General features: G+C 67.3%; 104 protein-coding genes, 1 tRNA gene and 1 pseudogene (2 of these 106 running past the window's edge). 51 read left to right on the top strand and 55 right to left on the bottom strand.

Going from position 1 to position 112,202, the window contains the following annotated elements:
• Together EL288_RS22425 and EL288_RS22420 are read left to right on the top strand one after the other, a co-directional pair.
• Positions 1 to 1,111: the 3' portion of a CaiB/BaiF CoA transferase family protein gene (locus EL288_RS22425; RefSeq protein WP_003807546.1), read on the top strand. 71 nt of this gene lie to the left of the window's left edge; 1,111 of the gene's 1,182 nt are visible here — the last part of the coding sequence; its start codon lies off the left edge, out of view; it ends in the stop codon at positions 1,109 to 1,111.
• Positions 1,108 to 1,938, top strand: coding sequence for an HpcH/HpaI aldolase/citrate lyase family protein (locus tag EL288_RS22420; protein WP_010925778.1), 831 nt, complete (start codon positions 1,108 to 1,110; stop codon positions 1,936 to 1,938). The genes EL288_RS22425 and EL288_RS22420 overlap by 4 nt, the downstream gene beginning before the upstream one ends.
• A gap of 12 nt (positions 1,939 to 1,950) precedes the next feature.
• On the opposite strand, the gene EL288_RS22415 is transcribed toward EL288_RS22420, so the two are convergent.
• The 6 genes from EL288_RS22415 to EL288_RS22390 all read right to left on the bottom strand — a co-directional run bounded on the left by EL288_RS22415 (position 1,951) and on the right by EL288_RS22390 (position 8,366).
• The gene (locus tag EL288_RS22415) at positions 1,951 to 2,676 is read right to left on the bottom strand and encodes a GntR family transcriptional regulator (RefSeq protein ID WP_050450674.1); all 726 of its coding nucleotides are present in this window, start codon (positions 2,674 to 2,676) and stop codon (positions 1,951 to 1,953) included.
• 67 nt (positions 2,677 to 2,743) lie between these two features.
• Complete coding sequence (locus EL288_RS22410) at positions 2,744 to 3,307, bottom strand: fumarate hydratase C-terminal domain-containing protein (protein ID WP_003807552.1); 564 nt, start codon at positions 3,305 to 3,307, stop codon at positions 2,744 to 2,746.
• 9 nt (positions 3,308 to 3,316) lie between these two features.
• Positions 3,317 to 4,159 carry a fumarate hydratase gene (locus EL288_RS22405; protein WP_003807554.1) on the bottom strand — a complete coding sequence of 281 codons (843 nt, stop codon included), beginning with the start codon at positions 4,157 to 4,159 and terminating at the stop codon, positions 3,317 to 3,319.
• 65 nt (positions 4,160 to 4,224) lie between these two features.
• A complete protein-coding gene (locus EL288_RS22400) occupies positions 4,225 to 5,199 on the bottom strand; it encodes a Bug family tripartite tricarboxylate transporter substrate binding protein (RefSeq protein ID WP_003807556.1) in 975 nt (324 codons plus the stop codon).
• Between the two features lie 255 nt (positions 5,200 to 5,454).
• Positions 5,455 to 6,426: a tripartite tricarboxylate transporter substrate binding protein gene (locus tag EL288_RS22395; RefSeq protein WP_003807559.1), complete on the bottom strand. Its 972-nt coding sequence runs from the start codon at positions 6,424 to 6,426 to the stop codon at positions 5,455 to 5,457.
• A gap of 50 nt (positions 6,427 to 6,476) precedes the next feature.
• Positions 6,477 to 8,366 carry a metallophosphoesterase gene (locus EL288_RS22390; RefSeq protein ID WP_033458462.1) on the bottom strand — a complete coding sequence of 630 codons (1,890 nt, stop codon included), beginning with the start codon at positions 8,364 to 8,366 and terminating at the stop codon, positions 6,477 to 6,479.
• Positions 8,367 to 8,449: 83 nt separating this feature from the next.
• Here EL288_RS22390 and EL288_RS22385 point away from each other — a divergent pair, with 83 nt between their 5' ends.
• Complete coding sequence (locus tag EL288_RS22385) at positions 8,450 to 9,259, top strand: IclR family transcriptional regulator (protein ID WP_003807563.1); 810 nt, start codon at positions 8,450 to 8,452, stop codon at positions 9,257 to 9,259.
• A gap of 12 nt (positions 9,260 to 9,271) precedes the next feature.
• On the opposite strand, the gene EL288_RS22380 is transcribed toward EL288_RS22385, so the two are convergent.
• Complete coding sequence (locus tag EL288_RS22380; protein WP_003807565.1) at positions 9,272 to 10,165, bottom strand: LysR family transcriptional regulator; 894 nt, start codon at positions 10,163 to 10,165, stop codon at positions 9,272 to 9,274.
• 223 nt (positions 10,166 to 10,388) lie between these two features.
• Here EL288_RS22380 and EL288_RS22375 point away from each other — a divergent pair, with 223 nt between their 5' ends.
• Positions 10,389 to 11,267 (top strand): arginase family protein, encoded by an 879-nt coding sequence (locus EL288_RS22375; protein ID WP_003807566.1) that lies wholly within the window; start codon positions 10,389 to 10,391, stop codon positions 11,265 to 11,267.
• Between the two features lie 73 nt (positions 11,268 to 11,340).
• A complete protein-coding gene (locus EL288_RS22370; protein WP_003807568.1) occupies positions 11,341 to 12,459 on the top strand; it encodes an oxidoreductase in 1,119 nt (372 codons plus the stop codon).
• A gap of 117 nt (positions 12,460 to 12,576) precedes the next feature.
• Here EL288_RS22370 and EL288_RS22365 read toward each other — a convergent pair whose 3' ends face one another.
• The 3 genes from EL288_RS22365 to EL288_RS22355 form a co-directional block, all read right to left on the bottom strand.
• Positions 12,577 to 13,215, bottom strand: a complete 639-nt coding sequence (locus EL288_RS22365; RefSeq protein WP_003807569.1) for a CoA transferase subunit B — start codon at positions 13,213 to 13,215, stop codon at positions 12,577 to 12,579.
• Between the two features lie 13 nt (positions 13,216 to 13,228).
• Complete coding sequence (locus EL288_RS22360) at positions 13,229 to 13,933, bottom strand: CoA transferase subunit A (protein ID WP_003807573.1); 705 nt, start codon at positions 13,931 to 13,933, stop codon at positions 13,229 to 13,231.
• Positions 13,934 to 14,079: 146 nt separating this feature from the next.
• Complete coding sequence (locus tag EL288_RS22355) at positions 14,080 to 15,024, bottom strand: LysR family transcriptional regulator (protein ID WP_003807575.1); 945 nt, start codon at positions 15,022 to 15,024, stop codon at positions 14,080 to 14,082.
• 153 nt (positions 15,025 to 15,177) lie between these two features.
• Here EL288_RS22355 and EL288_RS22350 point away from each other — a divergent pair, with 153 nt between their 5' ends.
• From EL288_RS22350 to EL288_RS22285, 14 genes are all read left to right on the top strand, one after another.
• Complete coding sequence (locus EL288_RS22350) at positions 15,178 to 15,993, top strand: enoyl-CoA hydratase/isomerase family protein (protein ID WP_003807577.1); 816 nt, start codon at positions 15,178 to 15,180, stop codon at positions 15,991 to 15,993.
• A gap of 14 nt (positions 15,994 to 16,007) precedes the next feature.
• Entirely contained in the window at positions 16,008 to 16,898 is an 891-nt protein-coding gene (locus tag EL288_RS22345) for an NAD(P)-dependent oxidoreductase (protein ID WP_003807578.1), read from the top strand.
• 89 nt (positions 16,899 to 16,987) lie between these two features.
• The gene (locus tag EL288_RS22340; protein ID WP_010927430.1) at positions 16,988 to 18,196 is read left to right on the top strand and encodes an ABC transporter substrate-binding protein; all 1,209 of its coding nucleotides are present in this window, start codon (positions 16,988 to 16,990) and stop codon (positions 18,194 to 18,196) included.
• Positions 18,197 to 18,243: 47 nt separating this feature from the next.
• Positions 18,244 to 19,107, top strand: coding sequence for a branched-chain amino acid ABC transporter permease (locus tag EL288_RS22335; protein ID WP_015038786.1), 864 nt, complete (start codon positions 18,244 to 18,246; stop codon positions 19,105 to 19,107).
• Positions 19,100 to 20,044, top strand: a complete 945-nt coding sequence (locus EL288_RS22330; protein WP_003807584.1) for a branched-chain amino acid ABC transporter permease — start codon at positions 19,100 to 19,102, stop codon at positions 20,042 to 20,044. Before EL288_RS22335 ends, EL288_RS22330 begins: the two co-directional genes overlap by 8 nt.
• An 8-nt stretch (positions 20,045 to 20,052) precedes the next feature.
• Positions 20,053 to 20,787 (top strand): ABC transporter ATP-binding protein, encoded by a 735-nt coding sequence (locus EL288_RS22325; RefSeq protein ID WP_003807586.1) that lies wholly within the window; start codon positions 20,053 to 20,055, stop codon positions 20,785 to 20,787.
• Complete coding sequence (locus EL288_RS22320) at positions 20,777 to 21,499, top strand: ABC transporter ATP-binding protein (RefSeq protein WP_003807587.1); 723 nt, start codon at positions 20,777 to 20,779, stop codon at positions 21,497 to 21,499. Before EL288_RS22325 ends, EL288_RS22320 begins: the two co-directional genes overlap by 11 nt.
• Positions 21,500 to 21,547: 48 nt before the next feature.
• Entirely contained in the window at positions 21,548 to 22,309 is a 762-nt protein-coding gene (locus tag EL288_RS22315) for an SDR family NAD(P)-dependent oxidoreductase (RefSeq protein ID WP_003807589.1), read from the top strand.
• A gap of 17 nt (positions 22,310 to 22,326) precedes the next feature.
• The gene (locus EL288_RS22310; protein WP_003807590.1) at positions 22,327 to 22,617 is read left to right on the top strand and encodes a Dabb family protein; all 291 of its coding nucleotides are present in this window, start codon (positions 22,327 to 22,329) and stop codon (positions 22,615 to 22,617) included.
• A 34-nt stretch (positions 22,618 to 22,651) separates the two neighbouring features.
• The gene (locus tag EL288_RS22305; RefSeq protein WP_010925782.1) at positions 22,652 to 23,434 is read left to right on the top strand and encodes an SDR family oxidoreductase; all 783 of its coding nucleotides are present in this window, start codon (positions 22,652 to 22,654) and stop codon (positions 23,432 to 23,434) included.
• A gap of 15 nt (positions 23,435 to 23,449) precedes the next feature.
• Positions 23,450 to 24,601: an NADH:flavin oxidoreductase/NADH oxidase gene (locus EL288_RS22300; RefSeq protein ID WP_033458459.1), complete on the top strand. Its 1,152-nt coding sequence runs from the start codon at positions 23,450 to 23,452 to the stop codon at positions 24,599 to 24,601.
• 249 nt (positions 24,602 to 24,850) lie between these two features.
• Positions 24,851 to 25,606 carry a YdcF family protein gene (locus EL288_RS22295; protein ID WP_033458456.1) on the top strand — a complete coding sequence of 252 codons (756 nt, stop codon included), beginning with the start codon at positions 24,851 to 24,853 and terminating at the stop codon, positions 25,604 to 25,606.
• A gap of 334 nt (positions 25,607 to 25,940) precedes the next feature.
• Positions 25,941 to 26,390 (top strand): tripartite tricarboxylate transporter TctB family protein, encoded by a 450-nt coding sequence (locus EL288_RS22290; protein ID WP_003807599.1) that lies wholly within the window; start codon positions 25,941 to 25,943, stop codon positions 26,388 to 26,390.
• Positions 26,391 to 26,402: 12 nt separating this feature from the next.
• On the top strand, positions 26,403 to 27,920 hold the full coding sequence (locus EL288_RS22285; RefSeq protein WP_033458454.1) for a tripartite tricarboxylate transporter permease: 1,518 nt from the start codon (positions 26,403 to 26,405) through the stop codon (positions 27,918 to 27,920).
• A gap of 80 nt (positions 27,921 to 28,000) precedes the next feature.
• On the opposite strand, the gene EL288_RS22280 is transcribed toward EL288_RS22285, so the two are convergent.
• Positions 28,001 to 29,374, bottom strand: a complete 1,374-nt coding sequence (locus EL288_RS22280; protein ID WP_033458452.1) for a sensor histidine kinase — start codon at positions 29,372 to 29,374, stop codon at positions 28,001 to 28,003.
• A complete protein-coding gene (locus tag EL288_RS22275; protein ID WP_015038792.1) occupies positions 29,371 to 30,084 on the bottom strand; it encodes a response regulator transcription factor in 714 nt (237 codons plus the stop codon). Before EL288_RS22275 ends, EL288_RS22280 begins: the two co-directional genes overlap by 4 nt.
• A gap of 437 nt (positions 30,085 to 30,521) precedes the next feature.
• Here EL288_RS22275 and EL288_RS22270 point away from each other — a divergent pair, with 437 nt between their 5' ends.
• Positions 30,522 to 30,998 carry a hypothetical protein gene (locus EL288_RS22270; protein WP_126622035.1) on the top strand — a complete coding sequence of 159 codons (477 nt, stop codon included), beginning with the start codon at positions 30,522 to 30,524 and terminating at the stop codon, positions 30,996 to 30,998.
• On the opposite strand, the pseudogene EL288_RS22265 reads toward EL288_RS22270, so the two are convergent.
• The 3 genes and pseudogenes from EL288_RS22265 to EL288_RS22255 all read right to left on the bottom strand — a co-directional run.
• Positions 30,994 to 31,107 (bottom strand): annotated as a pseudogene (locus EL288_RS22265) (IS481-like element IS481 family transposase); the annotation flags it as partial. The gene EL288_RS22270 and the pseudogene EL288_RS22265 overlap by 5 nt on opposite strands.
• 98 nt (positions 31,108 to 31,205) lie before the next feature.
• On the bottom strand, positions 31,206 to 32,102 hold the full coding sequence (locus tag EL288_RS22260) for a hypothetical protein (protein ID WP_126622034.1): 897 nt from the start codon (positions 32,100 to 32,102) through the stop codon (positions 31,206 to 31,208).
• Positions 32,103 to 32,113: 11 nt separating this feature from the next.
• Positions 32,114 to 33,070 carry a hypothetical protein gene (locus EL288_RS22255; RefSeq protein WP_126622033.1) on the bottom strand — a complete coding sequence of 319 codons (957 nt, stop codon included), beginning with the start codon at positions 33,068 to 33,070 and terminating at the stop codon, positions 32,114 to 32,116.
• 137 nt (positions 33,071 to 33,207) lie between these two features.
• Here EL288_RS22255 and EL288_RS22250 point away from each other — a divergent pair, with 137 nt between their 5' ends.
• Positions 33,208 to 34,098, top strand: coding sequence for an FRG domain-containing protein (locus EL288_RS22250; RefSeq protein ID WP_050486104.1), 891 nt, complete (start codon positions 33,208 to 33,210; stop codon positions 34,096 to 34,098).
• Positions 34,099 to 34,244: 146 nt separating this feature from the next.
• On the opposite strand, the gene EL288_RS22245 is transcribed toward EL288_RS22250, so the two are convergent.
• From EL288_RS22245 to EL288_RS22235, 3 genes are all read right to left on the bottom strand, one after another.
• Positions 34,245 to 34,940, bottom strand: a complete 696-nt coding sequence (locus EL288_RS22245; protein ID WP_033447363.1) for a helix-turn-helix domain-containing protein — start codon at positions 34,938 to 34,940, stop codon at positions 34,245 to 34,247.
• 193 nt (positions 34,941 to 35,133) lie between these two features.
• Positions 35,134 to 35,607, bottom strand: coding sequence for a hypothetical protein (locus EL288_RS22240; protein ID WP_033447365.1), 474 nt, complete (start codon positions 35,605 to 35,607; stop codon positions 35,134 to 35,136).
• Positions 35,608 to 36,163: 556 nt separating this feature from the next.
• Positions 36,164 to 36,239: transfer RNA gene (locus tag EL288_RS22235), tRNA-Phe, on the bottom strand.
• Between the two features lie 255 nt (positions 36,240 to 36,494).
• Between EL288_RS22235 and hemA the strand changes: the two genes are divergently transcribed.
• The 11 genes from hemA to EL288_RS22180 all read left to right on the top strand — a co-directional run bounded on the left by hemA (position 36,495) and on the right by EL288_RS22180 (position 47,466).
• On the top strand, positions 36,495 to 37,769 hold the full coding sequence (gene hemA, locus EL288_RS22230) for a glutamyl-tRNA reductase (RefSeq protein WP_003807616.1): 1,275 nt from the start codon (positions 36,495 to 36,497) through the stop codon (positions 37,767 to 37,769).
• 86 nt (positions 37,770 to 37,855) lie between these two features.
• Entirely contained in the window at positions 37,856 to 38,938 is a 1,083-nt protein-coding gene (prfA, locus tag EL288_RS22225; protein WP_003807618.1) for a peptide chain release factor 1, read from the top strand.
• A gap of 10 nt (positions 38,939 to 38,948) precedes the next feature.
• Positions 38,949 to 39,761: a peptide chain release factor N(5)-glutamine methyltransferase gene (gene prmC / locus EL288_RS22220; RefSeq protein WP_033447974.1), complete on the top strand. Its 813-nt coding sequence runs from the start codon at positions 38,949 to 38,951 to the stop codon at positions 39,759 to 39,761.
• A gap of 37 nt (positions 39,762 to 39,798) precedes the next feature.
• On the top strand, positions 39,799 to 40,125 hold the full coding sequence (gene grxD / locus EL288_RS22215; RefSeq protein ID WP_003807622.1) for a Grx4 family monothiol glutaredoxin: 327 nt from the start codon (positions 39,799 to 39,801) through the stop codon (positions 40,123 to 40,125).
• Positions 40,126 to 40,129: 4 nt separating this feature from the next.
• Positions 40,130 to 40,690: a UbiX family flavin prenyltransferase gene (locus tag EL288_RS22210; RefSeq protein WP_003807624.1), complete on the top strand. Its 561-nt coding sequence runs from the start codon at positions 40,130 to 40,132 to the stop codon at positions 40,688 to 40,690.
• 241 nt (positions 40,691 to 40,931) lie between these two features.
• Positions 40,932 to 41,924 carry a tripartite tricarboxylate transporter substrate binding protein gene (locus tag EL288_RS22205; protein ID WP_003807626.1) on the top strand — a complete coding sequence of 331 codons (993 nt, stop codon included), beginning with the start codon at positions 40,932 to 40,934 and terminating at the stop codon, positions 41,922 to 41,924.
• Between the two features lie 18 nt (positions 41,925 to 41,942).
• Entirely contained in the window at positions 41,943 to 42,938 is a 996-nt protein-coding gene (locus EL288_RS22200) for an ABC transporter substrate-binding protein (protein WP_003807628.1), read from the top strand.
• 15 nt (positions 42,939 to 42,953) lie between these two features.
• Complete coding sequence (locus EL288_RS22195; RefSeq protein ID WP_003807629.1) at positions 42,954 to 43,823, top strand: FAD binding domain-containing protein; 870 nt, start codon at positions 42,954 to 42,956, stop codon at positions 43,821 to 43,823.
• Positions 43,820 to 44,329, top strand: a complete 510-nt coding sequence (locus EL288_RS22190; protein WP_010927446.1) for a (2Fe-2S)-binding protein — start codon at positions 43,820 to 43,822, stop codon at positions 44,327 to 44,329. The genes EL288_RS22195 and EL288_RS22190 overlap by 4 nt, the downstream gene beginning before the upstream one ends.
• On the top strand, positions 44,322 to 46,703 hold the full coding sequence (locus tag EL288_RS22185) for a xanthine dehydrogenase family protein molybdopterin-binding subunit (RefSeq protein WP_003807632.1): 2,382 nt from the start codon (positions 44,322 to 44,324) through the stop codon (positions 46,701 to 46,703). The genes EL288_RS22190 and EL288_RS22185 overlap by 8 nt, the downstream gene beginning before the upstream one ends.
• A 43-nt stretch (positions 46,704 to 46,746) precedes the next feature.
• Positions 46,747 to 47,466, top strand: a complete 720-nt coding sequence (locus EL288_RS22180) for an SRPBCC family protein (protein WP_010925793.1) — start codon at positions 46,747 to 46,749, stop codon at positions 47,464 to 47,466.
• Positions 47,467 to 47,641: 175 nt separating this feature from the next.
• Here the strand turns inward: EL288_RS22180 and EL288_RS22175 are convergent, their stop codons facing one another.
• Positions 47,642 to 48,715: a DUF6817 domain-containing protein gene (locus EL288_RS22175; RefSeq protein WP_010925794.1), complete on the bottom strand. Its 1,074-nt coding sequence runs from the start codon at positions 48,713 to 48,715 to the stop codon at positions 47,642 to 47,644.
• Between the two features lie 167 nt (positions 48,716 to 48,882).
• Between EL288_RS22175 and EL288_RS22170 the strand changes: the two genes are divergently transcribed.
• Positions 48,883 to 49,677 (top strand): MetQ/NlpA family ABC transporter substrate-binding protein, encoded by a 795-nt coding sequence (locus EL288_RS22170; protein ID WP_003807638.1) that lies wholly within the window; start codon positions 48,883 to 48,885, stop codon positions 49,675 to 49,677.
• Between the two features lie 39 nt (positions 49,678 to 49,716).
• Here the strand turns inward: EL288_RS22170 and EL288_RS22165 are convergent, their stop codons facing one another.
• The 7 genes from EL288_RS22165 to EL288_RS22135 form a co-directional block, all read right to left on the bottom strand.
• Positions 49,717 to 50,241, bottom strand: coding sequence for a DUF934 domain-containing protein (locus tag EL288_RS22165; RefSeq protein WP_010925795.1), 525 nt, complete (start codon positions 50,239 to 50,241; stop codon positions 49,717 to 49,719).
• Positions 50,234 to 51,976 carry a nitrite/sulfite reductase gene (locus EL288_RS22160; RefSeq protein WP_033458919.1) on the bottom strand — a complete coding sequence of 581 codons (1,743 nt, stop codon included), beginning with the start codon at positions 51,974 to 51,976 and terminating at the stop codon, positions 50,234 to 50,236. Before EL288_RS22160 ends, EL288_RS22165 begins: the two co-directional genes overlap by 8 nt.
• 208 nt (positions 51,977 to 52,184) lie before the next feature.
• On the bottom strand, positions 52,185 to 52,943 hold the full coding sequence (locus EL288_RS22155) for a branched-chain amino acid ABC transporter ATP-binding protein (protein ID WP_003807644.1): 759 nt from the start codon (positions 52,941 to 52,943) through the stop codon (positions 52,185 to 52,187).
• A gap of 2 nt (positions 52,944 to 52,945) precedes the next feature.
• Complete coding sequence (locus EL288_RS22150; RefSeq protein ID WP_003807646.1) at positions 52,946 to 53,653, bottom strand: ABC transporter ATP-binding protein; 708 nt, start codon at positions 53,651 to 53,653, stop codon at positions 52,946 to 52,948.
• Between the two features lie 16 nt (positions 53,654 to 53,669).
• A complete protein-coding gene (locus EL288_RS22145) occupies positions 53,670 to 54,551 on the bottom strand; it encodes a branched-chain amino acid ABC transporter permease (protein WP_003819072.1) in 882 nt (293 codons plus the stop codon).
• A gap of 10 nt (positions 54,552 to 54,561) precedes the next feature.
• Positions 54,562 to 55,551, bottom strand: a complete 990-nt coding sequence (locus tag EL288_RS22140; protein ID WP_003807650.1) for a branched-chain amino acid ABC transporter permease — start codon at positions 55,549 to 55,551, stop codon at positions 54,562 to 54,564.
• Positions 55,552 to 55,653: 102 nt separating this feature from the next.
• Complete coding sequence (locus EL288_RS22135) at positions 55,654 to 56,571, bottom strand: LysR family transcriptional regulator (protein WP_033458917.1); 918 nt, start codon at positions 56,569 to 56,571, stop codon at positions 55,654 to 55,656.
• Positions 56,572 to 56,692: 121 nt separating this feature from the next.
• On the opposite strand from EL288_RS22135, the gene EL288_RS22130 reads away from it, so the two are divergent.
• On the top strand, positions 56,693 to 57,925 hold the full coding sequence (locus EL288_RS22130; RefSeq protein ID WP_003807655.1) for an amino acid ABC transporter substrate-binding protein: 1,233 nt from the start codon (positions 56,693 to 56,695) through the stop codon (positions 57,923 to 57,925).
• Between the two features lie 68 nt (positions 57,926 to 57,993).
• Positions 57,994 to 59,412 (top strand): amidase, encoded by a 1,419-nt coding sequence (locus EL288_RS22125; protein WP_003807657.1) that lies wholly within the window; start codon positions 57,994 to 57,996, stop codon positions 59,410 to 59,412.
• Positions 59,413 to 59,433: 21 nt separating this feature from the next.
• On the opposite strand, the gene EL288_RS22120 is transcribed toward EL288_RS22125, so the two are convergent.
• Both EL288_RS22120 and EL288_RS22115 read right to left on the bottom strand, forming a co-directional pair.
• A complete protein-coding gene (locus EL288_RS22120) occupies positions 59,434 to 60,084 on the bottom strand; it encodes a carbonic anhydrase (protein ID WP_003807659.1) in 651 nt (216 codons plus the stop codon).
• 133 nt (positions 60,085 to 60,217) lie between these two features.
• Positions 60,218 to 60,562, bottom strand: a complete 345-nt coding sequence (locus tag EL288_RS22115) for an FxLYD domain-containing protein (RefSeq protein ID WP_003807662.1) — start codon at positions 60,560 to 60,562, stop codon at positions 60,218 to 60,220.
• 239 nt (positions 60,563 to 60,801) lie between these two features.
• Between EL288_RS22115 and EL288_RS22110 the strand changes: the two genes are divergently transcribed.
• A complete protein-coding gene (locus EL288_RS22110) occupies positions 60,802 to 61,125 on the top strand; it encodes a PsiF family protein (protein WP_003807664.1) in 324 nt (107 codons plus the stop codon).
• A 157-nt stretch (positions 61,126 to 61,282) separates the two neighbouring features.
• Here EL288_RS22110 and EL288_RS22105 read toward each other — a convergent pair whose 3' ends face one another.
• The 6 genes from EL288_RS22105 to EL288_RS22080 are packed head-to-tail and all read right to left on the bottom strand — an operon-like array spanning position 61,283 to position 65,138.
• Entirely contained in the window at positions 61,283 to 62,323 is a 1,041-nt protein-coding gene (locus tag EL288_RS22105) for a cyclase family protein (RefSeq protein WP_033446637.1), read from the bottom strand.
• 5 nt (positions 62,324 to 62,328) lie between these two features.
• Complete coding sequence (gene pcaD / locus EL288_RS22100; protein ID WP_033449960.1) at positions 62,329 to 63,108, bottom strand: 3-oxoadipate enol-lactonase; 780 nt, start codon at positions 63,106 to 63,108, stop codon at positions 62,329 to 62,331.
• 45 nt (positions 63,109 to 63,153) lie between these two features.
• Positions 63,154 to 63,450 (bottom strand): YciI family protein, encoded by a 297-nt coding sequence (locus tag EL288_RS22095; RefSeq protein ID WP_003807672.1) that lies wholly within the window; start codon positions 63,448 to 63,450, stop codon positions 63,154 to 63,156.
• A 25-nt stretch (positions 63,451 to 63,475) separates the two neighbouring features.
• Entirely contained in the window at positions 63,476 to 63,751 is a 276-nt protein-coding gene (gene catC, locus EL288_RS22090) for a muconolactone Delta-isomerase (RefSeq protein WP_003807674.1), read from the bottom strand.
• A gap of 56 nt (positions 63,752 to 63,807) precedes the next feature.
• A complete protein-coding gene (locus EL288_RS22085; RefSeq protein WP_003807676.1) occupies positions 63,808 to 64,452 on the bottom strand; it encodes a 3-oxoacid CoA-transferase subunit B in 645 nt (214 codons plus the stop codon).
• Positions 64,452 to 65,138, bottom strand: a complete 687-nt coding sequence (locus EL288_RS22080; RefSeq protein ID WP_010929696.1) for a 3-oxoacid CoA-transferase subunit A — start codon at positions 65,136 to 65,138, stop codon at positions 64,452 to 64,454. Before EL288_RS22080 ends, EL288_RS22085 begins: the two co-directional genes overlap by 1 nt.
• A 129-nt stretch (positions 65,139 to 65,267) precedes the next feature.
• Between EL288_RS22080 and EL288_RS22075 the strand changes: the two genes are divergently transcribed.
• Positions 65,268 to 66,119 (top strand): IclR family transcriptional regulator, encoded by an 852-nt coding sequence (locus tag EL288_RS22075; RefSeq protein ID WP_003807682.1) that lies wholly within the window; start codon positions 65,268 to 65,270, stop codon positions 66,117 to 66,119.
• Positions 66,120 to 66,169: 50 nt separating this feature from the next.
• On the opposite strand, the gene EL288_RS22070 is transcribed toward EL288_RS22075, so the two are convergent.
• From EL288_RS22070 to ppc, 5 genes are all read right to left on the bottom strand, one after another.
• On the bottom strand, positions 66,170 to 66,895 hold the full coding sequence (locus EL288_RS22070; protein WP_003807684.1) for an SDR family NAD(P)-dependent oxidoreductase: 726 nt from the start codon (positions 66,893 to 66,895) through the stop codon (positions 66,170 to 66,172).
• A gap of 32 nt (positions 66,896 to 66,927) precedes the next feature.
• Positions 66,928 to 68,268 (bottom strand): short-chain fatty acid transporter, encoded by a 1,341-nt coding sequence (locus EL288_RS22065; RefSeq protein ID WP_033446639.1) that lies wholly within the window; start codon positions 68,266 to 68,268, stop codon positions 66,928 to 66,930.
• Between the two features lie 112 nt (positions 68,269 to 68,380).
• On the bottom strand, positions 68,381 to 69,313 hold the full coding sequence (locus tag EL288_RS22060; RefSeq protein ID WP_003807688.1) for a 3-hydroxyacyl-CoA dehydrogenase family protein: 933 nt from the start codon (positions 69,311 to 69,313) through the stop codon (positions 68,381 to 68,383).
• 398 nt (positions 69,314 to 69,711) lie between these two features.
• Entirely contained in the window at positions 69,712 to 72,507 is a 2,796-nt protein-coding gene (gene sphB1 / locus EL288_RS22055) for a serine protease autotransporter SphB1 (RefSeq protein ID WP_003807690.1), read from the bottom strand.
• A 605-nt stretch (positions 72,508 to 73,112) separates the two neighbouring features.
• Positions 73,113 to 76,061: a phosphoenolpyruvate carboxylase gene (gene ppc, locus EL288_RS22045; protein ID WP_080707675.1), complete on the bottom strand. Its 2,949-nt coding sequence runs from the start codon at positions 76,059 to 76,061 to the stop codon at positions 73,113 to 73,115.
• Between the two features lie 71 nt (positions 76,062 to 76,132).
• Here ppc and queC point away from each other — a divergent pair, with 71 nt between their 5' ends.
• Entirely contained in the window at positions 76,133 to 76,852 is a 720-nt protein-coding gene (gene queC, locus EL288_RS22040; protein ID WP_010929689.1) for a 7-cyano-7-deazaguanine synthase QueC, read from the top strand.
• A gap of 38 nt (positions 76,853 to 76,890) precedes the next feature.
• On the opposite strand, the gene EL288_RS22035 is transcribed toward queC, so the two are convergent.
• The gene (locus tag EL288_RS22035; protein WP_003807699.1) at positions 76,891 to 77,439 is read right to left on the bottom strand and encodes a GNAT family N-acetyltransferase; all 549 of its coding nucleotides are present in this window, start codon (positions 77,437 to 77,439) and stop codon (positions 76,891 to 76,893) included.
• A 154-nt stretch (positions 77,440 to 77,593) separates the two neighbouring features.
• Between EL288_RS22035 and EL288_RS22030 the strand changes: the two genes are divergently transcribed.
• Positions 77,594 to 78,493, top strand: a complete 900-nt coding sequence (locus EL288_RS22030; RefSeq protein ID WP_033458913.1) for a Vgb family protein — start codon at positions 77,594 to 77,596, stop codon at positions 78,491 to 78,493.
• A 24-nt stretch (positions 78,494 to 78,517) separates the two neighbouring features.
• Here the strand turns inward: EL288_RS22030 and EL288_RS22025 are convergent, their stop codons facing one another.
• Genes EL288_RS22025 through EL288_RS22010 form a run of 4 tightly spaced genes read right to left on the bottom strand, consistent with a single transcriptional unit; the run spans position 78,518 to position 82,689 of the window.
• Positions 78,518 to 79,144: an FMN-binding negative transcriptional regulator gene (locus EL288_RS22025; protein WP_003807705.1), complete on the bottom strand. Its 627-nt coding sequence runs from the start codon at positions 79,142 to 79,144 to the stop codon at positions 78,518 to 78,520.
• A 22-nt stretch (positions 79,145 to 79,166) separates the two neighbouring features.
• Positions 79,167 to 80,093: a 2-hydroxyacid dehydrogenase gene (locus tag EL288_RS22020; RefSeq protein WP_003807706.1), complete on the bottom strand. Its 927-nt coding sequence runs from the start codon at positions 80,091 to 80,093 to the stop codon at positions 79,167 to 79,169.
• Positions 80,094 to 80,101: 8 nt separating this feature from the next.
• Positions 80,102 to 81,688 (bottom strand): ABC transporter substrate-binding protein, encoded by a 1,587-nt coding sequence (locus EL288_RS22015; RefSeq protein WP_003807708.1) that lies wholly within the window; start codon positions 81,686 to 81,688, stop codon positions 80,102 to 80,104.
• The gene (locus tag EL288_RS22010; RefSeq protein WP_015038808.1) at positions 81,685 to 82,689 is read right to left on the bottom strand and encodes an alpha/beta hydrolase; all 1,005 of its coding nucleotides are present in this window, start codon (positions 82,687 to 82,689) and stop codon (positions 81,685 to 81,687) included. The genes EL288_RS22015 and EL288_RS22010 overlap by 4 nt, the downstream gene beginning before the upstream one ends.
• A gap of 199 nt (positions 82,690 to 82,888) precedes the next feature.
• Between EL288_RS22010 and EL288_RS22005 the strand changes: the two genes are divergently transcribed.
• Positions 82,889 to 83,749 (top strand): AraC family transcriptional regulator, encoded by an 861-nt coding sequence (locus EL288_RS22005; RefSeq protein ID WP_003807710.1) that lies wholly within the window; start codon positions 82,889 to 82,891, stop codon positions 83,747 to 83,749.
• A gap of 31 nt (positions 83,750 to 83,780) precedes the next feature.
• Here the strand turns inward: EL288_RS22005 and EL288_RS22000 are convergent, their stop codons facing one another.
• Positions 83,781 to 84,782: a 2-isopropylmalate synthase gene (locus EL288_RS22000; RefSeq protein ID WP_010925804.1), complete on the bottom strand. Its 1,002-nt coding sequence runs from the start codon at positions 84,780 to 84,782 to the stop codon at positions 83,781 to 83,783.
• A 70-nt stretch (positions 84,783 to 84,852) separates the two neighbouring features.
• On the opposite strand from EL288_RS22000, the gene EL288_RS21995 reads away from it, so the two are divergent.
• Both EL288_RS21995 and ilvD read left to right on the top strand, forming a co-directional pair.
• Complete coding sequence (locus EL288_RS21995) at positions 84,853 to 85,662, top strand: AraC family transcriptional regulator (RefSeq protein WP_010925805.1); 810 nt, start codon at positions 84,853 to 84,855, stop codon at positions 85,660 to 85,662.
• A gap of 77 nt (positions 85,663 to 85,739) precedes the next feature.
• Positions 85,740 to 87,599: a dihydroxy-acid dehydratase gene (gene ilvD, locus EL288_RS21990; RefSeq protein WP_033451559.1), complete on the top strand. Its 1,860-nt coding sequence runs from the start codon at positions 85,740 to 85,742 to the stop codon at positions 87,597 to 87,599.
• A 59-nt stretch (positions 87,600 to 87,658) separates the two neighbouring features.
• Here ilvD and EL288_RS21985 read toward each other — a convergent pair whose 3' ends face one another.
• From EL288_RS21985 to EL288_RS21960, 6 genes are all read right to left on the bottom strand, one after another.
• Entirely contained in the window at positions 87,659 to 88,996 is a 1,338-nt protein-coding gene (locus EL288_RS21985) for an NAD(P)H-dependent oxidoreductase (protein ID WP_003807718.1), read from the bottom strand.
• 129 nt (positions 88,997 to 89,125) lie between these two features.
• A complete protein-coding gene (locus tag EL288_RS21980) occupies positions 89,126 to 89,686 on the bottom strand; it encodes a 5'-3'-deoxyribonucleotidase (protein WP_003807721.1) in 561 nt (186 codons plus the stop codon).
• A 59-nt stretch (positions 89,687 to 89,745) separates the two neighbouring features.
• Positions 89,746 to 90,333 carry an RNA 2',3'-cyclic phosphodiesterase gene (gene thpR, locus EL288_RS21975; RefSeq protein WP_003807724.1) on the bottom strand — a complete coding sequence of 196 codons (588 nt, stop codon included), beginning with the start codon at positions 90,331 to 90,333 and terminating at the stop codon, positions 89,746 to 89,748.
• Between the two features lie 125 nt (positions 90,334 to 90,458).
• Positions 90,459 to 91,970: an efflux transporter outer membrane subunit gene (locus EL288_RS21970; RefSeq protein ID WP_164724951.1), complete on the bottom strand. Its 1,512-nt coding sequence runs from the start codon at positions 91,968 to 91,970 to the stop codon at positions 90,459 to 90,461.
• 14 nt (positions 91,971 to 91,984) lie between these two features.
• Complete coding sequence (locus EL288_RS21965) at positions 91,985 to 95,170, bottom strand: efflux RND transporter permease subunit (RefSeq protein WP_010925808.1); 3,186 nt, start codon at positions 95,168 to 95,170, stop codon at positions 91,985 to 91,987.
• A 16-nt stretch (positions 95,171 to 95,186) separates the two neighbouring features.
• Positions 95,187 to 96,368 carry an efflux RND transporter periplasmic adaptor subunit gene (locus tag EL288_RS21960; protein ID WP_003807730.1) on the bottom strand — a complete coding sequence of 394 codons (1,182 nt, stop codon included), beginning with the start codon at positions 96,366 to 96,368 and terminating at the stop codon, positions 95,187 to 95,189.
• A gap of 243 nt (positions 96,369 to 96,611) precedes the next feature.
• Between EL288_RS21960 and EL288_RS21955 the strand changes: the two genes are divergently transcribed.
• From EL288_RS21955 to kch, 4 genes are all read left to right on the top strand, one after another.
• Complete coding sequence (locus EL288_RS21955) at positions 96,612 to 97,634, top strand: LysR family transcriptional regulator (protein ID WP_003807733.1); 1,023 nt, start codon at positions 96,612 to 96,614, stop codon at positions 97,632 to 97,634.
• A 208-nt stretch (positions 97,635 to 97,842) separates the two neighbouring features.
• Positions 97,843 to 98,946, top strand: coding sequence for an AI-2E family transporter (locus tag EL288_RS21950; protein WP_003807735.1), 1,104 nt, complete (start codon positions 97,843 to 97,845; stop codon positions 98,944 to 98,946).
• Positions 98,947 to 99,032: 86 nt separating this feature from the next.
• On the top strand, positions 99,033 to 99,797 hold the full coding sequence (locus EL288_RS21945) for a phytanoyl-CoA dioxygenase family protein (RefSeq protein ID WP_003807737.1): 765 nt from the start codon (positions 99,033 to 99,035) through the stop codon (positions 99,795 to 99,797).
• A gap of 121 nt (positions 99,798 to 99,918) precedes the next feature.
• Positions 99,919 to 101,109, top strand: a complete 1,191-nt coding sequence (gene kch, locus EL288_RS21940; protein ID WP_003807739.1) for a voltage-gated potassium channel protein — start codon at positions 99,919 to 99,921, stop codon at positions 101,107 to 101,109.
• A 7-nt stretch (positions 101,110 to 101,116) separates the two neighbouring features.
• On the opposite strand, the gene EL288_RS21935 is transcribed toward kch, so the two are convergent.
• Positions 101,117 to 101,512 (bottom strand): RidA family protein, encoded by a 396-nt coding sequence (locus EL288_RS21935; RefSeq protein WP_003807740.1) that lies wholly within the window; start codon positions 101,510 to 101,512, stop codon positions 101,117 to 101,119.
• Positions 101,513 to 101,681: 169 nt separating this feature from the next.
• Between EL288_RS21935 and EL288_RS21930 the strand changes: the two genes are divergently transcribed.
• Complete coding sequence (locus EL288_RS21930) at positions 101,682 to 102,383, top strand: glutathione S-transferase (protein ID WP_003807741.1); 702 nt, start codon at positions 101,682 to 101,684, stop codon at positions 102,381 to 102,383.
• 262 nt (positions 102,384 to 102,645) lie between these two features.
• A complete protein-coding gene (locus tag EL288_RS21925) occupies positions 102,646 to 103,506 on the top strand; it encodes a prohibitin family protein (RefSeq protein WP_003807742.1) in 861 nt (286 codons plus the stop codon).
• Between the two features lie 75 nt (positions 103,507 to 103,581).
• Here EL288_RS21925 and EL288_RS21920 read toward each other — a convergent pair whose 3' ends face one another.
• The 3 genes from EL288_RS21920 to EL288_RS21910 all read right to left on the bottom strand — a co-directional run bounded on the left by EL288_RS21920 (position 103,582) and on the right by EL288_RS21910 (position 105,889).
• On the bottom strand, positions 103,582 to 103,917 hold the full coding sequence (locus tag EL288_RS21920) for a YegP family protein (RefSeq protein ID WP_003807743.1): 336 nt from the start codon (positions 103,915 to 103,917) through the stop codon (positions 103,582 to 103,584).
• A 140-nt stretch (positions 103,918 to 104,057) separates the two neighbouring features.
• Positions 104,058 to 105,203: a DSD1 family PLP-dependent enzyme gene (locus EL288_RS21915; protein ID WP_003807744.1), complete on the bottom strand. Its 1,146-nt coding sequence runs from the start codon at positions 105,201 to 105,203 to the stop codon at positions 104,058 to 104,060.
• 26 nt (positions 105,204 to 105,229) lie between these two features.
• Positions 105,230 to 105,889: an HAD-IA family hydrolase gene (locus EL288_RS21910; protein WP_003819124.1), complete on the bottom strand. Its 660-nt coding sequence runs from the start codon at positions 105,887 to 105,889 to the stop codon at positions 105,230 to 105,232.
• Positions 105,890 to 105,980: 91 nt separating this feature from the next.
• Here EL288_RS21910 and EL288_RS21905 point away from each other — a divergent pair, with 91 nt between their 5' ends.
• From EL288_RS21905 to EL288_RS21895, 3 genes are all read left to right on the top strand, one after another.
• On the top strand, positions 105,981 to 106,889 hold the full coding sequence (locus tag EL288_RS21905; protein ID WP_003807746.1) for a LysR family transcriptional regulator: 909 nt from the start codon (positions 105,981 to 105,983) through the stop codon (positions 106,887 to 106,889).
• Complete coding sequence (locus EL288_RS21900) at positions 106,886 to 107,080, top strand: Arm DNA-binding domain-containing protein (RefSeq protein WP_010925810.1); 195 nt, start codon at positions 106,886 to 106,888, stop codon at positions 107,078 to 107,080. The genes EL288_RS21905 and EL288_RS21900 overlap by 4 nt, the downstream gene beginning before the upstream one ends.
• A gap of 311 nt (positions 107,081 to 107,391) precedes the next feature.
• A protein-coding gene (locus EL288_RS21895) for an autotransporter-associated beta strand repeat-containing protein (RefSeq protein ID WP_126622031.1) crosses the window boundary here: on the top strand, positions 107,392 to 112,202 show its 5' portion. The gene runs 1,918 nt beyond the window's last position; the window shows 4,811 of its 6,729 coding nt (coding positions 1-4,811); its start codon is at positions 107,392 to 107,394; its stop codon lies off the right edge, out of view.

The raw sequence follows: 112,202 nt of genomic DNA, 5'->3' as shown, positions 1-112,202 counted from the left end.
CACCCGCCAGCTGGCCGATCTCGGCGCGCGCGTGATCAAGATCGAGCGCCCGGGAGTGGGCGACTTCGCGCGCGCCTACGACGGCCGCGTCAACGGCCTGTCCTCCCATTTCGTCTGGACCAACCGCTCCAAGGAGAGCCTGACGCTGGACGTCAAGCATCCCGAGGCGGCCCCCGTGCTCGACGCGCTGCTGGCCGGCGCGGACGTGCTGGTGCAGAACCTGGCGCCAGGCGCCAGCGCGCGCCTGGGGCTGGACTACGCCACGCTGGCCGGACGGTATCCGCGCCTGATCGTGTGCGACATCTCGGGCTACGGCGACAGCGGCCCGTACCGCGACCGCAAGGCCTACGACCTGCTGGTGCAGAGCGAGGCGGGCTTTCTCAGCGTGACCGGCAGCGCCGACGAGCCGGCCAAGGCCGGCTGTTCGATCTCCGACATCGCGGCCGGCATGTACGCGTATTCGAACATCCTCGCGGCCCTGATCGAGCGCGGCATCACCGGCAAGGGCAAGCGCATCGACCTGTCCATGCTGGAAGCCACCGCCGAATGGATGGGCTTTCCGCTGTACTACAGCTATGACGGCGCGCCGCCGCCGCCGCGCAGCGGCGCGGCCCATGCCACCATTTACCCGTACGGGCCGTTTCCGGCGGGCGACGGCAGGACGGTCATGCTGGGGCTGCAGAACGAGCGCGAGTGGGCCGCGTTCTGCGCCACCGTGCTGCGCCAGCCCGGGCTGGCCACCGATGCGCGCTTTGCCAGCAACGCCTTGCGCAACGAGCATCGCGAGGCGCTGCGCGCGCTGATCGTCGAATGCTTCGCGGCGCTGGATTCCGCCACCCTCATGGAGCGGCTGGACGAGGCCCGGATCGCCAACGCGCGCGTCAACACCATGCACGATCTCTGGCAGCATCCCCAGCTGCGCGCGCGCGAGCGCTGGCGCGACGTCGATACGCCGGCCGGCCCCATACCCGCCCTGCTGCCGCCGGGGCAGGAGGCCGGATCGCGCATGGATCCGATCCCCGCCGTCGGCCAGCACACCGATTCGATACTGGCCGGGCTGGGTTTCGGGGCCGACCGGATCGCCGCGCTGCGCGAGGCGAAAGCCGTATGAGCGCGCCGGCCCAGACCTACCTGTTCGTGCCGGGCAGCCGCCCCGAGCGGATCGCCAAGGCCATCGATGCCGGCCCCGATGCGGTGATCGTCGACCTGGAGGACGCCGTGGCGCCGGCCGACAAGCCGGCCGCGCTCGACAGCCTGCGCGCCGGATGGGACGGCCATGCGGCGCGCGCCCAGGCGCAGCGGGTGACCCTGCTGGTGCGCATCAACGCGGCCGATACGCCCTGGCACGCGGCCGACCTGGCTGCCTGCCAGGCGCTCGGCGTGGCGCACGTGGTGGTCCCCAAGGCGGCCGACGCCGATGCGCTGGCGCGCGTGCGGGCGGCGGTGCCCGGGGCCTTGCTCTATCCGCTGATCGAAAGCGCCGAAGGCTACGCGCATCTGCCGGCCGTGGCGGGCGCCGAGGGCGTGGCGCGCCTGATGTTCGGGTCGGTGGACTTGATGCTGGATCTGGGCATCGGCGAGGACGACCAGCCCCTGCATTACTTCCGCAGCCGCCTGGTGCTGGCCTCGCGGCTGGCCGGACTGCCCGCGCCGATCGATGGCGTCTGCGTGGACCTGCGCGACCCCGAGGCGCTTGCCGCGCAAGTACTGCGCGCGCGGCAATTCGGTTTCGGCGCGAAGCTGCTGATCCATCCCGGCCAGATCGCGCCGGTGCGGCGCGGCTTCGCGCCGTCCGAGGCGCAGCGGGCCTGGGCGCGGCGCGTGGTGGACGCGGCGGCCGCGGCCGACGGGGCCGCGGTGGCGGTCGATGGCAAGATGGTGGACCGCCCCGTCCTCATGCAGGCGCAGGCGATCCTGGCCTGTCCGCCGCCCGCTTGAAGCGGCGGCGGCTCAGTGCGAGTCCGAGCGGTGCATCCAGAACGTGAAGCGGAACTTGTGCGCCGAATAGGTGTTGACGGTAATCAGGAAGGGCGTGTTGGCGCGGTCCACGTACAGCCGGGTGATTTCCAGGCCCGGGGTGCCGGGCGCCACGCCCAGCCGGCTTGCCATCTCGCCTTCGATGGCGGTGGCGCCGATGCTCTGCTTGATGTCGGCCACCGCGATGCCGGCCTCGTTCTCGATGATGCGGCACAGCAGGCCCGAACCGTTCGGGATCTTGCCGACGATGCGCTGCCCCACGTCGGGCAGCATATAGGCGTCGTTCCAGCATAGCGGCGTATGGGCCGCGTCCTTCTCGACGCGCAGCATGCGCACGCGCAGCCAGGTCGTGCCGGGCTTGCATTCGAGCGCCTGGGCCAGCGCCTCGTCGGCCACCACCGGGCTGACCTCCAGGATCTGGCGTTCGGTGTGGCTGGCGTAATTGACCAGGTCCTCGATGGTGTGGACCGACTTGGTGTACTGGTTGTTGGTGGTGCGCGAACACACTACCGTGCCGGAGCGGCGTTTGCGCGTCACCAGGCCCAGCCCTTCGACGATATCGAGCGCGGCGCGCACCGTGCTGCGGCTGCTCTGGAATTGGGCGGCCAGCGCCAGTTCGTTGGGAAGCTGGTCGCCGATTTCGTATTGGCCCTCGGTGATGCGTTTGACCAGGGTATTGGCGAGTTCTGTATAGCGCAAAGCGGGTTCCGGGAAGGCTGGGGCAGGCGGGCCGGGCCGCGGGCGCCAACCGCCCCGGGCCGTCACCTCAAGCGTTGAGCAGCTGCCTGTATTTTTTTACCTCTTCATCATACATGTCGCGACCATGGGCGTCATTGGTCACCAGCAGCGGGAAATTCTCGATCTCCAGCCGCTGCACGGCTTCGGTCTTGAGGTCTTCGTAGCACACCAGCGTGGCCGACTTGATGCATGAGAACAGCGTGGCGGAAATCCCGCCGATGGCCGAGAAGCAGACGGCCACGTTCTCGCGGCACGATTCGCGGATGGCCGGGCCGCGGTTGCCCTTGCCGATGGCCGCCTTGACCCCGTGGTCGAACAGGACCGTGGCGTATGGGTCCATGCGGTAGGCCGAGGTCGGCGCCACCACGCCGATGACGTGGCCGGGCTTGGCCGGGCCCGGGCCGCCGTAGAACACCACATGGCCGGTCAGGTCCACCGGCAGCGGCTCGCCGCGCGCCAGGGTATCGATGAAGCGCTTGTGCGCGGCGTCGCGCGCCATATAGATCACGCCGGACAGAAAGACCTCGTCGCCCGCCTGCAGCTGGCGGATCGCGTCGTCGGTGAGCGGCGTGTCGAGATAGTGCGTCGTCATGGGTTCTCCTCAGATCACCGCCGTCTGGCGACGGCCGGCGTGGCACTGGATGTTGACCGCCACCGGCAGCGCCGTGATGTGGCAGGCGTAGGTTTCGACCGCCACCCACAGGGCCGTCGTCATGCCGCCGTATCCCTGCGGGCCGATGCCCGTCTTGTTGATGGCTTCCAGCAGCTCGGTTTCGAGCTGGGCGATGTGCGGCTCGGGATGGTGCTGGCCGATGTCGCGCAGGATGGCCTGCTTGGCGATCGCCGTGACCTTGTCGAAGCTGCCGCCTATGCCCACGCCCACGGTCAAGGGCGGGCAGGCGGCGCCGCCGGCCGCCTCGATGGCCGCCAGCACGAACTGCTTCACGCCCGCCACGCCCTCGCCGGGCAGCAGGAACTTCATCGTGCTCCAGTTTTCGCTGCCGCCGCCCTTGGGCACCACCGTGAAGCGGATCTCGGCGCCGGGCACGATCTCGGTGTGCACCACCGCCGGCGTATTGTCATTGCTGTTGACGCGCAGCAAGGGGTCGCTGACCACCGACTTGCGCATGAATCCCTCGGCGTAGCCCTTGCGCACGCCGGCCTGCACGGCCTGTCCGTAATCGCCGCCCACGATGTGCACATCCTGGCCCACGTCGGCATAGACGATCGTCAGGCCCGTGTCGTGGCAATACGAAACCTGGTTTTCGCGCGCGATCCGGTCGTTGTCGATCAGCTTGAGCAGCACCGACTTGCCCAGCGGCGACACCTCCCGCTCGGCGGCCTGGTGGAAGCTGCGGACCAGGTCGTCCGGCAGCAGGTGGCAGGCGTCGATGCACAGGCGAGCGACGGTATCGGTAATTTCGTTGACGTGAATCTCACGCATTTTGCACCCTTGCTTCTTGAAAATGGTTCAGCCGGGCGCCGCGCCGGCCAGGCCGGCGGCGGCGCTCAATACCCTTCTACCGCGACGTGGGCGTCCTCCACGATTCCTTTCCAGCGCGCTACCTGGTCATGCAGGTAGGCGTTGAACTGTTCCGGCGTGCGGGCCTGCGGCGGGGTCAGCGCCTGCGCCCGCATTTTTTCCACGAACTCGGGCGTGCGCACGGCCTGCAGCAATTCCTTGTTGAGCGTGTCCACGACTTCCTGGGGCGTGCCCTGGGGCGCCACCAGGCCGAAGAAAGCCACCGTCGACAGGTTCTGGAACCCCGCCTCGGCCAGGGTGGGCACGTCGGGCAGGTAGGCCGAGCGCTGGTCGTCCACCACGGCCAGCGCCTTCAGCTGGCCCGCCTGGATGTTGCCGTAGATCGCCGGCAGCGAATCGGAGGTGGCCGCCAGCATGCCGCTCATCACCTTCAGCTTGGATTCCGCGCTGCCCTTGAACGGCGCATGCGTCATCGGGAAGTCCAGCTTCTGCTTGAGCAATTCCATGGTCAGGTGCTGGGTCGAGCCCAGGCCGGCCGAACCGTAGAACAGCTCCCCGGCCTTGGCCGCCTGCACCAGGCCGGCCAGCGAGGTCACGCCCAGGTCGTTGGACACGGCGATGATCTGCGGCGTGGATGCCAGCTCGGCTACCGCGGTGAAGTCGCGCACCGGGTCGTAGTGCGTGGTCTTGGGATAGAGCGCCGGGGCAATCGCGTAAGGCCCCGTGCTGGTCAGCAGCAGCGTATGGCCGTCCGCCTTGGCCTTGGCCACGAACGCGGTGCCGATGCGTCCGCCGCCGCCCGGCTTGTTCTCGACGATGAAGGCCTGGCCGAGCCGGCTGGCCAGCTCCTTGCCGACGAGGCGGGCAATGATGTCGCCGGTCTGGCCGGCGGCAAACGGCACGACGATGGTGACGGCGGAGCCGGGATACGCGGCGTGCGCAGCCCCGCCCGTACAGAGCGCGGCGGTGACGGCCACGGCGGCCAGGGCTTGCTTGAACATGGTTGTCTCCGACAGGGTTGTTATTTGGTGCGGACTATTTAATGGTACGTACCATTGTGTCGGGGATTCTAGGCAGGCAAGCGCGCAGTGGTCAAGAAAAAAGTGATCGGGGGGGGGCGGAACGAACTGGCCCCGCAGGAGGGGCCTGTCCCGGCGGGGACGGGCCCCCTGGAGTCTGCGTGCGCCAGTCCCCATGCGGGGACAGGCACACCGTGCCTCGGGACGGGGAATCCCGGGCACGATCAGCCTGGTTGCTTAGTGTTTTGCGACGTTGGCCGGCGAGCCGGCGGACCAGCGCTGGTAGTCGCGGGCGACCGTCTTGGCGTAGCTGGCGCCGTCCTCGTACCGCACGGCCTGGCCGTATTTCTGCTGGAACGATTCGATCACTTCCGGGTCGGTCAGCACCGTCTTGAGCGCCTGGGCCAGTTTTTCCTGGGCCACGGCCGGAATGCCGGCAGGCGCGGCCAGCGAGAAATAGGACTCCTGCGCATAGTCGACCAGCCCGGTTTCGCGCAGCGCGGGGACATCGGGCAGCGCGCTCCACCGGCCGGGGCCGGACGACACCAGCATGCGCAGCTTGCCGGCCCGCACCTGCGGCAGGGTCGCATTCGCCGAGGCATTGACCACGTCGATCTGGCCGCCGATCAGGGCGGTGACGCTCTCGTTGTCGCCCTTGTAGGGGATGAACTGCCACTGCATGCCCAGGTCGCGGCCCAGGCGGTTCATCACCAGTTCGTTGGTGGTGCCGGCCCCCAGCGTGCCGAACGACAGCTTGCCGGGGTTGGCCTTGCCGTAGTCGACCAGTTCCTTGAAGGTCTTCCACGGCGCGTCGGCGCGCACGAAGATGCCATAGTCGTACGGGCCCACCACGGCGAGGTGGCTGAAGTCCTTCAGGGGGTCGTAGGGCACGGCCTGCTGGTGCGGAATGATGGTCAGGGTCGGGTAGTTGACCGTGCCCAGGGTGTAGCCGTCCGGCTTGGCGCGCGCGATATTCGACACGCCGACGATGCCGCCGGCGCCAGGCTTGTTGACGACCACCACCGATTGTCCGATTTGCTTCTCCAGTCGCATCGCGATGTCGCGCGCGACGGCGTCGGTGGTGCTGCCGGGGGGGAACTGCACAATCATCTGCAAGGGGTTTTCGGGCCACTGCGCGGCGGCGGCAGGGGACGCCACCGCCAGCGTGGCGGCGAGGGCGGCAAGGGTATGGGCCAGGCGTTTCATCATGGTTTTTCCTCAAGGGGCGGCTGCGCTGGCGCAGCACGGGCCGGATTGCGTCAGAACGAAATGTCCCGGCCGATCCGTACATCCAGGGTCTGGTCGCCGAGCGCGATGCGCACGGTGGATTGGGCGGGCTCGCGCGTAATGGCGCCGATGCGCACCGCGTGGCCGCGCAGGCGTTCGGACAGCCGGCGCAGCACGGTGGCGGCCGGACGCGGGTTGTTGCGCCGGTCCACCAGCCCATGGCGGGCGAAGTAGCCACGGTCGATATCCATGAAGGTGTCCAGCGTCATGGGCACATCGGGATAGGCCGCCTTGGCGATGGCCGCCTCGGCCACTCGCGCCGCCTGGGCCTGGTCATCGTCGTTGACCAGGGCGGACTTGCGGTTGGCCAGGTTGATGTGCAGCGCAATGGCGACGCCATGGCTGGCCGCCTGCTCCACGGCCTGCCGCACGGATTCCAGCACCGGCTCGTCGCCGGCGATGCGCACCACCACGCCCGGCGCGGACGCGTCGGCCCGCTGGGGGCGAAAGCGCGCCAGGTGGTCCAGCTCGCCAAGCGCGATGCCGCTGGTCATGTTGTGGTCGTACTGGCCTTGCGAGTGGCTCGACGGCGGCTGCATGACCGGCGCGACGAACAGGCGGATGCCGCGTCGCGCGAACTGGCCGGCGGCGTGCGCGGCGATCGCGCTGTCCGGGCCTATCCATTCATAGCCCTCGAGCGCCGGGCCGAGCGAGGCCAGCCGCTCCAGCAGGTGCGCGTCGGGCACGGCGGTGCCGAATACCAGACAGCGGTGGCCCAGCTCGCCCAGCAGCCTGACCCGCTCGAATGCCTGTTCGTCCGCGATGTCGTGGATCGGCAGGCGCACGCCGCGCATGCCGGCATCCCACAGGTTCAGGATGTAATAGTCGTTGCGCACGCGCTTGCGCACGAAGGCGTCCAGCGGCGGGTTGTAGGGCAGGGCTTCGACGCGGGCCCAATCGTGGCGGAAGTCGGCGGCAACCGTGCCGGCCGCGTGCTCGCGCACGTCGCCTTCCACCTGCAGGGCGATCTCCTCGCCCTGGGCCGGGTCGGTCGAGCCATAGGTGCGCACGAAGCGCGCGATATGGCCGTGTTCGTGGATATCGACCACGAAGAAACCGAACTTGCCCAGGTCGTTGCGGCCCAGCTCTTCGCCCGGCTCGACGCGGAAGAGCTCGGCGTAGTCCTGGCGGAAATTGGTGGACGACGGCAGCGCATAGGACCACATGCCCGCATGGCGGTTCAGGAAGAACGTGTGCACGTGCCCGGCGAACAAGGCCTCCACGCCGGCGCTGGCGGTAAGCTCCAGCAGGCGGCGGCGCGGCCCGTGGTCGATATTGTCGTAATGGTTTTCCTCGTCCGGCGCCGTGACGAACGGCGGGTAGTGCGTGAACAGGAACAGCCGCCGGCCGGCTGCCTTTTCCTCGGCGAGCCGGCTTTGCAGGAACTGCCATTGCGCGTCTTCCTGCGGCAATCCTGAGCCGAGCAGGCAGGCGTTGATAATGATGAAACAGACATTGCCTTCGGTGAAGGCCTGCCACTGCGCGCCGAAGTGTTGCTCGTACTTGCCGCAGCTGTCGGCCGAAATGCAGGCGGCCGGGTTGCCGGGCAGGTGCTTGTCGCCGATATCGTGGTTGCCGGGGGCGATATAGAACGGCGCCTGCAGTCCCCGGTACAGCGTGGTGGCGAAATCCGCAGCGCTGTCATAGTCGGTCGAATGCGGCAGCGGGTGCACCACGTCGCCCACGTGGACGGTGAAGGCCGGCGCGATCCGGTTGATCGCCGCCACCACCACCTCATTGCGGGGGTTGGCCAGATGGTTGGTCTGCCACGGCGAGGTGTTGCCCGCGTTCACGGGGTTCAGGTGCGAATCCGCGACAACCGCGAAGCGCAGCAGGCGGCGGCCACTGGTGAAGTTGCTCATGTTGATTGAATTCAATATAATGGAATTGATGAATAATTATTTGAGTGTCGTTTTATATTCTGAGCTTGGAGAGGATGTCAATCATGGCTAACCTGCCGTTCGACCTGGTGCCGCGCGCCGAGCTCGAGCACGAACCGCGCTTTGCCTCGACGCTCGCCAACGGGCTGGACATCCTGCGCTGCTTCTCGGCCGCGCAGCCCACCTTGGGCAACAAGGAAATCTCCGAGGCGCTGGGGCTGTCGCGTCCCACCGTGGCGCGCCTGACTTTCACCCTGGTCACATTGGGCTATCTGCGCCGCGACGACGCCAGCAAGCGCTACTCGCTGGCGCCCGGCGTGCTGTCATTGATCTATCCGCTGCTGCTGCAGCTGACCGTGCGGCGCGTGGCCGAGCACGATCTGGCGGCGCTGTCCGAGAAAGCGGGGGGGCCGGTTTCCATCGGTACGCGCGACAGGCTGCAAGTGGTCTACGTGGACACCATCCACGATCGCGGCAATAACGGCGCCAAGCCGGACATCGGCTCGTCGCGCCCCTTGCTGCATACGGCCATGGGCCGCGCGCTGCTCTATACCTTCGATGCCGCCGAACGCGAGCTGCTGATGCCGCTGCTTCTGGAGCAGGAGCCGCAACAGGGCGATGCCGCGCGGGCCGCGCTGGAAGAGGCTTTCGCGCAGATTGCGCGCACGGGGTTCTGCACCAGCTATGGCAGCTGGCGGCCGGAGCTGGCCGGCCTGGCGGCGCCGCTGCGCTATCGCGCCGGCGACCTGCCGTTCGCCATCAACCTGACGCTGCCTATCGATGCGGTCAAGGATGGCCGGGCCGAGCAGGAGTTCGGCCCCTACCTGGCGCGGCTGGCGCAAAGCATAGACAGGCGCCTGGGCGTGGATGTGTGACGCCGGGGCGACTTAGCGGGCACTGCCGGCCTGCCCGGCCAACGCCGCCTCGAGCGCTTCCAGCATCACGCGTACCCTGGCAGGCACGTAGCGCCGGGTCGGTGCGACGGCCCAGACCGACAGCTCCTCCATGCTGGCGTCCGCCAGTTCGATCGCGACCAACGAGCCATCGGCCAACTGTTTGCAGACATCCCAGTAAGTCAGCATGGCAAGCCCCAAGCCTTGAATGGCCGCCGTTCTCACTGCTTCGATGCTGCTGGTACTGATTCGTCCGTTCATGCGGCTGTACCGCAGCGTTCCTTCGACCATGAAGGGCCAGCGGGGGATGGCCCGCAACAGGACGCATTGATGGGCATGCAGATCGGACAACGTCGCGGGTCTTCCGTACCGTTGCAGATAATCAGGCGCCGCGCAGATGATGCGAGGATTCGGCGTGAGTTTTCTCGCGACAAGCTCCGAATCTGCCAAGGGCGCCAGGCGCAGGGCGAGGTCCAGGCCTTGGCCGACGATATCGACGACCCGATCGGATAAGTCCAGGTCCACGCGCAATTCAGGATGCTGCTTCAGCAGGCCGGGCAGCAAGGGAAGCACGATGGATTGTCCGAAGATGCTCGGGGCGGTCATGCGCAGTACACCCGACGCCTTGACAGACGAGGGACGCAAGGCGCTTCGCGCACCGTCTTCCGTCTCGATCATCGTATTGGCGTACGGCAGAAACGCTTCGCCTTCGTTGGTCAAGGAGACTGATCTGGTCGTGCGGTGGAACAGGCGAGCCGCCAATTCCGCTTCCAAGGCAACCAGTCGACGAGAAACCTGCATGGGTGCGATACCCAACTGGCGTGCGGCCGCCGACAGACTGCCGCCCGAAGCTACCGCCAGAAAAATCCGCAGGTCTGAGGTCAGCAATTTATATCCTTTTTAGTTAAGGAGGCTTCACGGCAACGAGGCTTAATGAATCGACAATGGGCGCATATCATAGTGTCTTGCCTGTTGATTGTGAAAAGAAAGCGTGCGGAGGCGATGCACGGCGAGCGTCTGGCTCGTTGCTCGAATCAGTATCATTTTATCTATTTCAGATATCAAATGAACGGTCCGGCCTCGTCTCGCAGTTGCTCGAAAAGGACACCAGATGAGTACCGATCCCAAGAAAACACTTCGTTTGAAGATTCCCTTGTGGCAAGGCGGCGACAACGCGCCGGCTGCGCTGGGCGCCGAGCTGCTGGCTTTCCTGGCCCCTGAAAGCGCCAGTCCTCTGGTTGAAATTCCCGTCGAACCCTACTCCGGGCGAGACACGGTGATTCACGATGGCATCGCCCACCGCGATGCCATCCTGGCGCAAATCCAGGCCACTCAGGAAGTCCTTGATGCGCATCAGCCCGACAAAGTGGTTGTCTTTGGCGGCGACTGCCAGGTGAGTCAGGCTCCTTTCGCATATCTCAATGAAAAGTACGGGGGTGAATTGGCGATCCTTTGGATAGACGCGCATCCGGACATCAAGAATCCCGACGAATACCGGAACGCCCACACTATGGTGCTTGCCAGCCTGTTGGGGGAAGGCGCTGCGCAGCTGGCTGCGCGGATAAAGCGGTACATCGATCCCAAGAGGGTCATGTTCGCGGGCTTGCGTCAAGATGGACTGACCGGGCAGGAGTCTGATTTCATCGCGCGTCACCAGTTGGGTGTCGCTTCGCCGGAAGCGTTGGCAAGCTCCAGCGAACCGGTGCTGGAGTGGATCAGGCGCAACGACATCAAGCATCTGGCCATTCACTTCGATCTGGATGTGCTGGATCCGAAAAAATTCGGCTCGGTGTATTTCGGCGAGCCCGAACCGGCAAGCGATCCGTACGCTGCATTCCCGGCAGGGAAGATGGGCATCCAGCAGGTGATCAGATTGATTGACGACGTTTCGAAAGCCACCGATGTGGTTGGGTTGGGAATCACGGAGCACCTTCCGTGGGACGCTTTGAACCTGAAGAACATGCTGGCGCAGTTGCCGCTCCTGAAATAGCCGCGATGCACGATTGCGGCGCGGGCGGCGCTGTCAAGAATGGTTTGAATGCTTATATGGGAAGGGATGTTGAATGACGGCTGCAGTTGCCTCTTTATTTGATACCGTGACACTCGGTCAGCTCGAATTGAGCAACCGCGTGAGCGTGGCGCCGATGACCCGCATCAGTGCAACGTCGGCCGGATTGGCCACCGACCGGATGGTGGCGTACTACGCCTCCTTTGCTCAAGGCGGCTTCGGGTTGATCATTACCGAGGGGCTGTATACGGACGACAGGCACAGCCCCGGATATGTTCTTCAGCCCGGCATCATCAATGACGAGCAGGAGCAGTCATGGCGCCACGTCGTGGATGCCGTGCATCAGGCGGGCGCGAAAATCGTCGCGCAAATCATGCACGCCGGGGCTCTTGTTCACGGCAACCCATATGGCAAGGATTCAATCGCCCCGTCCGCCGTGCAGCCCAGAGGGCGGAAAAGTGAAACCTACGAAGGCGCCGGGCCCTATCCCCTTCCGCGGGAGGCCACGAAAGCGGACATCGCCAAGGTGATCGACGGGTTCGCCATGGCCGCCAAGCGCGTCAAATCGGCCGGCTTCGATGGAGTCGAAATTCATGGCGCCAACGGTTACTTGCTTGACGAATTCCTTACCGGCTATACGAATCGGCGTACCGACGAGTATGGTGGCTCCACGGAAAACCGCGTTCGCTTGCTGGTGGAAGTGGCCACGGCCGTCCGGGCTGCGGTGGGCGATGGTTTCACGGTCGGCGTCCGCATCTCTCAAGCCAAGGTGAATGACTTCAAACACAAATGGGCGGAAAAGGAACAAGACGCCGAGGTGATTTTTGGCCGGCTGGGCAGGGCGGGACTCGACTTTATCCATGTGTCGGAACACGAAGCCTGGAAGCCCGCATTTGATGGGGGCGATGCTTCGCTGGCCGCGTTGGCGAAGAAGCATGGGCAGCTTCCTGTCATCGCCAACGGGGGGTTGGATGATCCGGCAAGGGCGGCCGAATTGATGGCAAGCGGGCACGCCGACGTGATTTCCCTTGGAAAGGGGGCGCTGGCCAATCCTGACTGGCCCGGCAAGGTCGAGCGCGGGCAAGCGCTGCGCAAATTCGACGCGGAACGCTTGTTGCACCCGAACGCGAGAATCAAGGCGTTCGAGGCGCAAGTTTCCAGCACGGCGGTTTGACGGAGGGGGCAAGCTCGCATCCGAACGATTGTCCAGGCACCGCGCCGAAACATACGGCGCGGGAGGAAGTCGCTCAATGATCCTGACCGGATCTCTGTCAGGCCTCATCCCGCCGGCTCAGTGGCAGGCGAAGGCCAGCCGCGGCTCGGTTTTCTCCTGCACCATCTCGGCCGATACGCCCGGCGCCAGTTCGGTGACCACCAGCCCGTCGGCGGTGACATCCATGACGGCCAGGTCGGTAATGATCTGGTGCACCACGCGCTTGCCGGTAAGCGGCAGCGAGCATTGCTCGAGGATCTTCAGGCCGCCGTCGCGGGTGTTGTGTTCCATGAGCACGATCACGCGCCGCACGCCGCCCACCAGGTCCATGGCGCCGCCCATGCCCTTGACCATCTTGCCGGGAATCATCCAGTTGGCCAGGTCGCCGCACGCGCTGACCTGCATGGCGCCGAGTATGGTCAGGTCCATGTGCCCGCCCCGTATCATGGCGAACGACATGGATGACGAGCAGATCGACGCGCCCGGCACCGTCGTGATGGTCTGCTTGGCGGCGTCGATCAGGTCGGCGTCGATTTCGTCCTCATAGGGCGGCGGGCCGATGCCGATCAACCCGTTCTCCGATTGCAGCCAGACCTGCATGCCTTGCGGTACGTACTGCACCACCTTGGTCGGCAGGCCGATGCCCAGGTTGACGTAGTCGCCGTCATGCAGCTCGCGCGCGGCGCGCGCGGCCATTTGTTCGTGTGTCCAAGCCATGTCCGGGTGCTCCTTATTGACCGCGCGTACGGAAACTCTTGCGTTCGATGCGCTTTTCCGGGTTCGGCACCACGATGATGCGGTCCACGAAAATGCCTGGCAGGTGCACCGCGTCGGGGTCCATCTCGCCCGCCTCCACCAGCTCCTCGACTTCGGCGATGGTGACGCCGCCCGCCATCGCGACCTCGGGGTTGAAGTTGCGCGCGGTGCGCGAGAAGACGAGGTTGCCCGACGTGTCGGCCCGCTGCGCCTTGACCAGCGAGACATCCGCCTTGAGGGCCTGCTCCATGACGTAGGTGTCGCCGCCGAAGTCGCGCGTTTCCTTGTTCTCCTCGACCACGGTGCCGACCCCGGTGCGGGTGAAGAAGGCCGCGATGCCCGCGCCGCCGGCGCGCAGGCGCTCGACCAGCGTGCCCTGCGGATTGAATTCCAGCTCCAGCTCGCCGTTGAGGTACTGGCGCTCGAATTCCTTGTTCTCGCCCACGTACGAGGCGATCATGCGCTTGATCTGGCGCGTCTGCAGCAGCAGCCCCAGGCCGAAATCGTCCACGCCCGCGTTATTGCTGATGCAGGTCAGGTTGGCCACGCCGCTGTCGCGCAGGCCCTCGATAAGCGTGGAAGGAATGCCGCACAGGCCAAAGCCGCCCACGGCGATGGTCTGGCCATCCTTGATTACGCCGCTCAATGCCGCGGCCGCGTCTTCGAAAATCTTGGTCATTTTCCAGCCGAAGTTCCAGGGTTGAATGTCGTCGGTTCGAGGGCTCAATACTATTGAAGCCACCGCGCTGGAACAACGGATCTGGCGCACGCTTATTGTGCATCTGTGCACAGCCGGGGGCGCGCCGCCGGCTGGGCCCGGCGCGCTCAGCTCGGGGGATGGAACAGATCGGGGTGCTGCGCCATCAGCTGGCGGATGAAGTTCCACACCGACTGGTAGCGCTTGATCCGCAGCAGATCCTCGGGCGCGGCGATCCACAGGCTGCGGGTAATGAGCGGCCGGCCGGGAAACACCTCGACCAGGTCGGCCTGGCCGGCATTCGCCACGTACGGCGTGAGCAGCACCAGCCCCATGCCGGCGACCGCCGCCGCCCGCTGCGCCAGCACGCTGGTGGTGGTGAAGCTGCGCCGGGGCTGCGGCACCAGCTCTTCGAGCACGCGATAGCGTTCGCTGACGGACCCGTCATGGATGTAGTCCACGAACTCGTGCTGCGCCACGTCGCTCAGCTGGCGGATGGGCGGGTGGGACTTCTTGTATCCGGCCGAGCAATAGAGGAAGTAATGGATCTGCGCCAGCTTGGCCACCTTGTAGCGCCCCATGGCCGGCGGCTCCAGCGTCACGAGTATCTCGACTTCGCGCGTGACCAGGCTGGGAAACTGGGGCTGCGCCATCAGTTCGACATTCAGCCCGGGGTGCGTCTGGCGCAGCCGCGCCAGGCTGGGCGCCAGCACGTTGATGCCGAACGCCTCGGGGGTTCCGACGCGCACCGTGCCTTCGATGAAGTCCGCCAGCCCGAGGCTTTCCTCGACGGCGGCCAGCAGGGCGCTTTCCATCTTCTCGGCGTGCGGGATCAGCGCATTGCCCGCGTCGGTCAGGGAATACCCGCTGCGCCGCCGGTCGAACAGCACCACTTTCAGCTTGGCCTCGAGCCGGTCGATGCGGCGCGAAACCGTGGAGTGCTCGATGCCCAGACGCTCGCCCGCCAATGAGATGGTGCCCAGGCGGGCGACGGTGAGAAAGACCTTGAGGTCATTCCATTCGGGGTACTTGTCCATGCGCCAATTGTGCATCAATGCACAGTAAGGGTGCAATGGTTACCTTTGATATCGCCCATGCGGAACGCACAATGACGGCTCGAAATCGGCCCGTTTGTCGCAGCCTTTCCGACATGCCGGCGCCGCTGCCGCGACCCTGCGTCGTCGTGCCCGCGGGCTTGCCCGGCGGGGCCTCTTCTGGAGTTGGAAGTGACTGGAACCGAGCGCTATCAGAACTATCAGGTGATCGAATTCGACCGTCCCGCGCCGCGCGTGCTGCGCCTGACGCTGAACCGGCCCGAACGCATGAACGCGCTGGATTCGCGCGGCCATGCGGAGCTGGCCGACGTATGGCGCGACATCGATGCGGATCCCGATGTCAGCGCCGTGGTGCTGCGCGGCGCCGGGCGCGCCTTTTCCGCGGGCGGCGATTTCAGCATGCTCGAGGAAATGAACGAGGACTTCAAGGTCCGGGCCCGTGTGTGGCGCGAGGCGCGCGACCTGGTCTACAACATCGTGAACTGTTCCAAGCCCATCGTCTCGGCCATCCGCGGCCCGGCGGTCGGCGCGGGCCTGGTCGCGGCCTTGCTGGCCGATATCTCGGTGGCGGCGAAGTCGGCCCGCATCGTCGACGGCCACACCAAGCTGGGCGTGGCCGCGGGCGACCATGCCGCCATCATCTGGCCGCTGCTGTGCGGCATGGCCAAGGCCAAGTACCACCTGATGCTGTGCGAGCCGCTCAATGGCGAACAGGCCGAGGCCCTGGGCCTGGTGTCCCTGTGCGTCGAGGACGACGCCCTGGAGGACAAGGCGCTGGAGATCGCGCAACGGCTGGCGGCCGGCGCGCCGGCCGCGTTGCGCTGGACCAAGTACGCCCTGAACAACTGGCTGCGCCAGGCGGGCCCGATCTTCGATACGTCGCTGGCGCTCGAGTTCATGGGCTTTGGCAGTCCGGAGGCGAAGGAGGGCGTCAGCGCCCTGATGGAAAAGCGCGCGCCGGCGTTCGACCAGGACATCGCGATCTAGGGCGCAAACCAATCATGACACCTATCAAGACCGTGGCCTTCATCGGCGTTGGCAACATGGGCGCGCCCATGGCGCGTTGCGCGCGGCGCGCCGGCTTCGAACTCATCGTGTGCGACCGCAACCCGGATGTGCTGGCGGCGTTCGCGCAGGAGGGCGTGCGGGTGACGGCGTCGATATCGGACTGCGCGGCCGCCGACGCGGTCGTGGTGCTGCTGGCCAACGATGCCCAGATCATGGAAACCATGCTCGGCGGGCAGGGCCTGGCCCAGGCCGTGCCCGCGGGACACCGGCCGATCGTCTGCATGATGAGCACCACCTTGCCCGATACGCTGCGCGCGCTCGAGGCGCCGCTGGCGGCCGTGGGCGCGCGCCTGGTCGATGCGCCGGTCAGCGGGGGCATCGTCGGCGCCGAGGCCGGCACGCTCACCATCATGATGGGCGGCGAGACCGCCGATGTCGAGGCGGTGCGGCCGCTGATGCAGGCCATGGGCGAGCGCCTCTTTCATTGCGGCGCGCTGGGTTCGGCCGAAATCGCCAAGGTCATCAACAACATGCTGTGCGTGGCCAATATGTTCCTGACGGCCGAAGCCATCGAACTGGCCGAAAGCCACGGCGTGGCGTTCGAAAGCCTGACGCCCATCCTGTCGGTCAGCACTGGCCTGAACTTCCTTACGGCCGATGCGCCCACCGCGCGCGCGCAATACGGCGCATGGGCGCGCTCCGAGCAGGCCTATGCGGCCATACACCAGATCGTCGGCAAGGACCTGCACCTGGCCCTGAAGCTGGCGCAGCTGGCCAGCCTCGACCTGGGCCTGCTCAAAAGCGTTTCGCAGTACGTGGATGCGGACGATCCGCAAGCCATGGCCCGCTGGATGCGCGGCGGGCGCGCGGCGAGTGCGGCATAGGGCACGCGCCATTGCCCGCCCCGCGGCATGCCGGCCAACCGGCAAGAGCCGGTGCAAACCGGCAACAACACCTACAACAAGGAGATACCATGAAGCAACTCAAACACGCGCTCGCGGCCGCTTCCCTGTCCGCGCTCGTCATGGCGGCGGGCAGTGCCCACGCGCAGGAATCCAAGACCCTCATTCTTGGCGTGTCGGCGCCGATGTCCGGCGCGGCGGCCACCTGGGGGCTGGGCCAGGAGTGGACCGCCAAGCAGGCGGCCAAGGAGATCAACGACGCCGGCGGCGTCAAGATCGGCGGCACTACCTATAAATTCGAAGTGCGCGCCTACGACAACAAGTACAACGCCGCCGAGGGCACCAAGGTGGCGCAGAACATCGTCAATCGCGACAAGTCGCGCTATGTCGTCGGCAGCATCGGCACCGCGCCCATCCTGGCCCTGCAATCGCTGACCGAGCGCAACGGCGTCATCCTGTTCACCTCGGCCTGGGGCAAGACGGTCAAGGGCCCGCAGAAGCCCTACACGCTGACGCAATCCAACACGCCGTTCGAGATCCTCGCGCCGCTCTATGACTACGTGAAGGCCAAGCATCCCGCCATCAAGACCGTGGCCATGCTCAACCCGAACGATGCCACCGGCAAGGAAACCGAACCCGTGGCGCAGAAGGCCTGGGAAAAACTCGGCGTCAAGGTCGTTTCCGTCAATTGGTACGAGCGCGGCACCACGCAATTCCAGCCCATCGCCCAGAAGCTGGCGGCGGTCAAGCCGGATGCGATCGACCTGGGCGTGACGCCGCCGGCCGACGCGGGCGTGGTGTTCCGTGAGCTCAGCGTGCTGGGCTGGAACGGCGTCAAGGTACAGCCGGTGGGCACCGGCGCGGCGCAGCTGGTCGAGATCGGCGGCAAGGCGGCCGATGGCGTGTACATGGGCTTTTCCGGCGACTACGAAGGCGCGCAGGCTACCGCCAAGCAGCGCGAGCTCAACGAAGGCATGAAGAAGGCCATCGGCGAGTCGCTCAATCCGCTGCAGCTGGCGCCGTACGACTCGGTGTACGCGCTCAAGGCCGGCATGGAGGCCGCCAACAGCATCGAGCCCGCGGACATCGTCAAGGCCCTGCCCACGATTGTCTTCGAGACCTCGTACGGCAAGACCGCGTTCGGCGGCGCGCAAACCTATGGCTCGCCCCAGCAGATGCTGATCCCGATCATGATCACCCAGATCCAGGACGGCAAGCTGGTCGAAGTCGAGCGGGTCGTGCCGCAAGAGCTGCAGCAACGCCTGGCGAAGTCGAACTGAACCGGCGGGGCCGGCACTGGAGGAGGGGGGAGAAGTTGGACGTCTACATGCAATTGACCATGAACAGTCTGCAGATCGCCGCGGCGTACATACTGTTCTCGTTGGGCCTGACGCTGATCTTCGGCGTCATGCGGATCGTGAACTTCGCGCACGGCGAGTTCTTCACCCTGCCTCTGCTGGTCATGGGCGTGCTGGTGCCGCTGCTGGTCGGCGCGCAGCTGCCGCTCATCGTGTCCTATGCGCTGAGCGGCGTGCTGGGCATCGCGGCCACGCTGCTGCTGGGCGGGCTTATCTACAAGTTCGCCCTCAAGCGCTTCCAGCGCGACATGACCGGCTCTTTCGTGGTGTCGGTCGGCCTCTCGCTGCTGCTGCAAGGGGTCTTCCTGGAGACTTTCGGCGGCGTGCCGACCAAGCTGCCCACGCTGGTGGAGGGCACGGTGAACATCCTGGGCGCGTTCGTTACCGTCCAGCGCCTCATCATCACCGGCTGCGCGCTGCTGGTGGCCGTGTTCATGTGCTGGACGATCGTTTCCAGCCGCCTGGGCAAGGCCTTGCGCGCGGTGGCCGAGGACCATGAGGCCGCCATGCTCCAGGGCATTCCCTACCGCCGCATCGCCCTGGCCGGCTTCCTCATCGCGACCGTGCTCGCGGCGATCGCCGCGGTCCTGCTTTCGCCGGTCACGGTATCGAGCCCGATCATCGGCAACGACTACCTCATCCGCGGCTTCATCGCCATCGTGATCGGCGGCCTGGGCAGCATTCCCGGCGCCATCCTGGGCAGCGTCCTGATCGCGGTCATAGAGAGCCTGGGCGGGTATTACTTCGACCCCACCTGGGCCACCATCACGATGTTCGCCCTGACCATGTTTGTACTGCTCGTTCGTCCGAAGGGGATCCTGGGAAATGGCTAAACCGTTCTTCACGCCGGCAGCCGCCGCCATCGTCCTGGTGGCGCTGGCCGGCGGTCTGCTACAGGGCGGCGGCCTCGCCGCCAGCCTGGTGCTGTGGCTGGCGATCAATGTGCTGATCACCGCCAGCTTCCGGTTCGTCACGCTCATCGGCGAACTCAACTTCGCGGTCGCCGGTTTCGTGGGCCTGGGCGCCTATATGGCCGGGGTGGCCGCGGTCCAGCTCGAATGGCCGTTCCTGCTCACCCTGGCGGCCAGCGCCGTGTTCGCCGGCCTGGTGAGCCTGGTGTTCGGATACATCACCCTGCGCGCCAAGGGGGCGTACTTCATGCTGATCAGCTTCGCCTTCACCGAAGTGATCCGCATGATCTACACCAAGACCGAGGCCGTGGGCGGCAGTTCCGGCATGATCGGCATATTCGCGCCGGCCTACCTGGAGGCGTACTACCCCGCCTTTGTCATCGCCGTCGTGCTGGCCTTGCTGTGGGTGTTGTGGCGCCTGGAGAAATCCGATTTCGGCAAAGTGCTGGTGGCCATCCGCAACAACGATGCCATCGTCGAGACCGTGGGGATCAACGTGCACCTGACCAAGGTGCTGTGCCTGGGCGTGTCGTCTTTCGTGGCCGGGATCGCCGGCGCCTTGCTGGCCTATGCCAACAACGTGATCAGCCCGGGCGACTTCGGCTTCCTGCTGGCCGTCTACGCGCTGGCGTACCTGAAGGTGGGCGGCGAGTCGCACATCCTGGGCGCGGTGGTCGGCGCGATCGTGCTGACCCTGCTGGGGCAGTTCGCGCTCAGCTTCGGGCCCTACGAGCATATCTTCTATGGCGCGGCGATTGTCATCTCGGTGCTCCTGATGCCGGGCGGCCTGATCGGCCTGGGCCGGTACTTCAACAGGCGGCCGCCCAAGCTGGGCGCGGCGGCCAAATCGCAAGCGTAGGTGGCGCCATGGATGCTCAAGTTCTACTGAAAGTCGAGGGCATGACGCGCCGCTTCGGCGGGCTGGTGGCCGTCAAGGACCTCAGCTTCGAGGTCCGCGAGGGCGAGATCCTGGGTCTGATCGGGCCCAACGGCGCCGGCAAGAGCACCACGTTCAATGTGGTCAGCGGGTACTACAAGCCGACCAGCGGGCGGCTCGCGTTCAAGGGGCGGGACATCACCGGCCTGGGGCCGGCGCGGATCGCGCGCCAGGGCCTGGTGCGTACCTTCCAGCACGACAGCCTGCTGCGCGAGATGACGGTGTACGACAACATCGTCGTGGGCACCTTTGCGATGCTGCGCCAGCGGCACGAGCGCGACGCGCGGGTACGCGAGACGGCGGCGCTCATGGGGCTGACCGAGGTGCTGGACGAAGTCGCCGGCAACCTGCCGCATGGCCTGCAGCGCCTGGTCAGCATCGCCATCGCCTTCGCGGCGCGTCCCAGCCTGCTGTGCCTGGATGAACCCTTGACCGGCCTGAACCAGACCGAGGCGATGGCAGTGCTGGCGATTTTCCGGCGCATGCGCGAGGAGCACGGCATCTCCATCCTGCTGGTCGAGCACAACATGAAGGCCGTCATGGATATCTGCGACCGCATCGTCGTGCTCGACTACGGCGTATTCCTCGCCACGGGGACGCCGCAGGAAATCCAGACCAATCCGGACGTGATTTCGGCCTACCTGGGGAAACGGCATGAAAAATAACGACCATGCGCTCGACGTGGACGGCCTGTCGGTCAAGTACGGCATCGTGCCGGCAGTCAACGCCGCCAGCTTCGCGGTGCGCAAAGGCAGCATCGCCACGATCGTCGGCTCCAACGGCGCGGGCAAGTCGACCATCATGAAGGCGCTGACCGGCCTGGTCGCGCCCGCCGCCGGCCGCGTGCGGCTCTACGGCGAAGACATCACCGGCCTGGCGCCCGACGCCCTGGTCGAACGCGGCCTGGTGCTGGTGCCGGAAGGCCGCCGCCTGTTCAAGGGCATGACGGTCGGCGAGAACCTCGAGCTGGGCGCCTATCGAGAGAAGGACAAACGCGCCATCCGGCACGGCATCGAGGGCGTGCTGGCGCGCTTTCCGGCGCTCAAGAGCCGCCTGGGCTCGCTGGCCGGCAGCCTGAGCGGCGGCCAGCAGCAGATGGTGGCGGTGGGGCGGGCCTTGATGGCCAAGCCCCGCCTGCTCCTGCTCGACGAACCCACCATCGGGCTGGCGCCGGCCATCGTCGACACCATCGCGCAGATCATCCAGGACATCGCCGCCGAGGGGGTGGACGTGATGCTGGTGGAGCAGAACGCCGAGATGGCCCTGGAGATCGCCACCCATGCCTTCATCCTGGAGCGCGGCGAGATCCAGCTGGAAGGCCCAGCCGCCGAGCTGGCCAGCAGCGAGGCCGTGCGCAAGGCGTACCTGGGAATCTGAACGCCCGCCGGTATCCGGCGGCCTGAATCGTTATCGCGAGGCTTGGACATGAATCGTCTGGAAGGGAAAGTCGTTTTCATCACGGGCGGCGGCGCCGGCATCGGCCGCGCCAGCGCGCTGTTGTTCGCCCGCGAGGGCGCCCGGGTGGTAATCGCCGAGCGCGACGCGGACGCCGGCCGGCAGACCGTCGAACTGATCGCCGGGCAGGGCGGGCCGCGCGCCCTGTTCGTGCCGACCGACGTCACCGAGGCCGACAGCGTCGAGCAGGCGGTTGCGCGCACCGTGGCCGAGTATGGGCGCTTCGACGTGCTCTACAACAACGCCGGCGGCTCCACGGTGCGGGACTCCCGCGTGACCGATACGCCCGTCGAGGAATTCTGGGCCAAGATGAAGCTGGACCTGTTCGGCACCTGGCTGGGCTGCCGTTACGGCATCCAGGCCATGATCGACGCGGGCCACGGCGGGGCGGTGATCAACAGCACGTCGATCTTTGCCCTCATCGGCACCCATGGCAAGGATGCCTACACCGCGGCCAAGGGCGCGGTCAGCGCGTTGACGCGCTCGATGGCGGTCGAGTACGCGCAACATCGGATACGCGTGAACGCCGTGGCGCCCGGCGCCACGGCGACCGAGCGGGTGCTCAAGCTGCTCCAGGAGGATGGCGTCACCTCCAAATCGCTGGACGGCCAGCTGTTCGGCCTGGTGCAGCCCGAGGACATCGCCCACGCGGCGCTGTACCTCGCCAGCGACGAATCGAAGTCGACCACCGGCCATATCCTGGCGGTCGACGGCGGCCTCACCATTTCCTGACCGGCACCGGAGACTGCATGTTTCGCCACATCGTCATGCTCGGCTTCAAGCAGCCGTTGACCACGCAGGATCACGATTACATGGTGCAGGCGTGCGCCGCGATACGGCGCGAGCTGCCCGGCGTGATCGACCTGCGCTTCGTCGCCAACGAGGCCGACCGCGGCCTTGCGTATACCCACGCCTTCGTCGGCGACTTCGTCGACGCCGCCGCGCACGAACACTACCAGCGCGCCGCCATCCATGTTCCGCTCAAGCAGCGGGTCATGGAACTGAGCAGCCACCTGGTCGTGCTCGACTGCCGGCTCTGATTGCCGGCCGCGCATCGCAACAAGGAGAGCAGGCATGGACATGCGGTTGGCGGGCAAATCGGTGCTCATCACCGGCGCCTCGCAAGGCATCGGCGCGGGGCTGGCCCACGCCTTCGCCGGCGAAGGGTGCGCGCTGGTGCTCGTGGCGCGCTCGCACGAGAAGCTGCAGGCATTACGCGCCGAGCTGCTGGCGCGCCACGACGTCGGCATCGAGGTGCAGGCCATGGACCTCACCCGGCTCGACAGCGCCGAGCAACTGGCCGCCTCGTACGGCGCGGTCGATATCCTGGTCAACAACGCCGGCGGCATCCCGGGCGGCGACCTCTGGAGCGTGGACGCGCAGCGCTGGCGCGCCGGCTGGGAACTGAAGGTGATGGGCTATGTCGACGTCACGCGGGCGTTCTACCGGCGCATGCGCGAGCGCGGGCATGGCGTGATCCTGAACAACATCGGCAGCGGCGGCGAGAACTACGATTTCGACTACATCGCCGGCACCGCCGGCAACGCCGCCCTCATGGCCTTCACCCGGGCGCTGGGCGGCAAGAGCCTGCGCGACGGCATCCGCGTCGTGGGCGTGAACCCCGGTCCCGTGGCCACCGCCCGCATCGAGACGCTGATGCGCGGCCGCGCGCGCGAGCTGTACGGCGACGCGGAACGCTACACCGAGCTGCTGGCCAGGCTGCCGCTGGGGCGGGCCGCCAGCGTACAGGAGGTGGCGGACCTGTTCGTCTTCCTGGCTTCGCCGCGTTCGGCCTACACTTCGGGAGTCATCGTCACCATCGACGGCGGTATGACGTCGAACAAATCCATCGCCTGAAAGGGGCTGCAAGGCATGAACCAGGAAGCCGAGAACACCAAGCTGTTTGCGCCGTTGTCCTTGCGCGGCGTCGTATTGCCCAACCGGGTGCTCATTTCGCCCATGAGCCAGTACTCCGCCGTCGACGGCGTGGTGCAGGACTGGCACCGTTATCACGTCGCCGGCATGGCGCGCGGCTACCCGGGCAGCGTCATGCTGGAAGTGGCGGCGGTAACGCGCGATGGGCGCGGCACGCCGGGCGACCTCGGCATCTGGAGCGACGATCAGATCGCCGGACTGGCCGAGCTGGCGCGCATCATCGAGGCACACGGCGTCGTGCCCGCCATCCAGATCGGCCATGCCGGCCGCAAGGCCAGCATGCAGCGGCCCTGGGAAGGCGGCCAGCCGCTGGCGCTGGACTCGTCCGATGAGGCCTGGCAGACCGTGGGCGCGTCGGCGCTGCCCATCCAGGACGGCTGGCCGGCGCCCCGGCAACTGGCGCAGCGCGAACTGGCCGGCCTGGTCGACAGCTTCCGCGCGGCCGCGGCGCGGGCCGTGCAAGCCGGCTACCGCTTCGTCGAGGTCCATGCCGCGCATGGCTATCTGCTGCACAGCTTTCTGTCGCCGATCTCCAACCAGCGCGAAGACCTGTACGGCGGTTCGCTCGAGAATCGCATGCGCTTTCCGCTCGAAGTCGTCGCCGCCGTGCGCGCGGCGCTGCCGGACGAGGTGCCGCTGTCGGTGCGCATCTCGGCCGTCGACGGCGTCGAGCACGGCTGGCAACTGGCCGACAGCATCGTGTTCGCCCGCGAGCTGAAGGCCCTGGGCGTGGACCTGGTCGACTGCTCATCCGGCGGCATCCAGGGCTCGGCCACCGCCGGCAAGGGTCCGCAGGCCGTCAAGCGCGGCCCCGGCTTCCAGGTGCCGTTCGCCCACGCCGTCAGGCAGGAGGCCGGCATCGCCACCATCGCCGTGGGCCTGATCGTCGAGCCCGCGCAGGCCGAGGCCATCCTCCGACAGGAGCAGGCCGACCTCATCGCCATCGGGCGCGAGGCCCTGCAAAACCCCAATTGGCCCCTGCACGCGCGCCAGGCGCTGGGCGCCGACCGCGACTACAGCGCCTGGCCGGCGCAGTACGGCTGGTGGCTGCAGCGCCGGCCCAAGGTGGCGTGGGAAGAGGGCAGGTAGCCGATCGGCGATGGCGCTTGCGGCCGGGCCGGTCGCCCTGATCCAGCGTGAGGGATGGCGGACCGGCCTGCACCAGGCGTGCCGCTGCGATCTCGGAATGTCGCCGCCAGGCTCAGGAAACCTCCTCGCCCGCCTCCTTCGATACCGCACGGCATATCGGCCTGCGCCATCCTGCCAGGGGGGGCTGGCGTTGCGCCGCCGCATATCGTAGGGTTTCGGCCTGTCGCCTCGTTCAATGGAGGGGTTCGGATGACGGTCCTGCTACTCATCGTATTGGTCTTGCTTGCCGCCGGTCTCGCCTGGCGCCAATGGCGCCGCGCCAGCAGAATGCTCTACGGCCTGTCGCTGGTGCTGTTCCTCGCGCTGGGTTGCGGTCCCATCGCCGCATGGCTGCTGGATGGCCTGCAATCGGACTACCAGGCAAAGCCGCCCATCGCATGGGGCCAGCGCAACGCCATCGTGCTGTTGGGCGCCGGCACGGAACAAGCCGCGGGCAGGATCGAGCCCGGCATTTTTTCCTATGCGCGCATCGTCGAGGCCGCGCGGCGCTACCACGATTGCAGGAAGGCAGCGGCACAGTGCAAGCTGATCGCGAGCGGCGGCGACGCCGCGTACCACGGCGACGCCGAAGCCAACGTCTACCGCGATCCGCTGGTCGCGCTGGGCGTGGATGCCGCCGATGTGCTGCCCGAGCCCGGCAGCATGAACACCTGGCAGAACGCCCAGTTCACCAGCGCCGTATTGCGGCGCTACGACGCCGACCGTGTCGTGCTGGTGTCCTCGGGCATCCACCTGAAACGCAGCGCGCTTTACTTCGCGCATTTCGGCGTTGCGGCCACGCCGGTGCGCGCCGATTACCTGCACGCGCGGCGGTCCGTGGTCCCGCTTTCGTACAACTTCGCCGTCGCGGATTTCGCGCTGCACGAATACCTGGGCATCGTGCGCTACCACGTCTACAACCTGCTGGGCTGGAATCCCGCGAGGACGCAACCCGGCCAGGCCTAGCGGCAGCATGCGCGTGGCGCATGCTGCCACGCGTCGGCATTCATTCACAGCGGCCCTGCGTCCAACGCGGGATGCCGATCGGCGTGGCTTCGCGTCGGCGCCGGCGCGCAGCGCATTCCGGTGTGGTCAAGGCAATGGCCCGCAGGATCACGCCGCATATCCAGCCCTCGGAATGCGCGGAGATTGGTGGCCGCGCATATGCAGGGCCTGGACATTACCAAAATGTCAGGAAAAGGTAACTTGACGCACGGGAGCTGCCTCACGGACCATCTGCCGTCCAAGCTCCGCATATCAGACCGGAGCTGTATTCGACAATATCCAAGGAGACAATTGCATGCGTAGAGTCGACTACCGGGATTTGATCGGTGGCGGACTGGTCACGCTTGCGGGGGCTGCGGCGATGTACCACTCGTTGACCGCATTCTCTGTCGGCACGGCTGCCCGAATGGGGCCAGGCTACTTTCCCGCCCTCGTAGGCGGCCTGTTGATGCTGTGCGGCGTCATGATCCTGATCCCCGCGCTGCTGCGTGCGGGACCCATGCCCGTCCTCGAAATCAGGCCGCTGTTCTGGGTCAGCCTTTCGGTGCTTGCTTTCGCGCTGCTGGTGCTTTCGTTCGGCCTGGTGCCCGCGATCATCGCGCAGAGTGTCCTCGCCGGCATCTCGGATTGCAAACTGTCCTTGAGGAATTCGCTGCTACTGGCCGGGGGGCTCTCCGTCGGCGCGACCCTGATCTTCAAAGTCGGCCTGGGAGTCATCCTTCCGGCCTTCGCCTGGCCCTGGTAAGAGAAGAAAAAGATGGAACTGTTTGACAACATCATGCTCGGTCTGTCGACCGCGCTCGCCTGGAACAACCTTCTCTGGTGCATCATCGGCGTATCGCTCGGCACGTTGATCGGCGTGATCCCGGGCGTCGGGACCCTGGCGACCATGTCGCTGCTGTTTCCGATCACCTACGTGCTGGAACCTACCGCCGCGTTGATCATGCTGGCTGGCATCTGGTATGGCAGCACCTACGGCGGATCGACAGCCTCGATCCTGTTGAATCTTCCGGGAACGCCGGCCAATGCGGTCACGTGCCTGGATGGGTTTCCGATGGCCAAGCAGGGGCGCGGCGGTGTCGCGCTTCTGATGACGACCGTTGCTTCCTTCTTTGGCGCCAGCGTCGGCATCGTCATGATGATGCTGTTCTCCCCGCTCGTCGCCGAGGTCGCGTTCAAGTTCGGTCCCGCCGAGTACTTCTCGATCATGGCGCTGGGCCTGGTGGCGGCGTCCGTGGTGTCGTCCGGCTCCGCGATCAAGGGCATCACCATGGTCGTCGGCGGCGTGATGCTGGGCCTGGTCGGCACCGATGTCAATTCCGGCGTGGCGCGCTTCGATTTCGGATTTCCCGAGCTCCAGGATGGCGTGCAGATCGTCGCGCTGGCCATGGGCCTGTTCGGCGTCACCGAGATCATCGCCAGCATCAACCATGTCAAGGCGGCCGATCGCAAGATCGACGTCTCGATGAAGGCCATGCTGCCGACCCGTGACGAGATGAAGCGTTCCTGGGGCCCCATGGCCCGCGGATCGGGATTGGGCTCGTTCTTCGGCGTGCTGCCCGGCGTGGGGCCCACCGTGGCGGCCTTCATGGCCTATGCGCTCGAGAAACGCACCTCCAAGACGCCCGATCGCTTCGGCCGCGGCGCGATCGAGGGCATCATGGCCCCGGAGTCGGCCAACAACGCGTCAGACCAGGCATCCTTCATCCCGACGATGACGCTCGGGATTCCCGGCAGCGTGACGATGGCCTTGATCATCGGCGCGCTCATGATCCACGGCATCCAGCCCGGCCCGCAAATGCTGACCGAGCAGCCCGAGATGTTCTGGGGCCTGGTGATGAGCTTCTGGATCGGCAACATCGTCCTGGTGATCCTGAACGTGCCGATGATCGGTCTGTGGGTCCGTGTGTTGACGATTCCCTATCACGTCCTCTACCCGGCGATCGTGATGTTCATCTGCATCGGCACCTATGCGGTCAACAACAACGTCTTCGACGTCTACGCGGTTCTGGTGTTCGGCATCGCCGGCTACATACTGCGGGTGCTCGGCTTCGAGCCCGCGCCGCTGCTGCTCGGCTATGTACTGGGCCCGATGCTGGAGGAGAACTTCCGGCGCGCCATGCTGCTTTCACGGGGTAGCCTCCAGACCTTTATCGAGCGTCCGATCAGCATGTGGGTGCTGCTCCTGACGGTATTCTTGCTGGCGTGGGGCATGTGGAGCAGCCTGCGGCAGCGGCCCGCCGCGCGCATGGCTCCAGCTTCCGGGTCGACCTGATCCGCTGCGGGAGCGCGTGATGGCCGGCTGTCTTCAGCCGGCCATCACGCCTTGAGCCTGGCTCGCATGCTGTGCGAGTCTTAGGGCTTTGACTTTGGGTCCAGCGGCAGCGACACGGTTACCCGCAGCCCTGGTCGGGCATCGGAAAAACCAAGCGTGCCGACATGCAGGCCGACGATGCTCTTGACGCTGGTCAAGCCCAGGCCATGGCCTTCCGAGGATGGATCCGAGCGATAAAAATGCTTGCCCAGATGCTCATACTCGGCGGGTGGGAGCCCGGCGCCATCGTCCGTGATGGTAACAAGTGCGGTACGGTTCTGCCTGGTCACGTCGACCACGACCCGGCTGGCGGCGAACTTCACCGCGTTGTCGATCAGATTGGCAAGCGCGCTGGCGAGCAAGTTCGCGTCGCCATGCAGCGTAACGTTATCCAGCTTCGCGCGAAGTAGCGAGACGCCTTTCTCTTCCGCCAATGTCCCGTACATTTCCAGCACGTCCGCAACGATGACGTCAAGCTCGCAAGGCCTGAAGGAGCGGCGTTGTATGCCGGCTTCCAGCTCGGCAATCTGCAGCAGCTTTTCCAGCAAGACATTGAGACGTTCGATGCTTTCGATGGCGTGCTGGTTGGCATCCAGCACTTCCGCCATGGACACGCCCGGGCGCCGCGCTGTTCGCAGCGCACCGACAATGCGGGTCAATGGCGTTCGAAGGTTGTGCGCAATGGTGTCCGAGATGTGCCTGGCGCTTTTCATCAAAAGCTCAATCCTGTCCAGCATCGCGTTGACGTCGCGGTTGAGCAGGGTGAACTCGTCTTCGCCTGTGGATGCCGAGATGCGCTTGGAGAGCTGGCCGGCGCCAATTTGCTGCGTCGTCTGCCGGATATGGCTGACGCGGCGCGCAAGCTCTCTTCTGAATATGTACGTCCCCAGCAGCACCAGCAGTACAGCCAGCAGAATTGCCGTCGCCGTCGCCCGCCCGATCAACGAGGTGATATCGCCGATCTCGCTGGAGTCATGCCCGACCACCAATGTCTCTCCACCCCCCAGGGTCAGGACCTTCAGATGCCCGCGAGTGGGTACGGCATCGTGGATGATGTCGGCTTCGTAGACTTCGGTATGCGTGGAGTCGAGCGGCAGCGACTCATCCAGATTCCCGGCGATCTTCCTGCCATGCTCATCGAGAAGCAGATAGATCTCCCGGTCGGCGTCGATCCGATCCGAAAGCGTCAGCTCGATCGCCGCTGCAAGCGCATTGCGGCCGCCTTCTTCATAGGCCACCTCCAGGCGTTGCGCGGTCGATGTGATCTGCCGCGTATATTCGGTACGCAAGGCGCCTATGAATTGAGCGTATATGAATACGATCAATATCAAGGTCGTCAGGATCGCCATCAATCCATAATTCAACGTCAGGCGAAAGGATATCGAGTTCCACAGGCGCCTCAGGAAGCAGGTCATGCTTTGTCGAGGTCCATGTTGCCGGGCCCCTGCTTATCGGAAAGGGTGTATCCGGCGCCGCGTACGGTGTGAATCAGCGGGGTCGCCGAGGCAGTGTCTATCTTGCGGCGCAACCGGCTGACCTGGACATCGATCACATTCGACTGCGGGTCGAAGCTGTAGCCCCAGATCGTCTCGAGCAACATCGTTCGCGTCACGATCCGGTGAGCGTGCAGCATGAGATAGACCAATAACCGGAACTCCTGCGGCTGCAGGGATATTGGTCTTCCGGCGCGTTGCACTTTCTGCGTGGCGACATTGACCGACAGATCCGCAATCCGCAGTTCCTTCACGTCCGGATCGGGGCGCGTCCGCCTGACCAGGGCATCCAGCCTGGCGACCAGCTCGGAGAAGGAGAACGGCTTGACCAGATAGTCGTCACCGCCGGCCCGTAAACCGTCAACCCGGTCGTCGACAGCCGACAGCGCGCTGAGCACCAGGACCGGCGTTTTCTTGCCCAGCGCCCGCAGCGTGGAAAGTATCGAAAGGCCATCCACGTTATTGGGCAGCATGCGGTCCAGGATGATGATGTCCCATTGGTCCTTCATGGCATTCTCCAGGCCGCTCGCCCCATCCCCGCTGACGGTAACCATGTGCCCCAGCTCCGTCAGGCCATTGGCGAGATAGCGCGCGTTGGCTTGATCATCCTCAATAAGCAGACACTGCCACATATGCATTTCCAGGTGAGATAAGGGAGAGAGCGAGCGCGTCCCTCGGAGACAGTCGGAATCACGTCCCGGGCGCCATGCCCGTTCCATGCCGCCATCGCAGCCGACGACCGTATCACCCCATGCAAGCCGGCTCAAGATGGCAGCGCCACGGCGATCATGTTCATGGGCCCGGTACTCAAGCAGCGCCCGGGCACGCGGGACGTTTGCGCATGGGCCGTCCGGCAACGCTCGCGCGACACGGCATGCCGCCCTCCAGGGCGGTGCAGGCTCGGGGCCCGTGCCAGCCTGGACGGCGCATGGGCGCGGCAGCGTGGCGTCTCCGGCGGTGCTTGTCGGCCTGCTTCATGACCAAATGGTAATGAAGATGTCATGTTCCCCGGACTGGTTTGGCCTGGCTGCGGCGCCAAGACCGTGGACTTTCCTGAGTCTCAGGATCCATGCAGGGAAAACGCAATGCCGCTGCCACCCTGATACTCTCGAACAGCCTGGGCCAGGGGCCGTGCCTGCTTCGGACGAATGGCATGTGGAATCCTGTGCGCGTGGCCCGTGGCACCTATACGGCGCCGGTCGCCAGCCGGTTCGGCGCGCGGGCGCCTGCGCCCGAGAAGGTCGTCCAGGCCCTGGCCGAGCAAAGCGGCGAGACCGTCGTGCCGCATGGCGCCAGCGCGGCCAATACGCTGGGCCTGACGCAGCCAGGCAAGCAAATGGACGCAAGCGGTGCGGCATCGTCTACCCGGCTGGATAACGCGAGCCGTGCTGCCCGTGATCCAGGCGGCCCTGGCGCACAAATGAAAATGCCCAGCGCAAGGGCTGGGCATCGAATTCTTGGTGGCCTGGGGCGGAATCGAAAGTTCGCCGGAGAGCCACTGTTTAAGCCAATCTCCATTGTTACAAAAAAGTCGGGGTACGGGTGACCCCATAGGCGCGGGCCGCTTCAGGCACACAAACTTGATGGGCGATCAATTGCTGGACCATTTCGAGTCGACGTAGGAAGGTCAATCGGGCATGCTTATGGGTGTTCATCCGGCCGGGCTCCTTGAGTGAACTGGGGGTTTGGCGATTTCCAGTTTCTTAAATCCGGTTCGGATGAACCATGCATACAACCTATTGAATCTTCACAGCTAGCTGGACCCTTGCGAGAGAGAACGGCATAACTCTTCATAGGTCATTCCAGTCGGCCGTCCCAAGGAGTCGACAAACTCGTCAGTTTGATCGCAGATTGCGAGTTGCTCGTCTAAAGCAAAAATATAATGCCTAACTTTAGCTGCGGCTTTTTCATTGGAAGGGTCGACGTATTGACGTACACGTTTTTTTAATTCGTTCAGATTCCGCCTGACGGTGTCGTTGTTTCTTTTCTCCTTTGCTGCGTCGAACTTTGGCATGCCAAAGCCCCCTATGGCGAAGGAGTGGGACAAGTTTTTGAATGGGAAAAGTACCGTCATGTCGCCATCTCGTTTTACAAAGCGGCTAAACATTTCGCGTACACAGGAGTCTGGCTGCTCGGTGATATAAGAAGAGACGCTTGGGTCGACCTCGACAAAGGGCGTACCTTTTTCGTCCGCCTCTTTTTTAAATGCTGTGACACCTGCCTCTTTTTGATATGCGGTGTGATAGCCCGTGCCCATGAACGTGCTGCCCTGATGGTAGATTAGCCCGCGCGTTATATAGCCTCGGACCATCACGCCCTTGGTAAGTAGCATGGTGGCCGCGCCCCAGCAATGATGGATGAGATTAATCACGCCTGCAGGTGAAATCTCGGCGGAGACGATGGCACAGTCGGAAACTTGTGCGATCTCGAAATCCAGTCCCTGCTCGACTCGATTGCTGCACGGACAAATTTGCGGGCCGTGAGCGGCATAAAATTCTTGGTTCTGGCGGTGTTCGAGTTCCGTGAGAAGGTCTTGGATCTCTTCGATGGATCGGCCCTCTTCGCGCTCGGCGTTTTCTATCATGTCCTTGAAGCCAAGGATGTCGATAAAGGCGATGAACTTGTCTTTAAATTGCGGTTTAGCGATCATATTGTCTCTCGTCATCTAGCCACTCCGTCGACAATAGCCGCAAAGCGTTCCAAGCGGGCAATGCTTTCCGCGCTGGCATCCTTCAGATGCCAAATACTTGCGTGCGTATACAGGCTGAACGACGGATTATCGTTCGTTAGGACGGTTGCCGCAGCCACCGAAATCCATAGGCCGTCGCACCGGCCTTCCATCACCGCCTGCTCGAACAAATCGCGGTGACGTTCTATGAACGCCAGATTGAAGCGATCCAAAAATTGCCCTGCGGCAGCTCGATTCGACAGACATAGCAAAGAATCCGTAGGCACGATGTCATCCAGGTTCAAAGCGATCACCCCACCATTCTCGAGCGGACGAAGTTGCTTTCCACCTTTGCGGATATGGTCCTCCACACCTTCTTCGGACCAGACCTTTTTGCATGCCACAGGGTATTCACGGCCATCCAATGCCATAACAATATCCGGGGGATCTTGAAATTTTGCGGCTAGGCCACAGTCTCGTAAGTGGGCTAACAACACAATTTCCCACAGGGCATCCTTGGCTTGCGACGGCTTGCGATTGTCCGGTTGCATAATGCCACTCGCCATTCGCTGCAACGGTTGCTGCACGCTAGGATCATCCTGCACCGTCAGCACGGCCGATGTCAGGCGGTTGACGTGCAATGCGTCTGCGGCCATGCGGTAATGCTGCGCCAAGGATTGAACAAAGGCATCCCGCTCTTTGCCCACAGAGTCATCGAGTTTTGCCAGAAGTTCAGGAATCGTGCCGTTTTCCCATTTCTGATTCAAACCTTCCGCGCGGCGCAGCAACTGATCTAGCGCACTTCCAGACCGCATTCGTACATTTCGCTTGGCTAACACGTCGCGAATCTGCTGTACACGCGCCGCTACTTGCTCGTAAGTGAACACCGAGGCCTCACCAACGTCAGGCAAGGAAGGCATCGAAGAAACAGAAGGGGCGGAGGGAGTCATAGGCATTTACGTAATTGAAAAAAACCTACAGAGCTTCCAAAATTTTACGCAGCCTCGACCGTTCTCTGTCGCATAAAATCACTCTACGATCTCGCAAAATGCCACCAGCCTGCGTGCCCATGCCAAGGAATAACCACGTGATAGCAAAATTCAGCGACATCACCTTGACTGACTATACGCAGTTAGTGAAAGTGGTCGAGCACGCCCACGGATTCGTCTTTCGAGGGCAAGCCGACGCCGAATGGCCGCTCAGCTCCTCTCTCGAACGCGCCATCCAGGACCATGAGCCTCTTATGAAAGGGGCGGAACTCAATGAGTATTGGATGCTGAACGAGTTTCGACAGAAGTACCACCTCTACGCGAATCATTCGCCAGAATACGACAACAAATTCGAGTGGCTAGCGCTGTTGCAGCATCATGGGTGTCCCACGAGGTTGTTGGACTTTTCCAATTCGCCTTATGTCGCGGCCTACTTTGCCGTGGCCGCTGCAAGGCAGGATGCTGCAATTTGGGCCATATACGATATTGAGGCGCGGGAGCGAATGGCGAAGAAGTTTTCTCTCCCCTATGAGCCAGGTAAAAAACTTCGAGACGAAGTAAACAACCTGCATATCGACACTATCAACCAGATAATCGCCAATACCGACAAGCCCTCGCCGAAAGCACATCTTGTATCCCTGTCATCAAATAAGTGGTCCGAGCGCCTTGCCCGTCAACAAGGTGTGTTCTTGGCCCCCGCCGATCTGGGTAAGAGCAATCGCCCCAAGACGTTCATGGATAACCTATATGCCACATTCGTCGACGAACCTATAGAGGACATAGGATTTATTGAGCAGGATGCCGATGCTGTGCTATCGCATCTGGAAATCGAATTTGAGCCTGCCGTCATGTGCCTCAAGATGAGGATTCCCAAATCCTTGCATGGAACCTTTCGCAAGCACTTGCGCATGATGGGCATTACCGATGAAAGCCTATTCCCCGGTTTGGATGGCCTAGCCCGCTCTATGGGACATCGTCTCAGAAAGTAGAGTTTCGATGCCCATCGCGGACGAGCAGCCTTACGCTTTCGTCGAGTCGAGCGTTCTCGATCATCTACAAGCGATGATCGCGTCGGCCTCGGACTGACGCGATCAGGGTTCCGTCCTGCCAATGGCGGGTGCGGCGCCTTCTTCGATTACAACCGGATTTGGCCAGTCTTCGGGGTGGCAAATTGTTCCGGTTCTTTCCCGACCGGGAAACCCACGATATAGGCTACGTTGACCGGCATGGGTGCGCTGTCCGCGTCCATGCCCCATTTCACCTTCATCGTGCGCTCGGCATAGCACAGCGAAACGCCGAGCGTCTTGAGCGTGTCGATATAGGACTGCATGTCGTCATGCACATCGAGTTTCTGCGTTTCGGAGTAGGCATCGACGCAATCCCGGTATTCGCGGAAGTAGTCCACCAGCGCGGCGAAGTTTTCCTCGGCCTCGCGCGGCAGCTCGAAGGCCGGCTCCGACATATCCATCGAGCAGGCTTCCGCCAGCCGGGCCAACTGTCTGCCGGAGGTCAGCGAAATTGCCTTCAACGTGACGTGTTCCCGGTCGAACTTTTCCTTGGCTGCCTTGGCTTCTTCTTCGGACGGGATGGTGAACGGCTTGTTCAGCGCATCGATGTCCTCGAAATCGAAGGCGCGGGCTAGCGCCCGGCGGGTGTCGAGGCTTGCTACCTGCCCGTGTTCAACTCGTTGGATCGTCCGCACATTCAGGCCGGAGATTGCCGCCAACTGCTCCTGGGACCATTGCCGGACTTCCCGGAACAACTTGATGCAGGCGGCTAGTTCCTCGGGCGTCAGCAGGCGGCTTTGTTGCGCGGTGTCGGTGGTGTTCATGTCGTAGCTCCATAGTGTTCGACCGATGGGGCGAAGTATGGGGAACCGGGCGAGAGGGCGACACGACAGGAACCCGACAGTCAGCCGACACAGGCAGACGGTTCGCCGTGAACACGCCAGTACCGTGCACGTCGATCGAAATATCGAAGGTCGCAATCGATTTCTTCACACTGTCTTTCACCTGTCGCCAGAATCAAAGCAAGGGCACGTTTAGCGACGTGCCCGCGATGTGCAGTTGCGTGCTGCCGCAGTCCACGTAGCCAAGTTGTACCGAGGCCAGCCCATTCTCGGCAAACCACGCCTCTGTCGCCGCTTGCAGGCGGTTCATCAAATCGACGACCAGCGGCCAATCCGATTTCTTATCGGAATCCTCTCCGAATAAATCGCCGATGTTGGCTGATGCGATTTTTTGAAGGGCGGTACGTGCCGCATCACTGTCCACGACATGACCGCTGCCTTCCCCGCTTTCCATACCGTCGATCATCTTGGATAGCGCCGTGGAGGCGAGAAAGCGCACAAAGTACGCTGGGGAGTCCGTTGACACGCTGGCCGTCTCAAACTGTGTCAGCCCGCTCGCCGTGCCGGCGTCAACCGCTGCTTGCCGCGTCGGGAAACCCGATATCCACCGGCCGGATGCGTTTTTGTATACGAATGTCTTGTCAGTCATCTCGCGTGGTCCTGTGCGTCGCTACATGATTGGCGGTAGGTTGGGCTGCGGGCTGGCATTTTAGGCGCTCCCCTAAAAAGATGAGTGTGGGCCGATGCCCTCCAACCCCGGCCCCGGCTTCGCGTTGCTGCAGGCCGTTTCATGCACGCAGGGCGGATCTGACCGTGCATTCGTCTGATTTTGCGCGCTGTACGTAGTTCTACGTCTAGCGTGCATTCGATAGCGCGGGCGAATTTGCGGCCACACGAATCGAACGAGGGATACCAGATGGATACCCGTACTGCGTATGCGCAGGAACAGGTTGTCGCCATCGTTGAGGAAATACCCTTTCTCGCCAGGTTTGGCGGCTCGGATTTGTGTCTCAGTCAGCAGTCCCATGATCCCTACCCGTACCCCCAGGGGGCGTTTTTCATGGGATCACTCTAGGGTACGGCCCAGGGTACGGGCAAACGTGGGATGTAACGACACGACTTGGGACATTATGGGTGCGATTTCTCGCCCAAGTCCCTGATACACAAAAGAAAATGCCCAGCGCAAGGGCTGGGCATCGAATTCTTGGTGGCCTGGGGCGGAATCGAACCACCGACACAAGGATTTTCAATCCTCTGCTCTACCGACTGAGCTACCAGGCCAACGAAGTCCGCAACTATACACAAATTTTCGAGTCCGTGCACGCGCGCCGCCCGCTTGTGTGAAAAAAGCCGCGCACTTGCGCAGCGATTGCGCAAAAGCGGCGCACCCCGGGTGCCGTGGCGGGACCGCCGCGTCCGGCGCGCCGGCCGCAGGGGTATAGGGGGCCGGGCAGGGGGGTACGGGGTATAATCCTTGGCGGTCGCTGTTACAAAATTAGCAGCTTTGCGCCGGGCGCTTGCCCATCCCAGCCTTTCATGTCAGTCGCCGTTCTTGCCTTCGGTCTGAATCACACCTCCGCCCCGGTCTCGGTGCGCGAGCGCGTTTCCATGCCCGTGGACTTGGTCAAGCCCGCGCTGGAAGGCCTGCGCGCGACGTTCGGCGGCGCGGTGCGCGAGGCGGCGATCCTGTCGACCTGTAATCGTACCGAACTCTATTGCGCGGCCGAGGGCCAGGTGGCCGAGCATCTGCCGGCCTGGCTGGCCGAGCACAACCGGCTGGAAGCCGCGGCCTTGCGCCCGCACCTGTACCGCCACCAGCACGACGATGCCGTGCGCCATGCGTTCCGCGTGGCCAGCGGCCTGGATTCCATGGTGCTGGGCGAGCCGCAGATCCTGGGCCAGATGAAAGACGCGGTGCGCGCGGCCAACGAGGCCGGCGCGCTGGGCACGCTGCTGCATCAATTGTTCCAGCGCACATTCTCGGTGGCCAAGGAAGTGCGTTCGCAGACCGCCATCGGCGCGCATTCGGTGTCGATGGCCGCCGCCGCGGTGCGGCTGGCCGAGCGCGTGTTCGGCCAGCTGGAAGACGCGCGCACGCTGTTCATCGGCGCCGGCGAGATGATCGAACTGTGCGCCACGCACTTCGCGGCCCAGCGCCCGCGCAGCATGGTGGTGGCCAATCGCACCATCGAGCGCGCCGAGACCCTGGCGGGCCGGTTCTCGGCCCAGACCATGAAGCTGGCCGACCTGACCGAACGGCTGGCCGAGTTCGACGTCATTGTTTCCTGTACGGCCAGTTCCCTGCCCATCCTGGGGCTGGGCATGGTCGAACGCGCCACGCGCCAGCGCCGGCATCGCCCCATGGTGATGATCGACCTGGCGGTGCCGCGCGATATCGAGCCCGAAGTGGGCCGCCTGGACGACGTGTATCTGTATTCGGTGGACGACCTGGGCCGGCTGGTGCAAAGCGGCACCGACGCGCGCCGCGCGGCGGTGGTGCAGGCCGAGGCCATCATCGAGACGCGCGTGCAGGGCTTCATGCACTGGATGCAGTCGCGCGAAGTCGTGCCCGTGATCCGCGACCTGCATCAGGCCGCCGACGACGTGCGGGCCGCCGAGCTCGAGCGCGCGCGCCGCATGCTGGCGCGCGGCGAGTCGCCCGAGGCCGTGCTGGAACAGCTGGCGCACGGGCTGACGCAGAAGTACCTGCATGGCCCGCTGGCCGCGCTCAACCGCAGCGAGGGCGACGAACGCCGCCAGCTGCTGGCCTGGGTGCCGCGCCTGTTTCCCGGCCGCGATTCCCGCCGTTAGCTGCGCGCGCCAGACCCCGCCTTCGCGGCGGGCGTTCGTGCGCCGGGCGTCCGCTTGTGTCCATTCCTTCCTGATACCGAACGCCCATGAAACCGTCCATGCGCAGCCGACTCGAGCAGTTGGCCCACCGTCTCATCGAAGTCGACGCCTTGCTGGCCGAGCCGGAAACGGCGGCCGATATGGACCGTTTTCGCAAGCTGTCGCGCGAGCGCGCCGAGCTGGAGCCGGTCGTCGAGGCGTTCAATGCGTTCCTGGGCGTCGAGGCCGATGTGGCCACCGCGCAGGAGATGCTGTCCGATCCCGACATGAAGGCCATGGCCGAGGACGAGATCAAGACCGGCCGCGCGCGCATCGAGGAGATGGAGGCGGCGTTGCAGTTGCTGCTGCTGCCGCGCGATCCCGACGATGGCCGCAGCCTGTTCCTGGAAATCCGTGCCGGCACGGGCGGCGACGAAAGCGCGCTGTTCTCCGGCGACCTGCTGCGCATGTATACGCGCTACGCGGAAACGCGGGGTTGGCGCGTGGAGATCATGTCGGAGAGCGAGTCGGAGCTGGGCGGCTACAAGGAAGTGATCGCGCGCATCGATGGCGACGGCGCCTATGGCCGGCTGAAGTTCGAGTCCGGCGCGCATCGCGTGCAGCGCGTGCCGGCCACGGAGGCGCAGGGCCGCATCCATACGTCGGCATGCACGGTGGCGGTGATGCCCGAGGCCGACGCGATGTCCGACATCGTGATCAACCCCAGCGATCTGCGCATCGATACGTTCCGCGCCAGCGGGGCGGGCGGGCAGCACATCAACAAGACCGATTCGGCGGTGCGCATCACGCACGTGCCGACCGGCCTGGTGGTGGAGTGCCAGGACGACCGCTCGCAGCACCGCAACAAGGACAAGGCCATGCAGGTGCTGGCCGCGCGCCTGAAGGACAAGGAAATGCGCGAACGCCAGAGCAAGGAGGCCGCCGAGCGCAAGAGCCTGATCGGCTCGGGCGACCGCTCCGAGCGCATCCGCACCTATAACTATCCGCAGGGCCGCGTGACCGACCATCGCATCAACCTGACGCTGTACAAGCTGCAGCAGATCATGGAAGGCGACCTGGACGAGCTGACCGGCGCGCTGCTGGCCGAGCACCAGGCCGAGCAACTGGCGGCGCTGGGCCACGATCTGTGATGCGCGGGCGATGACCTTGCTCAAGGACCTGCTGGCCGACCCGGGCCTGCCCCGGCTGGAGGCGCGTATGCTCGCCGAGCACGTGCTGGGCCGCTCGCGCGCCTGGCTGCTGGCGCACGATACCGACCCGGTCGAGCCCGCGCACGAGGCGGCCTGGCGGCAGCTGGCGGCGCGCCGCCTGGCTGGCGAGCCCATGGCCTATCTGCTGGGCGGGCGCGAGTTCATGGGGCATTGGTTCGCGCTGACGCCGGATGTACTGATTCCGCGTCCGGATACCGAGCTGCTGGTGGAGACGGCGCTGCATTGGCTGCAAGGCCGCGCCGCGCCGCGCGTGCTGGACCTGGGCACCGGCAGCGGCGCCATCGCCGTGTCGGTGGCGCTGGGTTGCCCGCAGGCCGAGGTGACGGCCACCGACCTGAGCGCGGCCGCGCTGGCGGTGGCCGAGGGTAACGCGCAGCGGCTGGGCGCGCGGGTGCGCTGCCTGGCGGGCGACTGGTACGAGGCCTTGCCGGCGCAGGACCGCTACGACCTGATCGTCTCCAACCCCCCCTATATCGCGCGCGAGGACGCGCATCTGGCGCAGGGCGACCTGCGTTTCGAGCCGCGCGGCGCGCTGACCGACGAAAACGATGGGCTGGCGGCGCTGGCGCGCATCGCCGGCGGGGCGCCCGGGCGCCTTCTGCCTGGCGGCGCCATCTGGATGGAACACGGCTGGGACCAGGCCGAGGCGGCACGGGCGCTGCTGCGGCAGGCCGGGCTGCGCGAGGTGCACAGCCGGCGCGATCTGGCCGGGATCGAGCGGATTTCCGGTGGATACCTATAATTGAGCTGTTGAGCTACTTCCCTTTGCGAGCCCCCCTATGAGCGACGTGCAAGAATTCATCCGCGAAACCGTGACGCAGCACCCCGTCGTGCTGTTCATGAAGGGCACTGCCCAGTTTCCGCAATGCGGCTTTTCGGGCCGCGCGATCCAGATCCTGAAAGGCTGCGGCGTCAAGAAGCTGGTGACCGTCAATGTGCTGGAAGACGACGAAGTCCGCCAGGCCATCAAGACGTTTTCCAACTGGCCGACGATTCCGCAGCTGTACGTCGGCGGCGAATTCATCGGCGGTTCGGACATCATGTCCGAGATGAACGAAAGCGGCGAGCTCAAGCAGCTGCTCGATGACTCCGGCGCGACGGCCTGAGTCCATGCGGCGGCTGGTCGTCGGCATCACGGGCGCCACCGGCGCCATCTACGCCGTGCGCCTGCTGCAGGCGCTGCGTGGCGTGTCCGACGTCGAGTCGCACCTGATCGTGTCGGCTTCGGGCGTGCTCAATATCAAGCACGAACTGGACGTGGGCCGGCACGATGTCCAGGCGCTGGCCGACCACGTGCACAGCGTGCGCGATGTCGGCGCCACACTGGCCAGCGGCGCGTTCCAGACCGCCGGCATGGTGATCGTGCCGTGCTCGATGCGCACGCTGGCGGCCGTGGCGCACGGCCTGTCCGATAATCTCATCACCCGCGCCGCCGACGTCACGCTCAAGGAGCGCCGCCGGCTGGTCATGATGGTGCGCGAAACGCCGTTCAACCTGGCCCACTTGCGCAATATGACCGCCGTCACCGAAATGGGCGGCATCATCTTTCCGCCGCTGCCCGCGTTCTACCACCGCCCGGCCTCCATCGAAGAGATGGTCGACCACACCGTGGCGCGCGTGCTCGAACTGTTCGACATCGAAGTGCCGGGCCCGCACTGGGCCGGCATGTAGCGCGCCCCGTATCCGCCCGCGCCCGTACCGAAGCCTGTCCCCGTGGGGCAGGCTTGTTTGCGTCTGAGCGCGAGAAGCCGCGGCAGGGAATCCCCCGATATTGACACCGGACAATTATTCAGTACTATGCGCAATTAATTCAGTGTACTGAGTAGAAGCATAGAAGCACCTGGCTGTTTGTTGTTCCGATCAAGATCCAGCCGCCCGCATTCTGCGGGCGGCGGCCACAAGGGGAATACAGATGCAACGCCGTCGTTTTCTAGCCAAAGTCGCCCGCATCGCCGCCGCTGTCGGCGTCAGCGCCTGTGCCGCGAACGGTTCCTTCGCCGCCACCGGCGACTTCCCGAACAAGCCGCTCGACATCATCGTCACCTTTCCGCCTGGCGGGGGGACCGATATGCTGGCGCGTCTGATCGGCAACTATCTCACCGAGAGCCTGGGGCAGACCGCCGTGGTCGAGAACCGGCCGGGCGCCAGCGGCAACGTGGGCGCGCGCCTGGTGGCCGACCGCGCGCCGGACGGCTATTCGCTGCTGATGGTCAACAGCTCGTTCGCCGTCAATCCGGGCGTGTTCCGCAACCTGCCGTTCGATCCGAAGAAGGACTTCGCCGCCGTCATCAACGTGGCCTATGTGCCGTCGGTATTCGTGGTGCCGGCCGGCTCCAAGTACAAGACGCTGGGCGAGCTGATGGCCGCGGCCAAGCAGACCAACACCCAGGTTACCTACGGCTCGTGCGGCAACGGCACGCCGCAGCATCTGGCCGGCGAGCTGCTCAACGTCAGCGCCAAGACGCATATGGTGCACGTGCCGTACAAGGGCTGCGGGCCGGCGCTCAACGACGTGCTGGGCAGCCAGATCGGCCTGGCCGTGGTGACCGCCTCGAGCGCGATTCCCTTCATCAAGGCAGGCAAGCTGCAGGCCTTGGCGGTGACCTCCAAGGAGCGCTCGGCGCTGCTGCCCGAGGTGCCCACGGTGGCCGAGCAGGGCGTGGCCGGGTACGAGCTGAACCAGTGGCACGGCCTGCTGGTGCCGGGCGCCACGCCGATGGCGGTGCGCCAGAAGCTGTACGACGGCATCGCCAAGGTGATGCAGCGCGATGACGTGCAGAAGAAACTGGCCGACCTGGGCTACAGCACCGCCAGCGACGGCCCGGAAGTGTTCCAGAAAATGGTGGAAACCGATATCGACCGCTTTTCGGCGCTGACCAAGCAGATCGGCCTGAAAGTGGACTGACCCCTGGGAGATGCAAGCATGAGCAGCAAACTGAAGATCAGCCTTTCCTGCGGCGACTACGATCGCACGCGCGCCTTGTTCGACGGGCGCGCGCCCATCGAGGGCTGCGAGGTCACGGCCGTGCCGCTGGAGCCGGAGGAGGCGTTTCATCGGGCCTTCCGCTACCACGAGTACGACGTCACCGAGATCTCGATGAGCAGTCATATGATGACCACGGCTCGCGGCGACAACGAATACATCGCCATTCCGGCGTTCCTGTCGCGCGTGTTCCGCCATTCGGGCATTTATGTGCGCACGGACCGCGGCATCGACACGCCGCAGGACCTGCGCGGCAAGACCATCGGGGTGCCCGAGTACCAGATCACCGCCAACGTGTGGATCCGCGGCATCCTGGAAGACGCCTATGGCGTCAAGCCGCAAGACATCAAGTGGCGCCGGGGCGGCATCGAAGAGCCAGGCCGCGGCGAGCGGGCGCCGATCGAACTGCCCGACGGTATCGACCTGCAGCAGATTCCCGACGACAAGACCCTGTCGGACATGCTGGAGGCGGGCGAGATCGATGGCTATATCGGTGCGCGGGCTCCCTCGTGCTTTCTGCGCGGCGCGCCCAACGTGGGTCGCCTGTTCAACGACTACCTGAAGACCGAGCAGGATTACTTCCGCGAGACCCGCATCTTCCCCATCATGCACATGGTGGGCATCCGCAGGTCCCTGGTCGAGCAGAACCCCTGGCTGCCGGTCAGCGTCTACAAGGCCTTCCTCAAGGCCAAGATGCTGGCGGTCAAGGAGCTCAACGAGATCTGCCACCTGGCCGTGACGTTGCCCTGGATGGTGCACCACTACAACGCGGCGCGCGAACTGATGGGCGACGATTACTGGCCGTACGGGCTGGATGCCAATCGCCATGTGATAGAGACCTTCGCGCGCTATCACTACGGCCAGGGCCTGTCGCGCCGCCTGGTCAAGCCCGAGGAGCTGTTCGCGGCCTCTTCGCTGGACTTGTCCAAGATCTGAGAGGCAGCCCGAACCATGAAAGCGCCGGCCTTGCAGTATCACGCGCCTGCTTCGTTGCCGCAGGCCCTGCAGTTGCTCAGCGAGCACGACAATGCGCGCGTGCTGGCCGGCGGCCAGTCGCTGGTGGCGATGCTGAACATGCGGTTCGCGTTTCCGGACTGCCTGATCGACATCAACCGGGTTCCCGAGCTGGCGTACATCCGCCACGAGCAGGGCGAAGTCTGCATTGGCGCGATGACGCGCCAGCGCGAGATCGAGTTCTCGCCGCTGGTGGCGCAGCATTTGCCGCTGTGGCGCGAGGCGGTGCTGCAGGTCGGCCATCGCCAGACCCGTAACCGCGGCACGGTGGGCGGCAGCCTGTGCCAGCTGGATCCGTCGGCGGAGATCCCGACCGTGGCGCTGGCCATGGACGCGACCCTGTCGGTGGCCAGCGTACGCGGCACGCGCACCCTGGCGATGGCGGATTTTCCGGCCGGCTACATGACGCCGGCGCTCGAACCCGACGAAATGCTGGTCGGCCTGGCGGTGACGCCATGGCCGGCCGGCCATGGCCATGCCTTCGTGGAGTTCGCGCGCCGCCATGGCGACTTCGCCATTGTGTCGGTGGCGGTGCTGCTGCTGCTCGACGACGCCGGCTGCGTGGCGCGCGCCTCGATCACCCTGGGCGGGGTGGCGGCCACACCCGTGCGCATGGCGCAGGCCGAAGCCGCGCTGCTTGGGCAGCCGGCCGAGCCCGCCACGCTGGCGCGGGCGGCGGCGCTGTGCGCCGCCATCGACGCCAAGGCCGACAGTTATGTGCCGTCGTGGTACCGCCAGCGGCTGGCGCGCGTGTTGACCGAGCGCGCCCTCACGCAGGCGGTGGCGCGCGCCAAGGAAAGCGAATGAGCGATATCACCGAATCCACCGCGCAGCACGTTTCGTTGACGGTCAACGGGCGCGCTTGCGGCGGTTGCGCCGAGCCGCGCATGCATCTGGCCGATTTCCTGCGCGGCGAGCTGGGGCTGACCGGCACGCACATCGGTTGCGAGCACGGGGTGTGCGGCGCCTGTACCGTGCTGGTCGATGGCTATTCGACGCGCAGTTGCCTGATGCTGGCGGTGCAGGCGCAGGACAGCCGGGTCGATACCATCGAGGGACTGGCCGGCGAAGACGACGCGCTGCATCCGATCCAGCAGGCGTTCCATGAACTGCATGCGCTGCAATGCGGTTATTGCACGCCGGGCATCCTGATGTCGGTGGCCGAGCTGCTGGCGGCCAACCCTGATCCCGATGAGGTGCAGGTGCGCGACGTGCTCTCGGGCCACCTGTGCCGCTGCACCGGGTATCAGAACATCGTGGCCGCGGTGCTGCGCGCGGCGCAGCTGATGCGCGCGGAGGCCGGTCATGACTGATGCGACAAGCCCCGGACTGGGCCGCAGCGCGCCCCGTATCGAGGACGATGCGCTGCTGCGCGGCCAGGCGCGCTTCCTGGACGATATCGAGGTCGAGGGCGTGCTGCATGCCTGCTTCGTGCGCAGCCCGCATGCCCATGCGCGCCTTGTCTCGATCGACCTGTCGGCCGCCCGCGCGGTGCCGGGCGTGGCCGCGGTCTATGGGGCGCGCGACCTGTTCGGCCAGTTGACGTCCTGGCGCATGCCGCTGGGGTTCCCGCTGGCGGCGCTGCCCGATGACACGACGCCGTTCGTGCTGGCCGAGCGCGAGGTGGCGTTCGTCGGCGAGGCCATCGCGGTGGTGGTGGCCGACAGCCGCCACATCGCCGAGGACGCGGCGGCGCGGGTGGCGATCGAATATGAAGTGCTGGGAGCGGTGGTGGATTGCCGCGATGCGTTGCGGCCCGATGCGCCGCTGGTGCGCGGCGAGCTCGCGTCGAACATTCTGCAGCAGTACACGCTGGCCTATGGCGACTGCGAGACGGCTTTCGCGCAGGCGCACCGGGTGCTGGAAGACGATTTCTGGGTGCATCGGGGCTGCGCGCATCCCATGGAAGGGCGCGGCGTGCTGGCCCGCATGGACCGCGCCACCGACACGCTGACCGTGTGGTCCTCGACCCAGATGGCCCACGAACTGCATTACACGCTGGCCCTGATGCTGGGCCAGCCCGAGGACCGCCTGCGCGTGGTGACGCCCGACGTGGGCGGCGGGTTCGGCGCCAAGTTCATGATTTATCCCGAGGAAATGGCGATTCCCGCCGCCGCGCGCAAGCTGGGCCGCCCGGTCAAGTGGGTGGAGGACCGGCGCGAGCATTTCACGACCTCGATCCAGGAGCGCGACCAGTACTGGAAGGTGGCGATGGCCATCGACGACCAGGGCCATGTGCTCGGCATACGCGGCAACTTCGTGCACGACAACGGCGCGTATACGCCGCAGGGCACCAATGTGCCGTACAACGCCGCCTCGTCCATGACCGGCCCCTACGTGGTGCCGGCGTTCTCGCTCGATGTGAGCGTGGCCTATACCAACAAGGTGCCGGTGGCCACGGTGCGTGGCGCGGGATATCCGCAGGCGGCCTTCGTCATGGAGCGCATGATGGACAGGGTGGCGGCCGAGTTGGGCATCGACCCGGGCGAATGCCGCCGCCGCAACCTGATCGGCCCGGCCAAGATTCCCTACACCAAGCCGTTGAAGTCGCGCGCGGGAATGCCGCTGACCATAGACAGCGGCGATTTTCCCGCCCTGCAGGCATGCGCGCTGCAGGCGTCCGATTATGACGGCTTCGCGGTGCGGCGCGATGCGGCCCTGGCGCGCGGCCGCTGGCGCGGCATCGCGGTGGCAAACAGCGTCAAGCCCACCGGGCGCGGCCCGTTCGAGGTGGCGCGCGTGCGCGTCCAGCCGTCGGGCCAGGTGTCGATCTACACCGGCGCCCTGGCCATGGGCCAGGGCATCAAGACGACGCTGGCGCAGATCTGCGCCGGGCACCTGGGCGTGCCGGTCGCGGCGGTCGAGGTGCAGGCCGGCGATACCGCCTACGTGGGCTACGGCATGGGCGGTTTCGCCAGCCGCCAGGCCATCATGGCCGGTTCGGCGGTCGACCAGGCCGCCGCCCAGGTGCGGCGGCAGGCGCTGGAGACGGCGGCGGCGGTGCTCAAGGCCGAGGCCGAAACGCTGGAACTGGCCGATGGCGAAGTGCGCGCGCCCGACGGACAGTCGGTGTCGCTGGCGCGGCTTGCCATGCTGCGCAAAGGGGTGCCGGGCTATGCGCTGGTCAGCCCGGGCGATCCCGGGCTGGACGCCACCGCGTACTTCCACTGCGACGCGCAGACCTACGCCGGCGCCTCGCATGTATGCGAGGTCGAGGTCGACCCCGCCACCGGGGCCATAGAGATCGTGCGCTATGTGGCGGCGCAGGACAGCGGCCGCATCATCAATCCGCAACTGGCCGAGGGCCAGGTGCACGGCGGGGTCGTGCACGGCATCGGCAATGCCTTGTTCGAGTGGATGGGCTATGACGCCGCCGGCCAGCCCCTGAGCACCACGTTTGCCGAATACCTGCTGCCCACCGCGCCGGAAGTGCCGCCCATCGAGGTGGTGTTCCAGCCCTCTCCCACCCCCTTGAACCCGCTGGGCGTCAAGGGCGTGGGAGAGTGCGCCACCATTCCGGTGGCCGCGGCCGTGGTCGGCGCCGTGGAGCACGCCGTGGCCCATTGCGGGGTGCGCGTGACCGAGTTTCCGCTTACGCCGGTGCGACTGCTGGAGCTGCTGACGCAGGCCGAAGCGCGCGCCGCCGCGCCTACTGATTCAGGGGAGTTTGTCGATGGAGTTCACTAACACCTTCCATGTGCCCTTGCCGCTGGACGAGGCATGGCAGTTGATGCTGGATGTGCCGCGCATCATGCCCTGCCTGCCCGGCGCGCGCCTGACCGAAGTGCTGGGTCCGGACAAATACCGGGGTTCGGTGACGGTGCGCCTGGGGCCGATCAAGCTGGGCTTCGAAGGCCAGGCCGAACTGGTGCGCAAGGACGAAGCCACGCACACTGCCTGGCTGCAGGGTTCGGGCATGGATCCGAAGGGGCGCGGCTCGGCCAAGTCCGAGTTCAGCTTCGCGTTGACGCCGGCCGCCCATGGCGGCACGGACGTCACGGTCAATACCCAGCTGGCGCTGTCGGGGGCGGTGGCGCAATACGGGCGCGGCAGCGGCATGATCGCGGAAGTGGCCGCGCAGATCCTGGGACAGTTCGAGCAGAACCTGGCGCGCTCGCTCAGCGGCGAGGCGCAGCAGGGCCCGGTGCAACCGGCTGGCGCCATGCCCGCCCGGCCCGGGTCCGCGGCGCCTGTGGCCGCGGCCGCGCCCGCGGGCAGCGCGGTCAGCCCGGATGCGCAGGCCGTGCTGCTGCAGGCGCAGGCGGTATTGAGCCAGGCGCAGGCCGTGCTGGCCATGGCCCAGGCCAGCCTGGCGCGTCCCGCTCGCGGCGCGCCGTCGCGGGCCGCCGCGCCCAGCGCCGAGCTCAACATGCTGGGCATAGGCATGCGCGCCATGTGGGCGCGCGTCCGTTACACCGTGGGGGGTTGGTTCGGCCGGCGCGAGAGCTGATCGCACGGGCGCTTGCCCCATTCCGATATGCGAGGCGCCTGTCCCGCGTGGGGACTGGCATCCGCGGCAAGGTGTGCCTGTCCCCGCTGGGACAGGCACACGAACGGTTGACTGCCAAGACGGTATCTCTCCCGCATGGAGAGCGGTACCCGTTGACGGAAGTCGCGCCGCGGCCCTAGCCCACCAGGCCCAGTCCGTTCAATCCGCCCAGCGTGGCCGGCCATTGGCGGTCGCGGGCATTCTGCAGCAGGATGCGCGCCCAGGCCATCCAGCCCGACCATTCGATGCGCTTGTCCCAGCTGGTTCCCCAGGCCTGCAAGGCCGCCAGGCCGGCGGCGGCCTGCTCGAGGGCGGTGTCGTAGTCCTGCGCGGTCAGCGCCAGCTGCGCGAGCAGCAGGCGCGGCTCGGCCACCCAGGGGTTGTGGGCGATGGCGGCCTGCAGCAGATGGCGCGCGCTGTCCATTTCGGTCATGGGGTGCATGCGCGTGATGACCTGCCAGTACAGCGCCGCGGCGGCCGCCTCGTCGCCGGCGTCGAGCACGGCGGTGCAGTGGCCGAAGGCGGGCGGCGTCGGGATGCCGGTGCCGGCGGGCAGCGTGGACAAGGGCTGCAGCAGGCGCGAGAGCATGCCCAGGATGCGGGCCGGCGGCTTGAGCGGGCCGGGCCACAGCGAGGCGGCCCAGTGCGTCGAGGTGTCGCGGCGCTCCTGGTGGGGATAGCCGGCGAAGATCTCGTCCTGCCAGCTATGCCACTGTTCGCCGACGTCGGCCGCCGACACCACGATGAAGGCGGCCACCTGGCGCGGCGTCAGCGTCAGCGGCTGGCCGTCGGCGCCCTGCAGCGCCAGCCCCGTGGCGCCACGGCCTTCGCCCGCCAGGATGCGCTGCACGAACTGGGTGCGAGGCATGGCGCAGAACAGGTGCACCCATTGCTCGGCTTCTTCGCCGAGGTACTGGCGCAAGGTGGCGCGCTCGCGCTCACGGTCGAACAGCGTCAGGTCCACGTACTCGTTGCCGTACACGCTGTGGAACAGACCCAGCAGGCGCACTTCGCGCGGTTGGTTCCACAGCGCCAGCGTGCGATAGACGCCCAGCAGATGGTGCTTGAACGTGCCGGCCTTGTGCCAGTCTTCGCCGGCGCTGCGCGCAAACAGCAATTCCAGCAGGGCGGGCAGGTCGGCGTCGATGGCCGCGTAATGATCGGCCAGCAGGGCGCGGGCGTGGGGATGCAGGTCAGCAGAGGACGACATGACAGGTACGGCGCAAGGCAAAACCGCTATTGTCGCCCGTGGCGGCCCGTACGCTAATAACCGTATGGTCTTTGGATATGCGCTTTCATCGCTTTTCGTTTTGAGGACGGCTTCGTAGAATCGGCCCCTTGCCGTCCGGCGTTTTTCCTCTTCTTCGTGAGCTTTCCATGCGTATCCGCCATCTCGTCGCCGCTTGCGCGGCCCTGTTCAGTATTGCCACCGCGCCGGCCCTGGCGCAGGACGCCGAATTGAAGGTCGGGGTCACGGTGGGGCCGCATGCGCAGATCGGCGAAGTGGTCAAGAGCGTGGCGGCCAGGGACGGGCTGCGCGTCACGCTGGTCGAGTTCAGCGACTTCATCCAGCCCAACGCGGCGCTCGACGCCGGCGAACTGGACCTCAACATCTACCAGCACCGGCCCTTCCTGGATGCCCAGAACAAGGCGCGCGGCTACCGCCTGGCGCCGGTCGCCAGCGCGGTGGTGCAGCAGATGGGCGTGTATTCCAGGCGTCACCAGACGCTGGACGCCTTGCCGCAGGGCGCCAAGGTGGCGATACCCAACGACCCGACCAATGGCGCGCGCGCCCTGCTGGTGTTGCAGGCGGCCGGCCTGATCGAGCTCAAGCCGGGCGTCACGGTCAACGCGTCGTTGTTCGACATCGCCGCCAACCCCAGGAACCTGAAGTTCCTCGAAATCGAGGCGGCGCAATTGCCGCACTCGCTGGCCGACGTGGATGCCGCGGCGGTGAATTCGGCCTATGCCATTCCGGCCGGGCTGTCGCCGGCGCGCGACGCGCTGGCCCTGGAGAGCAAGGAAGCGCCGTTTGCCGTGGTGGTGATCGCCGCGCGTGAAGACAACAAGAACGATCCGCGCATCGCGCGCTTTATCAAGGCGTACCAGTCCGAAGAGGTCAAGCAGTTCGTGGCCCGGCAGTTTCCGGGCGCCTACAGCACGTCGTGGTAAGCAGGCGCGCGGCCGCCGCGCTGGCGCGGCGGCCCTGTTTCAGGCCGCCAGGGGGGCCGGGTAGGTGTGCTGGTAGTGCACGCTGAAGGTGCGGAAGGCGGCCAGCGCCCGCTGCGGATCGTGGCCGGGCTTGACCAGGAAGCTGTCGAAACCCACGCGCGCCTGGTAGTGGATGGTGTCGATCATGACATCGCCCACGGCGCGCAATTCTCCGTCCCACCCGTAGCGGCGGCGCAGCAACTGCGCCAGCGAATAGCCGCGCCCATCCGTATAGACCGGAAACTCGATGGCGATGAAGGACAGCGCGGCCCGGTCGAGCTCGCCGTCGGGGCCGGTCAGTTCGTCCAGCCGCGCATCCGGCGGCAGCTGCACGCCCACCGGATGACGGCGCGCACGCAGCGTCGCGGCGGCGGCCTTCCAGGTGGCCAGCGTCACCAGCCAGCCGGGTTCGTCGGGCGGCGTCTGGTCGGCGGGGCCGTCGGCCTCGGGGGTGAACAGGCGCGCGTCGTCGGCCTGCAGGCGGCCGGCGCGGATCAGGTGGTCGGGGTGGCTGGCTTCAGGCATGAGCGGGCTCTTGCTGGGAGGCGGGTTGGGCGACGGCCGGGTCGGCGTAGACGTCGCGCTTGAAGGGGTCGATGCCGACGCGGTCGACCACGTCGATGAAGCGTTCGGCGTCGCTGTCACGCAATTCCAGGTAGGTGCGGATCAGGCGATCGATCACGTCGGGGATCTGCGTGCGTGCGAACGACGGGCCGATGATGCGGCCGATGGCCGCGCCGCCGCCGCGTGGCGACTCCAGGTCGGGCAGCGGCTTGGCCGCGCCATTCTGGCGGCCGCCCAGCGTCACCTGGTACCACTCCTCGCCGGCCTTGTCCACGCCGAGTATGCCGATGTGCCCGACGTGGTGATGCCCGCAGGAGTTGATGCAGCCCGAGATGTTCAGGTCCAGTTCGCCGATTTCGAACAGGTAGTCGAGATCGTCGAAGCGGCGCTGGATGGATTCGGCCACCGGGATGGAGACGGCATTGGCCAGGGCGCAGAAGTCGCCGCCCGGACAGGCGATGATATTGGTCAGCAGGCCGATATTGGGGGTGGCCAGGTTAAGTTGCTGCAGCTCCTGCCAGAGGTCGTGCAGCCGGGCCCGGCGCACGTCGGCCAGGACCAGGTTCTGCTCGTGCGAGACCCGCAGTTCGCCGAAGCCATAGCGTTCGGACAGGTCAGCCACCGCGTCCATCTGGTCGGCGGTGATGTCGCCGGGCGGCACGCCGGTGGCCTTCAGCGACACCGTCACGGCCGCATAGCCCGCCACCTTGTGCGCGCGCACGTTGGTGCGCAGCCAGCGCGCGAAGCGCGGGTCGGCCTGGGCGCGGGCGTCCGTGGGATCGGGCTCGCTGGCCGCGGCGCTGTCGTAGTCGGGCCAGACGAAGCGGCCCGCGATGGTGTTCAGCTGGTCCTCGGTGATCGTATCGGGGCCGTCCTTGAGCGATTGCCACTCCTGCTCGACCTCGCGCGCGTAGACCTCGGGCGTGAGATCCTTGACCAGGATCTTGATCCGCGCCTTGAACTTGTTGTCGCGCCGGCCATGCAGGTTGTACACGCGCAACGCCGCCTGCAGATAGGTCAGCAGGTGCTGCCAGGGCACGAACGGATTGATCAGGTGGCCCACCATGGGCGTGCGTCCCAGCCCGCCGCCGACCCAGAAGCGAAAACCCAGCTGGCCGTCGCGCTCGACCGCCTGCAGGCCGATGTCGTGTACGCCCACCGCCGCGCGGTCTTCGACCGCGCCGCTGACGGCGATCTTGAACTTGCGCGGCAGGAAGGCGAACTCGGGGTGCAGGGTCGACCACTGGCGGATGATCTCGCACCACACCAGCGGATTGACCAGTTCGTCGGGGGCGACGCCGGCGAAGTGGTCGCTGGTGGTGTTGCGGATGCAATTGCCGCTGGTCTGGATCGAATGCATCTGCACCGAAGCCAGTTCGGCCAGGATGGCCGGCACGTCTTCCAGGCGCGGCCAGTTGAACTGCATGTTCTGGCGCGTCGAGAAGTGGCCGTAGCCGCGGTCCCAGGTGCGTGCGATATGCGCCAGCTTGCGCAACTGGCGCGCGGCCAGCATGCCGTAGGGAATGGCAATGCGCAGCATGGGCGCGTGGCGCTGGATGTAAAGCCCGTTCTGCAGGCGCAGGGTGCGGAACTCGTCTTCGGTCAGCTGGCCGTCGAGAAAGCGCCGCGTCTGGTCCGAGAATTGTTCCACACGCTCTTCGACCAGTTGCTGGTCGACTGGATCGTACACGTACATGTCTTACTGCCCTTCGGGGTGCGATGCATGGCGCGGGCAAGCCCGGAAGACGCCATCCTGGATTGATGCACATAACCGTAGCAGCACAGCCAACCCGCCGTCTAAGTCATTCTGGTAATAACGGTATAGCGGCGGCGGGGAAGCGCGTTGGAGCCTGGCAGGGAAGTGTGTGGGTGCCTGTCCCCCTGCGGGGACAGGCACCCGGGGGTCAGTCGATCTTGTAATCCATCCACGACGCGACCATGTCGCGCAGGCCGCCGTCGTGGCCGAATTGTTCGTGGGCGCCCTCGGCCTTGTTGCGGCCGAGTTCGAGGATGTACATGTAGTCGGAGATCTCGGCGCAGCGGCGCACGTTCTGGTCGACCAGGATGACCGTCATGCCTTCGTCGGCGAAGCCGCGCACCAGGGCGTAGATTTCCTTGGAAATCTTGGGCGCCAGCATGGCGGTGGGTTCGTCGAGCAGGATGACCGAGGGCTCGATCAGCAGGGCGCGGCCGAACTCGACGAAGCGCTGCTGGCCGCCGCTCATGCTGGAGACGGGGTCATGGCGCTTCTGCGCCAGGATGGGAAAGCGTTGGTAGACCGAGTCGATGCGGCGGCGAACCTTGTCCTTGTCGCGGCGAAACGGCCAGCAGCCCAGCACCAGGTTGTCTTCGACGGACAGCTCGCCGAACAGGCTGCGGTGCTGCGGGACGAAGGCCACGCCGCTGGCGGCGCGCTCGTGCGAGGGCTGGCGGCTGATGTCCTGGCCGCGCAGCATGATGCGGCCGCCGCGCAGCGGCAAGAAGCCGAACAGGGTCTTGAGCACGGTGGACTTGCCCGCGCCGTTGGGGCCGATGATGCCGGTGACCTGGCCGGCGCGCGCCTGTACGCTGACCCCGTTGAGGATGGTGATGTCGCCATGGTAGGCCACGGTGACATCGTCCAGGGCGAACACCGGCTCGGTTGCGGCGGCGGAGGTCGGCATGGTCAGGCTCCCAGGTAGGCTTCGATCACGCGCGGATCGGTGCGTACGCGATCGGCGTCGCCTTCGCACAGGATCGCGCCTTCGTTCATGACGATGATGTGGTGCGACAGCTGGTAGATCGAGGTCAGGTCGTGCGAGACCAGCACGACGGAGCAGCCGTGCTCGGTCGGGACGTCGCGGATGATGGCGATCAGCAGTTGCGCCAGGGCCGGGTTGACGCCGGCGAACGGCTCGTCGAGCAGGATGACCTTGGGCTGCGCCACCATGATGCGCGCCAGCTCCAGCAGCTTCTGCTGGCCGCCGGACAGTTCTTCGGCGTGGTTGTGGCGCAGGCGGTGCAATTCGACCTTGTGCAGCCAGTATTCGGACTGCGCGTAGCGCTCGTCGGCGCTGCGGCCGGTCTGCTGCTGCGCGACGTCCAGGTTGTCCAGCAGGCTGAGGTGCTGGAAGACGCGCGGCACCTGGAAGGTGCGGCCCACGCCCAGGCGCGCCACCTCGTGGACTTGCTTGCCGGCGATTTCGGCGCCGTCGAGCTCGATGCTGCCGGCGTCGGGCACATACAGGCCGTTGATGCAGTTGAGCATGGTGGTCTTGCCCGACCCGTTCATGCCGATGATGCCGAGAATGGCGGCGCGCGGCACGTGCAGGTCGACGCCGCGCAGCGCCACCAGCCCGCCGAAGCGCTTTTGCAGATTGCTGACTTTCAACATGGGCGACGGTCTCCGATCAGCGCAGGGCGCGGTGGCCGAACAGCCCGGTGGGCCGCACGAAGATCATGGCCACCATCAGCACGAAGCCGCAGATCGTGGCGATGGAGGGGTTGAAGAACACCACCGACACCTGTTCGGTGACGCCGAACAGCATGGCGCCGACCAGCGCGCCCACGGGGTGGCCCAATCCGCCCAGCACGATGACGATGAAGCCGATCAGGGTGTAGTCGTTGCCCATGAAGGGAGAGAACGCCGGGAACACCATGGCCACCAGCACGCCGGTGACGGCGGCCAGGCCGATGCCCAGGCCGAACGCCACGGCCGACAGCCGCTCGGCGTTGATGCCGACGATGCGCACGGCGTCGCGGTTCATGATGATGGCGCGCAGGGCCTTGCCCATCTGGGTGCGGTACAGGAACCAGGCCAGTACGGCGACCACGGCCAGCGCGATGGCCAGGGCGATCAGGCGCACGGTCGGGATCAGCACCGGTCCGATCTTGAAGAACACCGGTTCGATCTCGTAGGGCAGCGAGCGTGCGTCGGCCTCGAAGGCCAGCAGCATGATGGCCCCCAGCATGATGGACACGCCGAACATCAGCAGCAGCGAGCTGATCTCGGGGTCGTCGGCCTTGGACAGGCGCGGGATCAGCACGAAATACAGGACGTAGCCGGCCAGGAAGAAGGCGCCGAAAGCCAGCGGCAATGCCAGCAGCGGGCCGATGCCGGCGTATTCGAGCAGGTAGTACGCAAAATAGGCGCCCAGCACCAGGAACTCGCCGTGCGCGAAGTTCACCACGCGCAGCACGCCGAAGATCACGTTCAGGCCCACGCCGATCAGGCCGTAGATGGCGCCCAGGATCAGGCCGTTGACCAGGCCCTGGATAATCAGTCCGCTCATGTCCGGCTCCTCAGGCGATGTATTGGCGCAGTTGCGGGTAGCGCTTGAGCAGGCTGCCGACGATGCCGCGCGGCAGGAACAGCATCAGCAGCACGATCACCAGGCCCAGCAGCAGCAGGTTGAGCACCGGGAATTTCTGCCAGATCAGGTGGTCGATGCCCAGCAGCGCCAGCGTGCCGACGACCGGGCCGATGATGGTGCCGAAGCCGCCGGCCATGGCGTAGATGATGCTCTTGGCGGTGATGAGGACGTGGAAGGCGTATTCCGGATCGACCACGTTGGTGTACCAGGCCTCGATGCCGCCGGCCAGGGCCGGGAACAGCGCCGCCAGCAGCCAGGCCTTCAGGCGCGTGCGCGGCACGTGGATGCCGACGCAGGCGGCCGCCGCGTCGTCGTCGCGGATGGCCTTGAGCGCCTTGCCCAGGCGCGACACCGAGAGCCAGGCGACGGTGGCCAGCGTGGCGGCCATGACGGCCAGCATGGCGTAGTAGCTGTGGGTCGGGCTGTTGGCGCTGGAGAGGATCAGCCCCATGCTGCCGCCGGTGAAGCCGTCGGGCAGGTTGGAGATCAGCAGCCGCATGATGGTGGCCAGCGCCAGGCTGACGATGCCGAAGTACACGCCGCGCAACCGCAGGGTGGGCGCGAACAGCAGCGCGATCAGCAGGCCGACCACGCTGGCGGCGGCCAGCGAGGGCAGGATGGGCCAGCCCAGCACCTTGTAGCAGATGCCGGTGGCGTACGCGCCCACGCCGTAGAACACCACGAAGCCGAACGGCAGGTAGCCGGTAAAGCCCACGCAGATATTCATCGCGCTGGCCATGGTCACCCACAGCATCAGGTAGAACGCGAACGAGATGTTCGACGTCGCCATCGGCACGACGGCCAGGCTGAGGGTCAGGACGGCGAAGATGCCGGTGGCAATGCGGGTGCGCGTGCGTTGTGCCTGCTGGTCCTGCAGGCGGTGGGACGCGTGCGCCGAGGCGGCAAGGCTGCTGCTCATGACTCCCTCCGGGCCGATGTGGAAAACAAGTGGCCGTCTGATCGAAGTCGATTATGAAACGTTTGGGGTGCCAAAACCATAACTACAGGTTAAGTATTAACCCTAGTCGGCCTTGGAAAACGACTCCGCAAGCACGTCGCGCAGGTGCGGGATGAACTCGGCGGCGATGCGCGAGAGGGGGCGGTTGTTGGCGTGGACGGCGCTGATGTGCAGCGGGATGTCCTCGGCCAGCGGCACGATGGCGATCTCGGGCCAGATGTTCTTCATGACCGTGAATTCGTCGACGATGGCGATGCCCGCGCCCGCGTTGACCAGGGCGCAGGCCAGCTGGCTCCAGGGCACGTCGGCGCACATGCGGCAGGGCAGGCCGGCCTGCTCGAAGGCGCTTTGCACCAGCATGCCGTAGGGCATGCGCGTGCCGACCACGATATGGGGGTGGGGCGACAGGTCGGCCAGCGTGACCTGCCCGCGCTCGGCCAGCGGGTGGTTGCGCGGGATGGCGGCCACCATGCGGCCCGTATGCAGCGGCAGCGAGGTCAGGAACGGGTGGTCGGCCTGCATGACGACCAGGCCCAGCTCGGCCTCGCCGTGCAGTACGTCGTTGATGAGGTGCGGCAGGGCGGTGGCGTTCAGGCGCAGCAGGATGTCGGCGTGGGTGCGCTGGAAGCGCGCCACGGCGCGCGGCACCAGGTACTGGGCCAGGCTGGGGATCGAGGTCAGCCGCAGCACGCCGGCGCCATGGCCGGCCAGGGCGTCGGCCAGGTCGTTGACGCGCTGCATCATGCGCTGGGTCTTCTCGATTTCCTCGAAAAGAATGCGCACCTCCGGGGTGGGCTGCAGCCGGCCGCGCACGCGTTCGAACAGGTTCAGGCCCAGCTGCTTCTCGGTCTGCGCCAGCATGCGGCTGACCGCCGGCTGGCTGATGTTCAGCAGCCGGGCGGCGCCGCTGATCGAGCCGGCGGTGACGATGGCCCACAGCATTTCGGTCTGGCGGTAGCTCAGTTTATTCAAAGCGTGCACTCCATGCCTATTTGTTATACGCTATTTCTCGAATTGCTCAAAGCGTGAGCAGTTCCAGCCTGTCCGCCCTGGTGCGGCAATGTCCGGTGGTTCCTATCTGTGCAATGCAAGGAGCATTTCCATGTCCAGAAAATCGTGGTTATTCCGTTTGCCCGCACTGGCGATTGCCGCCGCTGCGCTGGCGCCGGCGACGGGCGCCGCCCAGGCGTCCGACAAGATCCGCATCGGCATGACAGTGTCGTCGACCGGCAGTTTTGCGTTGGCATCCCAGTCCGGGGTGCGCGGCGTCGAGGTTTGGGTCGACGACGTGAACCGGCGCGGCGGCATCGAGATCAAGGGCAAGAAGTACCCCGTCGAGCTGGTCAAGCTGGACGACCGCAGCGACAAGCAAATGGTCACGCGCGTTTACGAACGCCTGATTGTCGATGAAAAAGTCGATCTCGTGTTCGCGCCCTTCGGCTCGACCCTGACGGCCGCGGCCGGCACGGTGACCGAACGGCTGGGCAAGTACATGATGGTGTGGTCGGCCGCCAGCGACGACCTGTACAAGCAGGGCTTCAAGTACATGGTGTCCGGCACGCAGATGCCGGTGTCGGCCATGCTGCGCGCGCCGATGGCGCTGGCCGGCAAGCTGGGCGTGAAGAAGGCGGCCATCCTGTACTCGGACGAGCCGTTCCCGGCCGGCCTGGCCGATGGCGGCCGCGCGCAGGCGGCCAAGAACGGCATCGACGTGGTGCTGTACGAAAAATATCCCAAGGGGCAGAAGGATTTCAGCACGCTGCTGCAAAAGGCCAAGGCGGCCGGCGCCGATGCGCTGGTGCCGACCTCGTACGAGGGCGACCTGATCAGCATGACGCGCCAGATGAAGCAGTTGGACATCAACTTCCCGTACACCTTCATGGTGTATGCGTCCACGCCGCAGTTCCAGGCGATCGGCGCGGACTCCAACTACATCTTCAGCCACACCAACTACCATCCCGCCATCAACTGGAAGGTCAATGCCGGGCTGACGCGCGAGCAGTTCGGCAAGGCCTACGACACGCTGTTTCCCAAGGCCGAGTTCCCGCCCGACTTCCAGACGGCCCTGGCCTATGGCGCGGGCGCGCTGACCGAGGAGATCATCAAGAAGGCCGGCGCGACCGATGCCGCCGCGCTCAAGCAGGCGTCGATGGATCTCTCCGACAAGGTCACCGTCATGGCCGGTCCGTACGCCATCGACGAGACCGGCAAGCAGTTGCAGATGCCGTTCCCGGTGGTGCAATTGCTGCCGGGCAAGGGCATGGTGCCCGTATATCCGGAGGATGTGGCGGTCGAAAAGGCGGTGTATCCGGCACCCGCCTGGAACAAGCGCTGAGCGCGGGTATCGCAGTGGCCGGCGCGCGCCCGGGCGCGCGCCGCTTCAGGTCGTATTCCGAGGAAATCATGTCTGAACTTGCATTTTCCAGCCTGGCCGAATTGGCGCGGGGCCTGGAAGCGGGCCGCTACAGCGCGGTGGAACTGGCGCGCCACTACCTGGCGCGCATCGCGCGCGCCAACGAGGCCTTGCACGCGTACGTCAGCGTCGACGAGGCGGGCGCGCTGCGGCTGGCGCAGGCCGCCGACGCGCGCCGCGCCGCCGGCTATGCGCTGGGACCGCTCGATGGCCTGCCGATCGCCATCAAGGATTTGTGCGAGATCGAGGGGCAGGTCACCACGGCGGGTTCGGCCGCCTGGCGCGAGCGCCGCAGCAAGGTCACCGGGACGGCGGTTCGGCGCTTGCTGGCCGCCGGCATGGTGGTCCTGGGCAAGACGCACATGGTGGAGTTCGCCTTCGGCGGCTGGGGCACCAACCCGGTGATGGGCACGCCGCGCAACCCCTGGGACTTGTCCCACCCGCGTATCCCGGGCGGTTCGTCCAGCGGTTCGGGCGTGGCCGTGGCCGCCGGCCTGGCGCCGGCCGCGCTGGGCTCGGACACGGGCGGGTCGGTGCGGATTCCGGCCGCGCTCAACGGTATCACCGGCCTGAAGACGAGCGCCGGGCTGATCAGCCTGCACGGCGCGGTGCCGCTGTCGCAGACCCTGGATTCGATCGGCCCGATGACGCGCGACGCGTATGACGCGATGCTGCTTGTGCAAGCCCTGGCCGGCCCCGACGCGGCCGACCCGGCCACGCTGGGCGTGCCGGCATTCGTCTATGCGCCGCCGCGCGAGGGCGGCCGGCCGTTGGCGGGCCGCCGCATCGCCGTCATGGCCGAAGAGAATTACCCGCTGGCCGTCAGCGCCGACGCGTCGCTGGCCGTGCGGCAGGCGGCCGACACCTTGCGCGCGCTGGGGGCGGAGGTGGCGACGGTGGCGACGCCTTTCGATTTCACCCGGCTGATGCATGCCAATGGCCGCATCATCGCGGCCGAGGCGTATGCCCTGCACCGCGGCTACATCGACGATGCCGCCTTGCCGCTGGGCGAATTCGTGCGGGCCCGGGTGCAGTCGGGCCGGGCCATCGGCGCGGCCGACTATATCGCGGCCATGCGTGAACATGCCCAGGCGCGCGCGCAATGGCGCGCCTGGATGCAGGACTACGATGCGTTGCTGACGCCCAGCCTGCCCTTTGCCGCCTGCCGCCTCGACGAGGTGGACGAGCAGGGCACGCCGCTGGCGGCGTTCAGCCGCGCCGGCAACTTCCTGGGCGCCAGCGGGCTGGCCCTGCCCGCCGGCTTTTCGGCCGATGGCCTGCCGGTTGGCGTGCAATTGATGGGCAAGCCCTTCGACGATGGGCTGTTGTGCGGCTTGGGCGTGGCTTTCCAGCAGGCGACCGACTGGCACCTGCGCACGCCGGACCTGCGTGCGGCAGGCCTGGCCTGACGCACGCGGATGCGGCGCGCCTCAGGCCGCCGCGTCTTCTTCCAGCCAGGGGGCGAACTGGCCCGTCGCGCGGTCAAGCACGTACAGCAGGCCGGTGGCCACGCCGAAGTACGTGCCGTGCAGTTCGAGCTCGCCGCGTTCCACGCGGCTGCTGATGGACGGGAAGGTCATCAGGTTCCGCAGGCTTTCTTCGACCACGGCCAGTTCCAGCCGCTTGATGTCGGTGGCGCGATCGCCGGTGGACGGGCCCAGCCGATCGGCGACCGGGGAGATCTGCGACATCCATTTGCCGATGAAATCCATCTTCGACAGCGGCTCGCCGTCGTCGTAGAACGAACGGATGCCGCCGCACGAGGCGTGGCCCAGCACGACGATGTGCTTGACGTTCAAGCCGTTGACGGCGAATTCGATGGCCGCGCTGGTGCCGTGGAAGGACGACTCGGCGTCGGGCTCGCAGGGCGGTACGAGGTTGGCGACGTTGCGCACGACGAAGATCTCGCCCGGGCCGGCGTCGAAGATGACTTCGGGGGAAACGCGGGAGTCGCAACAGCCGATCAGCAGGATTTCGGGTTTCTGGCCTTTTTCGGCCAATGCTTCATATCGACTGCGCTCGCTGTGGAAGCGGCCTTGCAGGAAGGCGTGATAGCCGTCGGTAAGTCTTTTGGGAAACATGATTCCATCCTAGAGAGTCTGGCGCGGGGGCGTCCCGGGATTGGACGCGCGACCGGCTCGCCCGAACGGGCGAGGCTGGCGCCGACAGGAAAGGATTTTCCCATAACTTGGGTCCGGGCACCGGCGCCGGCCGTCATTCCGCCTTGATTTCGATGGCGGAGAAGCGCTCGAAGGGTTGCGGCGTGGTACTGCGGATCTGCCATATTTCGCCTGGCGCGATGGGACCGATGGATTGCTCCTTGACCCGCCCGATCTCGCGCCCCTGCGAGTCGTACAGCGCGAACACCACCCAGGCGCGGCCGATGCGCTTGGCGCCCTGGTTGCTGAGCGAGCCGGTAATGGTACTGACGCCGGCGGCGGCATCGCGGGTGGCCTGCAGATTGCCCAGCGTGACGCCATACGGCAGGCTTTGCGCCAGCGCGCCGGTCGCCGCCAGAAGCAGTGCGGCGGCCAGGCTAGCGAGACGAGTTTTCATCATGGTCTCCTGTAGCGGCGCTTGCGCCGCTGCAGTTACACCATAAGCCGGCCCGCGACGGGCGCGCAACCCATAAAACAGCCTAGGCCGTAAACATTGGTGGCCACTTGTGCCGCAATGCGCCAGCAGGGAACTTGCTACGCGCATCGGTTTGGCAGATCATTGGAAGCCGGCCGACGGGCGCCGGCGCATAGGGCCGCCGCGCAAGGCTGTGCGAGCCGGGCGGCTCCAGGGAGGAATCCATGATTTCCCGCGTGAGCAAGTTTGCTGCTTGTACTCTTGTGTCCCTGTTTTGTTCCACGGCCGCCTGGGCCCAGGCCTCGGCCAGCAAGGAACTGACGCCACAGCAAAAACGCATGGCCGAATGCAACAAGTCGGCAACCGGCAAGACCGGCGACGAGCGCAAGGCCTACATGAGCAGTTGCCTCAAGGGCGAGGAACCCGCCAACAAGCTGACGCCTCAGCAGCAGCGCATGAAAGACTGCAATTCCCGCGCTTCTGAACAGGCCCTGACCGGCGAGAAACGCAAGGCCTACATGAGCACCTGCCTGTCGGGAAAAAGCTGAAGCATCATTCCCGCGTGCCTGTCCCCGCACGGGGAGTGGCACGCGCCGACTTGGGTGCCTGTCCCCGCGGGGACAGGCACCGCCGCGGCCGTTGCCGAGATCATGGGCAGGTCGCCGTCATCGGGTGCCTGTCCCCACCGGGACAGGCACCCGATGGTCACACTGTCGCCACAGGCGTCACCGGCGAGCCGATGGCATGGGGCAGGCGCAGCGGCGGCGCGGTCAGCATGAAGCGGTGGCGGCCGTTGGCGTGCAGCCATTCGGCCAGGTCCTTGAGGTACCACAGTTCGGCCAGCGGCAGGCCCAGCTTGAACAGACAGTGGTGGTGCAGCGGCAGCATGGCGCGCGGGCCCTGGCGTTCGCGCGCGGGGTAGGCCTCGACCGCGTAGTTGTCGGCGCAGATGGCGGCGATGCCGCTGTCGGTGATCCACTGCAGCAGTTCGGCGTCGGTGCCGTCCAGCGCGGCGCCATATTGATGCAGCACGTCGGCGTCGGGCTTGCCGTTCATGCCGACCACGGCTTCGGCGTAGCCGGTGCGCAGCACCAGCATGTCGCCGGACTCGATCTCGATGCCGTCTGCCGCCAGCGCCTGCGTCAGTTCCTTGTAGCCCACCAGCGTGCGTCCGGCGCCGTAGTGGCGCGCCAGGTCCAGCAGCACGCCGCGGCCCTGCACGCTGTGCTGGGCCAGGTTCTCGATGCCCAGCTTGAGCGCGGCCGAGGGGCCGCCGGTATTGCAGCCGCAGCCGGCGTGGTCGGCGTCGGCCGGCCCGACTATGTCGATGCCGGCGCGGTAGCCGTTGTAATAGCACAGCTCGGCGCGGCCGTCGCCGTCGGCATCGAACAGCGCGCCGACGTGGGCCAGCGAATCCCATTGCGTGGAGTACTGCATCGATAGCAGCACCTGGTCGTCGCTGAGCACATCGACCGCGTCGGGGTTGAGATTGCGCAGCGGGAAGTTCACGTACGGCGTGTCCTGCAGGCGCGTGGGGCTGAGCTGCGGCGGATGGCGCCGCGGGTTGAGCACGTTGCCGCCGGGCAGGTCCAGCGGCAGCGACAGGCAGAAGCTGCGGCCGGCGCGGATTTCCTGCGCCGCCTTGAGCACTTCGGCCGGCGTGATCAGGTTCAGGCGGCCCAGTTGGTCGTCCGGGCCGAAGTCGCCCCAGTTCGAACCGGGCGGCCGTTGTTTCCAGCGTTGCATGCCGTTCACTCCGTGAGGAAGCCGGTCAGCGCGCGCGTGAAGGCTTCCGGTTGCTCCCAGTTGGAAATATGCGAGGTGTCGAGCTCGACATAGCGCGCGCCGGGGATGGCGGCGGCCAGCGCCTTGCCGTCCTGCGGCGTGGCGGCCAGGTCGTGGGTGCTGCTGATGACCAGCGTGCGGGCGCGGATGGCGGCGACGCGTTCGCGCAGGTCGGCGTCACGCAGCGCCGCGCAATTGGCCATGTAGCCGGCGTCGGGGATGCGGCGCAGCATGTCGACCAGGAGCTGGACCAGGCCGGGTTCGGCGGCGCGGTATTGCGGCGTCAGCCAGCGTTCGACCAGCCCGGGCGCCATGGTTTCCAGCCCGTCCTGGCGCACCGCGGCGATGCGCGCGCTCCAGCCCTCGGCGCTGCCGATGCGCGCGGCGGTATTGCACAGGACCAGGCGGTCGATCAGCTCGGGGCGTTCCAGCGCCAGCCACATGCCGGTCGGGCCGCCCATCGACAGGCCGCAGAAGTGCGCGCGTTCGATCCGCAGGTGTTCCAGCAGTTCGGCGACATCGCCGCCCAGCTGCGCGAAGCTGTACTCGCCATCGGGCACGGACGATTTGCCGTGGCCGCGCGTGTCGTAGCGCAGGACGCGGAAGCGGCGGCTCAGTTCGGGGATCTGGCGCGCCCACATATCGGCGCAGGTGCCCAGCGAGTTGGACAGTACCAGCACGGGGGCGTCGGCGGGGCCGTCGATGACGTAATACAGGCGCGCCTGGCTGAGGTCGGCGTAAGACATGGTGATTCCTGAAGCGGGGCCTGCCCGCCCTGGGCAGGCAGACAATTACAGATAGGAGGTGCCGTCGACGTAGGCTTTGCGCCAGCGGGTGATCGCGACCCGCTCGAACAGCCCGGCCAGGTGGAACGGGTCGGCCTGGATGAACTGCTCGGCGGCGGCGCGCGTATCGACATCCACTACGTACAGGCCGCCGCCGAGGTCCTTGCCGTCGTCGTCCAGCTTGGCGCCGCAGGCCAGCAGCAGATGCTTGTGCTGGTCGAGGAACTGCAGGTGCGCATTGCGGTGCTGCTGGCGCACGGCCAGGCTGCCGGGCTTGTCGAAGGTCTCGATGATGTAGGGCATGGCGGTTTCCTGAGGGAGTGGGCGATCAGATCGCGGACGGGTGGCGCGCCAGCGCGGTAACCTGGATGTCCATGTACGGGAACAGCGGCAGCGCCGACAGCATCTGGTGCAGCTCGTCGTTGTCGGCGGCGTCGAAGATGCTGACGTTGGCGTAGCGGCCGGCCACGCGCCACAGGTGGCGCCACTTGCCGTCGCGCTGCATCTGCTGGGCCAGGGCCTTTTCGTCGGCCTTCAGTTTGTCGGCGCGCTCGGCGGGCATGTCGGGCGGCAGGTTGACTTGCATTTGAACCATGAACAGCATGGGGAACTCCTTCGATCGGGAAAAGCCCCGGCCGCCGGCCGGGGCGCAATGGGCGTTCAGTCGGCGAACTTCAGCGGCAGGCCGGTCAGCGCCAGCAACTGCTCGCGCGTGGTGCCGCCGAACAGGTCGGTCACGGTGATCTGGCCAGCCCGCAGGTCGAACACCGCCATGTCGGTATAGACGCGCGAGACGCAGCGCACGCCGGTCAGCGGGTAGGTGCAGGCCTGCACCAGCTTGCTCTGGCCGTCGCGGGTCTGCAGTTCCATCATGACGAAGACATCCTTGGCGCCGATGGCCAGGTCCATGGCGCCGCCCACGGCGGGGATGGCGTCGGGCGCGCCGGTGTGCCAGTTGGCCAGGTCGCCCTGCTGCGACACCTGGAACGCGCCCAGCACGCAGATGTCGAGGTGGCCGCCGCGCATCATGGCGAACGAATCGGCGTGGTGGAAGAACGAGCAGCCGGGCAGTTCGGTGACCGGCTGCTTGCCGGCGTTGATGAGGTCGTAGTCTTCCTGGCCCTTGGCCGGCGCCGGGCCCATGCCCAGCATGCCGTTCTCGGTGTGCAGGATGACTTCGCGGTCGGCGGGCAGGTGGTTGGCCACCAGCGTGGGCAGGCCGATGCCCAGGTTGACATAGGCCCCTTCGGGGATGTCCTGCGCGACGCGGGCGGCGATTTCGTCGCGGGTCAGCTTGCTGCTCATTACTGCTCCTTGGCGCCGCGCGGGGCGTCGATTTGCACCACTCGTTTGACGAAAATGCCGGGCGTGACGACGGCCTCGGGGTCGAGCTGTCCCAGCTCGACCACCTGCCGCACCTGCGCCACGGCCACGCGCGCCGCGCTGGCCATGATGGGGCCGAAATTGCGCGCCGTCTTGCGGTACACCAGGTTGCCCCAGCGGTCGCCGCGTTCGGCCTGGATCAGGGCGTAGTCGGCGTGCAGCGGGTACTCCAGCACGTACTGGCGGCCGTTGATCTCGCGGGTTTCCTTGCCGTCGGCCAGCGGCGTGCCGTAGCCGGTGGGCGTGAAGAAGGCGCCGATGCCGGCGCCCGCGGCGCGGATGCGCTCGGCCAGGTTGCCCTGCGGCACCAGTTCGAGCTCCAGCTTGCCGGCGCGATACAGGCCGTCGAAGATCTGCGAATCGACCTGGCGCGGAAACGAGCAGATGATCTTGCGCACCCGCCCGGCGCCCAGCAGCGCGGCCAGGCCGGTGGTGCCGTTGCCGGCGTTGTTGTTGATGATGACCAGGTCCTTGGCGCCCTGCTCGAGCAGGGCGTCGATCAGTTCCATGGGCTGGCCGGCGGTGCCGAAGCCGCCAATCATGACGGTGGCGCCGTCCGGGACGTCGGCCAGGGCGTCGGCCGCGGTAGCAACGAGCTTGGAAATCATGGGTATCGTCGGTAGAGGTGGCGTGTGATAATTTGTTCTATATCAGAACAACCGTTCTTCTGAAGAACATCGTTTCATGGTGGTCAGGGGGTGTCAAGGCGCCTGGCCGCGGCGCGGCCGGCCGGCGAAATGGCTTCGCGCCTCTACAATGGCGCGCGTTCCGAGCGGCTGCATTTCCACCTTCTGCATACAGGTCCCATGGTCGAGCAAGTACCTCAGCAACCCGGCGACAGCTATGTGCAATCGTTTGCGCGTGGCCTGTCCGTGATCCGTGCCTTCGGTCCGCAGCGCCCGCAGATGACCCTGTCGGAGGTGGCCGCCGCCACGGGGCTGACGCGCGCCGGGGCGCGCCGCATCCTGCTGACGCTGGCAAGCCTGGGCTACGTCGCCCAGGAAGACCGGCGCTTCACCCTGACGCCGCGCATCCTGGAGCTGGGCTATGCCTACCTGTCGGCTACGCCGCTGTGGGACCTGGCCCTGCCCTATATGGAAGAGGTGGCCGAGACCACGCGCGAATCGTGCTCGGTTTCGGTGCTCGATGGGGTGGACATCGTCTACATCCTGCGGCTGTCGACGCACAAGGTCATGACCATCAACCTGGCGGTGGGCAGCCGGCTGCCGGCCTGGGTCACCTCGATGGGCCGCGTGCTGCTGGCCGGGCTGCCCGAGGCCGAGCAGGATCGCCTGCTGGACGAAAGCCAGATCCAACCCTACACGCCGGCCACCGTGGTCGACCGCGCCGAACTCAAGCGAATCCTGGCGGGCGTGCGCGCCGACGGCTACGCCTGCGTGGTGCAGGAGCTGGAGCCCGGCCTGCAATCGGTGGCGGTGCCCATCGTCGACCGGGGCGGGCGCGTTATCGGCGCGATGAACGTCAGCGGCCATGCCAACCGGTACTCGCGCGAAGAGATGCTGCAGGCTTTCCTGCCGCCGTTGCGCAGCGCGGCCGAGCACATCAACCAGGCGCTGCGGCGCCGCTGAGGCGGCGCGCGCGCGATGCGCGAGGAGGCGGGCTGGAGCCATGGCCGCGTTCAGACGGGCGCCACGCCCAGCGTGGTGCCGCCGCACACATAGAGCACCTGGCCGGTCACGAAGCCGTTGTCCGGCGACAGGAAGAACATCGCGGCGCGCGCCACGTCCTCGGGCGTGCCCAGCCGCTTGACCACGATGCTGTCGATGATGCGCTGCGTGCGCGGCGCGCCTTCGGGGTTGCTGTTGCGAAACAGCTCGGTGGCGATGGGGCCCGGGCCGATGGCGTTGACCGTGATGCCGTCGCCGCCCAGCTCCATGGCCAGGGTGCGCGTCAGGCCGATCAGCCCGGCTTTGGTCGCCGAATAAACCACCCGTTCGGGCTTGCCCAGCGCCGCGCGCGAGGACATGTTGACGATGCGGCCGTAGCCCGCCGCGCGCATGGCCGGCAGCGCCGCCTGGACCAGGATCATGGCCGTGCGCAGATGCAGCGCAACGACGTAGTCGAGATCGGCCAGGGTCGCGGTGTCGGCGGTGCCCGGGCGCGTGGCGCCAGCGTTGTTGACCAGCCCGACAATGTCGTAGGCCTCGGTCACTTCCCTGGCGACGGCCAGCGTCTGCGCTTCATCGGTCAGGTCGGCCTGGTACGACGCCAGGCCTTGCGGCGCATCGGCGGGCAGGCGGTAATCGATGTTGACGACACGGTGGCCGGCATCGAGCAGGGCGCGGGCGATGGCCGCGCCGATGCCGGACGAGGCGCCGGTGACCAGGTAGGCGGTGGGTTTCATGGCTGGGCTCCGTAAGGGAAGGCGCGGCGGCGTCAGTGGGTCAGGTAACCCCAGGCAAGCACCGCGGCAATGTGGATGACGCCGACCCACAGCATCATGATGACGGTATAGCCCATCACGTCGCGCAGCTTCAGCTTCGACAGTGCCAGGGCGGGCAGGATCCAGAACGGCTGCACCAGGTCGTTCCAGGCGTTGCCCAGCATCACGGCCATGGTGGTCTGGTTGAGCGCGCTGCCGATTTCCTTGGCGGCGTCGATCATGAACGGGCCCTGGATCACCCAGTGGCCGCCGGCCGAGGGCGCGAAGAAGTTGATGACGAACGAGCTGATCAGGCCCCAGAACGGCAGGCTGCCCGGCGAGGCGACGTCGACGAAGACCTTGGAAATGGTGGCCACCAGCCCGGAGCCGGCCATGATGGCCATGATGCCCGCATAGAAGGGGTACTGCAGGATGATGCCGGAGATGGTCTTGATGCCTTCGTTCAGCTTGGCCACATAGGCCGCGGGGGTGCCCAGCAGGATGATGCCCAGGAACAGGATGATGAAGTTGATCAGGTTCAGGTCCAGCGACTTGCCGTCCATGAAATAGAACACCACATAGGCGATGCCCAGCAGGCCGATCAGCAGGCTGAGGATGCGGCTGTTGTTCAGGCGGCTGGCCAGCGTATCCTCGGCGGTCAGCTCGTCGGCGGCCTTGGCCGGCGCGCTGCCCTGGTCGATGGCCGGATCCACTTCGACGACCTTTTCGCCCTGCTTGGGGTGCAGCCAGGCGTTGAGCAGCGGCAGGGTGACGATGATCACCAGGCTGGTGATCAGCATGGGCAGCGAGAAAATGGTTTCCGACAGCGGAATCACGCCCATCTGGTCGGCCGTCGGATGGCCGGGCGTGGCGACCAGCACCGGGATGCTGGCCGACAGGCCCAGGCCGTACATCGTGAAGCCGCTGTAGGCGGCGGCGATGATCAGGGGGTAGTGCACGCCCTTGACCTTCAGCGCCAGTTTCTTGGCGACCACGCCGCCGATCACCAGGCCGAAACCCCAGTTCAGGTAGCTGCCGACGCCGCCGACCAGGGTCGCGACAATGATGGCGGTGCGCGGCTGGTGCACGTGGCTGACGATGCGGTCGAGCAGGCGGTCGGTCAGCGGCGCGGTGGCCAGCACATAGCCCATGGCCAGGATGACGGCCATCTGGGTGGTGAAGGCCAGCAGGCTCCAGAATCCCTTGCCCCATTCACGGGTGATCTGGTCCAGCGGCTGGCCTTCGATGCCGAAAGCCATCAGCACGGTCAACAGGGTCAGCGCGATCGCGAAAACGAATGGATCGGGCAGATACTTGCGCATCAGCTCCGTGAAAAAGGACGTGAGTTTATTCATGGTGCTTCCTACATATTTCTTGGTAAGGCGTTGCGTTTGCGTGGTGTGGGGGGCCTGTCCCCGCGGGGACAGGCCCCGGAAGACGGGCGGCAAGGCTGGGGGGATGTAGCGGTCAAACCGGCTTTCTGCTCTCGAGCCAGGCGGCCAGTTCGGCCAGTGCGGCGCTCTTGTCGCGCAGCACGCGCTCGCGGCGCTCGGGCGGCCAGGCATAGAAGCCCTGGCCGCTCTTGGCGCCCAGTTCGCCTGCCTGCACCTTGTTCTCGAGCAGTTCGGACGGCGTGGTGCGGTTTTCGAGATCCTGGTAGAGATAGCTGGCGATCGCGTAGTGCACGTCGATGCCATTCATGTCGCGCTGCTCCAGCGGGCCGGACAGCGCCAGGCGGATGCCCAGGCTCCACTTGACGACTTCGTCGATGTCCTCGGCGCTCGCCACGCCTTTTTCCAGCAGGGAGATGGCTTCGCGCGCCAGGGCGTGCTGGATGCGGTTGGCGATGAAGCCGGGAATATCCTTGCGTACCAGCACCGGCCGCTTGCCGCCGGCGCGCAGCATGCCCATGACCCGCGCCACGGTCTGCTCGGACGTATCGTCGTTGCGCACCACCTCCACCAGCGGGATCACATCGGCCGGCGTGAAGAAGTGGGTGCCGACGAAGCGGTCGCGGCGCGTGACGGCCTGGGCGATGTCGTTGATCGACAGGCCGGACGTGTTGGTGGCGAAGATGGCCTGCGGATCGCACAGGGTGTCGAGCCGGGCGAAGATGTCGCGCTTGAGCGCCAGTTTTTCCGGCACCGCCTCGATCACCAGCTGCGCCGAACAGGCCGCTTCCAGGCCGGCGTCCATGCGGATGCGCTGCATGGCCGGCGCGATGGCGTCCGGCGCGTACACGCCCAGTTGCCGTTCGATGACCTGGGCGGCGCGCGTCAGCGCGCCTGCCATCGGGTCGATCAGCACCACGTCGAAGCCCTTGGAGGCGAACAGGGCGGCGATGCCGCTGCCCATGGCGCCCGCGCCGACGACCGCCAGATTCTGGATGGGGTTATCCATTGCATGCTCACTCGGATGAAGCCGCGGCGTGTCTCGGGCTGCCCGGCGGCGTCCGGCAGGCCGGGCGTCTCTTCCGTAGGGTGCCTTCCTGTGCCGCAGCCAGAAAAATCTTTGTGTTCTATATACGAACATTTGTGCGCATATAGAATTTATTTCGGGATAGTACTAAGAATCCAGATGGCGGACAAATCAGGCCAGGGGAGCGTCCATCAGGTGGGCGCGCCATCGCGTGACCGTGAGTCCGTACCGGTGCGGGCGGTCAAGCGTCGATGGCGTACGGCAGTGTGCCTGTCCCCGCGGGGACAGGCACATGCACGGGCAGACGCCAGTCCTCAGGCGGGGACAGGCACCCCGGAGCGCCGGCGGGCGTCAGCCCCTGTGCCGAGGCGGGCGCAGAGTCAGTAGCGGTAAGTGAGGCTGGCGCTGAGCTGGTGATCGACCCAGTGCGTGGCAAGCTGGCCCGTGTAGCCCAGCCCCAGCGCGAGGCCTGGCGCGAACTCGGCGCGCAGTCCGAGCGCGCCCTGTACGCGCGTGCGCGGCACGGGCCAGTAGCCGCTGGCGCCCTGGTCCTGCGCCAGGCCGGCGAAACCGCCGGAGGCGGCGTAGCGCCGCGCGCGCAGGTCATGCCAGACGCCCAGTTGCAGCTGCGCCGTCATGGGCGTGGCTCCCAGCATGAAGGCATGGCGGCTTTGCAGTTGCGCCCACAGCGTGGGCACGGTGCGCGTCAAGGCGCGGGCGCGCAGCCCCAGTCCTTGCGCGCCGCTCTCGCTGAAACCTTGCTGGCGCAGATGCGTGAGTTGCAGCCCCGCCCGAGGCGCCAGCGTGTGTCCGGGGGCGAGCGTCCACTGGCGTCCCAGGCCGGCGTCGGCCTGCCAGACGTGGCCCCGGGCGGTGGCGCCGACGGTGTGGCCGGCATCGCCGAGCGAGATGTGGCGCGTGGCCTGGTTGCGGTAGCGGCTATAGCCCAGTGCGCCCTGTACGAACCAGCCGTCGTCCCAGGCGCGGCGCGCGCCCAGCAGTACGCCCGGCGTGGTCATGGCGGCGTTGTCGCGGGCCGGCGCGCCGGACGATTCGTCCCAGTGCGTGCGGCTGTGGGTCAGCGCCGCGGCCAGGCTCAGGCCGGCCGAGACTTCGCGCGCCAGGCCCAGCATGATGCCGTTGCCGCGCTGGCGGCCTTGCAGGCCATCGGGGCGCCAGCGCAACTGGCCGTGGCGATACTCGGCGATGGCCGCCACGCGCTCGCCGCCGGTCTGGGCCAGGTGGTTCTCGAGGCGGTCCATCCAGCGGTTCTGCTCCAGCGTGTTGACCGCGGCGGCGTTGGCGTAGGTGGCGCCGGCCAGCGAATACAGGTTGTCCTGCAGCACCTTGCGGCTTTGCACGCGCTGGATGCGTCCGATGGCGGCCGCCGGCGCCGCGGCGTCGCGCTGCGACTCGGGCAGGGCATCGAGTTCGCGCATCGCGGCGTCGAGCCGCTCGGCCACGGCCAGCACCGACGCGCGGCGCCCGTCGTCCGCGGCCCGCTGCGCCACGGCATGGACACGCTCGGCGCGCCGCATGGTCAGGTAGACGGCCTGGGGCTGGTAGTCCAGCCGGGCGTTGAGCAGCAGGCCCGGACTGCGCGTCAGCGTGGCGAAGACGCCGGACACCGCGCCGGCCTTGATGACCGGGACGCTTTTCCCGTCGCCGCCGACGTAGCCGGGGCGGATGTCGTCCACATGCAGCCGGCCGGCCAGGCTGGCCCTGCCGGATACGTCGAGCAGCGAGCCGATGTCGGTGACCAGCAGGCCCTGCGCGGTCTGCGAGTAATCTCCCTTGACGTGCAGGCCGGCCTCCTTGTTGACCACCGTGCCCTGGTTGGTCACCGTGCCGACGGTGCCGATGCCGGTCAGCGTGCCGCCAGGCTCGACGGTGACGGCGGACGTGACGCTGCCAAAGACGTCGAGGGTGCCGCGCTTGATGGTGGTGCGGCCGGCATAGGTATTGGCGCCGGCCAGGACCAGCGCGCCGGGGCCGTCGACGACCAGCCCGCCGGCGCCGGAGATGTCGTTGCCGAACGTGGAGGTATCCGTAACCCGGGCGACGAAGTCGCCGAAGGCGAACTGCGCCGGGCCCTGCACGGCGCGGCCCACGTCGAGCACGCCCCAGCCGTACTGCGGGTCGACGCCGTACGGGCCCTTGTCCTGCGCCGTGGTCAGCAAGGTGGTGCGCAGGTTGTCGTTGTCCATCCAGCGAAAGCGATCCTGCACCAGTACGGCGGCGCCGGTGACCAGCGGCGCGGATAGCGACGTGCCCTGTTCGACGTGGATGCTGTCGGGGTTGTTCTTGTCGAGGCCGGGCAGGTAGGCGGTGCTGGGCGCGGCCAGGCACCATTGCTGCGCCTGCCCGCAGCGGTTGGCCCATGTTTCGAGCCTGCCGTTTTCGTCCACCGCGGTGACCACGATCAGGCCGCGTTGCAGGTGCGGCTCGACGCGAGGGGTGCGTCCGACCGAGCCGACCTCACTGTAGGCGCGACCCGAGGGCCTGCCGTTGCCGGCGGCGAAAATGAGGAGCGCGCCGTCGCGCACCAGGCGATCGAGTCGTCCGATGTAGGTGTTCTGCTTGTTGGCGGCGCGCTGGTATTCGTTGCGGTCCTCCTTGACGCGCTGCTCGCCTTCCGGACCTTCGGTGGCGAAACTGTTGTTGAAGATCTTGATGCCGTGCCCGAGCAGGTCGCTCCAGGCGTGGAAGGCGGCTTCGTCGGAGACATGGCCGGCCCGCGTGCCGATATTGGCCGAATAGAGGTCGGCATTGGGCGCGACGCCGCCGCGATACGTGTCGGTGTTCTGTCCGGCCAGTACCAGGGCGACCGAGGTTCCGTGCCTGCCCTGGCGCTTGGGGTCGGGGTAGGTGCGGGTGCCGTCGGCCATGTAATCGCCGCCGTATTTCTTCTCGACGTTCAGGAGCGGATGGTCGCTGCGCACGCCTTCGTCGACGACCGCGACTTTGACGCGGTAGCCCCGCAGCTTCTGGTCGTGCGCCATCTTCAGGTCGATGGTGTTGAGGGCCTTGTCCTGCTTGGCGATGAACGGCCCGCCGGCGGGCGTGACGAAGTCGGTGCGTTGCGGCCGCCGGTATGTCGACAGCGGCGCGCGCACGCGGGGCAGGTCTGCGGCCGGCACTTCGGGCAGCTGAGGCGGCACGGCCGGCGGCGGCATCACGGGCGGGGGAGCCTCCGGTGGCGGCGCGGGAGGACGGGGCGCTCCAGGCGCGGGCGCCGGCGGTTGCGGAGCAGGCCTGGGCGCAGGATTGGGTGCCGGCTCGGGTCCAGGTTCGGGGCGTGGCGAAGGGGCGGGTTGCGGCGCCGATGGCGCACGGCCGCCCGGGCTGCCGCCACCACCTCCGCCACCACCTCCACCGCCGCCGCCTCCGCCGCCGCCTCCGCATGCCGCCAGCAGCGCGCACAGCGCGAATCCGGTGCAATGGATCCAACGTGGCGATGAACGGACGGAGGCCTCACAAACCGCGGTGCGAGGAGTGCGTCGAGCAGGCATGGTGCGAAACTGGGATGATCAAAAACGAATCATCCTAGGACGCGGCGCCTCAAAATGTTGGGAGGTTTCCAGGCTTGTAGGAAGCTATCGTCCGGGCGTCGGCGGATACGCAATGCACGGTGCCGTAGCGCGCCGGGGGCGATTGAGATGGTTTGGGAAGATTGCCTGTAAGAAATCGCAGTAACTGCAACGCTTCAGGGCGGCATCCCAGAGTTTTTCTGGAGAAATATGCTGCTCTGAAGCGTTTTTTCCTACGCTGGGCGCACGGCTCAACCCGAGTTGCGCAGGCCGGCGGCAATGCCGTTGATGGTCAGGTGGATGGCGCGCGGCACGCGGATGTCGGCGTCATCGCCGGCGCGCCGCTGCGCGGCGCGGTGCCGCTTGATCAGCTCGATCTGCAGGTAGTTCAGCGGATCGATATAGGCGAAGCGTTCGCGCAGCGAGGCCATCAGGCCGGGGTTGTCGGCCAGCAGCTCGCGCCGGGTCAGCAGGCGCAGCATGGCCAGCGTGCGGCCGTGCTCGGCCGTGATGGCGCCGAACACCCGCTCGCGCAGGCCGCGCCGCGGCACCAGTTGGGCATAGCCGGCGGCGATGGCGAGATCGGACTTGGCCAGCACCATCTCCATGTTCGACAGCAGGGTGCGGAAAGCCGGCCAGTCGCTGGCCATCTCGCGCAGCTGCGCCAGCCGGGCGCGGCGCGAGCGCGGCGCGCCTTGCGCACCGGTTTCCAGATAGGCTTCGATGGCCGAGCCCATGCCGTACCACCCGGTAAGCATGAGGCGGCATTGCGCCCACGAGAATCCCCACGGAATGGCGCGCAGGTCCTCGATGTGCTGGCCCTTCTTGCGCGAGGCAGGGCGCGAGCCGATGTTCAGCCCGGCGATTTCGCTGATCGGAGTGGCGGCGAAGAAATAATCGGCAAAGCCCGGCGTGTCGTAGACCAGGCCGCGATAGGTGCGTTGCGCCAGTTCCGACATGAACGACATGGCCGGCGCGTGCTGCTGCATGTGGGCGTCTTCGGCCGAGGTGGCGGCGGCCTGCGGCGCGAGCGACGACTCCAGCGTGGCGGCCACCAGCAGCTCCAGGTGCCAACGGCCGACTTCGGCGTCCTTGTATTTGCTCTGGATGACCTCGCCCTGTTCGGTCAGGCGCAGCTGGCCGGCCACGGTGCCCGGCGGCTGCGCCAGGATGGCGTCGTAGCTGGAGCCGCCGCCGCGGCCGACCGAGCCGCCGCGTCCGTGGAACATGCGCAGGCGCACCGAGCGGGCGCTGAAGACGTCGACCAGCGCGCGTTCGGCCTGGTAGAGGGACCAGTTCGAGGTCAGGAAGCCGCCGTCCTTGTTGCTGTCGGAGTAGCCCAGCATGACTTCCTGGGTATCGCCCTGCGCCAGCCGTACGCGCTGGCGGACTTCGGGCAGGTCCAGCCAGGCCGCCATGATCTCGGGGCCGCGCTGCAGGTCGGGAATGGTTTCGAACAGCGGCACCACCATCAGGCCGTCGCCAGGCGCGATGGTTTCGCCAGGCGGCGCGATCAGCCCGGCCTCTTTCTGCAGAACCAGTACTTCCAGCAGGTCGCTGAGGGTTTCGGTGTGCGAAACAATGCTCTGCAGCACGGCCTGTCTGCCATAGCGGGCGCGCCCGGCGGCGGCGGCGCGCAGCACCGCCAGCTCGCTCGCGGTTTCTTCGCTGTAGGCGATCCACGGCGAGGCCAGCGGCCGCGCATGCGCCAGCTCGCGGCGCAGCACGGCCACGCGGGCCGCCTCGTCCAGCGCCAGGTAGTCCACCGCCTGGCCGTCGATGCCGTCGCCGGCGCGCGCGAACAGCTCGGCCAGCACGCGTTCGTGCACATCCGAGCTTTGGCGCAGGTCCACGGTGGCCAGGTGAAAGCCGAATACGGTTACTGCCTGCTGCAGGCCGCTCAGGCGCAGGCGCGCGATGGGCGCGCCGTGGTGCGCCGCTAGCGAGGCGGCGATGACCGCCAGGTCGGCCGCCAGCGCGTCGGGCGTGTCGTACGGGGCGGCGGGAACGGTGGCGCGGCGCGCCAGCTCCTGGCCGGTCAGGTGGCGGGCGGTGGCCGCCAGCCGGGCGTAGATGCCGATCAGCGCGCGCCGGTAGGGTTCGTCGCGCCGGTGGGGCGAGTCGTCGCCGCCCGCGTCGGCCAGCGCCAGCAGCGCCGGGTCGGCCTCGATCAGCAATGTGCTGGCCGACAGTTCGGCGCCCAGCGCGTGGACCTCCTGCAGGTAGTGCTCGAACAGCACCGTGGCCTGCCGCAGCAGCGCGCGCTCCAGCGTGGCGGCGTCGACGTTGGGATTGCCGTCGCGATCGCCGCCGATCCAGCTGCCCATGCGCAGGAACGGTTCGAGCGGCGGGGGCGGCGGCGTGAACGGCTTGACGGGCTCGCGGTTGAGCAGCCGGGCCAGGTCGCCGTAGACGCGCGGGATGACGTTGAGGAAGGTGCTGCGGTAATAGGACAGCGCGTTCTCGATCTCGTCGGCCACGGTCAGCCGCGTGTAGCGCAGCATGCGCGTCTGCCACAGCGTGGCGACCTGGCCGATCAGGGCCAGGTCCAGTTCGGACAGTTCGTCGGCGGTCAGTTCGCGCTCGCGCTGCACCAGCAGGGAAGAGATTTCGCGGTGCACGTCCAGCGTGCTCTTGCGCTGCACTTCGGTGGGGTGGGCGGTCAGCACCGGCATCACGCAGGCCTCGCTCAGCAGGCGGCGGATCCGGGCATTGTTCACGCCCTGCGCCTTGAGCGATTCGATGGCCTGGCGCAGGCTGCCGCGCTCCGGACCGGCGCCGGCCAGGGCGCGGTCGCGCTGGCGCCGGTTCTGGTCGCGGTCCTCGGCGATGTTGGACAGGTGCAGGAAGTAGCTGAACGCGCGCGCCACCGAATTGGGGTCGTTGCCTCGCAATTGCTTGACGCGGGCCTGCAGCAGCTTGTCGTCGGCCGGGTCGCCGGCACGGCGAAACCGGACGGCGGTACGGCGCAGGGTTTCGATCGTGTCGTACACCCGCTTGCCCTCGCAAGCCTGGATGACTTCGCCCAGGCACCGGCCCAACAGCCGGATATCGTGACGTAGGGGTTCTGCTGAGTCGGACTGCTGGCGGATTGCGTTCATCTGAAAGGGATCCGTCGGGGCGCCTTGGCGCTGGGGAATGGGAAGGATGTGGGTAAGGCGGAACTGGCAATTCGAGACCGGGGCATTGTACGCAGCCATCCTTACAAGCGCGGGCTGCGGTACAGTCAGGCCGTGGCGGCCGCGCCGCGCTTCATTTGTTCCGGTGTCTTATGCAAAACCATCAACGACGCGCCCTGGTGCTGTTCTCGGGCGGACAGGATTCCACCACTTGCCTGGCCTGGGCGCTGGAGCGCTATGCCCACGTCGAGACGCTGGGTTTCGACTACGGCCAGCGGCATCGCGTCGAGCTGGATGCCCGCCAGGTCGTGCTGCGCGAACTGCGCGCCAACTTTCCCGACTGGGCCCAGCGCCTGGGCGACGATCATCTGCTCGACCTGGGCATCCTGGCGCAGGTGGGCGACACCGCCATGACCAGCGACCGCGAGATCGAGATGCAGGCCAACGGCCTGCCCAATACCTTCGTGCCCGGCCGCAACCTGCTGTTCCTGACGCTGGCCGCGGCGCTCGGTTACCGCCGCCAGCTCGACGTGCTGGTGGGCGGCATGTGCGAAACCGATTTTTCCGGGTACCCGGACTGCCGCGACGACACCATCAAGTCGCAGCAGGTAACGCTGGGCCTGGGGCTGGGTACGCGGGTCACCATCGAGACGCCGCTGATGTGGCTGGACAAGGCCCAGACCTGGGAACTGGCCGACCGGCTGGGCGGGCAGGCGCTGGTCGACATGGTGATCGAGCACAGCCATACCTGCTACCTGGGCGAGCGCGGCCAGCGCCACGACTGGGGCTACGGCTGTGGCCATTGCCCGGCCTGCGCCCTGCGCAAGAACGGTTGGGAGCGCTGGGTGGCCGGCGCGGCGCACGCGGATTGAGGACGGCGCGCCGCCCCTGGTGATCGCGCGGGCAGGGGTCACGGGCGGCCGGGCGGCGTGGCGTCGCCCTCGCCCAGCGCCCGCTGCATCAGGACGGTGTCGCGCCATTGGCCGTGCTTGTAGCCCACCGAGCGGAAGGTGCCGATGGTATCGAAGCCATGGCGCGCATGCAGGGCCACCGAGGCGGTGTTGGCGCTGTCGCCCACCACCGCCAGCATCTGGCGCCAGCCGCCGGCGGCGCAGCGTTCGATCAGCGCCGCCAGCAGCTTGCCGCCGATGCCCTGGCCGGCGTGTCCGGCGCGGACATAGACCGAGTCTTCCACCGTATGGCGGTAGGCCGGGCGCGGCCGGTATGGCGTGGCGTAGGCGTAGCCGACGATCTCGCCGCCGCATTCGGCCGCCAGGTAGGGCAGGCCATGCGCCAGCACCGCCGCGCGGCGTTCGCGCAAGGCTTCCAGACCGGGCGGCTCCAGCTCGAACGACGCGGTGCCGTGCAGGACATGGTGGGCGTAGATCGCGGCGATGGCCGGCAGGTCGGCGTCGCGGCTGTCACGGATCAGGATTGCGGTGGGCATGGAGGCGGTCATGGCGCATGGTCGAAAGAGGCCGTGCTAGTGTGCGCCGCCGCGATCGATAAGGGAAGATGGTCGGTTTCATGGTTCGTACAAGAAAAAATCTGGTGCTCGGGCGCCTGTCCCCGCTGGGACAGGCACGCCGCGTGCAGTTCGATGAGGCCACTTCATGAACCAAGTCGAGATGACGGAATTCCCCGTAGGCAAGCCGCAGGAGGCGCTTTATGGCGTCGCTTCGACTCCCGACGGCGCGCTGTGGTTTACGCTGGCAAAGGGCAATGCCATAGGGCGGCTGTCGCCGGACGGAGCCGTGTCGCGCTTCCCATTGCCGCACGCCGATGGCCAGCCCACCACGATCACCTGCGGCCCGGACGGCCGGCCCTGGTTCACGCTCTCGTCGGCCAATGCCATCGGCCGCCTGGCGCCCGACGGCGCCTTGCGGATGTTCGAGCTGCCCCGCCCGGCTTCCCGTCCCTTTGGCATTGCCGGCGGCCACGATGGCTGCCTTTGGTTCGCGGAGATGGCGGGGGATCGTATCGGCCGCATCACGATCGACGGCGATATCGAGGAATATGATCTGCCCGTGAAGGGCGGATATCCGTCCTGCATGGCCGCCGGGCGCGACAGGCTGATGTGGTTCACCTTGAATCAGGCGGGCGCCGTAGGCAGCATATCGGCGACGGCGGCGCCGCGGATTTTCCCGCTCGGCGCGGCCGACGCGGCGCCGGTAGGCATTGCATCCGATGCCCAGGGCGCTCTCTGGATCGCGCAGGCCGGCAATGGGGCGATTGCCCGGTTCGACGCGGGCGGGCGCATTACCGAATTCCCGTTGCACAGCCGTGCAGCCAGGCCGCATGCGATTGCGGCCGATGCCGCCGGCAACCTCTGGTTCACCGAGTGGGGCGCCAACCGTATCGGCCGCATTTCGGAAGCGGGCGATCTGGCGGGCTATGAGCTTGCGGCTCCCGGGTCGGAGCCGCACGGTATCGCCATCGACCCGCATGGGTGCGTTTGGGCGGCGCTCGAAACGGGCAGGTTGGTCCGCCTCCAGGCATCGCCGCGCGACTGAGCCTGGCGCCCGGCCTGCGTTGCGCTAGGCCAGCAGCGCCTCGCGCATCATGCGCGCCACCCCGCGGCTGCCCGGGTCGCGGCGGTTCTCCAGCGCGGCCAGTACGCCGGCGCGGTCTTCCGGGGATTTGTCCTGGTTCAGTTTCACCTTGCCTTCGAGCCGGGCGATGGGGATCTCCAGCGCGATGATGGCCGACAGGCGCGGCACGATCAGGTCTTCCGGCATGGCCTCGAACGTCCACTCGCCGCCCAGCGGCGTGTCGTAGGTCTGTACGGTGCGGGTCAGGATGGCGCGGATGCGCTGCGCGTCTTCGATGGCGGCGGCCTGGCCATGGGCGTGGATGGCGGCGTAGTTCCAGGTGGGGAAGGTCTGTCGGTTGCGGTACCAGCTGGGCGAGATGAAGGCGTGCGGACCCTGGAATACCACCATCGCCTGGGCGCCGGCCTGGATGTCGGCGGCCTGCGGATTGCGCCGCGCCAGGTGGCTGATCAGGGTGCCGTGGGGCCCGCGCAGCGGGTCGAGCAGGAAGGGCAGGTGCGTGGCTTGCAGGCCCTGGTCGCCATGGGTGACCAGGGTGGCGAAGCTCCAGTCGCGCATCCAGGCGTGCAGCTTGTGGCGGTCCCGTTCTTCATAGGCGGGCGGGGTGTACATCCAGAATCTCCTTGCCGGCGGGTCAGTAGCCGCGTCGCGGGTCGACCAGGTTCATGAGCGCCTCGCCGGCGTTCAGGCGGCGCAGGTTTTCCAGTATCTGGCCGGCCACGCGCTCGAACGGCGCGACCGAGGCCATGTGCGGGGTGATGACGAGGCTGGGGCAGCGCCACAGCGGGTGCTGCGGCGGCAGCGGCTCCTGCGCGTAGACGTCGACCAGGGCGCCGCGCAGGCGGCCGTCGGCCAGCGCTGCCTGCAGGTCGGCTTCCACCAGGTGGGCGCCGCGGCCGCAGTGGATCAGCGCCGCGCCGGGCGGCAGGCCGGCGAAGGTGGCCGCGCACAGCAGGCCGCGGGTGGATTCGGTCAGCGGCAGCAGGTTGACCAGGATGTCGCTGGCGGCCAGGAATGGCGCCAGCCCGTCGGGTCCATGATGGGTGGCGACGCCGTCGATGCGCTTGGCGGTGCGCGACCAGCCCGTCACCGGCAGGCCGGCGGCGCGCAGCAGCGGCAGCGCCGCCATGCCGATCGCGCCCAGGCCCATCAGGCCCACGCGCAGCGGCGGCTGGCCGTAGCGGTCGGGGCGGCGCCATTGGCCGGCGGCCTGGCTGGCGCGCGCCTGGTCGAAGCCGCGCGAGAAGTACAGCGCGCCCCACAGGATGTACTGCGCCATGCCGAGGTTCAGTTCGGCATCGACCACCCGGCACAGCGGCACGTCCGGCAGGCCGGGCGCGGCCAGCACGTTGTCCACCCCGGCCGACACGGTATGCAGCAGCCGCAGCGCCGGCATCGCCGCCAGCGCGCCGGGCGGCGGCGCCCAGCACACCGCCACTTCGGCGGCGGCGCAGCGCGGGTCGGGCCAGACCACGACGTCGATCGACGGGTCCAGGGCGCGCAGGGCGGGCGGCAGGCGCAGCAGGTCGGGCGCCTGGCTGGCGATGGCAATCAAGGTCATGGGCGGAATCAGCGGGCGTCGAGGTAGACCGTGTCGAAACTCTCTTTGACGCCGATGGCGCTGGTGACGAGGTTGTGTACATTGCCACGGTACAGCGTCGGGTAGTCGATTTCCAGCAGCCAGCCCAGCGCGGCGTCGTCCACCAGGATGCGCTGCAGTTCGCTGTACAGCTTCTGGCGTTCGGCCGGGTCCACGCTGCGCGCGGCCTGCTGCCACAGCGCGTCGGCCTTGGGGTTGTGGTAGCCCTGGTTGTTGCCGAACGGCGTGCCCTTGACGCGGTTGCTCGACAGGTACAGGCGCTGCACGCCCAGCACCGGGTCGCCGTACTGGTAGGGGTGGTTGAAGGAGATGTCGAAGTCCCACTGGCTCATGCGGCTGGCCCAGCCGCCGGCGTCGGTAGCCTGGATGTCCACCTTGAAGCCGAGCTGCTCCAGCGTCTGCCGCGTGTATTCGCCCACGCGCTCCCAGTTGGCGCCATACGGGAACGCCAGCAGCCGCAAGGTGCGCTGCCCGACGTCCACGCCGGACTCCTTGATCAGGGCGCGCGCCTTCTTGATGTTGTAGTCGTAGACCGGCAGGTCCTTGTCATGGAACAGCGTGGCCGAGCTGAACGGCCCGGTGGGGACGCGCCCCATGCCGAAGAAGATGTTCTTGACGATGAAATCGCGGTTCAGGGCATGCATGACGGCGCGCCGCACCAGCACATTGTCGAACGGCGCCTCGCGCTGGTTGAGCACCATCAGCCCCATGGGGCCGAACATCTCCCAGCCCTTGGTGGTGTATTGCACGCCGGGCAGGGCGCGCAGGCGCTTGATGTCGACGCTGTCGACGTCGTCGCCGTAGACCAGGTCCACGTTGGCCTGTTCGAAGGCCACCGCGCGCGAGGCCGAATCGGGAATGACCTGGAAGCGGATGCCGTCCAGGTAGGGCAGGCCGGGTTTCCAGTATTCGTCGTTGCGCACCAGCGCGATGTGCGAGCCGCGCACCCATTCCTTGAATTTGAACGGACCGGTGCCCACCGGGTGCTGGTTGGCGGGGTTGTTGCGGTAATCGGTGCCCTCGTAGAGATGCTTGGGCATCATGGGCATGGTGCCGGTCTCGAACATCGAGATGAAGGGGGCGAAGGGTTCCTTCAGGCGGATTTCCACGGTGGCCGGGTCTACCGCGCGCACGCTTTCCACATAGGCGTTGAGGATCAGCTTGGTGCGCGGATGCACCTCGCGCACCAGCTTGTCGATGGAAAACACCACGTCGTCGGCGGTAAACGGCTTGCCGTCGTGCCATTTCACGTCGGGCTGCAGCTCGAAGGTATAGACCAGGCCGTCGGGCGAGATGCGCCAGGCGCGCGCCAGGCTGGGTTGCGGCTTGAGGTCCGCGTCGTAGGTCAACAGGCCCTGGAAGATCTTGCCGCCGACGAACTGGGTGGGCGATTGCGAATTGATGGCGGTGATCAGGATGGGCGGCTCGGGATGCACGATGGCGCGCAGCGTGCCGCCGCGGGTCTGGGCTTGCGCGGGCGCGCCGGCCAGGGTGGCGATGGCGGCGCTGGCCAGCAGGAGGGCGCGCAGCGTGCCCCGGATGTGTCGGTAGTTCATGGTTGGTGTTCCCCCGTATGGATCGCCGCCGCCGCCGCAGCCGGCCGCAGCACCGCGCGCAGCCAGGCCGCGGTATCGTCGAAGGCGGCCACGCTGACCTGCGCCAGCGATACCGCCTCCAGAAAACTGTGCACCGTGCCCGGATAGACCTTCGCCTGCACGTCCACGCCGGCTTCGCGCAGGCGCGCGGCCATGTCCTGGTTGGCGTCGTGCAGCAAGTCGAGTTCGGTGATGGCCATGAAGGCCGGCGGCAGGCCGCGCAGGTCCGCGTGCACCGGGCTGATGCGCGGATCCCGCGGATCGTCGCCGGCGCGCAGGTAGTTCCAGTAGAACCACACCATCTGCTGGGTCGACAGCAGGTATTCGCCGCCGCCGTACTTGACGGTCGAGTCGCGAAACAGATTGGCGTCGTACACGCCGTAGTTCAGGACCATGCCGGCCAGCGGCGCGGCGCCGCGTTCGCGCAGCGTCAGGCAGGCGGCCACCGACAGGTTGGCGCCGGCCGAGTCGCCGCCGATGCACAGCCGGGCGCGATCCACCTCCAGTTCGGCGCCGTTGGCGTCCAGCCAGTCGATCACGCCGACGATCTCCTCGATGGCCCGCGGGTAGCGCGCCTCGGGCGCACGGGTGTAGTCGACGCCGATCACGGTCAGGCCGGCGCGTTCGGCGTACTCCCGCATCAGGCGGTCGTGCGTATCCAGGCTGAACAGCACCCAGCCGCCGCCATGTACATACAGCAGCGCCGGGCCCGGCCGGGCCGCGCGCGGCGTGTACACCCGCAGGCGTACCGGCCCGTGCGGCGTGGGCGCGTGGATTTCCCGGGTGCGGGCCATTTGCGGCCCGCCTTCGGCCCACGGGCGGCGCACCGCCTCGGAAATGGCGCGGGCCTGCTCCACCGGCACCAGGTCGCGGCGCGGGTGGGCGGCGGAATCGGCCTGCATGCGTTCGACGAAACGCTGGATCTGCGGGTCCAGGGGATATGGCAGCGCGGCGGTGGTCAACGTGGCGTCCTGTCGGCAGTGAGCGATGCCGACATCCTAGGGCGGCGGCGGGCGCCATACTGGCGCGGTCGGGCCAAGTAGTGGCGCGCGCAGGCCGAACCGGGGGCGCGCGGCGGGCCGCTATAGTCGTTTACCCGCTATGGCCGCCGGGGCGGGCTGTCATATCATTTTCCGGTCCAGCCCTGTACGCCGTCCGACCATGCCCGCGATCGCGAAAGACCCGTCGCCCCGCCGCGCGCCCGCGTTTCCCGCGCCGCGCCAGTTGTCGTACCTGGATCTGCTGACGCGGCAGGTGCAAAGCGCGCCCGGCGAAATGGCGGCGCTGGCCACCGATTACCCGGCCGGCACGGTCAGCTCCCTGCATCGGCACGATCGCGGCCAGCTGCTGTACGCCATGAGCGGGGTCGTGACGGTGATCACCGACCTGGGCAGCTGGGTCGTCGCGCCCGGCCAGGCGCTGTGGATCGCGCCCGGCGTGCTGCACCAGACACGCGGCTTCGAAAGCGTGGCGATCCGGTCGCTGTACATCGACCCGGCGCATGCCGACGGCTTGCCGGCGGCATGCCAGACGATCCAGGTATCGCCGTTGCTGCAGGCGCTCATCCTGGAGGCGGTCAAGCTGCCGCCGCAGGACGCCGGCAGCGAGCGCGCCGGCCATATCCGGGCCTTGATCCTCGACGAGATGCGCCATGTGTGCGCCGCTCCGCTGTATGTGCCCATGCCGCGCGATGCGCGCCTGGCGCGCATCTGCCAGGCCCTGCTGCGCGACCCGGCCAACGCCGGCAGCCTGGACGCCTGGGCCGCCTACGGGGGGCTGAGCCGGCGCAACCTGACCAGGCTGTTCCGCGCCCAGACCGGCGCCAGCTTCAATGCCTGGCGGCAGAAGGTGCTGCTGATGGAGGCGCTGGCGCGGCTGTCGCGCGGCGAGCAGATCACCGCCGTGGCGCTGGACCTGGGCTACGGCAGCCCGGGCGCCTTCACCGCCATGTTCCGGCGCGCCCTGGGGGTGTCGCCGCGCGAATACTTCCGCTGGACCGAGGCGCCGCAACGGGCGGATTGACCCCGGAATCGCCTGCGGATTCTCCTTAGCGTCAGTCCTGGTCGAGCCAGGCGTAGGGGTGGAAAACGTCGATGGGAAGTTGGTTGCACTCGCTCACGCAGGCCCGCAGGGCGGCCATGTCGCGGAAATCCAGGCCGCTGGCAATGCCCTGGCGCTCCAGATTGAGCGCCAGCGCCACCAGGTCCACGTTGCCGGTGCGCTCGCCGTTGCCGAACAGGCACCCCTCGATCCGTTCGGCCCCGGCCAGCACCGCCAGCTCGGCCGCGGCCACGGCGGTGCCGCGGTCATTGTGCGGGTGCACGCTGAGCACGATGCAGTCGCGCCGCGCCAGGCTGCGATGCATCCATTCGATCTGGTCGGCATAGACGTTCGCGGTGCTCGACTCCACGGTCGCCGGCAGGTTGATGATCATCTTGCGTTGCGGTGTGGGGCCCCAGATGGCGCTGACGGCATCGCAGACTTCCCTGGCGAAATCCAGCTCGGCCAGGCTGAACGTCTCCGGCGAGTATTCATAGATCCATTGCGTGCCCGGGTTCGCGTCGGCCAGCGCGCGGATCTGGCGCGTGCCAGCCAGCGCGATTTCCTTGATCTCGGCGCGGCTCATGCCGAACACGATGCGACGCCACTGCGGCGCGATGGGGTTGTACAGGTGCACGATGGCGCGCGGCGAACCGGCCAGGGCCTCGAAGGTGCGCGCGATCAGGTCGGGGCGCGACTGCGTCAGCGCCTCGATGGTGACGTCGTCGGGGATGCGCCGCTCGTCGATCAGCTTGCGCACGAAGTCGAAGTCGGTCTGCGAGGCCGACGGGAACGCGACTTCGATTTCCTTCAGGCCGACGGCCACCAGCTGTTCGAACAGGCGCAGCTTGCGGGCGCCGTCCATGGGTTCTATCAGGGCCTGGTTGCCATCGCGCAGGTCGGTGCTCATCCAGATCGGGGCGGCGGCCGGCCTGCGGGCGGGCCAGGCGCGCTCGGCATGGTCGGCGGCGAACGGGGCGAAGGGGCGGTATTTGGTTGCGGGGTGGGCGAGCATGATGTCTCCGGCCTGTCAGGGAAGCCTCATGGTAGGTACACTGGGCATGTCCGTCTAACGCCAACAAGACATGAATCCGCTTGAAAAGGACATTGCCGAATCCAAGCCGCAATTGGCGCCGCACGAGCACGCCAGCGCGCCGGTGACGGCGCTGGCCGTCGACTACCGCGACGGCCAGCACGTGCCGCGCCATCGCCACCGGCGCGCGCAGCTGCTGTACGCGATCGAGGGGGTGATGACGGTGCAGGCGGAGGCCGGTATCTGGGTGGCGCCGCCCACCCGGGGAATATGGCTGCCGGCCGGCATGGCGCACAGCATCCGCATGCATGGCCAGCCGCGCGTGCGCACCGTTTTCGTGGCGCCGCGGGCGGCCGGTCATTTGCCGGATCGTTGCTGCGTGCTGGCGGTGGGGCCGCTGCTGCGCGAGCTGATCGTGGCCGCCACCCGGGTGCCGCCGGACTGGCGGCCGGGCGGGCGCGATGCCCGGCTGATGGCGCTGCTGCTGGACGAAATCCGGCTGGAGCCGGCGCTGCCCCTGCATTTGCCGCAACCCGACGAGCCGCGCGTGGCGCGCGTATGCCGCGGCATCCTGAGCGAGCCCGGCGCGGCGCGCGGGCTGGCCGAGTGGGCCGCCGAACTGGGGGTGACGGCCAAGACCGTGCAGCGCCTGTTCGTGCGCCACACCGGCATGACGTTCGGCCGCTGGCGCCAGCAGGCTGGCCTGCTGTGGGCCATGCAGCGGCTGGCCGAGGGCGTGCGGGTGCTGGATGTGGCCCTGGAACTGGGCTATGACAGCCCCAGCGCCTTCGCGGCGATGTTCCGGCGCGCCATCGGCGAGCCGCCCAGCGCCTTCGCGGCGCGGCGCGAGCCGCCGGCCTGAGGCGCCGGCGGGGCGTCGCGCCCGGATCCGGCGTATTATCTAGCGTTTCGCGCAACCCGAACCGTTCGAGAAAGACCATGCCGCACTATCGCTCCCGTACTTCCACCCATGGCCGCAACATGGCAGGCGCGCGCGCGCTATGGCGCGCTACCGGCATGAAGGATGGCGATTTCGGCAAGCCCATCATCGCCGTGGTGAACTCGTTCACCCAGTTCGTGCCGGGCCACGTGCACCTGCGCGACCTGGGCGCGCTGGTGGCCAGCGAGATCGAGGCCGCCGGCGGCGTGGCCAAGGAATTCAACACCATCGCGGTCGACGACGGCATCGCCATGGGCCACGGCGGGATGCTGTACTCGCTGCCCTCGCGCGAGCTGATCGCCGACTCGGTCGAGTACATGGTCAACGCGCACTGCGCCGACGCCATGGTGTGCATCTCGAACTGCGACAAGATCACCCCGGGCATGCTGATGGCCGCGATGCGCCTGAACATCCCGGTGGTGTTCGTCTCGGGCGGGCCGATGGAAGCGGGCAAGATCACCTCGCCCGTCGACGGCAAGGTCATCGCCAAGCTGGACCTGGTCGACGCCATGATCAAGGCGGCCGATCCCAACGTGTCCGACGCCGAAGCCGAAGAGGTCGAGCGCAGCGCGTGCCCGACCTGCGGCTCCTGTTCCGGCATGTTCACCGCCAACTCGATGAACTGCCTGACCGAGGCGATCGGCCTGGCGCTGCCGGGCAACGGCACCATCGTCGCCACGCACGCCTGGCGCAAGGGCCTGTTCGAGCAGGCCGGCCGCCTGGTGGTCGAGCTGTGCCGGCGCTACTACGAGCAGGACGACGCCTCGGTGCTGCCGCGCAGCATCGCCACCAAGAGCGCGTTCGAGAACGCCATGACGCTGGACGTGGCGATGGGCGGCTCGACCAACACGGTGCTGCACCTGCTGGCCGCCGCCCAGGAAGCCGGCGTGGATTTCACCATGTCCGACATCGATCGCATCTCGCGCCGCGTGCCCTGCCTGTGCAAGGCGGCGCCGGCCACCGACAAATACCACATCGAGGATGTGCACCGCGCCGGCGGCATCCTCGGCATCCTGGGCGAACTGGGGCGCGCCGACCTGCTCGACCTGTCGTGCGGCAACGTGCACAGCGGCACGCTGGGCGAGGCGATCAACCAGTGGGACATCAACGGCGGCGCCGGCGAAGCCGCCCAGAAATTCTTCCGCGCCGCGCCCGGCGGCATTCCGACCACGGTGGCCTTCAGCCAGGACGCGACCTTCCTGACGCTGGATATGGACCGCCAGACCGGCTGCATCCGCGACAAGGCCCACGCCTATTCGCAGGACGGCGGCCTGGCGGTGCTGTACGGCAACCTGGCCGAGAAGGGCTGCATCGTCAAGACGGCGGGCGTGGATGAATCGCAATGGGTCTTCACCGGCCGCGCGCGCGTGTTCGAAAGCCAGGAAGACGCCGTCGAAGGCATCCTGGGCGATCGCGTGCAGGCCGGCGACGTGGTCATCATCCGCTACGAAGGCCCCAAGGGCGGCCCCGGCATGCAGGAGATGCTCTATCCCACGTCCTACCTGAAGTCCAAGGGGCTGGGCAAGACTTGCGCCTTGTTCACCGATGGCCGTTTCTCGGGCGGCTCGTCGGGCCTGGTGATCGGCCATGCCTCGCCGGAAGCGGCCGAGGGCGGCACCATCGGCCTGGTCGAAGAAGGTGACACCATCGAGATCGACATCCCCAACCGCCGCATCCACCTGGCCGTCGGCGACACCGTGCTGGCCGAGCGCCGCGCCGCCATGCAGGCGCGCGGCGAGCAGGCCTGGCAGCCGGTCGACCGCGAGCGCGCGGTGTCCCAGGCGCTGCGCGCCTACGCGGCGCTGGCCACCTCGGCCGACCGCGGCGCCGTGCGCGACCTGTCGCAACTGAAGCGCTGACCGCCACCAGGCTTGCGTAACGGACGCGGTTTCCTGCCCCCTGGGGGGCAGGAAACGTGTCAGGCGAAGGTCTGCTCCATCAGGCGGCGGAACTGCACGGCCGGCGAGCGCTCGTCGTACTCGACGTCGCTCCAGCGGATCGGCTGCGATTGCCGCACCGGATGCTTCAGCCGCACGTTGTGCGCCAGGCCCAGCGGCAGGCAGCCATCGGCCACCGAGTCGCGCGCCGGCATCAGGCGGCCGTACACCGTGTATCCGCCTTCGCCGTCGAGTTCCTGGCCAGCCGCCATGTCGCGCTTGGCGGTGGCGACCACGTCGCCATGCCAGCCGGCCGGCGAGCCGGTCGGTTCGCGCCGCAGGCCGACGCTGGCCACGCTGATGCCCAGCTCCAGCCCGATCAGGTGATAGGGCTTGTACATGGCCGAATAATTGCCGCTGGGGTCGGTGACCAGCCCGTATTCCTTGAAGCAGCGGCGCACGTAGTCGCTGTCGCCGGCCAGCGTCACGTAGACGCCCCAGCGCAGGTCGCGGAATACCGGCCGGCCGTCGCGCTCCAGCGACGACACCACTTCCACCTGGCCCCGATGGTGCAGCATGCCGCCTTCCTCGCGCGGCCGCAGCACGCGCGCCAGGTCGTCCACGCCGCATGGCGGGAAATGCAGGCCGGTGGGCGAGGGCAGCAGCCCGGTGGCATTCGAGACGGCCGCCATTTCGATGGCGCTCTTGGTGCCGTCCAGGAAGCTGTTGAACATCTGCGCATTGAAATCGCCTGCCGCCACCATCTCGTCGGTGAAGCCGTAGTACGGCCACACCGTATCGGGCGTGGAGGTGTGGAACTCGGGCAGGTACTTGGTGCCCTTGCCGGCGGCCACCACCTCGAAGCCGCTGGCGCGCGCCCAGTCCACCATTTCGCAGATCAGCGCCGGCTGGTCGCCATAGGCCAGCGAATAGACGATGCCCGCCTCGCGCGCGCGGCGCGCCAGCAGCGGGCCGGCCAGCGCGTCGGCTTCGACGTTGACCATGATGATGTGCTTGCCGTATTCGCAGCAGGTCAGCACGTGTTCGATGCCGGCGGCGGCCTGCCCGGTGGCGTCGATGACGATCTCGACTTCCGGATCGACGATCACCGAGCGCACGTCGTCGCTGAAATACACCTTGCCGGTCTTGACGGCGTGGTGGATGGTGTCGGCGTTGAGGGCCGCGGCGGGCCAGCCCACCCGGGTCAGCGCGGCGCGCGCCCGGTCGGGCGCCAGGTCGGCCACCGCCACCAGCCGCATGCCGGGGGTGCGCTGCACCTGGCTGAGAAACATCGAGCCGAACTTGCCGGCCCCGATCAACGCCACCCGCAAGGGTTTCTGATCGGCCTCGCGTTGCTTGAGCAGACGATAAAGATTCACGACGCTACCTCCTCCTGAAACGGGTTCGGCAAGCGCAAGGCCGCGGCACGGCGGGCGCCTGTCTTTTTATTCTGTCATGCTGCGTAGACACACAGAATAGTCGTTTTCGGCCGGCGGGAGGAGGGCGGTTCAGGCGTCCGAGCGGTACAGTTCGCCCGCCAGCACATTGCGCCAATTGCGCCAGTCCAGGCGGGGCCGGTCGGTCTGGTCGCGGTTGTACGGCGCGTCGTAGATGATGTGGCGCCAGCGCGGCCGCGCCGCGCCCGTGATGACCGGCCGGTCGTCGATCAGTAGGTCGCCCTGCACCAGCGTCTTGTCGCGCGTCAGGATCAGCCGCTGCGTGGCCTCGCGGCCCAGGTGGCGTTCGACCCAGAGATACTTTTCGGCCACGCAGTTCTCGAACTGCATCAGCGGCGACGAGCAGATGCGCACGTCCATGCCCAGCGCCAGCAGCTCGCGGAATGCCTCGATGGCGCCCGGCACGGGCGGCAGGTCGCGGATGAAGCCGGGCGCGGTGTAGATGGCCTCGGCCAGGCCCCGCAATTCGGGCGCATAGTCTTCGCGGATATGGAACGACTTGCGGTCCTCGAACGCAACCGGCTCGATATCGGGGTGGCGCTTGCGCCACGCGTCGATGAAGGCGTGTTCGAAATCGGCCAGGACGCCGTCCTGGTCCAGCAGTATCAGCATGCTGTCCCTGCGCAGGTGATGGGATGGTGGGCGGATTGTGCCATGGCGCGCGGCCGGGCCTAGGCTGCCGTGCGCGCCAGCACCCGGTAGCTGGCCCGTCCGTGCTGCGGCTGCGACTGCACCAGCGCGTAGTGGTCGTAGCGCCACGCCACGGGCGGCGGCGGCGCGGGCGCGGCGGCATGGGCGTCCACGTTGCGCAGCAGCGTGACATGCGGCTGGAAACCCTGCTGCGGCGCGGGCCAGCCCAGGGCGCGCAGCCACGTCCACAAGTCGTCGTGCAGCGCCGCCAGCGCGGCGTCGGCCTGCTGCGGGCCGGCCCAGACGATGCGTTGGCGGGCGAACAGGCCATAGCGGGCCAGCGCCAGGGTGGCCGGCGCGATGCGCCGTGCCGCGGTGGCGGCGCACAGCTCGGCGGCCTGGGCGGGCGTGGCCGCGCCCAGGAACGCCAGCGTCAGGTGCAGGGTATCGGTGCGCATGACGCGTCCGCCGTATGCCAGCTGCGCGTGCGCCGCCCAATCCGCCAGCCGGGCCGCCGTGGCGGGGTCCGGCCACAGGGCGAAGAACAGGCGGGGCGGCGCGATCGCCGCTTCGGTGGGTGGGTGGGCCATGCGGGCATTATCGTTCGAAGCGCGGCTGGACCGAAGCACCGGAACACCGGCGCCTGTCCCGGCATGGGGACTGATATCTGCGACAGGGTGTGCCTGTCCCCGCCGGGACAGGCACCCTGGCCGCAGGTGTCGCTTCCCCTGCGGGGACAGGCGCTCCGACCGGCTCAGGAGTTTGCCGCCGCCCGTTTTCCTGCGGAGACGGACTCCTGGGAAGGTGGGGGGATGGGCGTGTCCCAGCCGCCGCCCAGCGCGCGTACGAGCTGGACGGCGGAGCGGGCGCGCTCGCCGTCGAGCTGCACGGCCACGCGCTGTTGCAACAGGACGGTGCGATCGGCCTCGATGACGTCCAGGTAGCTGATGGACCCTTCGCGGTACTGGGTGTGCGACAGCCGGGCCGCGCGCGCCGAGGCGTCCAGCGCGGCGTCCTGGGCCTGGGTCTGGTCGGCCAGGATGCGCAGGTTGGCGAGGTTGTCCTCCACTTCGCGGAAGGCGTCGAGCACGGTCTGGCGGTAGTTGGCCACGTCTTCTTCGTAGACGGCGCGGGCGCGGTCCAGGCTGGCCTGGCGCCGGCCGCCGTCGAAGATGGGCAGCGACAGGGCCGCGCCCACCAGCGGTCCCAGCAGGAAGGTGCGGCTGGACCACTCGAACAGCTGGCCCAGCTCGGCCGATTCGAACCCCGCCGCGCCGGTGATGTCCAGGCGCGGGAAGAACGCCGCCCGCGCCGCGCCAATGCGCGCGTTGGCCGCGGCCATGGTGCGCTCGGCGGCGGCGATGTCGGGGCGCCGTTCCAGCAGCGAGGACGGCAGCCCCGCGGGCACGTTGACCGCCACGCGCGCCAGCGGCAGCGCCGGCATGGCGAACTCGGCCGGCGTCTTGCCCAGCAGCACGGCCAGCGCATGCTCGGCGGCGGCGCGGCGGCGCTCCACGCCCAAGGCCTCGGCCCGTGCCGACTCCAGTTCGGCGCGGGCGCGCGCCAGGTCCAGTTCGCTGATGTCGCCGGCGTCGTAGCGGCGCTGGATCAGCTTGAGCGTTTCGCCGCGCAGTTCCACCGTCTGCCGGTAGATGCGCAGTTCGGCGTCCAGTTCGCGGATCAGGAAATAGCCTTGCGCCACGTCAGCCTGCAGGGCCAGCAGCACCGAGCGGTACAGCGCCTCGCTTTGCTGCGAGTCGGCGGTGGCGGCGTCCACCGTGGCCGAGACGCGGCCGAACAGGTCGGCCTCGTAGGCCACCGACAGCTGCCCGCGCCACAGGGTGGAGGCCTGCGTCGAGGCCTCCGGCTCCAGGCCCTGCGAGGCCGGCGACGGGCGCTGGCGCGTCGGGCCGAAGCCGGCGTCCACGCGCGGAAAGCGCGCCGAGCGGGCGTCGCGCTGCAAGGCCCGCGCCTGCGCCAGCCGCGCCGCGGCCGCCTGCAGGCTGTGATTGGCGCGCTGCGCCTCGTCTTCCAGCGCGTCCAGCGCCGGGTCGCCGAAGATCTTCCACCATTGTCCGCGCAAGGCGTCCTCGGCGGGCTGGGCGGCTTGCCAGGCGCCGGCCTGGCCGGCCGGCAAGGCGGCGGCTTCCTTGTAGGCCGCCGGCACGGCGACGGCGGGCTTGTCGTATTGCGGCCCGACCGCGCAGCCGGCCAGCACCAGCAGCATGGCCAACAGGGCGGAACCGCGCGGCAGTATGTGTTTCATGATTGCGATTCCCATCAATGTTCGGGGTGCGGCGCTGTCACCGGCGCCGGGTGCGGGGCGGCGGCGTGCAGCCGGCGCGCGCCCAGCGCGCGCAGCAGCACGTAGAAGACCGGGGTGAGGAACAGGCCGAACAGGGTGACGCCCAGCATGCCGAAGAACACCGCCACGCCCATGGCCTGGCGCATTTCGGCGCCGGCGCCCGAGGACAGCACCAGCGGCACCACGCCCATGATGAAGGCGATCGACGTCATCAGGATGGGCCGCAGGCGCAGCCGGCTGGCTTCGATGGCCGCCTCGCGCGGCGCCATGCCCTGCAGCTCCAGCTCGCGGGCGAACTCCACGATCAGGATGGCGTTCTTGGCCGACAGGCCGACCAGCACCATCAGGCCGATCTGCGTGAAGATGTTGTTGTCGCCGCCGGTCAGCCACACGCCGGTCAACGCGGCCAGGATGCTCATGGGCACGATCAGGATCACCGCCAGCGGCAGGGTCAGGCTTTCGTACAGCGCGGCCAGCACCAGGAACACCAGCAGCACGCTGATCGGAAACACCCACAGGCCGGCGTTGCCCGCCAGGATCTGCTGGTAGGTCAGGTCGGTCCATTCGAACTTCACGCCGCGCGGCAGGGTTTCGGCCGCCACGCGCTCGGCCGCGGCCTGCGCCTGGTCGGACGAGTAGCCGGGGGCCGGGCCGCCGTTGATGTCGGCGGCCGTGTAGCCGTTGTAGCGCACCACCATCTCGGGCCCGAACGACTGGCGCACCTGCACCAGCGAGGACAGCGGCACCATGTCGCCGGCTTCGTTGCGCGTCTTCAGCTGCAGGATGTCGTCCGGGTGGGCGCGAAACGGCGCGTCGGCCTGCGCGCGCACCTGGAACACCCGGCCGAAGCGGTTGAAGTCGTTGACGTAGACCGAGCCCAGGTAGATCTGCATGGTGTCGAACACGTCGGTCACCGGCACGCCCAGCTGCTTGGCCTTGACCCGGTCCAGGTCCACGTCCAGCTGCGGCACGTTGATCTGGTAGCTCGAGAACGAAGGTCCCAGCTCGGGCGTCTGCGCCGCCTTGGCCAGGAACGCCTGGGCCGCCTTGTCCAGCTCGGCGTAGCCCAGCGCGGCGCGGTCCTCCAGCTGCAGCTTGAAGCCGCCCAGCGTGCCCAGCCCCATGACCGGCGGCGGCGGGAACACCGCGATATACGCATCCTTGATGGCGCCGAATTTCTGGTTCAGGCTGGCGGCGATGGCATCGCCCGAGAGCGCCGCCGGCTTGCGTTCGTCGAAGGGCTTGAGCGTGACGAACACGATGCCCGCGCTGGAGCTGTTGGTGAACCCGTTGATCGACAGGCCCGGAAACGCGATGGCGCTTTGCACCCCCGGCTCGGCCAGCGCGATGTCCGACATGCGGCGGATCACCGCGTCGGTGCGGTCCAGCGAGGCGCCGTTGGGCAGCTGCGTGAAGCCGATCAGGTACTGCTTGTCCTGCGCCGGCACGAAGCCGCCGGGCACGAGGTACGACACGCCCACGGTCAGCGCCAGCAGCAGGGCATACACGCCCATGGCCGACGCCTTGCGGCGTATCACGCCGCTGACGCCCGTCGCGTACGACTCGGAGGCGCGCCCGAACACGCGGTTGAACCCGCTGAAGAAGCCGCCCAGCCAGCGGTTCATGCCGCGCGTCAGCCAGTCGGGCTTGTCGTGGTGGCCCTTGAGCAGCAGGGCCGACAGCGCCGGCGACAGCGTCAGCGAGTTGAAGGCCGAGATCACCGTCGAGATGGCGATGGTCATGGCGAACTGCTTGTAGAACTGTCCGCTCAGCCCGGTCATGAAGGCCAGCGGCACGAACACCGCGCACAGCGTCAGGGCGATGGCGATGATGGGGCCGCTCACCTCGCGCATGGCGCGGTAGGTGGCCTCGCGCGGGGTCAGCCCGGCGCTGATGTTGCGCTCCACGTTCTCGACCACCACGATGGCGTCGTCCACCACGATGCCGATGGCCAAGACCATGCCGAACAGCGACAGGGCGTTGATCGAGTAGCCGAACATCAGCAGCAGCGCGAAGGTGCCCACGATCGAGACGGGCACCGCCAGCAGCGGGATGATGGAGGCGCGCCAGGTCTGCAGGAACAGGATCACCACCAGCACCACCAGGGCGATGGCCTCGAGCAGGGTGTGCACCACCGCCTTGATGCTGGCGCGCACGAACTGGGTCGGATCGTACTCGATGCGGTACTCCACGCCGGGCGGAAAGTCCTGCGCCAGCTCCTGCATGGTGGCGCGCACCTGGTCGGCCACGTCCAGGGCGTTGGCGCCGGGCGCCTGCATGATGCCCATGCCGATCGCCTGGCGGTTGTCCAGCAGCGAACGCAGCCCGTACTCCTGCGCGTCCAGTTCGACGCGCGCCACGTCGGCCAGGTAGGTGACGCCGCCGTCGGGCGAGGTCTTGAGGATGATGTCGCGGAATTCCTGCTCGGTCTGCAGGCGGCCGCGCGTGTTGACGTTGAGCTGCAGGGGCACGTCGCCCTGCGTGGGCGAGGCGCCGATGACGCCGGCGGCCACCTGCACGTTCTGCTCGCGGATCGCGGCGATCACCTCGCTGGCGGTCATGCCGCGCTGGGCGACTTTCTGCGGGTCCAGCCATACGCGCATGGCGTAATTGCCCGAGCCCCACACCGCGACCTCGCCCACGCCATTGAGGCGCGCCAGCCGGTCCTTGACGTTGATGATGGCGTAGTTGCGCAGATACGTGATGTCGTAGCGGTCGTTGGGCGAGATCAGGTGCACCACCAGCGTGAGCGTGGGCGAACTCTTGATGGTGGTCACCCCCAGGCGCTGCACGTCCGGCGGCAGGCGCGGCAGCGCCTGCGACACGCGGTTCTGCACCAGCTGCTGCGCCTGGTCGGGGTCCACCCCCAGCTTGAAGTTGACCGTCAGCGTCAGGTTGCCGTCGCTGTTGGCCTGCGACTGCATGTACAGCATGTCCTCGACGCCATTGATGGCTTCTTCCAGCGGCGAGGCCACGGTTTCGGCGATGACCTTGGGGTTGGCGCCCGGATATTGGGCGCGCACCACCACCGATGGCGGCACCACTTCCGGATACTCGGCGATGGGCAGCTGGAACATGGCCAGCAGGCCGGCCAGCAACACCACCACCGACAGCACGCCTGCGAAAATCGGGCGATCGATGAAGAATCGGGAGATATTCATGGGAATCCCGCCTTGTTCAGCGCAGCGCCGCCGCCGCGGTCTTGACCGCGCCCGGCGCCGTGTCCATGGAAACCTGGCTGGGCGCGACCACATCGCCCGGGCGCACGCGCTGCAGGCCGTTGACGACGATGCGCTCGCCCGCGTGCAGGCCGTTCTCGATCACGCGCAGCGGGCCGACGTTGGCGCCCAGCAGCACCTCGCGGTAGGCGGTGCGGTTGCCTTCCTCCAGCACCAGCACGAAGCGCTTGTTCTGGTCGGTGCCGATGGCCCGTTCGTCGACCAGCACCGCGTCGCGCGGCGCGCCGCCGCCCAGGCGGATGCGGGCGTACAGGCCTGGCACCAGGCTGCCGTCGGCGTTGTCGAACACGGCGCGCACCCGGATGGTGCCCGAGGTGGGATCCATGCGGTTATCCACCGATTGCACCCGGCCTTCGCGCGAGTAGCCGTCTTCGTTGGCCAGTCCCAGCTGCACCGGCACCGTGCCGTTGCGCGCCGGATTCACATACTTGAGGAAGGTCTGCTCGTCCACATCGAACGAGGCATACATGCGGGCCACCGATACCAGCGTGGTCAGCGGCACCGACGCGGCGCCGGCGGCCACGACGTTGCCCACCGTCACCTCGGCGCGCGACACGCGGCCATCGACCGGCGCGGCGATGCGCGTATAGCCCAGGTTCAGCTCGGCCGACTCCAGGGCGGCCTGCGCGCCCTGCAGGTTGGCGGCGGCTTCGCGGGCGGCGTTCTGCTTTTCCTCGAAATCGCGCCGGGCGATCGCGTTCTCGGCCAGCAGGCGCTGGCCGCGCGCCAGGTCGGCGGCGGTGTACGACACGCGGGCGCGCGCCGCCGCCAGCGCCGCGCGCGCCCGGTCGACCTCGGCCACATAGGGCCGCGGATCGATGGTGAACAGCACGTCGCCCTTTTTCACCAGGCTGCCATCCTGGAAATGGACCTCGGTCAGGGTGCCGGAGACCAGCGGCCGGATGTCGATGCGGTCGATGGCTTCCAGGCGGCCCGAGTAGCGCTGCCAGTCCACGATGGTGCGGCCCAGCGCCGGCGCGACGTCCACCGGCGCGGCCGCCGGGACGGCCTGGGCCTGGGCGGGGCCGCCCGGCGAGCGGAGCAGGGAATAGGCGCCGCCCGCTGCAAGCAGCGTCGCGACGACCGCCAACAGCGCAATACGATGGCGTGAAACAATCATGGTGTTTCCTTGAAACTGGGCTGATAGGGGAGAAACGGGCCCCGCCGGCCGGGGCTGCGAGCGCAGCGCCCCGGGGGTGCGACGGACGGCTGGAGAGCCGGCGGGCGATTCGGATGGACAAATTCTGAGTGTTTTGTCGGTCCGGATAAACAATGGCTGGCCGTCAACACTGTTTGTTCCGGACGAACAATCCAGGCCAAAACAGCGTTATGCTTTGCGCACACACTTATTCAGGACGCCGCCATGGACCGTTTCCAAGCCATGCAGGTCTTCGTGCGCGTGGTCGAAGCCAACAGCTTCACCCGGGCCGCCGACGCGCTGGTGCTGCCGCGCACCACCGTCACCACCGTCATCCAGGGCCTGGAGCGCCACCTGGGCGTGCGCCTGCTCAACCGCACCACGCGCCGCATCAGCCTGACGCCGGATGGCGCGGCCTACTACAAGCACGCCACCCGCATCCTGGCCGAGGTCGAGGAAACCGAGGCCTGCTTCCAGGACGCCGCGGCGCGCCCGCAGGGGCGGCTGCGGGTCGACGTGCCCCCCTGTATCGGCCGGCTGGTGCTGATTCCGGCGTTGTGCGAATTCCACACCCGCTATCCCGATATCGAGCTGGTCATCGGCATGGGCGACCGCCGGGTCGACCTGGTGCAGGAGGCCGTCGATTGCGTGATCCGCTCCGGCGAGCTGGAGGATTCCAGCCTGGTGGCGCGCCGCATCGGCACCTTCCAGACGCTGACCTGCGCGGCGCCGTCGTACCTGGCGCGCAAGGGCATGCCGCATACGCTGCAGGCGCTTGCCGAGCACCAGGCGGTGCATTATTTCTCGGCCACCGGGCGCAACTGCAGCTGGGATTTCGTGGTGGACGGCAAGGAAACTCTGGTCGACGTCCCCGGCGTGGTGTCGGTCAATGACCTGAGCGCCCATCTGGCCTGCGGCCTGCAGGGGTTCGGCCTGATCCAGACGGCACGCTATATCGCGCTGCCGCATCTGCAATCGGGCGACCTGATCGAGGTGCTGCCGCAATGGAAGCCGAAACCCGTGCCCATGTCGCTGCTCTACCTGCAAAGCCGCCAGCTTTCGCCGAAAGTGCGGGTATTTTCCGACTGGGTGGCGGAGCTGTTCGCCCGCTGCCCGCTGCTCAGCGGCCGCACCGAGCGGGAGGGCGAGATGGAGCAGTGCCAGGTCGAGAAGGCCGAGCTCACCCCGGCGGCGGCCGCCGCCGCCCGGCAACGCATGCCCTCCGAGGCGCCGGAATTCGTCATGTAACGGGCGCGGGGCCGGGGACGCCTGTCGGGTGCCTGTCCCCGCGGGGACAGGCACCGGACCCCGGCGGAGACAGGCGCCCTGCGACCCGGGCGCGCCCGCGCATCTGTAACAGGGACGCCCCGGGCAATTCAGCTTGCGGTCAGGGCCGTAAAACTCTGTATATTCCCAGGGTTCGCCCCGAATCCATGCAGAGAGACCGCTTTCGCCTATGCATCAACCCGTACTGCCCGCCTTCCTGATCGCCCGCTGGCTGCTGTTGCTGGTCTTGCTGGCCGGCATCTATTTCCTCAGCGGCTTCCTGGTGCCGGCGTTGGCGGCGCTGATCATCGGCCTGGCGACCTGGCCCCTGTTCCAGCGCCTGGTGCGCGCATTCGGCGGGCGCACCACGCTGGCCGCCACCCTGGCCCTGGTGGCCGTCATCGTGATCCTGGTGGTGCCGCTGTCGCTGGCGCTGTCGTACGCCATCAAGGAGGCCGGCAACTTCTTCGCCTGGGCGCTGGCGGCCAACAAGCACGGCGTGGACGTGCCGGCCTGGATCATGTCGCTGCCCATGGTGGGAGAGCGCCTGGCCGAGTACTGGCGCACCTACCTGGGTGAGCCCCACGCCCTGGGCGCCCTGGTCGAGATCGTCAGCGGCGAGCACCTGGGCAACATCTACCGCATGGTGCTGTCGGCCACGGGCAATGCCTTCCAGCTGCTGCTGACCGTGCTGTTCATGCTGATCACCCTGTTCTTCGTCTACAAGGACGGCACCCGCATGGTGGGCCAGCTCGACATCCTGGGCGAGCGCGTCCTGCCGGCGCGCTGGCAGCGCTTCTCGCGCGTGGTGCCGGCCACGGTCAGCTCCACCGTGACGGGCATGTGCCTGATCGCCCTGGGCGAGGGCGTCGTGCTCGGCCTGGCCTATTGGGTGGCCGGCGTGCCCTCGCCGGTGCTGCTGGGGGTCATCACCGGGTTCATGGCGCTGGTGCCGGGCGGCGCGCCGCTGTCGTTCACGCTGGTGTCGCTGTACCTGGTCGGCTCGGGCCACCTGGTGGCCGGCATCGGCCTGTTCGTCTGGGGCACGGTCGAACTGTTCATCGTCGACAAGACTCTGCGGCCCCGCCTGGTGGGCGGGCCGGTCAAGCTGCCGTTCCTGCCGACCTTCTTCGGGCTGGTCGGCGGCGTCAAGACCATGGGCATTGTCGGGCTGTTCGTCGGCCCGGTGCTGATGGCGCTGCTGGTGGCGATCTGGCGCGAGTGGGTGCGCAATGTCGAGCGCGAGCGCGACCAGTCGATCCTGAACCCCGAGGGCGAGGAACCGGCGGCCTGACGGCGCCCGGCAAAGGAGTATGCTTGCAGGGCGCGCGGCCAAGGGTTGAGCCGCGCGCATCCAATCTGCCAGTCAAGAGGTTCGGGATGTCCGCCGCATTGGTCGCACAGCAGGTCGCTACGCTGCGTGAGCAGGGTTTCGTGGTCGTGCGCAATTTTGCTTCCCCGCCGGTGCGCCAGGCGCTGCGGGAATTGGCCTTGCAACACCTGGCGCAGACCGTGGACCCGGTCGAGTACGAGGCCGATCTCAAATACCCGGGCGCGCCCAGCTCGCGCCTGGCCGCCGGCGGCCAGACGGTACGCCGGCTGCTCGACGCCTACGGGCGCGACCAGCGTTTTCGCGACTGGGCCACGCAGGCGGCCATCGGCGCCTTCCTGCGCGCCTATTTCCAGGACACGCCGGTGCTTTCCACGGTGCACCACAACTGCATCATGACCAAGCATCCGGCCTTCGGCAGCCTGACCGGCTGGCACCAGGATATCCGTTACTGGTCATTCAGCGACGACGACCTGGTGTCCTGTTGGCTGGCGCTGGGCGACGAGCGGGCCGACAACGGCGGGCTGTATTTCGTGCCCGGTTCGCACACGGCGTCGTTCATGCCCGAACAGTACGACGCACGGAAGTTCTTCCGCGACGACCTGCCGCAGAACCAGGAATGGATAGGCCGGGCCGTCTGCCCGGAACTGCAGGCGGGCGACGTGGTGTTCTTCCATTGCCGCACCTTGCATGCGGCGCGCCAGAACGCCACCGATACGGTCAAACTGTCGCTGGTGCACACCTACCATCCGGCCAGCTGCCACCCGCTGCCCGGTACGCGCTCGGCCGGCTCGCCCGGCGTGCCGCTGCCTTGAGGTCCGGCCACGCGCGGCGCCCTGCGCCGCCTGGCCATGTCGGACGCACGCCAGGGGGGCGCACGGCGGCGCGGCGCTACGCTACACTGGCCGCGCTGTTTCGTCCGCGAGCGCTTGCCCCATGATCAGACTGCGCAATTTCCTGCGCCGCATCGGCCGCTACTTCCCGCCCAATTGGTGGCTGGCGGCGCTGGTTGCCATCGACGGCTATCTGTTCGTGCGCCCCGTGCTCGGGCGCGCGGTCGATTACCCCATGGACTACTGGCTGTCGTTCGACAGCTGGCGCGATGCGATGGACGCCGTCGGGCTGCTGCAGATCCCGCGCGTCATCCTCGGCGCCGGCCTGCTGCTGATGGCGGCCGGGCTGGTGCTCAAGGCGCGTATCGCCTGGGCTTTCTCGCTGGTGTTGCTGGGCGCCATCGGCGTGGTGGCCGGGTGGGACGGCGGGCATGGCCTGCTGCTGGCCTACACGGGCGTGCTGATCGCGGCGCTGGTGTGCTTCTGGCGCCGCTTCGATCGCGCCAGCCTGGCGGCCGGCAGCCTGTTCGCCGTGATCAGCATCACGTCGCTGCTGATCTACGCCGTGTTCGGCACGCTCTACCTGGGCGCCGAGTTCTCGCCCAAGGTCGAGAGCCCCGCCACCGCGTTCTATTTCTCCATCGTGTCGATGTCCACCGTGGGCTATGGCGATATCACTCCGCAGACGACCGCCGCGCGGCTGTTCGCGGCCTCGATCATCATCCTGGGCATCACGGTGTTCGCCACGTCGATCAGCGCCATCGCCGGGCCGGTGATCGGCGGCAATCTCAAACGGTTGGTCCGAGGACGGATATCCCACGCCATGCGCAAACATCACATCATCATCGCCGGCGCCACGCCGCTGGCGCAAAGCGTCTACGCCGGCATGCGCGAGCGCGGCAACAACGTCACCGTCGTGGTCGCCCCGGGCATCGCGCACAATTATCCGGAGGATGCCGACCTGGTGACCGGCGATCCCTCCAACACCGCCGTGCTGGCCGAGGCCGGCGCCGCCCATGCGCGCTATGTGCTGGCGCTGCGCGACGACGACGCCGACAACGCCTTCATCGTGCTGGCCGCCAAGGAAGTGGCCGGCCCGGACACCAAGACGGTGGCGGTGGCCAATACCGCCATGCACCTGGCCAAGATCCGCCGGGTACAGCCCGACATGGTGTTCTCGCTGCAGCTGCTGGGCGCCGAGCTGCTGGCCCGCACGCTCAGCGGCGAGACCATCGACAACGCGTTGATCACCGATCTGTTCTTCACCAAGGCCACGCCTTCCAGCGCGGCCTAGCCGCGCTTCACGCCAGCGCCACGGCTTCCACTTCCACCTTGAAGCCGTAATGCAGCGGCCCGGTGGGCACCACCGCGCGAGCCGGGCGCGCCGCGCCCGCCCATTCGGCGTAAATGGCGTCGAAGGCCGGCCAGTTCTCCACGCTGTCCACGTACACGCGCACTTGGACCAGGCGGTCGATGCCGCTGCCGGCCGCCGCCAGCGCGGCCGCCACGTTGTCCAGCACCTGGCGCGCCTGCGCCTCGAAGGGCGCGTCGGCCAGCTTGGTCCCGTCGGGGCCGATCGGCAACTGCCCGGACACGTACACCATGCCGTTGGCCACGCAGGCATGGCTGTAGTGGCCGCCCGGCCGGGCCAGGGTGTCGGGCGCAAGATAGCGGGCAGGGGCGGTCGAGGCAGGCATGGACGGCTTTCCAGAAAATGGGGGCAGGCCCGACTATAAACCGCGGGCGGCGCGGCGGCCTTCAGCCCCGCTGCACCTATCGTTCAACCGGGATTAAGGCGGGCGGACACTTTCGCCGGCGCCGCGCCTTGCGTTACAACAGGCATATCGCGACCCGCAAGGAGCACCCATGGCTTACGACCTCTGGTACTGGGACGGCATACCCGGCCGTGGCGAGTTCGTGCGGCTGGCGCTGGAGGCGGGCAAGATCCCGTATCGCGACCGCGCCCGCGAGCCCGGCGAAGACATGCTGGACGACATGCGGCGCCGGCGCGACACGCCGCCGTTTGCGCCGCCCTACCTGGTCGCCGATGGCATGACCATCGCACAGACGGCCAATATCCTGCTGTTCCTGGGCGTGGAGCATGGCCTGGCGCCGCCGGACCGCGCCGGCCGCCTGTGGGTCAACCAGCTGCAGCTCACCATTGCGGACCTGACGGCCGAAGCGCACGACGTGCACCATCCGGTCGCCGCCGGCCTCTACTACGAAGACCAGCAGGACGTGGCGCTGCGCCGGGCCGCCGATTTCCGCGAGACGCGCATGCCGAAGTTCATGCAGTATTTCGAGCAGGCGCTGGACAGGCCGGGCGGCTGGCTCACCGACATGGGCCGCTGGAGCTACGCCGACCTGTCGCTGTATCACGTGGTCGAAGGCCTGCTGCATGCCTTTCCGCGGCGCATGCGCACCCTGGTGCACCGCTATCCGCGGCTGATGGCGCTGCATGCGCGCGTGGCCGAATTGCCGGAATTGCGCGGCTACCTGGCCAGCGACCGCCGGCTGCCCTTTGGCGACGGCATTTTCCGCCACTATCCCGAACTCGACGGCGCCTGACCGGGCGCGCCGCGCGCCCGCAACCCCCGCCATGCGCGGCGTCGAAGGGGGTGGTGTCAATTCTTGTTGCGTTTCAACTCATCTTGTCGTGTGTTGCGGCAAGCCCCGGATAGAATTGCGTCCGCGCAATATTCGGAGGGCTTGCCATGAGGTATTTCCTGATCCTGGTGGGGGCCGCTGTGGTGGCCTATCTATTGGCGCGCGGCATCGCCGCCGTGCTGGCCGATAGAAAGGCCCGGAAAACCCAACGGAGAGAAATCGAGTGATCCCGCGTAACGCCAAACTTGCCGCCGGCGCCGGCGTGCTGTTTGTATTGATTCTGATGCTGGCCTTCAGCTCGTGGTTCCAGGTGGACCAGGGCGAACGCGGCGTGGTGCTGCGCAACGGCAAGCTGGTGCGCGTTTCCGAGCCCGGGCTCGATTTCAAGACTCCCTTCATCGATTCGGTCAGCACCGTGTCGGTGCGGGATCACACTTTCATCTTCGAGAACCTCGAAGCCTATAGCTATGACCAGCAGCCCGCCACGCTGCGCGTGTCGGTGACCTACCGGGTGCCGGCCGAGCACGTGGCCGAGCTGTACGCCGAGTACGGCACGATCAGCAACCTGCAGATGCGCGTGCTGGAGCGCAAGACGCCCGACGCGGTCAAGAATGTGTTCGGCCGCTACACCGCGGTGCGCGCCATCCAGGAGCGCCAGAAGCTGGGCGTGGACGTGAATGCGGCGGTGCTCTCGGCCATGGACGGCGCGCCGGTGCAGATCGTCGGCGTGCAGGTCGAGGAAGTGGGTTTCTCGAAGGCGTATGAGCATTCGATCGAACAGCGCATGCTGGCGCAGGTGCAGATCGAGACCACCCGCCAGCAGAAAGAGACGGCCATGATCACCGCCGAGATCCAGGTGGTCAAGGCCAAGGCCGAAGCCGATGCGCGCCGCCAGCAGTTCACCGCCGAAGCCGACGGCATCCGCCTGCGCGGCGAGGCCGAGGCCGCCTCGATCCGCGCCAAGGCCGAGGCGCTGGCCGCCAATACCAACCTGGTCAGCCTGAACGCCGTGGAAAAATGGGACGGCGTGCTGCCGGCCACGCAAGTGCCGGGCGCGGCCCTGCCGTTCATCGGCATCAAGTAGCCAGGCAAGCGCACCCTTGTGAAAAACCCCGCCGGCGCAGGCCTGGCGGGGTTTTTCGTGGGTGGACGCGGCGGCTCAGGCCTGGGTCTGGTCCTTGGTGGGCGCCCCGGGGGCGTTGGACTTGACCGACGCGATGCCGTTGTCGCGCGCCTGGGTGGTCTTGTACATTTCGCTGCGTCCGATCGACTGCCCATTGGTCGCCGTCAGCGAAAAATAGGGCGAACCGTCCTTGGCGGTCAGCCGCTGGTAACGCGCGTCATCGGGCGCGTTCTTCTGCACCGACGCGATGCCATCCTGCGCCGACGCCTTGCTGGTGTAGCGTTCGCTGGTCAGGATGATTTCGTGATTGCCCGCGTGCAGATTGAACATGTACTGCGTACCGCTCGCCTTGAGTACAAAGTAGCCGCTCATGGATATTCTCCGCATGATGGAAGGATGAGGGTGTGACTACGGGGTGTGACTACGCTGGGTACGGCGCTGCGCCGGCGAAAACGGCGGCGCGCGTCGAGCATAGCGTATTGCGCGGCGGGCAGCCAGGCGGGCGCGGGCCGCTACCAGCCGTGCGCGCGCTCCCAGGCCTGCAATCCGCCGTCGGCTTCCAGCGCATGGTATTGCGGGAACTGCGCTCCGGTGGCGCAGGCATGGTTGGGCAGGATGCGCAGCCGCATGCCCACCGGAAAGCGCGTCGTCACATCCTCGCCGGCCGGCCCGCCGGCCATGATGCCGTGTTCCTGGTTGGCGCCGATCAGCGTATAACCCGCCAGCGGCGCGCCATCCGCCGTGCAGACCTGGCCATAGCCGAAATCCTGCTTTTGCTTCTGCGTGCCGCGGTCGCGGCTCATCGCCATCCAGCCCGCGTCCACGATGACCCAGCCCTTGTCGGCCTGGTGTCCGATCACGGTGGCCAGCACGCTGAGCGCCAGCTCGTCGACGCGGCACACGCCGATGTTGTGCATCACCAGGTCGAAGAACACGTAGACGCCGGCGCGCACTTCGGTAACGCCCTGCAGCTGCGCGGCCGACAGGGCTGTCGGCGTCGAGCCGACGCTGACCACCGGGCACGGCAGGCCGGCGGCGCGCAGGCGCTCGGCGGCGCGTACGCAGCCCGCGCGTTCCTGCTCGGCCATGGCGGCCAGGGCTTCGGGGGTATCCAGATCGTAGCTGGAGCCGGCGTGCGTCATCACGCCGCCCAACCGCATGCCGCCTTCATGCAGCGCGGCGCCCACCGCCAGCAGCGCCGCTTCTTCCGGCTTGATGCCGGAGCGGTGGCCGTCGGTGTCGATCTCTATCCACACTTCGAACACTTCGTCGTGGGCGCGGCCGAAATCGGCAATGGTGCGGGCCGACTCGGCGTTGTCGGTAATGATCTTGAGGTCGCAGCCGCGCCGGCGCAGCGCCAGCGCCGCCGGCAGGCGATGTTCGGCCATGCCCACGGCATACAGGATGTCGGCGATGCCGGCGGCGAAGAACTGTTCGGCTTCCTTCAGCGTCGACACGGTGACGCCGCGCGCGCCGGCGGCCAGCTGCGCCAGCGCCACCGGCGTGCACTTGCTGGTCTTGACGTGCGGGCGCAGGCTTACGCCCAGTCCGTTCATGCGGTCCTGCATGCGGGCGATGTTGTGCTGCATGCGCGCCACGTCGACGATGGCGGCGGGCGTGTCGAGGGTATCGAGCGGGTGGGCGTGGGTAGTGGTCATGGTGTGCGGATGGATCGGTAGTCGGGTCAGCGGACGGCAGGCCGGAACGCCTGCAGCCAGGGCAGCGCGGCGGCCAGCGTCGCGGATTGCAGCTCGGGTTCGGGCGCGCCTTGCGGGCGGGCCAGGCCAAGGCGGTTGTGCCAGCATGTGCGCAGCCCCACCGCGGCGGTGCCGAACAGGTCGTGGCCGGAGCCGGCCACGAAGGCGGCGTCGCCGGCCGGCACCTGCAGCGCCTGCAGGGCCATGCGGTACGGGCGCGGGTCGGGTTTGTAGAAGCCGGCTTCCTCCGCCGTGACGACCGCGTCCCAGTCGACGCCCAGCAGGCCGGCGGCCTGGTGGCCCAGGTCGCGCGAACAGTTGGTCACCACCGCCAGCTTGCAATGCGGGCGCAGCGCCCGCAGCAGCGAGCGGGCGTCATCCCAGACGGGCAGTTCATGCCAGTTGGCCTCCAGGGCGGCGGGCGCGCCGTCGGGCAGGCCGGTGGCGCGCGCGGCGTCGCGCACCAGTTGCCCGTAGGGAACATAGCGTCCGCAGCCGTAGGCCAGGCGCAGGTACTCGGCGCGCCAGGCGCGGCCGGCGGGCTCCGAACCCGCGGCGGCGTTCCATGCCGTCCATGAATCGAGCAGGCCTGTCAGCAGGTCGAACAGGACGGCGCGCGGATAGCCCGTTGGCGTGGCGATGGACATGGATCGCTCCAGGTGGGGAATGTCTCGACTATAGGACAGCCCGCCACCTGCGTGATTTAATGATTCTTCATCAATCGTTAAGCAGAACTGAATGCTCCGAATCGAGGACCTGCAACTGGCCGCGGCGCTGGCGCAGGCGCCGTCGCTCAGCGCCGCGGCGCGCGCGCTGAATGTGACGCCGCCGGCGCTGTCGATGCGGCTGCGCAAGCTGGAGGCCGGCCTGGGCCTGGCGCTGGCGGTGCGCAGCGCGCGCCGTCTCAGCCTGACGCCCGAAGGCGAGCGCCTGGCCCGCGAGGCCGCCGCCTTGCTGGCGCAATTGCAGGCGCTGCCCGAATCGCTGCGGCGCGACGACAGCCGCCTGACCGGCACGCTGCGGGTCGCCGCGCCGTTCGGCTATGGCCGCCGGCATATTGCGCCGGTGCTGGCGCGGCTGGCGCAGCGCCATCCGGAGTTGCGCGTGCAGCTCGATCTGCGCGAAACGCCCTGGCCCGATCACCAGGACGCCGACGCCGTCGTGCACATCGGCGCGGTGCGCGATTCCTCGTGGGTGACGCGCCGGCTGGCCGACAACGAGCGCTGGCTGTGCGCCAGCCCGCAGTATCTGCAAGACCACGGCATGCCGCGCGAACCGCGCGACCTGCTCCATCATCGCTGCATCTGCATCCGCGAAAACGACGAGGACGCCAGCCTGTGGCGTTTCCGCCGCGCCGATGCCGGCGCAGCGGGCCGCAAGGCGGCCGAGACCGTGCGCATCGCGCCCGCCTACGTATCCAACGATGGCAACGTGGCGCGCGCCTGGGCCGAACAGGGGCTGGGCCTGGTGGTGCGCTCGCAATGGGACGCCGAAGGCGCGGTGGCGCGCGGCGCGCTGGTGCGCGTCATGCCGCAATGGCAATTGGACAGCGCGCCCGTCATGCTGCTGGTGCCCGGCCGCAAGGGCCGCAGCGCCCGCGTCAAGGCGCTGCTCGAATGCTTCGACGAACAGGCGGGGCACGCATGAGCGGCAAGTTCGAAGGCGTGCGGCCCGCATCCGAATCCTCGATAGAGATCAGCTTCGTCTACCAGGGCAAGACTTGCGTGCGGCGCCTGCGCATGAAGCCCACCGCCGCCAACCTCAAGCGCGCGGCCGAGCAACGTGCCGCCATTGTCGAGGCCATCGCGCGCGGGGAGCATGGCGGCGAGCAAGCGTGAAGAAAAAGTAAAAATTTAATTCATCATTTTTCTGCGTACTGACTTCACGGCCACCATCGGTTGCAAGGCTGCGCGAGAGCGCTCGTGTCAATTGTTGGCAATAGGCTTCCATGGATTTGGTGTATTCGATACCCGGATACGGGAAACGTGGGGCTCTGTTCATATGTCATTGCCCGTGATACCTTGGTTTGCATGCGGTGCTCTTTGTGGAAGGCATGTGTAGAACGTAACGTCATCTCGTCTCCAAATGTAGTTCCTGAAAACCATGTTGCCTGGGTGTAACAAGGATTTCGAATTTGGGAGGTAAAGATATGCCGCAGCGTAGCCAACCTTTCAATTCCTATACCGGTCATTCGGGAGTGCGTGGTCATGGTGTGGCGCCGACCGTGTTGGTTCTGGCGCTGGGCTTTCATGGCACGGCGGCGTGGGCCAACTGTCAAACCGCGGGCAGCGCGGTCACCTGTGACGCGAGCAGTCCGAACCCCTACACCGGCACGGTGGGAAGCGGAGCGAGCAGCGGCAATCTGACCATTACCGTGGGACCGGGCGCACGGATCGAATCCGGCAATGCGCATGCCATCAGCGTGGGCACGGGAAACACCATTTCGCTGGACGGCAATGCGCAGGTGAGCAATTCCGTGACGACGGGCGGGCCGGGCAACTACAACGCCGGGCTCAACACCATCGAATTCGAGCATACCAATACGCTGATGATTGGCGCCGACGCGCGCGTTGCCGCTGAAGGCACGGATCCGGCGGCGCACGCCATCGCATTTACCGGTCGCACCAACGTGGTCACCAACTACGGCACGGTATCGTCGGCCAGCGGCGCGGCAATCTGGAACCAACTTGAAGACAACTATGTCAGCAACACCATCTACAACTATGGCGTGATCGAGACGACGGCCAACGGCGGCAATGCGGTCGTGATCGGCAGCGCTACCGGCAACGGTGCTACCGATAGGGGCATGAGCCTCTATAACTATGCCGGTGGGCGCATTGTGGGCAACGTGGTGCTGGGCGAAGGTGACGACACCGTCAGGTTGGAGGCCGGGTCGACGCTGACAGGATCCCTGGACGGCGGGGCGGCGGGCACCGATGTGCTGTACCTGGAAGGTACGAGCGGATCGGGCGAGTTGACCCAGGATATAAGCAATTTCAATGAAATCAACAAAATCGTCAACGGGTCGACATGGACGCTGGCCGGATCGCTTGGCGCAAATAGCTCGGGGAAGGCCACGGTCGTCAATGCCTACAACGGTGAACTGATTGTCACCGGCGACAACAGCGCGGCCACGGCGGGCAGCATGATGACGGTCTGGGCGGGGGCGCGTCTGCAGGTGAATACGACCAGCGCCATGGCGGCGATTCAGTCCAACGGCAGCGGCGTAGCGGCCTTTTCCCAGCAAACCGACGGTACCTATGCGGGTGTGCTGAGCGGTAGCGGAAATTTTGCCAAGGAAGGTGCGGGGTCGCTGACATTGACGGGTGTCAATACCTACACTGGCACCCTGCAGCTGAAGGAGGGCAAGGTCATCGTCTCGGCGGCTGAGAACCTGGGTGGGGCCAACTCCATGCTGGAGTTCGATGGCGGCACGTTGAACACGACCTCGGATATGACGAGCGTCCGCCGTGCGAGCATCGCCGCGGGAGGCGGTACGTTCGAGGTGGCAGGCGGCACGACGCTGAACTGGACGGGCCGAGTGGTCGGCAACGGTACGCTGGTCAAAGAAGGTGCGGGAACGCTGGCCCTTTCCGGGTTTAACGCTCACGGCGGCACGATCGTCAATGCCGGCACAGTGCAGATCTCGAACGACTACGGACTTGGCAATGGCGCGTTGACGCTCAACAACAGCCGTCTGGCCAGCACGGCCGACATCTATACGGAAGCCGCGGCTACCGTGAACGGCAACGGTACGTTCGACACCGCGAACGGGACAACCCTGCAATGGATGGGCGACATAGGCGGCGCCGGCGCGCTGGTCAAGACCGGCGCCGGTACGCTGCTGCTCGGGGGCGACAGCCTGTACGCCGGAGGCACGGTGGTCAATGCCGGCACGGTGCAAGTGTTCAAGGACGCGAGCCTGGGGGGCGGCGCGTTGACATTGAATAATGCGAGTCTGGCAAGTCTGGGCTCTTTTTCGACGGCGCGCGCGGCCACGCTGACGGGCAACGGCACCTTCGACACGGCTACCGGCACGACGCTGGGATGGACCGGGGACATAGGAGGCGCCGGCGCGCTGGTCAAGACCGGCCAGGGCACGCTGGTGCTCGGTGGCGACAACCAGTATGCGGGCGGCACGACGGTCAATGCCGGCGCGGTGCAGGTTTCGCGCGACGCGAACCTGGGCGCCGCGGCCGGCGCGGTGGCGCTCAACGATGCGCGCCTGGCGAGCACGGGTACGTTCTCGACGGCGCGCGCGGCCACGCTGACGGGCAACGGCACCTTCGACGCGGCTACCGGCACGACGCTGGAATGGACCGGCGACATAGGCGGCGCCGGCGCGCTGGTCAAGACCGGCCAGGGCACGCTGGTGCTCGGTGGCGACAACCAGTATGGCGGTGGCACGACGGTCAATGCCGGTACGGTGCAGGTTGCGCGCGACGCGAACCTGGGGGTCGCGGCTGGCACGGTGGCGCTCAATGGCGGCACGCTGGCGGCATCGGCGGGTTTTACGAGCGCTCGCGGCGTGACCATCGGAGCGGGTAACGGGGCGATGTCGGTGGCCAGCGGCGCGAGCCTGGACTGGCAGGGCCTGATCGGCGGCACGGGCGCCCTGGCCAAGGAGGGGGCGGGCACGCTGGTGCTGGGTAACGACAACCAGTATGCGGGCGGCACGGTGGTCAACGCCGGCACGGTGCAGGTTGCGCGCGATGCGAACCTGGGTGCCGCGGCCGGCGCGGTGACGCTCGATGGCGGCACACTGGCGGCATCGGCGGGTTTTACGAGCGCTCGTGGCGTGACCATCGGCGCCGGCAACGGGGCGATGTCGGTGGCCAGCGGCGCGAGCCTGGACTGGCAGGGCCTGATCGGCGGCACGGGTGCCTTGATCAAGGAAGGCGCGGGCACGCTGGTGCTGGGTAACGACAACCAGTATGGCGGCGGCACGACGGTCAATGGCGGCACGGTGCAGGTTGCGCGCGATGCGAACCTGGGTGCCGCGGCCGGCGCGGTGACGCTCGATGGCGGCACACTGGCGGCATCGGCGGGTTTTACGAGCGCTCGTGGCGTGACCATCGGCGCCGGCAACGGGGCGATGTCGGTGGCCAGCGGCGCGAGCCTGGACTGGCAGGGCCTGATCGGCGGCACGGGTGCCTTGATCAAGGAAGGCGCGGGCACGCTGGTGCTGGGTAACGACAACCAGTATGGCGGCGGCACGACGGTCAATGGCGGCACGGTGCAGGTTGCGCGCGACGCCAACCTGGGTGCCGCGGCCGGTACGGTGGCGCTCAATGATGCGCGCCTGGCGAGCACGGGTACGTTCTCGACGGCGCGCGCGGCCACGCTGACGGGCAACGGCACCTTCGATACGGCCACCGGCACGACGCTGGGATGGAGCGGCGACATAGGCGGCGCCGGCGCGCTGGTCAAGACCGGCCAGGGCACGCTGGTGCTCGGTGGCGACAACCAGTATGCGGGCGGCACGACGGTCAATGCTGGCGCGGTGCAGGTTGCGCGCGACGCCAACCTGGGTGCCGCGGCCGGCGCGGTGGCGCTCAACGATGCGCGCCTGGCGAGCACGGGTACGTTCTCGACGGCGCGGGCGGCCACGCTGACGGGCAACGGCACCTTCGATACGGCCGACGGCACGGCGCTGGGATGGACGGGCGACATCGGCGGCGCCGGCGCGCTGGTCAAGGAAGGCCTGGGTACCCTGGTGCTGGATGGCGACAACCAGTATGCGGGCGGCACGACGGTCAATGCCGGTACGGTGCAGGTTGCGCGCGATGCGAACCTGGGTGCCGCGGCCGGCGCGGTGACGCTCGATGGCGGCACACTGGCGGCATCGGCGGGTTTTACGAGTGCTCGTGGCGTGACCATCGGAGCGGGTAACGGGGCGATGTCGGTGGCCAGCGGCGCGAGCCTGGACTGGCAGGGCCTGATCGGCGGCACGGGTGCCTTGATCAAGGAAGGCGCGGGCACGCTGGTGCTGGGTAACGACAACCAGTATGGCGGCGGCACGACGGTCAATGCCGGTACGGTGCAGGTTGCGCGCGATGCGAACCTGGGTGCCGCGGCTGGCGCGGTGACGCTCGATGGCGGCACACTGGCGGCATCGGCGAGTTTTTCGAGTGCTCGTGGCGTGACCATCGGCGCTGGCAACGGGGCGATGTCGGTGGCCAGCGGCGCGAGCCTGGACTGGCAGGGCCTGATCGGCGGCACGGGTGCCTTGATCAAGGAAGGCGCGGGCACGCTGGTGCTGGGTAACGACAACCAGTATGGCGGCGGCACGACGGTCAATGGCGGCACGGTGCAGGTTGCGCGCGACGCCAACCTGGGTGCCGCGGCCGGTACGGTGGCGCTCAATGATGCGCGCCTGGCGAGCACGGGTACGTTCTCGACGGCGCGCGCGGCCACGCTGACGGGCAACGGCACCTTCGATACGGCCACCGGCACGACGCTGGGATGGAGCGGCGACATAGGCGGCGCCGGCGCGCTGGTCAAGACCGGCCAGGGCACGCTGGTGCTCGGTGGCGACAACCAGTATGCGGGCGGCACGACGGTCAATGCCGGCGCGGTGCAGGTTGCGCGCGACGCGAACCTGGGCGCCGCGGCCGGCGCGGTGGCGCTCAACGATGCGCGCCTGGCGAGTACGGGTACGTTCTCGACGGCGCGCGCGGCCACGCTGACGGGCAACGGCACCTTCGACACGGCCGACGGCACGACGCTGGGCTGGGCGGGCGACATCGGCGGCGCCGGCGCGCTGGTCAAGACGGGCCAGGGCACGCTGGTGCTGGATGGCGACAACCAGTATGGCGGCGGCACGACGGTCAATGCCGGCACGGTGCAGGTTTCGCGCGACGCCAACCTGGGTGCCGCGGCCGGCGCGGTGGCGCTCAACGATGCGCGCCTGGCGAGCACGGGTACGTTCTCGACGGCGCGGGCGGCCACGCTGACGGG

It is taken from the genome of Bordetella bronchiseptica (genome assembly GCF_900636925.1).
In the GTDB taxonomy this organism is placed as follows: Bacteria; Pseudomonadota; Gammaproteobacteria; order Burkholderiales; family Burkholderiaceae_B; genus Bordetella; species Bordetella pertussis.
Note: the sequence above shows the minus strand (reverse complement) of the source record. Positions and strands in the feature narration are given on the sequence as shown.

Excerpts from the sequence above, each read along its gene's own strand:
- EL288_RS22420 (WP_010925778.1), top strand. The coding sequence starts at position 1,108 with ATGAGCGCGCCGGCCCAGACCTACCTGTTCGTGCCGGGCAGCCGCCCC.
- EL288_RS22410 (WP_003807552.1), bottom strand. The coding sequence starts at position 3,307 with ATGACGACGCACTATCTCGACACGCCGCTCACCGACGACGCGATCCGC.
- EL288_RS22405 (WP_003807554.1), bottom strand. The coding sequence starts at position 4,159 with ATGCGTGAGATTCACGTCAACGAAATTACCGATACCGTCGCTCGCCTG.
- EL288_RS22400 (WP_003807556.1), bottom strand. The coding sequence starts at position 5,199 with ATGTTCAAGCAAGCCCTGGCCGCCGTGGCCGTCACCGCCGCGCTCTGT.
- EL288_RS22395 (WP_003807559.1), bottom strand. The coding sequence starts at position 6,426 with ATGATGAAACGCCTGGCCCATACCCTTGCCGCCCTCGCCGCCACGCTG.
- EL288_RS22390 (WP_033458462.1), bottom strand. The coding sequence starts at position 8,366 with ATGAGCAACTTCACCAGTGGCCGCCGCCTGCTGCGCTTCGCGGTTGTC.
- EL288_RS22385 (WP_003807563.1), top strand. The coding sequence starts at position 8,450 with ATGGCTAACCTGCCGTTCGACCTGGTGCCGCGCGCCGAGCTCGAGCAC.
- EL288_RS22375 (WP_003807566.1), top strand. The coding sequence starts at position 10,389 with ATGAGTACCGATCCCAAGAAAACACTTCGTTTGAAGATTCCCTTGTGG.
- EL288_RS22370 (WP_003807568.1), top strand. The coding sequence starts at position 11,341 with ATGACGGCTGCAGTTGCCTCTTTATTTGATACCGTGACACTCGGTCAG.
- EL288_RS22365 (WP_003807569.1), bottom strand. The coding sequence starts at position 13,215 with ATGGCTTGGACACACGAACAAATGGCCGCGCGCGCCGCGCGCGAGCTG.
- EL288_RS22360 (WP_003807573.1), bottom strand. The coding sequence starts at position 13,933 with ATGACCAAGATTTTCGAAGACGCGGCCGCGGCATTGAGCGGCGTAATC.
- EL288_RS22345 (WP_003807578.1), top strand. The coding sequence starts at position 16,008 with ATGACACCTATCAAGACCGTGGCCTTCATCGGCGTTGGCAACATGGGC.
- EL288_RS22340 (WP_010927430.1), top strand. The coding sequence starts at position 16,988 with ATGAAGCAACTCAAACACGCGCTCGCGGCCGCTTCCCTGTCCGCGCTC.
- EL288_RS22335 (WP_015038786.1), top strand. The coding sequence starts at position 18,244 with ATGCAATTGACCATGAACAGTCTGCAGATCGCCGCGGCGTACATACTG.
- EL288_RS22330 (WP_003807584.1), top strand. The coding sequence starts at position 19,100 with ATGGCTAAACCGTTCTTCACGCCGGCAGCCGCCGCCATCGTCCTGGTG.
- EL288_RS22325 (WP_003807586.1), top strand. The coding sequence starts at position 20,053 with ATGGATGCTCAAGTTCTACTGAAAGTCGAGGGCATGACGCGCCGCTTC.
- EL288_RS22320 (WP_003807587.1), top strand. The coding sequence starts at position 20,777 with ATGAAAAATAACGACCATGCGCTCGACGTGGACGGCCTGTCGGTCAAG.
- EL288_RS22315 (WP_003807589.1), top strand. The coding sequence starts at position 21,548 with ATGAATCGTCTGGAAGGGAAAGTCGTTTTCATCACGGGCGGCGGCGCC.
- EL288_RS22310 (WP_003807590.1), top strand. The coding sequence starts at position 22,327 with ATGTTTCGCCACATCGTCATGCTCGGCTTCAAGCAGCCGTTGACCACG.
- EL288_RS22305 (WP_010925782.1), top strand. The coding sequence starts at position 22,652 with ATGGACATGCGGTTGGCGGGCAAATCGGTGCTCATCACCGGCGCCTCG.
- EL288_RS22300 (WP_033458459.1), top strand. The coding sequence starts at position 23,450 with ATGAACCAGGAAGCCGAGAACACCAAGCTGTTTGCGCCGTTGTCCTTG.
- EL288_RS22295 (WP_033458456.1), top strand. The coding sequence starts at position 24,851 with ATGACGGTCCTGCTACTCATCGTATTGGTCTTGCTTGCCGCCGGTCTC.
- EL288_RS22290 (WP_003807599.1), top strand. The coding sequence starts at position 25,941 with ATGCGTAGAGTCGACTACCGGGATTTGATCGGTGGCGGACTGGTCACG.
- EL288_RS22285 (WP_033458454.1), top strand. The coding sequence starts at position 26,403 with ATGGAACTGTTTGACAACATCATGCTCGGTCTGTCGACCGCGCTCGCC.
- EL288_RS22280 (WP_033458452.1), bottom strand. The coding sequence starts at position 29,374 with ATGACCTGCTTCCTGAGGCGCCTGTGGAACTCGATATCCTTTCGCCTG.
- EL288_RS22275 (WP_015038792.1), bottom strand. The coding sequence starts at position 30,084 with ATGTGGCAGTGTCTGCTTATTGAGGATGATCAAGCCAACGCGCGCTAT.
- EL288_RS22270 (WP_126622035.1), top strand. The coding sequence starts at position 30,522 with ATGCAGGGAAAACGCAATGCCGCTGCCACCCTGATACTCTCGAACAGC.
- EL288_RS22260 (WP_126622034.1), bottom strand. The coding sequence starts at position 32,102 with ATGATCGCTAAACCGCAATTTAAAGACAAGTTCATCGCCTTTATCGAC.
- EL288_RS22255 (WP_126622033.1), bottom strand. The coding sequence starts at position 33,070 with ATGACTCCCTCCGCCCCTTCTGTTTCTTCGATGCCTTCCTTGCCTGAC.
- EL288_RS22245 (WP_033447363.1), bottom strand. The coding sequence starts at position 34,940 with ATGAACACCACCGACACCGCGCAACAAAGCCGCCTGCTGACGCCCGAG.
- EL288_RS22240 (WP_033447365.1), bottom strand. The coding sequence starts at position 35,607 with ATGACTGACAAGACATTCGTATACAAAAACGCATCCGGCCGGTGGATA.
- hemA (WP_003807616.1), top strand. The coding sequence starts at position 36,495 with ATGTCAGTCGCCGTTCTTGCCTTCGGTCTGAATCACACCTCCGCCCCG.
- prfA (WP_003807618.1), top strand. The coding sequence starts at position 37,856 with ATGAAACCGTCCATGCGCAGCCGACTCGAGCAGTTGGCCCACCGTCTC.
- prmC (WP_033447974.1), top strand. The coding sequence starts at position 38,949 with ATGACCTTGCTCAAGGACCTGCTGGCCGACCCGGGCCTGCCCCGGCTG.
- grxD (WP_003807622.1), top strand. The coding sequence starts at position 39,799 with ATGAGCGACGTGCAAGAATTCATCCGCGAAACCGTGACGCAGCACCCC.
- EL288_RS22210 (WP_003807624.1), top strand. The coding sequence starts at position 40,130 with ATGCGGCGGCTGGTCGTCGGCATCACGGGCGCCACCGGCGCCATCTAC.
- EL288_RS22205 (WP_003807626.1), top strand. The coding sequence starts at position 40,932 with ATGCAACGCCGTCGTTTTCTAGCCAAAGTCGCCCGCATCGCCGCCGCT.
- EL288_RS22200 (WP_003807628.1), top strand. The coding sequence starts at position 41,943 with ATGAGCAGCAAACTGAAGATCAGCCTTTCCTGCGGCGACTACGATCGC.
- EL288_RS22195 (WP_003807629.1), top strand. The coding sequence starts at position 42,954 with ATGAAAGCGCCGGCCTTGCAGTATCACGCGCCTGCTTCGTTGCCGCAG.
- EL288_RS22190 (WP_010927446.1), top strand. The coding sequence starts at position 43,820 with ATGAGCGATATCACCGAATCCACCGCGCAGCACGTTTCGTTGACGGTC.
- EL288_RS22185 (WP_003807632.1), top strand. The coding sequence starts at position 44,322 with ATGACTGATGCGACAAGCCCCGGACTGGGCCGCAGCGCGCCCCGTATC.
- EL288_RS22180 (WP_010925793.1), top strand. The coding sequence starts at position 46,747 with ATGCTGGATGTGCCGCGCATCATGCCCTGCCTGCCCGGCGCGCGCCTG.
- EL288_RS22175 (WP_010925794.1), bottom strand. The coding sequence starts at position 48,715 with ATGTCGTCCTCTGCTGACCTGCATCCCCACGCCCGCGCCCTGCTGGCC.
- EL288_RS22170 (WP_003807638.1), top strand. The coding sequence starts at position 48,883 with ATGCGTATCCGCCATCTCGTCGCCGCTTGCGCGGCCCTGTTCAGTATT.
- EL288_RS22165 (WP_010925795.1), bottom strand. The coding sequence starts at position 50,241 with ATGCCTGAAGCCAGCCACCCCGACCACCTGATCCGCGCCGGCCGCCTG.
- EL288_RS22160 (WP_033458919.1), bottom strand. The coding sequence starts at position 51,976 with ATGTACGTGTACGATCCAGTCGACCAGCAACTGGTCGAAGAGCGTGTG.
- EL288_RS22155 (WP_003807644.1), bottom strand. The coding sequence starts at position 52,943 with ATGCCGACCTCCGCCGCCGCAACCGAGCCGGTGTTCGCCCTGGACGAT.
- EL288_RS22150 (WP_003807646.1), bottom strand. The coding sequence starts at position 53,653 with ATGTTGAAAGTCAGCAATCTGCAAAAGCGCTTCGGCGGGCTGGTGGCG.
- EL288_RS22145 (WP_003819072.1), bottom strand. The coding sequence starts at position 54,551 with ATGAGCGGACTGATTATCCAGGGCCTGGTCAACGGCCTGATCCTGGGC.
- EL288_RS22140 (WP_003807650.1), bottom strand. The coding sequence starts at position 55,551 with ATGAGCAGCAGCCTTGCCGCCTCGGCGCACGCGTCCCACCGCCTGCAG.
- EL288_RS22130 (WP_003807655.1), top strand. The coding sequence starts at position 56,693 with ATGTCCAGAAAATCGTGGTTATTCCGTTTGCCCGCACTGGCGATTGCC.
- EL288_RS22125 (WP_003807657.1), top strand. The coding sequence starts at position 57,994 with ATGTCTGAACTTGCATTTTCCAGCCTGGCCGAATTGGCGCGGGGCCTG.
- EL288_RS22120 (WP_003807659.1), bottom strand. The coding sequence starts at position 60,084 with ATGTTTCCCAAAAGACTTACCGACGGCTATCACGCCTTCCTGCAAGGC.
- EL288_RS22115 (WP_003807662.1), bottom strand. The coding sequence starts at position 60,562 with ATGATGAAAACTCGTCTCGCTAGCCTGGCCGCCGCACTGCTTCTGGCG.
- EL288_RS22110 (WP_003807664.1), top strand. The coding sequence starts at position 60,802 with ATGATTTCCCGCGTGAGCAAGTTTGCTGCTTGTACTCTTGTGTCCCTG.
- EL288_RS22105 (WP_033446637.1), bottom strand. The coding sequence starts at position 62,323 with ATGCAACGCTGGAAACAACGGCCGCCCGGTTCGAACTGGGGCGACTTC.
- pcaD (WP_033449960.1), bottom strand. The coding sequence starts at position 63,108 with ATGTCTTACGCCGACCTCAGCCAGGCGCGCCTGTATTACGTCATCGAC.
- EL288_RS22095 (WP_003807672.1), bottom strand. The coding sequence starts at position 63,450 with ATGCCCTACATCATCGAGACCTTCGACAAGCCCGGCAGCCTGGCCGTG.
- catC (WP_003807674.1), bottom strand. The coding sequence starts at position 63,751 with ATGCTGTTCATGGTTCAAATGCAAGTCAACCTGCCGCCCGACATGCCC.
- EL288_RS22085 (WP_003807676.1), bottom strand. The coding sequence starts at position 64,452 with ATGAGCAGCAAGCTGACCCGCGACGAAATCGCCGCCCGCGTCGCGCAG.
- EL288_RS22080 (WP_010929696.1), bottom strand. The coding sequence starts at position 65,138 with ATGATTTCCAAGCTCGTTGCTACCGCGGCCGACGCCCTGGCCGACGTC.
- EL288_RS22075 (WP_003807682.1), top strand. The coding sequence starts at position 65,268 with ATGGCTTCGCGCCTCTACAATGGCGCGCGTTCCGAGCGGCTGCATTTC.
- EL288_RS22070 (WP_003807684.1), bottom strand. The coding sequence starts at position 66,895 with ATGAAACCCACCGCCTACCTGGTCACCGGCGCCTCGTCCGGCATCGGC.
- EL288_RS22065 (WP_033446639.1), bottom strand. The coding sequence starts at position 68,268 with ATGAATAAACTCACGTCCTTTTTCACGGAGCTGATGCGCAAGTATCTG.
- EL288_RS22060 (WP_003807688.1), bottom strand. The coding sequence starts at position 69,313 with ATGGATAACCCCATCCAGAATCTGGCGGTCGTCGGCGCGGGCGCCATG.
- sphB1 (WP_003807690.1), bottom strand. The coding sequence starts at position 72,507 with ATGCCGCCGCCGGCCGTGCCGCCTCAGCTGCCCGAAGTGCCGGCCGCA.
- ppc (WP_080707675.1), bottom strand. The coding sequence starts at position 76,061 with ATGGCTGCGTACAATGCCCCGGTCTCGAATTGCCAGTTCCGCCTTACC.
- queC (WP_010929689.1), top strand. The coding sequence starts at position 76,133 with ATGCAAAACCATCAACGACGCGCCCTGGTGCTGTTCTCGGGCGGACAG.
- EL288_RS22035 (WP_003807699.1), bottom strand. The coding sequence starts at position 77,439 with ATGACCGCCTCCATGCCCACCGCAATCCTGATCCGTGACAGCCGCGAC.
- EL288_RS22030 (WP_033458913.1), top strand. The coding sequence starts at position 77,594 with ATGAACCAAGTCGAGATGACGGAATTCCCCGTAGGCAAGCCGCAGGAG.
- EL288_RS22025 (WP_003807705.1), bottom strand. The coding sequence starts at position 79,144 with ATGTACACCCCGCCCGCCTATGAAGAACGGGACCGCCACAAGCTGCAC.
- EL288_RS22020 (WP_003807706.1), bottom strand. The coding sequence starts at position 80,093 with ATGACCTTGATTGCCATCGCCAGCCAGGCGCCCGACCTGCTGCGCCTG.
- EL288_RS22015 (WP_003807708.1), bottom strand. The coding sequence starts at position 81,688 with ATGAACTACCGACACATCCGGGGCACGCTGCGCGCCCTCCTGCTGGCC.
- EL288_RS22005 (WP_003807710.1), top strand. The coding sequence starts at position 82,889 with ATGCCCGCGATCGCGAAAGACCCGTCGCCCCGCCGCGCGCCCGCGTTT.
- EL288_RS22000 (WP_010925804.1), bottom strand. The coding sequence starts at position 84,782 with ATGCTCGCCCACCCCGCAACCAAATACCGCCCCTTCGCCCCGTTCGCC.
- EL288_RS21995 (WP_010925805.1), top strand. The coding sequence starts at position 84,853 with ATGAATCCGCTTGAAAAGGACATTGCCGAATCCAAGCCGCAATTGGCG.
- ilvD (WP_033451559.1), top strand. The coding sequence starts at position 85,740 with ATGCCGCACTATCGCTCCCGTACTTCCACCCATGGCCGCAACATGGCA.
- EL288_RS21980 (WP_003807721.1), bottom strand. The coding sequence starts at position 89,686 with ATGCTGATACTGCTGGACCAGGACGGCGTCCTGGCCGATTTCGAACAC.
- EL288_RS21970 (WP_164724951.1), bottom strand. The coding sequence starts at position 91,970 with ATGAAACACATACTGCCGCGCGGTTCCGCCCTGTTGGCCATGCTGCTG.
- EL288_RS21965 (WP_010925808.1), bottom strand. The coding sequence starts at position 95,170 with ATGAATATCTCCCGATTCTTCATCGATCGCCCGATTTTCGCAGGCGTG.
- EL288_RS21960 (WP_003807730.1), bottom strand. The coding sequence starts at position 96,368 with ATGATTGTTTCACGCCATCGTATTGCGCTGTTGGCGGTCGTCGCGACG.
- EL288_RS21955 (WP_003807733.1), top strand. The coding sequence starts at position 96,612 with ATGGACCGTTTCCAAGCCATGCAGGTCTTCGTGCGCGTGGTCGAAGCC.
- EL288_RS21950 (WP_003807735.1), top strand. The coding sequence starts at position 97,843 with ATGCATCAACCCGTACTGCCCGCCTTCCTGATCGCCCGCTGGCTGCTG.
- EL288_RS21945 (WP_003807737.1), top strand. The coding sequence starts at position 99,033 with ATGTCCGCCGCATTGGTCGCACAGCAGGTCGCTACGCTGCGTGAGCAG.
- kch (WP_003807739.1), top strand. The coding sequence starts at position 99,919 with ATGATCAGACTGCGCAATTTCCTGCGCCGCATCGGCCGCTACTTCCCG.
- EL288_RS21935 (WP_003807740.1), bottom strand. The coding sequence starts at position 101,512 with ATGCCTGCCTCGACCGCCCCTGCCCGCTATCTTGCGCCCGACACCCTG.
- EL288_RS21930 (WP_003807741.1), top strand. The coding sequence starts at position 101,682 with ATGGCTTACGACCTCTGGTACTGGGACGGCATACCCGGCCGTGGCGAG.
- EL288_RS21920 (WP_003807743.1), bottom strand. The coding sequence starts at position 103,917 with ATGAGCGGCTACTTTGTACTCAAGGCGAGCGGTACGCAGTACATGTTC.
- EL288_RS21915 (WP_003807744.1), bottom strand. The coding sequence starts at position 105,203 with ATGACCACTACCCACGCCCACCCGCTCGATACCCTCGACACGCCCGCC.
- EL288_RS21910 (WP_003819124.1), bottom strand. The coding sequence starts at position 105,889 with ATGTCCATCGCCACGCCAACGGGCTATCCGCGCGCCGTCCTGTTCGAC.
- EL288_RS21905 (WP_003807746.1), top strand. The coding sequence starts at position 105,981 with ATGCTCCGAATCGAGGACCTGCAACTGGCCGCGGCGCTGGCGCAGGCG.
- EL288_RS21900 (WP_010925810.1), top strand. The coding sequence starts at position 106,886 with ATGAGCGGCAAGTTCGAAGGCGTGCGGCCCGCATCCGAATCCTCGATA.